Annotated in this window: 115 protein-coding genes, 2 tRNA genes, 4 pseudogenes and 1 riboswitch (1 of these 122 cut by a window edge); of the genes and pseudogenes, 39 read left to right on the top strand and 82 right to left on the bottom strand. The window is 40.3% G+C overall.

Annotation, left to right across the window (positions count from 1 at the left end; translation table 11 throughout):
* Window positions 1–244: 244 nt before the first annotated feature.
* From AC1Z3S_RS15245 to AC1Z3S_RS15275, 7 genes are all read right to left on the bottom strand, one after another.
* Complete coding sequence (locus AC1Z3S_RS15245) at window positions 245–469, bottom strand: hypothetical protein (protein ID WP_461741072.1); 225 nt, start codon at window positions 467–469, stop codon at window positions 245–247.
* 70 nt (window positions 470–539) lie between these two features.
* Entirely contained in the window at window positions 540–893 is a 354-nt protein-coding gene (locus tag AC1Z3S_RS15250) for a hypothetical protein (protein WP_461741073.1), read from the bottom strand.
* Between the two features lie 56 nt (window positions 894–949).
* Window positions 950–1,156, bottom strand: coding sequence for a Thoeris anti-defense Tad2 family protein (locus AC1Z3S_RS15255; RefSeq protein WP_461741074.1), 207 nt, complete (start codon window positions 1,154–1,156; stop codon window positions 950–952).
* A gap of 2 nt (window positions 1,157–1,158) precedes the next feature.
* Window positions 1,159–1,383, bottom strand: a complete 225-nt coding sequence (locus tag AC1Z3S_RS15260; protein ID WP_461741075.1) for a hypothetical protein — start codon at window positions 1,381–1,383, stop codon at window positions 1,159–1,161.
* Window positions 1,384–1,562: 179 nt separating this feature from the next.
* Window positions 1,563–1,727, bottom strand: coding sequence for a hypothetical protein (locus AC1Z3S_RS15265; protein WP_461741076.1), 165 nt, complete (start codon window positions 1,725–1,727; stop codon window positions 1,563–1,565).
* Window positions 1,728–1,740: 13 nt separating this feature from the next.
* Window positions 1,741–1,932 carry a hypothetical protein gene (locus AC1Z3S_RS15270; protein ID WP_461741077.1) on the bottom strand — a complete coding sequence of 64 codons (192 nt, stop codon included), beginning with the start codon at window positions 1,930–1,932 and terminating at the stop codon, window positions 1,741–1,743.
* Between the two features lie 16 nt (window positions 1,933–1,948).
* Window positions 1,949–2,665, bottom strand: coding sequence for an ORF6C domain-containing protein (locus tag AC1Z3S_RS15275; RefSeq protein ID WP_461741078.1), 717 nt, complete (start codon window positions 2,663–2,665; stop codon window positions 1,949–1,951).
* 56 nt (window positions 2,666–2,721) lie between these two features.
* Here AC1Z3S_RS15275 and AC1Z3S_RS15280 point away from each other — a divergent pair, with 56 nt between their 5' ends.
* Window positions 2,722–3,282, top strand: a complete 561-nt coding sequence (locus tag AC1Z3S_RS15280; protein ID WP_461741079.1) for a hypothetical protein — start codon at window positions 2,722–2,724, stop codon at window positions 3,280–3,282.
* A 4-nt stretch (window positions 3,283–3,286) separates the two neighbouring features.
* On the opposite strand, the gene AC1Z3S_RS15285 is transcribed toward AC1Z3S_RS15280, so the two are convergent.
* Genes AC1Z3S_RS15285 through AC1Z3S_RS15295 form a run of 3 tightly spaced genes read right to left on the bottom strand, consistent with a single transcriptional unit; the run spans window position 3,287 to window position 3,811 of the window.
* Window positions 3,287–3,412, bottom strand: a complete 126-nt coding sequence (locus AC1Z3S_RS15285; protein ID WP_461741080.1) for a hypothetical protein — start codon at window positions 3,410–3,412, stop codon at window positions 3,287–3,289.
* A gap of 12 nt (window positions 3,413–3,424) precedes the next feature.
* Window positions 3,425–3,655, bottom strand: coding sequence for a helix-turn-helix domain-containing protein (locus AC1Z3S_RS15290; protein WP_461741081.1), 231 nt, complete (start codon window positions 3,653–3,655; stop codon window positions 3,425–3,427).
* A gap of 3 nt (window positions 3,656–3,658) precedes the next feature.
* Window positions 3,659–3,811, bottom strand: coding sequence for a ribbon-helix-helix domain-containing protein (locus AC1Z3S_RS15295; protein ID WP_265458672.1), 153 nt, complete (start codon window positions 3,809–3,811; stop codon window positions 3,659–3,661).
* A 162-nt stretch (window positions 3,812–3,973) separates the two neighbouring features.
* Here AC1Z3S_RS15295 and AC1Z3S_RS15300 point away from each other — a divergent pair, with 162 nt between their 5' ends.
* Window positions 3,974–4,162, top strand: coding sequence for a hypothetical protein (locus AC1Z3S_RS15300; protein WP_265458670.1), 189 nt, complete (start codon window positions 3,974–3,976; stop codon window positions 4,160–4,162).
* Here AC1Z3S_RS15300 and AC1Z3S_RS15305 read toward each other — a convergent pair.
* Complete coding sequence (locus AC1Z3S_RS15305) at window positions 4,115–4,336, bottom strand: hypothetical protein (RefSeq protein ID WP_461741082.1); 222 nt, start codon at window positions 4,334–4,336, stop codon at window positions 4,115–4,117. The two genes, AC1Z3S_RS15300 and AC1Z3S_RS15305, sit on opposite strands and share 48 nt — an antisense overlap.
* Window positions 4,333–4,557 (bottom strand): hypothetical protein, encoded by a 225-nt coding sequence (locus tag AC1Z3S_RS15310; RefSeq protein WP_461741083.1) that lies wholly within the window; start codon window positions 4,555–4,557, stop codon window positions 4,333–4,335. The genes AC1Z3S_RS15305 and AC1Z3S_RS15310 overlap by 4 nt, the downstream gene beginning before the upstream one ends.
* Before the next feature lie 291 nt (window positions 4,558–4,848).
* Here AC1Z3S_RS15310 and AC1Z3S_RS15315 point away from each other — a divergent pair, with 291 nt between their 5' ends.
* The 3 genes from AC1Z3S_RS15315 (at window position 4,849) to AC1Z3S_RS15325 (ending at window position 6,902) form a co-directional block, all read left to right on the top strand.
* Window positions 4,849–5,214 (top strand): helix-turn-helix domain-containing protein, encoded by a 366-nt coding sequence (locus tag AC1Z3S_RS15315; RefSeq protein ID WP_461741084.1) that lies wholly within the window; start codon window positions 4,849–4,851, stop codon window positions 5,212–5,214.
* 10 nt (window positions 5,215–5,224) lie between these two features.
* Window positions 5,225–5,650 (top strand): ImmA/IrrE family metallo-endopeptidase, encoded by a 426-nt coding sequence (locus AC1Z3S_RS15320; RefSeq protein WP_461741085.1) that lies wholly within the window; start codon window positions 5,225–5,227, stop codon window positions 5,648–5,650.
* 85 nt (window positions 5,651–5,735) lie between these two features.
* Entirely contained in the window at window positions 5,736–6,902 is a 1,167-nt protein-coding gene (locus AC1Z3S_RS15325; protein ID WP_461741086.1) for a tyrosine-type recombinase/integrase, read from the top strand.
* 124 nt (window positions 6,903–7,026) lie between these two features.
* On the opposite strand, the gene AC1Z3S_RS15330 is transcribed toward AC1Z3S_RS15325, so the two are convergent.
* Window positions 7,027–7,099 (bottom strand) — tRNA-Thr (locus AC1Z3S_RS15330).
* A 125-nt stretch (window positions 7,100–7,224) separates the two neighbouring features.
* Between AC1Z3S_RS15330 and AC1Z3S_RS15335 the strand changes: the two genes are divergently transcribed.
* Window positions 7,225–7,467, top strand: a complete 243-nt coding sequence (locus AC1Z3S_RS15335) for a hypothetical protein (protein WP_461736519.1) — start codon at window positions 7,225–7,227, stop codon at window positions 7,465–7,467.
* Window positions 7,468–7,564: 97 nt separating this feature from the next.
* Here the strand turns inward: AC1Z3S_RS15335 and AC1Z3S_RS15340 are convergent, their stop codons facing one another.
* From AC1Z3S_RS15340 to AC1Z3S_RS15385, 10 genes and pseudogenes are all read right to left on the bottom strand, one after another.
* A complete protein-coding gene (locus AC1Z3S_RS15340; RefSeq protein WP_461741087.1) occupies window positions 7,565–7,852 on the bottom strand; it encodes a hypothetical protein in 288 nt (95 codons plus the stop codon).
* A gap of 250 nt (window positions 7,853–8,102) precedes the next feature.
* Complete coding sequence (gene upp / locus AC1Z3S_RS15345) at window positions 8,103–8,732, bottom strand: uracil phosphoribosyltransferase (protein WP_461736517.1); 630 nt, start codon at window positions 8,730–8,732, stop codon at window positions 8,103–8,105.
* Window positions 8,733–8,798: 66 nt separating this feature from the next.
* Window positions 8,799–10,037: a serine hydroxymethyltransferase gene (gene glyA, locus AC1Z3S_RS15350; protein WP_461741088.1), complete on the bottom strand. Its 1,239-nt coding sequence runs from the start codon at window positions 10,035–10,037 to the stop codon at window positions 8,799–8,801.
* Between the two features lie 74 nt (window positions 10,038–10,111).
* A complete protein-coding gene (locus AC1Z3S_RS15355; protein ID WP_461741089.1) occupies window positions 10,112–11,122 on the bottom strand; it encodes an L-threonylcarbamoyladenylate synthase in 1,011 nt (336 codons plus the stop codon).
* A 174-nt stretch (window positions 11,123–11,296) separates the two neighbouring features.
* Window positions 11,297–12,136, bottom strand: a complete 840-nt coding sequence (prmC, locus tag AC1Z3S_RS15360) for a peptide chain release factor N(5)-glutamine methyltransferase (RefSeq protein WP_461741090.1) — start codon at window positions 12,134–12,136, stop codon at window positions 11,297–11,299.
* Window positions 12,129–13,202 (bottom strand): peptide chain release factor 1, encoded by a 1,074-nt coding sequence (prfA, locus tag AC1Z3S_RS15365; protein WP_461741091.1) that lies wholly within the window; start codon window positions 13,200–13,202, stop codon window positions 12,129–12,131. The genes prmC and prfA overlap by 8 nt, the downstream gene beginning before the upstream one ends.
* A gap of 109 nt (window positions 13,203–13,311) precedes the next feature.
* A complete protein-coding gene (locus tag AC1Z3S_RS15370) occupies window positions 13,312–13,893 on the bottom strand; it encodes a thymidine kinase (protein WP_461741092.1) in 582 nt (193 codons plus the stop codon).
* Between the two features lie 289 nt (window positions 13,894–14,182).
* Complete coding sequence (locus AC1Z3S_RS15375; RefSeq protein WP_461741093.1) at window positions 14,183–15,391, bottom strand: glycerophosphodiester phosphodiesterase family protein; 1,209 nt, start codon at window positions 15,389–15,391, stop codon at window positions 14,183–14,185.
* 234 nt (window positions 15,392–15,625) lie between these two features.
* Window positions 15,626–16,152, bottom strand: a pseudogene (locus tag AC1Z3S_RS15380) (histidine phosphatase family protein).
* Window positions 16,153–16,539: 387 nt separating this feature from the next.
* A complete protein-coding gene (locus AC1Z3S_RS15385; protein ID WP_461741094.1) occupies window positions 16,540–16,956 on the bottom strand; it encodes an Hsp20/alpha crystallin family protein in 417 nt (138 codons plus the stop codon).
* A 234-nt stretch (window positions 16,957–17,190) separates the two neighbouring features.
* Between AC1Z3S_RS15385 and AC1Z3S_RS15390 the strand changes: the two genes are divergently transcribed.
* Window positions 17,191–18,042: a hypothetical protein gene (locus AC1Z3S_RS15390; protein WP_461741095.1), complete on the top strand. Its 852-nt coding sequence runs from the start codon at window positions 17,191–17,193 to the stop codon at window positions 18,040–18,042.
* A gap of 105 nt (window positions 18,043–18,147) precedes the next feature.
* Here the strand turns inward: AC1Z3S_RS15390 and rbsK are convergent, their stop codons facing one another.
* Complete coding sequence (gene rbsK, locus AC1Z3S_RS15395; RefSeq protein ID WP_461741096.1) at window positions 18,148–19,044, bottom strand: ribokinase; 897 nt, start codon at window positions 19,042–19,044, stop codon at window positions 18,148–18,150.
* A 95-nt stretch (window positions 19,045–19,139) separates the two neighbouring features.
* Window positions 19,140–19,649: an HdeD family acid-resistance protein gene (locus AC1Z3S_RS15400; protein ID WP_461736506.1), complete on the bottom strand. Its 510-nt coding sequence runs from the start codon at window positions 19,647–19,649 to the stop codon at window positions 19,140–19,142.
* Between the two features lie 198 nt (window positions 19,650–19,847).
* Here AC1Z3S_RS15400 and AC1Z3S_RS15405 point away from each other — a divergent pair, with 198 nt between their 5' ends.
* The 3 genes from AC1Z3S_RS15405 (at window position 19,848) to AC1Z3S_RS15415 (ending at window position 23,411) form a co-directional block, all read left to right on the top strand.
* On the top strand, window positions 19,848–21,248 hold the full coding sequence (locus AC1Z3S_RS15405; RefSeq protein ID WP_461741097.1) for a TrkH family potassium uptake protein: 1,401 nt from the start codon (window positions 19,848–19,850) through the stop codon (window positions 21,246–21,248).
* A 110-nt stretch (window positions 21,249–21,358) separates the two neighbouring features.
* The gene (locus tag AC1Z3S_RS15410; protein WP_461741098.1) at window positions 21,359–22,708 is read left to right on the top strand and encodes a MurT ligase domain-containing protein; all 1,350 of its coding nucleotides are present in this window, start codon (window positions 21,359–21,361) and stop codon (window positions 22,706–22,708) included.
* Window positions 22,701–23,411, top strand: coding sequence for a type 1 glutamine amidotransferase (locus AC1Z3S_RS15415; protein WP_461741099.1), 711 nt, complete (start codon window positions 22,701–22,703; stop codon window positions 23,409–23,411). The genes AC1Z3S_RS15410 and AC1Z3S_RS15415 overlap by 8 nt, the downstream gene beginning before the upstream one ends.
* Before the next feature lie 83 nt (window positions 23,412–23,494).
* Here the strand turns inward: AC1Z3S_RS15415 and manA are convergent, their stop codons facing one another.
* Both manA and AC1Z3S_RS15425 read right to left on the bottom strand, forming a co-directional pair.
* Window positions 23,495–24,445, bottom strand: a complete 951-nt coding sequence (gene manA, locus AC1Z3S_RS15420; RefSeq protein ID WP_461741100.1) for a mannose-6-phosphate isomerase, class I — start codon at window positions 24,443–24,445, stop codon at window positions 23,495–23,497.
* Between the two features lie 82 nt (window positions 24,446–24,527).
* On the bottom strand, window positions 24,528–25,556 hold the full coding sequence (locus AC1Z3S_RS15425; protein WP_461741101.1) for a serine hydrolase domain-containing protein: 1,029 nt from the start codon (window positions 25,554–25,556) through the stop codon (window positions 24,528–24,530).
* 186 nt (window positions 25,557–25,742) lie between these two features.
* On the opposite strand from AC1Z3S_RS15425, the gene AC1Z3S_RS15430 reads away from it, so the two are divergent.
* The 6 genes from AC1Z3S_RS15430 (at window position 25,743) to AC1Z3S_RS15455 (ending at window position 30,028) form a co-directional block, all read left to right on the top strand.
* Window positions 25,743–25,815 (top strand) — tRNA-Thr (locus AC1Z3S_RS15430).
* A gap of 227 nt (window positions 25,816–26,042) precedes the next feature.
* On the top strand, window positions 26,043–26,579 hold the full coding sequence (locus AC1Z3S_RS15435; protein WP_461741102.1) for a GNAT family N-acetyltransferase: 537 nt from the start codon (window positions 26,043–26,045) through the stop codon (window positions 26,577–26,579).
* A gap of 134 nt (window positions 26,580–26,713) precedes the next feature.
* On the top strand, window positions 26,714–27,373 hold the full coding sequence (locus tag AC1Z3S_RS15440; protein ID WP_461741103.1) for a response regulator transcription factor: 660 nt from the start codon (window positions 26,714–26,716) through the stop codon (window positions 27,371–27,373).
* 88 nt (window positions 27,374–27,461) lie between these two features.
* Window positions 27,462–28,364, top strand: coding sequence for an ABC transporter ATP-binding protein (locus AC1Z3S_RS15445; protein WP_461741104.1), 903 nt, complete (start codon window positions 27,462–27,464; stop codon window positions 28,362–28,364).
* Complete coding sequence (locus AC1Z3S_RS15450) at window positions 28,364–29,107, top strand: hypothetical protein (RefSeq protein WP_461741105.1); 744 nt, start codon at window positions 28,364–28,366, stop codon at window positions 29,105–29,107. The genes AC1Z3S_RS15445 and AC1Z3S_RS15450 overlap by 1 nt, the downstream gene beginning before the upstream one ends.
* 21 nt (window positions 29,108–29,128) lie before the next feature.
* Window positions 29,129–30,028, top strand: a complete 900-nt coding sequence (locus AC1Z3S_RS15455) for a sensor histidine kinase (protein WP_461741106.1) — start codon at window positions 29,129–29,131, stop codon at window positions 30,026–30,028.
* A gap of 199 nt (window positions 30,029–30,227) precedes the next feature.
* Here the strand turns inward: AC1Z3S_RS15455 and AC1Z3S_RS15460 are convergent, their stop codons facing one another.
* The 8 genes from AC1Z3S_RS15460 to AC1Z3S_RS15495 all read right to left on the bottom strand — a co-directional run bounded on the left by AC1Z3S_RS15460 (window position 30,228) and on the right by AC1Z3S_RS15495 (window position 39,086).
* A complete protein-coding gene (locus AC1Z3S_RS15460) occupies window positions 30,228–31,829 on the bottom strand; it encodes a CTP synthase (protein WP_461741107.1) in 1,602 nt (533 codons plus the stop codon).
* 214 nt (window positions 31,830–32,043) lie between these two features.
* On the bottom strand, window positions 32,044–33,156 hold the full coding sequence (gene ald / locus AC1Z3S_RS15465; protein WP_461741108.1) for an alanine dehydrogenase: 1,113 nt from the start codon (window positions 33,154–33,156) through the stop codon (window positions 32,044–32,046).
* A 264-nt stretch (window positions 33,157–33,420) separates the two neighbouring features.
* Window positions 33,421–34,761 carry a type I glutamate--ammonia ligase gene (gene glnA / locus AC1Z3S_RS15470; RefSeq protein ID WP_461736470.1) on the bottom strand — a complete coding sequence of 447 codons (1,341 nt, stop codon included), beginning with the start codon at window positions 34,759–34,761 and terminating at the stop codon, window positions 33,421–33,423.
* Window positions 34,762–34,808: 47 nt separating this feature from the next.
* On the bottom strand, window positions 34,809–35,189 hold the full coding sequence (locus AC1Z3S_RS15475; RefSeq protein ID WP_265458574.1) for a MerR family transcriptional regulator: 381 nt from the start codon (window positions 35,187–35,189) through the stop codon (window positions 34,809–34,811).
* A gap of 228 nt (window positions 35,190–35,417) precedes the next feature.
* Window positions 35,418–36,656, bottom strand: a complete 1,239-nt coding sequence (hflX, locus tag AC1Z3S_RS15480; protein ID WP_265458572.1) for a GTPase HflX — start codon at window positions 36,654–36,656, stop codon at window positions 35,418–35,420.
* Between the two features lies 1 nt (window position 36,657).
* Window positions 36,658–37,593: a tRNA (adenosine(37)-N6)-dimethylallyltransferase MiaA gene (gene miaA / locus AC1Z3S_RS15485; RefSeq protein ID WP_461741109.1), complete on the bottom strand. Its 936-nt coding sequence runs from the start codon at window positions 37,591–37,593 to the stop codon at window positions 36,658–36,660.
* Window positions 37,586–38,368: a glycerophosphodiester phosphodiesterase family protein gene (locus tag AC1Z3S_RS15490; RefSeq protein WP_461741110.1), complete on the bottom strand. Its 783-nt coding sequence runs from the start codon at window positions 38,366–38,368 to the stop codon at window positions 37,586–37,588. Before AC1Z3S_RS15490 ends, miaA begins: the two co-directional genes overlap by 8 nt.
* A 196-nt stretch (window positions 38,369–38,564) precedes the next feature.
* On the bottom strand, window positions 38,565–39,086 hold the full coding sequence (locus AC1Z3S_RS15495; RefSeq protein WP_265458762.1) for a hypothetical protein: 522 nt from the start codon (window positions 39,084–39,086) through the stop codon (window positions 38,565–38,567).
* 207 nt (window positions 39,087–39,293) lie between these two features.
* Between AC1Z3S_RS15495 and clpP the strand changes: the two genes are divergently transcribed.
* Window positions 39,294–39,887: an ATP-dependent Clp endopeptidase proteolytic subunit ClpP gene (clpP, locus tag AC1Z3S_RS15500; RefSeq protein WP_265458566.1), complete on the top strand. Its 594-nt coding sequence runs from the start codon at window positions 39,294–39,296 to the stop codon at window positions 39,885–39,887.
* Between the two features lie 57 nt (window positions 39,888–39,944).
* Here the strand turns inward: clpP and AC1Z3S_RS15505 are convergent, their stop codons facing one another.
* The 3 genes from AC1Z3S_RS15505 to AC1Z3S_RS15515 form a co-directional block, all read right to left on the bottom strand.
* Window positions 39,945–40,430 carry a gamma carbonic anhydrase family protein gene (locus AC1Z3S_RS15505; protein ID WP_461741111.1) on the bottom strand — a complete coding sequence of 162 codons (486 nt, stop codon included), beginning with the start codon at window positions 40,428–40,430 and terminating at the stop codon, window positions 39,945–39,947.
* Window positions 40,431–40,526: 96 nt separating this feature from the next.
* The gene (locus AC1Z3S_RS15510; protein WP_461736459.1) at window positions 40,527–42,293 is read right to left on the bottom strand and encodes an ABC transporter ATP-binding protein; all 1,767 of its coding nucleotides are present in this window, start codon (window positions 42,291–42,293) and stop codon (window positions 40,527–40,529) included.
* Complete coding sequence (locus AC1Z3S_RS15515; RefSeq protein ID WP_461741112.1) at window positions 42,290–44,020, bottom strand: ABC transporter ATP-binding protein; 1,731 nt, start codon at window positions 44,018–44,020, stop codon at window positions 42,290–42,292. Before AC1Z3S_RS15515 ends, AC1Z3S_RS15510 begins: the two co-directional genes overlap by 4 nt.
* 561 nt (window positions 44,021–44,581) lie before the next feature.
* Between AC1Z3S_RS15515 and AC1Z3S_RS15520 the strand changes: the two genes are divergently transcribed.
* From AC1Z3S_RS15520 to AC1Z3S_RS15540, 5 genes are all read left to right on the top strand, one after another.
* Window positions 44,582–44,794, top strand: coding sequence for a DNA-directed RNA polymerase subunit epsilon (locus AC1Z3S_RS15520; protein WP_265458558.1), 213 nt, complete (start codon window positions 44,582–44,584; stop codon window positions 44,792–44,794).
* 1 nt (window position 44,795) lies between these two features.
* Window positions 44,796–46,472 (top strand): ribonuclease J1, encoded by a 1,677-nt coding sequence (rnjA, locus tag AC1Z3S_RS15525; RefSeq protein WP_265458557.1) that lies wholly within the window; start codon window positions 44,796–44,798, stop codon window positions 46,470–46,472.
* Window positions 46,473–46,701: 229 nt separating this feature from the next.
* On the top strand, window positions 46,702–47,238 hold the full coding sequence (locus tag AC1Z3S_RS15530; RefSeq protein WP_265458555.1) for a TetR/AcrR family transcriptional regulator: 537 nt from the start codon (window positions 46,702–46,704) through the stop codon (window positions 47,236–47,238).
* A 241-nt stretch (window positions 47,239–47,479) separates the two neighbouring features.
* Window positions 47,480–48,058 (top strand): LemA family protein, encoded by a 579-nt coding sequence (locus AC1Z3S_RS15535; protein WP_461741113.1) that lies wholly within the window; start codon window positions 47,480–47,482, stop codon window positions 48,056–48,058.
* 10 nt (window positions 48,059–48,068) lie between these two features.
* Window positions 48,069–49,385, top strand: a complete 1,317-nt coding sequence (locus AC1Z3S_RS15540) for a TPM domain-containing protein (RefSeq protein WP_461741114.1) — start codon at window positions 48,069–48,071, stop codon at window positions 49,383–49,385.
* A gap of 61 nt (window positions 49,386–49,446) precedes the next feature.
* Here the strand turns inward: AC1Z3S_RS15540 and AC1Z3S_RS15545 are convergent, their stop codons facing one another.
* From AC1Z3S_RS15545 to AC1Z3S_RS15560, 4 genes are all read right to left on the bottom strand, one after another.
* On the bottom strand, window positions 49,447–49,812 hold the full coding sequence (locus AC1Z3S_RS15545) for a GNAT family N-acetyltransferase (RefSeq protein ID WP_461741115.1): 366 nt from the start codon (window positions 49,810–49,812) through the stop codon (window positions 49,447–49,449).
* A gap of 286 nt (window positions 49,813–50,098) precedes the next feature.
* Window positions 50,099–52,546 carry a DNA translocase FtsK gene (locus tag AC1Z3S_RS15550; RefSeq protein WP_461741116.1) on the bottom strand — a complete coding sequence of 816 codons (2,448 nt, stop codon included), beginning with the start codon at window positions 52,544–52,546 and terminating at the stop codon, window positions 50,099–50,101.
* Window positions 52,547–52,662: 116 nt separating this feature from the next.
* Window positions 52,663–53,760 (bottom strand): aggregation-promoting factor C-terminal-like domain-containing protein, encoded by a 1,098-nt coding sequence (locus tag AC1Z3S_RS15555; RefSeq protein ID WP_461741117.1) that lies wholly within the window; start codon window positions 53,758–53,760, stop codon window positions 52,663–52,665.
* Window positions 53,761–53,995: 235 nt separating this feature from the next.
* Window positions 53,996–54,847, bottom strand: a complete 852-nt coding sequence (locus tag AC1Z3S_RS15560) for a putative ABC transporter permease (protein WP_461741118.1) — start codon at window positions 54,845–54,847, stop codon at window positions 53,996–53,998.
* 185 nt (window positions 54,848–55,032) lie between these two features.
* On the opposite strand from AC1Z3S_RS15560, the gene AC1Z3S_RS15565 reads away from it, so the two are divergent.
* Window positions 55,033–56,772, top strand: a complete 1,740-nt coding sequence (locus AC1Z3S_RS15565; protein WP_461741119.1) for an ABC transporter ATP-binding protein — start codon at window positions 55,033–55,035, stop codon at window positions 56,770–56,772.
* A complete protein-coding gene (locus tag AC1Z3S_RS15570; protein WP_461741120.1) occupies window positions 56,762–58,507 on the top strand; it encodes an ABC transporter ATP-binding protein in 1,746 nt (581 codons plus the stop codon). Before AC1Z3S_RS15565 ends, AC1Z3S_RS15570 begins: the two co-directional genes overlap by 11 nt.
* Window positions 58,508–58,590: 83 nt before the next feature.
* On the opposite strand, the gene AC1Z3S_RS15575 is transcribed toward AC1Z3S_RS15570, so the two are convergent.
* Window positions 58,591–59,538 (bottom strand): alpha/beta hydrolase, encoded by a 948-nt coding sequence (locus AC1Z3S_RS15575; RefSeq protein WP_461741121.1) that lies wholly within the window; start codon window positions 59,536–59,538, stop codon window positions 58,591–58,593.
* A 143-nt stretch (window positions 59,539–59,681) separates the two neighbouring features.
* Here AC1Z3S_RS15575 and AC1Z3S_RS15580 point away from each other — a divergent pair.
* Window positions 59,682–60,028, top strand: a pseudogene (locus AC1Z3S_RS15580) (zinc-binding dehydrogenase); the annotation flags it as partial.
* Window positions 60,029–60,068: 40 nt separating this feature from the next.
* Here the strand turns inward: AC1Z3S_RS15580 and AC1Z3S_RS15585 are convergent.
* A complete protein-coding gene (locus AC1Z3S_RS15585; RefSeq protein WP_461741122.1) occupies window positions 60,069–60,596 on the bottom strand; it encodes a folate family ECF transporter S component in 528 nt (175 codons plus the stop codon).
* Window positions 60,597–60,630: 34 nt separating this feature from the next.
* A riboswitch (THF riboswitch) is annotated at window positions 60,631–60,730 on the bottom strand.
* 173 nt (window positions 60,731–60,903) lie between these two features.
* On the opposite strand from AC1Z3S_RS15585, the gene AC1Z3S_RS15590 reads away from it, so the two are divergent.
* From AC1Z3S_RS15590 to AC1Z3S_RS15605, 4 genes are read left to right on the top strand one after another with little or no spacing between them, the layout of a single operon-like run.
* Window positions 60,904–61,278, top strand: a complete 375-nt coding sequence (locus tag AC1Z3S_RS15590; protein ID WP_461741123.1) for a GntR family transcriptional regulator — start codon at window positions 60,904–60,906, stop codon at window positions 61,276–61,278.
* Window positions 61,278–62,129, top strand: coding sequence for an ATP-binding cassette domain-containing protein (locus tag AC1Z3S_RS15595; RefSeq protein ID WP_461741124.1), 852 nt, complete (start codon window positions 61,278–61,280; stop codon window positions 62,127–62,129). The genes AC1Z3S_RS15590 and AC1Z3S_RS15595 overlap by 1 nt, the downstream gene beginning before the upstream one ends.
* A complete protein-coding gene (locus AC1Z3S_RS15600; RefSeq protein ID WP_461741125.1) occupies window positions 62,126–62,782 on the top strand; it encodes an ABC-2 transporter permease in 657 nt (218 codons plus the stop codon). Before AC1Z3S_RS15595 ends, AC1Z3S_RS15600 begins: the two co-directional genes overlap by 4 nt.
* Before the next feature lie 33 nt (window positions 62,783–62,815).
* Window positions 62,816–63,070 (top strand): hypothetical protein, encoded by a 255-nt coding sequence (locus tag AC1Z3S_RS15605; RefSeq protein WP_461741126.1) that lies wholly within the window; start codon window positions 62,816–62,818, stop codon window positions 63,068–63,070.
* Window positions 63,071–63,153: 83 nt separating this feature from the next.
* On the opposite strand, the gene AC1Z3S_RS15610 is transcribed toward AC1Z3S_RS15605, so the two are convergent.
* The 3 genes from AC1Z3S_RS15610 to AC1Z3S_RS15620 are packed head-to-tail and all read right to left on the bottom strand — an operon-like array spanning window position 63,154 to window position 67,445.
* On the bottom strand, window positions 63,154–65,055 hold the full coding sequence (locus tag AC1Z3S_RS15610) for an ABC transporter ATP-binding protein (RefSeq protein WP_461741127.1): 1,902 nt from the start codon (window positions 65,053–65,055) through the stop codon (window positions 63,154–63,156).
* Window positions 65,052–66,779, bottom strand: coding sequence for an ABC transporter ATP-binding protein (locus tag AC1Z3S_RS15615; RefSeq protein ID WP_461741128.1), 1,728 nt, complete (start codon window positions 66,777–66,779; stop codon window positions 65,052–65,054). The genes AC1Z3S_RS15610 and AC1Z3S_RS15615 overlap by 4 nt, the downstream gene beginning before the upstream one ends.
* Complete coding sequence (locus AC1Z3S_RS15620; protein WP_461741129.1) at window positions 66,780–67,445, bottom strand: TetR/AcrR family transcriptional regulator; 666 nt, start codon at window positions 67,443–67,445, stop codon at window positions 66,780–66,782.
* A 361-nt stretch (window positions 67,446–67,806) separates the two neighbouring features.
* Here AC1Z3S_RS15620 and AC1Z3S_RS15625 point away from each other — a divergent pair, with 361 nt between their 5' ends.
* Window positions 67,807–68,430, top strand: coding sequence for a WxL domain-containing protein (locus tag AC1Z3S_RS15625; protein WP_461741130.1), 624 nt, complete (start codon window positions 67,807–67,809; stop codon window positions 68,428–68,430).
* Window positions 68,431–68,442: 12 nt separating this feature from the next.
* Window positions 68,443–69,483 (top strand): WxLIP family cell surface protein, encoded by a 1,041-nt coding sequence (locus AC1Z3S_RS15630; RefSeq protein ID WP_461741131.1) that lies wholly within the window; start codon window positions 68,443–68,445, stop codon window positions 69,481–69,483.
* Between the two features lie 80 nt (window positions 69,484–69,563).
* Here the strand turns inward: AC1Z3S_RS15630 and AC1Z3S_RS15635 are convergent, their stop codons facing one another.
* Window positions 69,564–70,331 (bottom strand): formate/nitrite transporter family protein, encoded by a 768-nt coding sequence (locus tag AC1Z3S_RS15635; protein WP_461741132.1) that lies wholly within the window; start codon window positions 70,329–70,331, stop codon window positions 69,564–69,566.
* 283 nt (window positions 70,332–70,614) lie between these two features.
* Between AC1Z3S_RS15635 and AC1Z3S_RS15640 the strand changes: the two genes are divergently transcribed.
* Window positions 70,615–71,235 (top strand): FMN-dependent NADH-azoreductase, encoded by a 621-nt coding sequence (locus tag AC1Z3S_RS15640; RefSeq protein WP_461736436.1) that lies wholly within the window; start codon window positions 70,615–70,617, stop codon window positions 71,233–71,235.
* A gap of 75 nt (window positions 71,236–71,310) precedes the next feature.
* Here AC1Z3S_RS15640 and AC1Z3S_RS15645 read toward each other — a convergent pair whose 3' ends face one another.
* The 5 genes from AC1Z3S_RS15645 to AC1Z3S_RS15665 form a co-directional block, all read right to left on the bottom strand.
* Complete coding sequence (locus AC1Z3S_RS15645; protein ID WP_461741133.1) at window positions 71,311–72,810, bottom strand: family 1 glycosylhydrolase; 1,500 nt, start codon at window positions 72,808–72,810, stop codon at window positions 71,311–71,313.
* 5 nt (window positions 72,811–72,815) lie between these two features.
* Window positions 72,816–73,658, bottom strand: coding sequence for a MurR/RpiR family transcriptional regulator (locus AC1Z3S_RS15650; RefSeq protein ID WP_461741134.1), 843 nt, complete (start codon window positions 73,656–73,658; stop codon window positions 72,816–72,818).
* 21 nt (window positions 73,659–73,679) lie between these two features.
* On the bottom strand, window positions 73,680–75,035 hold the full coding sequence (locus tag AC1Z3S_RS15655) for a PTS sugar transporter subunit IIC (protein WP_461741135.1): 1,356 nt from the start codon (window positions 75,033–75,035) through the stop codon (window positions 73,680–73,682).
* A 187-nt stretch (window positions 75,036–75,222) separates the two neighbouring features.
* Complete coding sequence (locus AC1Z3S_RS15660) at window positions 75,223–76,401, bottom strand: AI-2E family transporter (RefSeq protein ID WP_461741136.1); 1,179 nt, start codon at window positions 76,399–76,401, stop codon at window positions 75,223–75,225.
* A gap of 192 nt (window positions 76,402–76,593) precedes the next feature.
* Window positions 76,594–76,953 (bottom strand): PTS glucitol/sorbitol transporter subunit IIA, encoded by a 360-nt coding sequence (locus AC1Z3S_RS15665; protein WP_461736434.1) that lies wholly within the window; start codon window positions 76,951–76,953, stop codon window positions 76,594–76,596.
* Between the two features lie 143 nt (window positions 76,954–77,096).
* Between AC1Z3S_RS15665 and AC1Z3S_RS15670 the strand changes: the two genes are divergently transcribed.
* Window positions 77,097–78,119, top strand: coding sequence for a lactonase family protein (locus AC1Z3S_RS15670; RefSeq protein WP_461741137.1), 1,023 nt, complete (start codon window positions 77,097–77,099; stop codon window positions 78,117–78,119).
* A 77-nt stretch (window positions 78,120–78,196) separates the two neighbouring features.
* Here the strand turns inward: AC1Z3S_RS15670 and AC1Z3S_RS15675 are convergent, their stop codons facing one another.
* From AC1Z3S_RS15675 to AC1Z3S_RS15700, 6 genes are all read right to left on the bottom strand, one after another.
* Complete coding sequence (locus tag AC1Z3S_RS15675) at window positions 78,197–79,303, bottom strand: NAD(P)/FAD-dependent oxidoreductase (protein WP_461741138.1); 1,107 nt, start codon at window positions 79,301–79,303, stop codon at window positions 78,197–78,199.
* Window positions 79,300–81,873: a YfhO family protein gene (locus tag AC1Z3S_RS15680; protein WP_461741139.1), complete on the bottom strand. Its 2,574-nt coding sequence runs from the start codon at window positions 81,871–81,873 to the stop codon at window positions 79,300–79,302. Before AC1Z3S_RS15680 ends, AC1Z3S_RS15675 begins: the two co-directional genes overlap by 4 nt.
* A gap of 154 nt (window positions 81,874–82,027) precedes the next feature.
* A complete protein-coding gene (locus AC1Z3S_RS15685; protein ID WP_461736430.1) occupies window positions 82,028–82,318 on the bottom strand; it encodes a DUF5960 family protein in 291 nt (96 codons plus the stop codon).
* Window positions 82,319–82,605: 287 nt separating this feature from the next.
* Entirely contained in the window at window positions 82,606–84,510 is a 1,905-nt protein-coding gene (locus AC1Z3S_RS15690) for an endonuclease MutS2 (protein WP_461741140.1), read from the bottom strand.
* A gap of 318 nt (window positions 84,511–84,828) precedes the next feature.
* On the bottom strand, window positions 84,829–85,179 hold the full coding sequence (locus AC1Z3S_RS15695) for a DUF488 domain-containing protein (protein WP_461741141.1): 351 nt from the start codon (window positions 85,177–85,179) through the stop codon (window positions 84,829–84,831).
* A gap of 14 nt (window positions 85,180–85,193) precedes the next feature.
* Window positions 85,194–85,619: a GNAT family N-acetyltransferase gene (locus AC1Z3S_RS15700; protein WP_461741142.1), complete on the bottom strand. Its 426-nt coding sequence runs from the start codon at window positions 85,617–85,619 to the stop codon at window positions 85,194–85,196.
* A 135-nt stretch (window positions 85,620–85,754) separates the two neighbouring features.
* Here AC1Z3S_RS15700 and AC1Z3S_RS15705 point away from each other — a divergent pair, with 135 nt between their 5' ends.
* A complete protein-coding gene (locus AC1Z3S_RS15705) occupies window positions 85,755–86,663 on the top strand; it encodes a lactate/malate family dehydrogenase (protein WP_461741143.1) in 909 nt (302 codons plus the stop codon).
* A gap of 172 nt (window positions 86,664–86,835) precedes the next feature.
* On the opposite strand, the gene AC1Z3S_RS15710 is transcribed toward AC1Z3S_RS15705, so the two are convergent.
* The 13 genes and pseudogenes from AC1Z3S_RS15710 to AC1Z3S_RS15770 form a co-directional block, all read right to left on the bottom strand.
* Complete coding sequence (locus tag AC1Z3S_RS15710; RefSeq protein WP_461736425.1) at window positions 86,836–87,303, bottom strand: Lrp/AsnC family transcriptional regulator; 468 nt, start codon at window positions 87,301–87,303, stop codon at window positions 86,836–86,838.
* Window positions 87,304–87,600: 297 nt separating this feature from the next.
* Window positions 87,601–88,608 (bottom strand): DUF4340 domain-containing protein, encoded by a 1,008-nt coding sequence (locus tag AC1Z3S_RS15715; RefSeq protein WP_461741144.1) that lies wholly within the window; start codon window positions 88,606–88,608, stop codon window positions 87,601–87,603.
* A 9-nt stretch (window positions 88,609–88,617) separates the two neighbouring features.
* On the bottom strand, window positions 88,618–90,264 hold the full coding sequence (locus AC1Z3S_RS15720; RefSeq protein WP_461741145.1) for a Gldg family protein: 1,647 nt from the start codon (window positions 90,262–90,264) through the stop codon (window positions 88,618–88,620).
* 10 nt (window positions 90,265–90,274) lie between these two features.
* On the bottom strand, window positions 90,275–91,141 hold the full coding sequence (locus tag AC1Z3S_RS15725; RefSeq protein WP_461741146.1) for an ABC transporter permease: 867 nt from the start codon (window positions 91,139–91,141) through the stop codon (window positions 90,275–90,277).
* On the bottom strand, window positions 91,138–92,145 hold the full coding sequence (locus AC1Z3S_RS15730) for an ABC transporter ATP-binding protein (protein ID WP_461741147.1): 1,008 nt from the start codon (window positions 92,143–92,145) through the stop codon (window positions 91,138–91,140). The genes AC1Z3S_RS15725 and AC1Z3S_RS15730 overlap by 4 nt, the downstream gene beginning before the upstream one ends.
* A gap of 304 nt (window positions 92,146–92,449) precedes the next feature.
* Window positions 92,450–93,847: pseudogene (gene gltA, locus AC1Z3S_RS15735) on the bottom strand (NADPH-dependent glutamate synthase).
* Window positions 93,840–94,656, bottom strand: a pseudogene (locus tag AC1Z3S_RS15740) (sulfide/dihydroorotate dehydrogenase-like FAD/NAD-binding protein). Before AC1Z3S_RS15740 ends, gltA begins: the two co-directional pseudogenes overlap by 8 nt.
* 247 nt (window positions 94,657–94,903) lie before the next feature.
* Window positions 94,904–95,317, bottom strand: coding sequence for a DUF3021 domain-containing protein (locus AC1Z3S_RS15745; RefSeq protein WP_461741148.1), 414 nt, complete (start codon window positions 95,315–95,317; stop codon window positions 94,904–94,906).
* Window positions 95,318–95,773 carry a LytTR family DNA-binding domain-containing protein gene (locus AC1Z3S_RS15750; RefSeq protein WP_461741149.1) on the bottom strand — a complete coding sequence of 152 codons (456 nt, stop codon included), beginning with the start codon at window positions 95,771–95,773 and terminating at the stop codon, window positions 95,318–95,320.
* A gap of 16 nt (window positions 95,774–95,789) precedes the next feature.
* Complete coding sequence (locus AC1Z3S_RS15755) at window positions 95,790–96,650, bottom strand: ABC transporter permease (protein WP_461741150.1); 861 nt, start codon at window positions 96,648–96,650, stop codon at window positions 95,790–95,792.
* The gene (locus tag AC1Z3S_RS15760) at window positions 96,634–97,533 is read right to left on the bottom strand and encodes an ABC transporter ATP-binding protein (RefSeq protein ID WP_461741151.1); all 900 of its coding nucleotides are present in this window, start codon (window positions 97,531–97,533) and stop codon (window positions 96,634–96,636) included. The genes AC1Z3S_RS15755 and AC1Z3S_RS15760 overlap by 17 nt, the downstream gene beginning before the upstream one ends.
* A gap of 309 nt (window positions 97,534–97,842) precedes the next feature.
* Complete coding sequence (locus AC1Z3S_RS15765) at window positions 97,843–98,256, bottom strand: hypothetical protein (RefSeq protein WP_461741152.1); 414 nt, start codon at window positions 98,254–98,256, stop codon at window positions 97,843–97,845.
* On the bottom strand, window positions 98,246–98,455 hold the full coding sequence (locus AC1Z3S_RS15770) for a helix-turn-helix transcriptional regulator (protein ID WP_461741153.1): 210 nt from the start codon (window positions 98,453–98,455) through the stop codon (window positions 98,246–98,248). Before AC1Z3S_RS15770 ends, AC1Z3S_RS15765 begins: the two co-directional genes overlap by 11 nt.
* A gap of 219 nt (window positions 98,456–98,674) precedes the next feature.
* Here AC1Z3S_RS15770 and AC1Z3S_RS15775 point away from each other — a divergent pair, with 219 nt between their 5' ends.
* Window positions 98,675–99,913, top strand: coding sequence for an MFS transporter (locus AC1Z3S_RS15775; protein WP_461741154.1), 1,239 nt, complete (start codon window positions 98,675–98,677; stop codon window positions 99,911–99,913).
* Between the two features lie 95 nt (window positions 99,914–100,008).
* On the opposite strand, the gene AC1Z3S_RS15780 is transcribed toward AC1Z3S_RS15775, so the two are convergent.
* The 3 genes from AC1Z3S_RS15780 to AC1Z3S_RS15790 all read right to left on the bottom strand — a co-directional run bounded on the left by AC1Z3S_RS15780 (window position 100,009) and on the right by AC1Z3S_RS15790 (window position 102,941).
* Window positions 100,009–100,272, bottom strand: a complete 264-nt coding sequence (locus AC1Z3S_RS15780; protein WP_265458465.1) for a type B 50S ribosomal protein L31 — start codon at window positions 100,270–100,272, stop codon at window positions 100,009–100,011.
* A gap of 99 nt (window positions 100,273–100,371) precedes the next feature.
* Window positions 100,372–101,667, bottom strand: coding sequence for a transcription termination factor Rho (gene rho / locus AC1Z3S_RS15785; protein ID WP_265458464.1), 1,296 nt, complete (start codon window positions 101,665–101,667; stop codon window positions 100,372–100,374).
* The gene (locus AC1Z3S_RS15790) at window positions 101,664–102,941 is read right to left on the bottom strand and encodes a UDP-N-acetylglucosamine 1-carboxyvinyltransferase (RefSeq protein ID WP_265458462.1); all 1,278 of its coding nucleotides are present in this window, start codon (window positions 102,939–102,941) and stop codon (window positions 101,664–101,666) included. The genes rho and AC1Z3S_RS15790 overlap by 4 nt, the downstream gene beginning before the upstream one ends.
* A gap of 182 nt (window positions 102,942–103,123) precedes the next feature.
* Here AC1Z3S_RS15790 and AC1Z3S_RS15795 point away from each other — a divergent pair, with 182 nt between their 5' ends.
* Complete coding sequence (locus tag AC1Z3S_RS15795; RefSeq protein WP_461741155.1) at window positions 103,124–103,873, top strand: helix-turn-helix domain-containing protein; 750 nt, start codon at window positions 103,124–103,126, stop codon at window positions 103,871–103,873.
* A gap of 47 nt (window positions 103,874–103,920) precedes the next feature.
* On the opposite strand, the gene AC1Z3S_RS15800 is transcribed toward AC1Z3S_RS15795, so the two are convergent.
* A complete protein-coding gene (locus tag AC1Z3S_RS15800; RefSeq protein WP_265458459.1) occupies window positions 103,921–104,790 on the bottom strand; it encodes a class II fructose-bisphosphate aldolase in 870 nt (289 codons plus the stop codon).
* A gap of 281 nt (window positions 104,791–105,071) precedes the next feature.
* On the opposite strand from AC1Z3S_RS15800, the gene AC1Z3S_RS15805 reads away from it, so the two are divergent.
* Window positions 105,072–105,929 (top strand): AraC family transcriptional regulator, encoded by an 858-nt coding sequence (locus tag AC1Z3S_RS15805; RefSeq protein WP_461741156.1) that lies wholly within the window; start codon window positions 105,072–105,074, stop codon window positions 105,927–105,929.
* A 433-nt stretch (window positions 105,930–106,362) separates the two neighbouring features.
* Here AC1Z3S_RS15805 and AC1Z3S_RS15810 read toward each other — a convergent pair whose 3' ends face one another.
* Window positions 106,363–107,004: an HAD hydrolase-like protein gene (locus tag AC1Z3S_RS15810; protein ID WP_461741157.1), complete on the bottom strand. Its 642-nt coding sequence runs from the start codon at window positions 107,002–107,004 to the stop codon at window positions 106,363–106,365.
* Window positions 107,005–107,189: 185 nt separating this feature from the next.
* On the opposite strand from AC1Z3S_RS15810, the gene AC1Z3S_RS15815 reads away from it, so the two are divergent.
* A complete protein-coding gene (locus tag AC1Z3S_RS15815; protein WP_461741158.1) occupies window positions 107,190–108,164 on the top strand; it encodes a ring-cleaving dioxygenase in 975 nt (324 codons plus the stop codon).
* Window positions 108,165–108,381: 217 nt separating this feature from the next.
* Window positions 108,382–109,002, top strand: a complete 621-nt coding sequence (locus AC1Z3S_RS15820) for a flavin reductase family protein (protein WP_461741159.1) — start codon at window positions 108,382–108,384, stop codon at window positions 109,000–109,002.
* Window positions 109,003–109,224: 222 nt separating this feature from the next.
* Here the strand turns inward: AC1Z3S_RS15820 and AC1Z3S_RS15825 are convergent, their stop codons facing one another.
* The 5 genes from AC1Z3S_RS15825 to nagA form a co-directional block, all read right to left on the bottom strand.
* Entirely contained in the window at window positions 109,225–109,800 is a 576-nt protein-coding gene (locus tag AC1Z3S_RS15825; protein ID WP_461741217.1) for a hypothetical protein, read from the bottom strand.
* Window positions 109,801–110,064: 264 nt separating this feature from the next.
* Entirely contained in the window at window positions 110,065–110,952 is an 888-nt protein-coding gene (rsmA, locus tag AC1Z3S_RS15830; RefSeq protein WP_461741160.1) for a 16S rRNA (adenine(1518)-N(6)/adenine(1519)-N(6))-dimethyltransferase RsmA, read from the bottom strand.
* Window positions 110,949–111,536 (bottom strand): ribonuclease M5, encoded by a 588-nt coding sequence (rnmV, locus tag AC1Z3S_RS15835; RefSeq protein ID WP_461741218.1) that lies wholly within the window; start codon window positions 111,534–111,536, stop codon window positions 110,949–110,951. Before rnmV ends, rsmA begins: the two co-directional genes overlap by 4 nt.
* Complete coding sequence (locus tag AC1Z3S_RS15840) at window positions 111,529–112,302, bottom strand: TatD family hydrolase (protein WP_461741161.1); 774 nt, start codon at window positions 112,300–112,302, stop codon at window positions 111,529–111,531. The genes rnmV and AC1Z3S_RS15840 overlap by 8 nt, the downstream gene beginning before the upstream one ends.
* Before the next feature lie 160 nt (window positions 112,303–112,462).
* Window positions 112,463–113,365, bottom strand: the 3' portion of a protein-coding gene (nagA, locus tag AC1Z3S_RS15845) for an N-acetylglucosamine-6-phosphate deacetylase (RefSeq protein WP_461741162.1). It continues 249 nt past the right edge of the window; the window shows 903 of its 1,152 coding nt (coding positions 250–1,152); the start codon falls outside the window, past its right edge; the stop codon is at window positions 112,463–112,465.

The raw sequence follows: 113,365 nt of genomic DNA on the forward strand, positions 1-113,365 counted from the left end.
ATAGCTTCTATACGCTGTTAAATCAAGCATGCTGGGCCCCCTGCGCGACTATTGATTACATTATATAATCAATACTAACCTAAACACCCTAGAAACATTGTTGTAGCAAGGTTTACAGGCGTTTTTTTGAGATTGATTATTTCGCTGTTTTTAGTCGTTTCTTTTTTGTTATTTATATGGTAAAATACATACAAATAAACATTTCATTGGGCACAACTATGCTTGCAGGCGGTTGTGTCTTTTTTTAGTAGATATTTCCATAATCCCAACTTAAAATCACTTCATCATCAGCGTGTTTTACTTCTATTCCGGCATCCATTAATTCATCTTCAAAATCAGCATCAAAACCAATTTCAGGTAATGTCAGATGTTTCTTTGTATCTAATGCCGCTTGTAAAATTTGGCCTCTTACTTTTTGTTGGTATCCTTTTTTCATGTTTGCTTGGATTAATTCATTCGTTAAAATCATTTAGTAAAACTCCCTTCTTCTAACACAATCTGCTTGTACATTTTGAGCCATTCTCTATACGCTTTTAGCACTATCTAAGCACCGCCCAAGCTGAGAAAGCTAATAAGACGATATTTAGCATAAACGACACATAACAGAGCGCCTGTAACTGTCGCATTTTCTTTTTCGGTGTTGTTGCATACAATCTAGCTAATAACTTTTTTTCCATGTAGTCGGATTCCTTCTCAATGTGCTTATCATCTTTGTATTCTATTTTTATCAGTCTTTCTTTTAAGCTATAACTGGTTTTTTTTCCTGAATCCGAAAAAAGAAAGTCCACTTCGTAACAGTTACGAATATCATTCGTTTTACGGATAAGTTCTCTGGCTTCTTCCAAATCATCTGCGTCCATAATGATAAGCAATGTTTTTTTGGGATTCTCCATATACATCTCCTCCTTTGGTATAATTTTCTTATCAGCAAACGGATTTTATTCTTAAATTAAAATAACTCCCAATCAACACTTGTAAGGTCATCGGCGCTTGGGTTCCAATATCGAATGCCTTTTTTTCCGTTTTCAGTAATCAAAAACATACCAAGTGCTTCGCTATTTGTCGGAATAACTGCTAGTCCTTTTTGACACCATGATTTTTTTCTAATAGCTTTTTGCTCATTTTGGGCTTTTTCGATTGCTTCTTTAATGCCCATCTCTATAACCTCCTTCTAGTGTTGGATTGCTGATGAAATTCTGGACTAAATTTTTGTAATTTGCTTAATATTTCATTTAGCTCAGCCATTTTTTGCTGGGCTTTTTCGATTTCATCGATTAAATCTTGCCCATTGGTGAGAACCAAGGTTACGTTAGGTAACTCATATTTTGTTTCGTTGTCAATAAGATTGGTTTTTATAACTGCGGGTTTATAGTTTTGTTCCATCCTGTCGTCCTCCTTATGTCGATTTTTGATATACTCACTATAGAAAGTGAGGTGAAACTATATGCCTAAAACTGATAAAGAATTAACGGTTGAATTGGTTTCCAGTTACATCAAATCGTCCGGAGAAAATGGAAACGCTAAAATCATGAATAACCTCCAGTATGCTGAATTCATTGAAACTATTTTTCAGGTTGTATGTAATTTGACTGAAAAAGAGCGTAACTGATGTCGAAACTCACATCGTATTTTTCGTTTAGAACTTCTAGGTCGGCTAGGAGTTCTTTTACTTTTTCGAAACTGTCGACTTCTGCGGTAACACGAATTGGTGATTTTGGTTCGTTCATCCTGTCGTCCTCCTTATGTTGATTTAGTCCGTATGTTTTGTTGCCGGTGAATGTAATAATTTGTTGATGCAAGAAATTGACTAAGCTTTTTGTCATCAATAGTCAGATTACAACTTGCCAATGTAGGATCTACCCCGGTTTTTTTTTCTTTATTAGAAACGCTGGGGTTTTTGTACCCTCTCTGATATGGAAATTTCTGTTTCATGTCGTCCTCCTTAAATTTATTCAGCAAATATGCCATTGCTTCCATTCGCTCCGTCAATTCTCGCTTGTAGCTCTAATGGCGGTTGCCACTTAGGTATCAATACCAAAGCTTCCTCAAATCGAACTCTAGGAATATCCATATAAGAAGCGACATCATAATACTGTTTTAGCTGCTTGTAGCAGTCGCTAAAGCTCTTGCGGCGGATTGGAGTATCTTTATAGGCATTTGATTTCTTACCGCCTAGAACCTTTAACACTGTCGTGTTTACAGCTCCTTGGATTCGTCTGCGCTGACTTGAGCTGACTTCCATTTCGATTTTTAACTGGGAAACGTCCTGTTTAACTGTTTCCATTTCTTGCAACTGATGAATCATCATTTGTTCGATGGACATTGGTTGGTAGCGCGGATTGAAATAATTTTCTTCCAGTTCATCGAACATATCCCACGCTTGATCGGTACCTAACATTTTTGAATGACGACTAGCGCCTTGTTTTGTGTAGAGGATTAATTGATTTACTCTATTTCCGACGATGTCGAAATTTTCGACGCTGTCCTTAAATTTCTTTAATTCTGACCCTTCAAGTCTGAAATAGTGTTTACCTTCAATAAATTTTATTTTGTTGTTATTGAAATTTTGGCGTATCTGCTTTTCGCTCACGTCGTAAAACTCAGCTAACTGTTCAGTGGTTAATATTCGCTGGTTATTGAATTCAATAATTTGTAACTCGTTCATGTCGTTGCCTCCTAACGTAGTTGTGATATACTTAATTAAAAAGGAGATTTTTATTTATGAAAAAAATATTTTTTATTACTCCGATTGGGAATCCTAATTCTGTTGAAAGAAGGGATTCAGATTTTGTGATGAAAACTTTTTTGGAACCAGTTGCAGAAAAATTAGGGTTCGATATTTTACGTTCGGATCTTCTAAACAATTCTGGAAAAATCGACGATACGATAGTTCAACAAATTGAGAGATCAGAGATAGTTGTTATTGATTTGACAGGATTAAACCCTAATGTGATGTTTGAGTTCGGCATAAGATATGGCCTAAGCAAGCCGTTTATTGCTATATCACAGGATGTCAATACGTTACCGCTAGATGTTAGAAATATTCGTACTTTGGAATACACAGTAACTGCGCCCGATATAGAGTCCATAACTGAAAGGCTTGAAGCAATGATAAAAATAGAAGTAGAAAACGTAACATCTCAAAGTAGCTCAGCTAAATTAAAAGGAGAACAACTTGGTGAAGAAATGCTCATGAAAGCTTTACAATCTGGAGATTTTTCTCAAATAGAGAATATGGTACTATTAGCTGATAAATTAGGCTTGGATTCGTCCAAAAAATAAAAGATTATCTTATCTTTCTTTTTATCCCAGCCACCGCACCTTGTAAGAAGTTGATGATTTTTTTTAAATCAGAAACTTCTTTTTTTAATGCTTCAAATTCTTCTTTAGTTATTTCATTATGTTCGTTCATGTCGTTGCCTCCTTATGTTGATTTATTTGCTACATACTCATATAGAGCTAGAGAGCTAAACTTCCAATCCTTGCCAATACGAACCCCGGGTACTTTTCCTTGTTCAGCTTCTTTGATTAAAGTAGGAACACTAATAGTAAGATATTCTGATGCTTGCTTAGAATTCCAAACTTCATTCGGTATATCATTCTCGGCAACAAGAATTTTTAAATCATCTAAATTTACTAATGCAAGATTGGTCACCACTTACACCTCCTGTTTCGGTTTCTTTTCTATGTATTGCCATAACGCTTCAATAATCAGAGCGTTTTTGGAAACACCTTTTTTCTTAGCAGCCTTATTGACTAAAACGTCTAATTCATCAACTAACCTTAAAGTAGTAATTTTTCGTTGTATCATTTCCATACCTCCTAAGTGGTTTCTAAGTGAATTCACTTTACATACAAAATATATAGTGAATTCATATAGATGTCAAGTGAAGTCATTTAAATTCTTTTGATTTTTTTTACTATGCTTTATATAATCAAAGTGAATTCATTTTGAAATCAAAGGAGAGATATTATGGCTACTGCAAAAAGACAATTTACTATGAGAATGCAACAAGAAAATTTTGATAAGATTAAACATATTTCTGATGAAGAAAAACGCTCTATGGCTGCTGAAATAGAGTTATTGATTGAAAAAAAAATATCTGAATATGAATTAGCTAACGGCGTTATCGAAATACTCCCACAGGGCAAAGACGATTAAACTTTTGATGTCATGGCCCTTTCGCTCCGCTTCTTGTTGAATCCTTCCATACAGGTCAACTGGTAGTCGGAGCGTTGTTTGTTTTTTCACCATTGTTCTTTCTTCATTCGGTACATCATTCTCGGCAACAAGAATTTTTAAATCATCTAAATTTACTAAAGCTAGGTTAGTCATTGTTTAACCCCCTGCTTTATTTTTGTGTACTTATGGTCAATACCTAAATAATCGGCAATGATTAATCGGTATTCTTCCGCTTTTTCACCACGTTGGAACCCTTCCATTACTTGACGCGTATATACAGCCGACTTGCCGATTTTATTTGCCACATCTTTCAATTGAATGTCATTTCGTTTCATTAGGATAGTTGCAATTTCACCAAACTCAGTAATTTTCATTTCAAAGCCTCCTTTTTTGTAATTTACAAACTAGCTAGTTTATTAGCTAAAAGTATTGACAATAATAATCCAAAAGGATAATATATAGACATAGCTAAATAAGGTTCACAGAACCAAAAACCTTTCATACGTCGCCAAACGGTTAGGTTTACCGCTACACTATTTTTGTGTCTGTTTTTAGCTGACTAACTAGCTTATGAAACTAATATAATACAATTGGATTATATTGTCAATTAATTTTATCCAGTTGTATTATAAAAGTTTTCCTGGCTTTGAGGGAGACTGATTTTAATGCTTTTTGAGAGAGTGAAAGAACTGGCTAATAGTCAAGACAAGAATTTGAAACAAGTTGCTGAAGAAATTGGATTAAGCGAGAACGCCTTTTATAAGTGGAAAAAGCAAAGTCCAAAAGCAGAAACGCTCCAAAAAGTCGCAGATTACTTTGATGTAACAACTGATTACCTACTAGGCAGAAATCAAGCCCCTAAATGGGCGGACAAAGACGATTTAATTGAGTTAGATAAATTGTTAGATTCAAATGTGAACATGGCTTACAATGGCGAGAATTTGACACAGGAAGAAATACAACGGGTAAAAGATATTTTAACTGGTGTTTTTTGGGAATATGCTGAGAAGGATAAGAAGCTGAAAAAATAGAGGTAGCGATATGGATTATTTAGAACTGATTGCTAAATTAAAATCTTTATGTGGGAGTTACAACCCCTTTATTATTTGCGCCTTTTTAAATATTGATATTCGGTATGTTCCTTTTTTAGATAACCCTCGAGGCCAATTTCAAGAGATTTTAAACAGGAAAGTTATTTTCTTATCCAATTCACTAATGGAAAGTCCAGAAAGATTTTATGTGTGCGCTCATGAATTAGGTCATGCGTTACTGCATGAGGGGATATCTAACTACTACGTACTAAACAGGACAACTAGAAGTAAAATGGAAAGTGAAGCTGATCGCTTTGCCACAAACATTTTGCTTAGTTGCCACAAAGAAGATACAGGTTCATATCCTAGAAAATTTGAACATTTGCAAACGGCTTATGGTGTTCCTTTGAAATCGGAAAGATATTTACTAGATTAAGCTTATTATTTTTTAGCAAAAAAACGAACATACGTTCTTTTTTGATTAGAGATAGGAAGTAGTTAGGGAAGGAGCTTACTTTGTTATGGCTGTAGAGAAAGGGACTGTTGAAAAAAGAGGAGATAAATTCAGGCTTCGTGTTACTGTTGGCTATAACGAGAACGGCAATCCAATTAGACTTAGCAAAACTGCTGATTCGTTAACACTTAGAAAAGCATATCTCGAACTTGATGAGTGGATAGCGGACTTGGAAGAACACGGTTATGAAGATGTGACAACTATCACTTTTTCACATTTCTATAACAATATGTGGAAAAAAGAAGTAACTACAACATTGGAGCCCAGAACAATACGTGAATACTCCGACATAATCGAAAAACGTTTCTTATCTTCATTATCCAATAAAAAGATGACAGAAATAAAACCATATCAAATTAAAGACATTGTCATGGCTGCACAACCACTTTCAAAAAGAAGTCAGGTTCTTTCGAGAAAAACAAAGAAACGTTTTTTAAACGCCCTTAGTAGCGTTTTTAACGTCGCAAAAGACCAATATAGGATAATTAGCCACAATCCCGTTTCCGACGTTAAACTACCCAAGGAAGTCCTTAAAAAGGAGTCTACACCTGAACCTTATTCTATTGAAGAAGTAAACAGATTACTAACAGCTTTGGATGATGCGGCTTCACAAAAAACGAAAGCTATAGTCCTGACTGCTTTCTTTACTGGAGCTAGAGAAGGAGAAATAGCAGCTGTCGAAGAAACCGACTTCGATTTTATCAACAACACTGTACACTTTCATCAACGGATTGTTTTAAATGACAAGAAGCAATATTTAAGACGAGATGGTCTTAAAGCTTCCGATTCTAAAATTATCCCTGTACCTCAGAACTATATGAATTTCATGCAAGGCTTTATCTTAATCAACCAAGAAGCAAGAAAGAAGCTTTGTATAAACCCAAAACACAAGTATGTATTCGGCTCACCAGAAGGAAACTTCGAACTCCCAACATCTTTATATAGAAATTGGATTCGATTTGTGAAACGCTCTGGACTTCGCGAGATTCGCTTTCACGACCTTAGACATACCTCAGCATCTTTTTTACTAGCCGATCCAAACATCCCAATTAAAGCAGTACAAGAACTTCTAGGACACAAAGATTACAGGACGACAATGAACATATATGGACATGCGTTGGAGGAATCAAAAAGAGCAGCAAGCGATAGATTCTCAAGTCTACTAAGAGATTAATACGTTATTTAAAAAAATATTTTAAAAATCTCTGCCCCATTCTCTGCCCCAAACAGCAATTTATTGTAAAATAAAAAGCCGTCACATCATCTACAAACGTTGATGTGACGGCTTTAAATTAAGATGCCAGCTGCAGGAATCGAACCTGTGACCTACGCGTTACGAGTGCGTTGCTCTACCGACTGAGCTAAGCTGGCTTTAGAATAACAAAGAAAATTATAGAACTTTTAGCATATTTTGTAAAGCTCAAACCCTGCAAAAGTCAAATATATGAAATATTGACCAAAATTTGTTAGAATAGAAGTAGAAAGAGGGTTATTGCATGGGAACATTTGGAAAATTTGAAGCTACTATCGACCCGTCCGCACTTGGCAAGTCGTTTACAACTGGAACCCACGTCGCATTTATCTTTAGAAATCAAGGTCAAACTGGAACCATTACCAAGCAGCTGAAAAATTCGGCCGTTGTTAGAATGGATGAAACATCAGAAAACAGTTCTTTGATTTCACAGTCCAATGGTGTTGTTATTATCAATTACAAGGAACTTCGTAAATTAAATAGTTAAGCAACAAGTAGTGTCAAAGTTTTAGACAGCTATCAAAGGAAAATTTCAGCCCTTCGCTGAGCCTCCTTCACCGGCGTCTTTAGCTTTGGCGCTTTTTTTAAATGACAATTTTACGGTCGACCTCTTTAAAGCCGTAAATCGGCTGTTTCTTTCCTTTTTGCCACTGCATCAAATAGCGATTTTTATGAAGCATCAGCTGGGTATAAAAATCCTTCATCGCCAGTGGCGGCTGTTGTTTTGCTGAATACAAAACTAAATCCCCCGCTTCATCTAATTGAAGCCCGGTGAAAGCCACTAATTTATCATGTTCTGTCTGATAAATCCCCACAAAATCCCCCCGCTGCGGGCCGTTCATTAAAGCGGTTAATAATTCCTGACTACGCAAATGGATTCCCCCTAACTTTTTAGTGAATGATTTTCAAGGTCCTTCAAAATGAATTCTGGCATCAAGGATAATTGCAAAAATTTTCCTAAAAAAAATGAGATTGCTTCTAAGTCGTCTAGCAAACTAGCATTGAACACAAGGAAACCGGCGCATACTCCACTGATTTTTACAGCTTAGCTCTTTAAAAGCTACCTGCATTGGTTCTCTATTTTTGCCAGAAGCTAACTTAAAAACAATCTCAAGCTTCACTTTATTTTGTACCGAAGAGACGGTCGCCGGCGTCCCCTAAACCAGGAACGATGTAGCCGTGCTCGTTTAATTTTTCATCAAGCGCGGCGGTATAGATATCAATATCTGGGTGGGCATCTTGTAAGGCCTTGACCCCTTCAGGAGCAGAAACTAGGCTGACAAATTTGATATTAGAAGCGCCATGTTTTTTCAAAGCATCGATTGCCATGATTGCTGAACCGCCAGTTGCTAACATCGGATCAACGACGAACAGCTGACGAGCTGCAATATCTTCCGGCAGCTTCAAGAAATACTCGTGGGGCTCTAAAGTTTCTTCGTCCCGGAACATTCCGATATGCCCAACCTTCGCTGCGGGAATCAATTCTAAAATTCCGTCAACCATGCCTAAGCCAGCTCGTAAAATTGGTACGATTGCAACTTTTTTACCGGTTAAAGTTTTTTGCACACTTTTAGTCATTGGTGTTTCAATTTCAATGTCTTCTAACGGCATGTCCCGCGAAACTTCATAAGCCATCAGCATGGCAATTTCATTGACAACTTCCCGAAAAACCTTCGTGCCGGTATCCTTTTCCCGAATGATAGTTAACTTGTGCTGAATGAGTGGATGGTCAATTACTTGGAATTTTCCCATTTTTAAAATCTCCTATCTGATTTTTTATGTCCTAAACTTTCCAAAAGAAAATTTAACTGGATAATTTTAAGCGTAAAGCGGGTGATTATTTGTTAAAGCCAATACTTCTTGATGAACTTCTTCTAAAGCCGCTTGATTATTGTGAGCCTTCAGCGCTCTGACAACTAGCTCTGCCACTTGTCGTGATGCCGCTTCGTCAAAACCACGGGAGGTAATCGCTGGTGTGCCAATCCGAATACCGCTGGTTTTAAATGGGCTTAAGCTTTCAAAAGGAATCGAATTTTTATTGACGGTGATGCCAACAGAATCCAAAATTGTTTCGGCTTCTTTACCAGACATTCCTAAGTCGGTCACTTCTACTAATAATAAATGATTGTCAGTGGCACCTGAGACCAAACGGACTTCCGGTGTTTTATTAAAGACATCGGCCATCGCTTTGGCATTATCAATCACTTGCTGGCTGTATTCAGTAAAGCTTGGGTCAAGGGCTTCTTTAAAGGCAACTGCTTTAGCGGCAATCACATGTTCTAATGGTCCCCCTTGAATGCCTGGGAAGACTGCGCTGTTAATTTTTTTAGCCAATTCTTCATCGTTGGTTAAAATCAAACCACCGCGAGGCCCTCTTAAAGTTTTGTGAGTCGTTGAGGTAGTAATGTCAGCATAAGGAACTGGATTTTGATGCAGACCCGCTGCAACTAAACCAGCGATATGCGCCATGTCCACCATTAATTTTGCGCCGACTTCATCAGCGATTTCCCGAAACTTTTTAAAATCAATGGTGCGGCTGTAGGCACTTGCTCCCGCTACAATTAATTTCGGTTGATGTTTGCGAGCTAAAATTCTTACCACATCATAATCAATCACTTCAGTCGCTGGATCCACACCGTAAGGTACGAAATGATAGGTTTTACCGCTAAAATTAACCGGCGAACCATGGGTCAAATGACCACCAGCAGATAAGTCCATCCCGAGAACTGTATCCCCTGCTTCAATTAATGAAAGATAAGCTGCTGTATTCGCTTGTGAACCTGAATGAGGCTGAACATTGGCAAATTTTGCAGCAAATAATTCTTTGGCCCGCTCGATGGCTAAATTTTCTACCACGTCAACAAATTCACAGCCACCATAATAACGGCGACCTGGATAGCCTTCAGCATATTTATTGGTCAGCACGCTGCCTTGTGCCGCCATGACACCTTTGGACACGATATTTTCAGAGGCAATTAACTCCAAATTATTTTCTTGCCGTTGGTATTCGTGATTAATCGCATTCCATAAATCCGGATCAAATTCTTTAAAATCCATACTGACAACACCCTTCATGACATTATTTTTTATTGAATTGTATCATAAGTTAGCAAATTCCGGCACCAAGAAAACTAGTTTTTCCAAAATTTTTGGTTGCTGGCTTTTTTTAAGCGGTTCATATAAGCTACCGCTAAGCCGGCTTCCTCAAAGGCCGGCGCTAAAATAAGACTAACGCCGGTTTCATCCAATGCCCGCAGGCCAGCGAATAAGCCGTGGGTGGCGGCTTCAATTGAGTCATCAGCCAGAGGATATATTTCTATGTCTTGAGGAAATAATTTTAAAATTTCCTGACTGGCAATTACACCAACTTTTTTATTTTCACTCCACCTGGCTGCTTCTGGCCATTCAGCCTGACGAACCATCAGCACTTCTGCGTTAGGGGCATAATGTTTATACTTCATACCGGGAGCTTTCGGTGTTTCGCCCTCTGTGACAAGATGTTGGTCAATTAGAATTTCTGTTTCCAAAAAATTTTCCAAAGCTTCTTTGGTGACTGCTCCAGGCCGTAAAATCATCGGTGGCTTTAAAGGATCACTCAAATCTAATACGGTGGACTCGACGCCAATTGTAGTCGGGCCATCATCTAAAATACCGGCAATCTTTCCCTTCATATCGTGAAGCACATGGGCCGCTGTTGTTGGGCTCGGCTTACCGGAAGTATTGGCACTGGGACCAACTAAAGGCGCAGCTGTTTTTTCAATTAATAACAAAGTTTTTTCGTTTGCTGGCATTCTAAAAGCTGCTGTGGATAAGCCGCCGGTGACATTTGCCGGTAAGCTGTCTTGTTTCACCGCAAAAATTAAAGTTAAGGGTCCCGGCCAAAATTTTGCAACAATTTTTTCAGTTAAGGGATGAAACTTATCCACAAATTTTTCCACCATTGAAAATTGATTGACGTGTAAAATTAAGGGATTATCGGCAGGTCGACCTTTAACGGTAAAAACCTGCTGAACGGCTTCAGTCATGAGACCATTGGCACCTAGACCATAGACTGTCTCTGTCGGAAAAGCAATCAATCCGCCATTTTTTAAAATTTCAGCGGCTTCATCAATTGTTCCTTCAGTAAAAATTTTTGTTTCCACAGTTTATCCACACCTTTAATTATCTGTAAATGACTAGTTTTTAAACCTTTACAAACTTATCACCAACTTTGTGGATAAGTTTTTTTATTACTGTGGACAAGCTTGTTGAAAACTGTCCAAAATGAAAGCTTATTTTCATTCAATTAATTAAATTTAATAACAGACTTATCCACATTAAGTGTGAATAACCACAAATCGATCCAAACCAGCTAAATCTTTTTTGACTGCAATTTGCGCTGCAGGAAAAGTTTTTTCAAATATTTCTTTGACAGCTTGCCCCTGTTGAAAGCCAATCTCTAAATAAATTTTACCGCCTGCTTTTAATTTTGTTGGTGCCTGCTGGGCAATCATTTGGTAGATGGCTAACCCGTCGGCCGCCGCAAAAAGCGCCGACTTTGGTTCATAGGTGCGCACACTTTCATCCATCAATTCCCATTCTGCCTGACTAATGTATGGTGGATTGGAAATAATAAGATCAAATGTTTCTTCAACAAAGGGTTCCAGCACACTGCCTTTACGAAAATCAATTGCTGTTTCTAGTATCAGACTATTTTTTTTCGCAATGCTCAGAGCCCCTTCAGAAATATCACTGGCAAAGAGCTGCCAGCTGTCAGCCTCAGCCTTCAAAGTAATCGCAATTGCTCCGGTTCCCGTTCCAATATCGACGACCTGCAAATTTTTCTTAGACGAATTTTCCTTAAGACACAACTCAACTAATTCTTCAGTCTCTGGCCGAGGAATTAAAGTATCCTGGTTCACAAAAAAATTGCGGCCATAAAAATCAGCATAGCCTAAAAGATATTGCGGCGGCTGATTTTCCATCAGGGCCTTCACATCCGCTGCAATTTGAGTCTCATCGTCAGTTGGAATTGCTTCATTCATCTGCAATAACCAATCCGTTTTACGCCAACCCTTGCGCTCCAAAAAAAGGTAGTGGATGGCATAGCCTTCTTTTCCGGCTGCTTCCAAAAAAGAAGAAGCCCGCTGAAGGACTTCTCGATAGGTTTTAACCATTTTGCAATTCTTCCAATTTTGATGTTTGGTCGTACATCACCAAGGCATCAATAATTTCATCTAATTTTCCTGCCAAAATTTGATCTAATTTTTGAATCGTCAAACCAATGCGGTGATCGGTGACACGATTTTGCGGAAAATTATAGGTGCGAATGCGTTCAGAACGGTCGCCAGTTCCGACAGCTGACTTACGGCTGGCATCGTATTCACTTTGCGCCGCTTGAGAAATTTGGTCATAGACTCTAGCCCGCAAAATTTTCATCGCTTTTTCCCGATTTTTAATTTGCGAACGCTCATCCTGCATCGCTACAGCAATCCCTGTTGGAATATGGGTCAGACGAACGGCAGAAGCTGTCTTGTTGACGTGCTGGCCACCAGCTCCAGAAGCATGATAAATATCAGTCCGAATATCTTTATCGGCAATATCAATTTCGACTTCTTCGGCCTCCGGCATTACGACAACCGTTGCTGTCGATGTATGAATCCGCCCCTGCGATTCTGTTGAAGGTACCCGTTGAACTCGATGAGCGCCACTTTCGTATTTTAACTTTGAAAAGACACTGTCGCCGGTAATCATCATGATTACTTCTTTATAGCCACCGATGCCCGTGACATTAGCATCCATCACATCGACTTTCCAGCCTTGCGCCTCCGCGTATTTTTGATACATATTAAATAAATCGCCGGCAAATAAAGCCGCTTCATCGCCACCTGCAGCTCCGCGAATTTCCATGATAATATTTTTATCATCATTGGGGTCTTTTGGCAGCAGCAAAATTTTAATCCGGTCTTCTAATACTTCTTTTTCTTTTTTTAACTCAGACAGTTCTTCTTTGGCCATCTCCGCCATATCGGCATCTAAGCTTTCACCTAATAATTCTTCAGTGTCAGCAATCCCTTGAACAACCGTTTTGTAACGGCGATAAACCTCCACCGTTTCCCTTGTGCTGGCTTCTTCCTTGGACAGCTGCATAAACCGCTGGGTGTCGGTAATAACAGCTGGGTCACTTAATAATTCTCCAAGTTCTTCATAGCGATCTTCAATCGCCTGTAACTGATCGTACATGGATTCGCTCCTTTATCTCTTCTTCATGCAATAGCTCACTCTCACTGAATACTTTAGCTAGTTTTCCAGTAGAATGCAACATCTAAACAATCTATCAACTAATGTCGCTTTATTTCTCAACAATTTTTCCCGGTTCAAAATAATGTTTGCGACAGACAGGATAATAGGCTTCATTGCCGCCAATTTGAACCTGATCGCCTTCATAGACTGGCTGACCGTCAATATAATGCAAGTTCATCGTCGCCTTTTTATGGCAGAACCAGCAAATTGTCTTTAATTCTTCTATTTTATCTGCATAGAGCAGTAAATATTTTGAACCTTCAAATAGCTCATTGCGAAAATCATTTTTCAAACCGAAAGCCATCACTGGGATGTTTAATTTATCAACAACATTTGCTAAAGCCAAGACATGATGCTTTTGTAAAAATTGCGATTCATCAATTAAAATACAATAGGGCCGATAATCTAAATTGACAATCAGCTCATATAAATTAGTTTCCGCAAAAATCGGTGTCGCTTCCCGCTTTAAACCAATGCGACTGGAGATAACCCCGACACCTTCCCGGGTATCGAGACCGCTAGTCAACAGGACAACCGGTTTATTTTGTTCTTCATAGTTGTGGGCTACCTTTAAAATTTCAATTGTCTTACCGCTATTCATTGCCCCGTATTTAAAAAATAATTGTGCCATCTCTGCTCACCCTTCGTCAACATTCCTTTGGTATTATAGCTGAAAACTAGAAAAATTTACAGAGGGAGATTTCCCGAGAGAAAAAATTTAGCAAAATAATCAGGATCGTCTTGATTTCAAAAAAATTGCCCTTATGCCGCTGCTTTCAAAATGAAAACAAGTGGATTAAGGGCAATTTGGTTATTTTCATAAATTATCTACTTTGATAAGCGTTGCTTGAGAGACTAGCAGTAATCAATTCTTAGCGAAAAAAATCTTATTGATAGACAATGAAAATTTTTTCAAAATTTTAGCGAGGCGCTTGATCGGTGGTCACATAGTCCACCCGCATGTCCTGCATATCTGAAAATTGGTTTTCTGGAACGGTCCACGTTCCGACAGTCAAACCGGCATCGCGTGCCTTTCTAACAGCGGTACTGGTTACTTGCGGGTAATAAGAATCAATCCCCGGCTGATTGCCTAGTTTTAGCGACGCGTCAATTGCCTCCTGATTAATTTCATAAACTAAATACAGATAAGCAAAATCTGGATTAATCTGACTGGCCAATTGCAGTTGTTCATAGTTGAAGGAAATTATTTTTGCCTTGTCACTTGAAAAGCCGTACTTCGCCAGCGCCTCAAATACTTTTTGCAAATCTTCCGTCGTCGCTGTTGCATCTTTTAATTCAAGAAATGGTACTTTATTGGCGACCATGCAGATGGCTAAATAATCTTCTAACGTTGGAATTTTCAATTCTGCAGCGGCATAGCTTCCCACATTAGTTCCTTGGTCAATTTTAAAATTGCTCAATTCAGCCAAGGTATAATCGCTAACTGCGCCAGTGCCATTGGTCATGCGATCAATGGTATCATCGTGCATCAAAACCCATTGACGATCTTTCGTCAATTTTAAATCCGTTTCAACGGCATACGCATTAGCTTGTCGAAAAGCTGGCAGGGAATTTTCTGGAGCGCTATAAGTATTGCCCCGATGATTGACATAATCAACCTGATAACTCTCCTCCTTAACACCGTACCAGCCGATTCCTTCATCCCGCCAACCTCTATTTATCAAATCTTGTTGTTCAGTCCAAGTCACCGCATAGTTATGACTACCGGTATTAACATTTGGATTAAAAGCTCGGTACAAAGGTACACTACGATTCGGATCTGAATACCAGCCAATGCCTTCATCTCGCCAGCCGATTTTCACCAGATTATCCCGTTCCGAAGCACTTAAAGTATAATGGTGATCGCCATTATTGGGATTATACAAACGATAAACCGGATTACCTGTAACCGGCGCATACCAACCGATTCCCTCATAATTCCAGCCGACACTTTGTAAATTGTTCCGTTCTAAACGATTTTCCGTATAAAAATGCTCCCCGGAATGGGGATTGTACATACGATACATCGGTGTACTATCCGTTGCCGCCGCTTCCCCTGATGCCGGATTAAAAAAACTAATTCCTAAAAAGACTGTGACTGCCAACATAAATTTCCCGAAATTTTTCACTCTTCCACCTGTTTTTCCCCAAACGTAAAACTTTGACATTTTATTTTTAGATTAATAGTCATATTTTACTATCAATTCCCATTAAATATCAACAGATATGTGCCTAAACGAAAGTTAGTTCCCTTGAAATGCTGACTTTTGAAGAGAAATTTAAAATTTAGTTTTGATATATTCTTTTTGCTAGAGTAGAGTAAATTTCTCCTCAAGAGTAATTTTTGGTAAGTGAGAACGTTATTAATCAAAATCGCCAATAAAATTTCCCAGTGATTCACCTCTAAAAGACAAAGGATAACTATTTTTGATTTTTAATGTCAAAGTTTGTTCCTCATCCAAATTTAGTAACAATTTTATCATCAGGCGGATTGCAACATAATGGGAGAAAATCGCTACTTTGTTAGTTGCCGAGTCTTTTGTCAGTTCTTTTAAAAATTCCCCGACCCGCTTTTCAACATCAGCATAATTTTCTCCGCCTGGCGTTCTATCGGCAAAACTATGACCAAGTGATTACTTCTGCAAAAAATCTTGCCCATGCAGCAAATCCTTGGTGTTTTTCCCATCAAGAATTCCCAATGATCGCTCCTTTAGCCGCTCATCTAGAATAATGTCCTGCCGGCCTGTTGCCAATCTGGCGGTCTCATAAGCTCGGCTGAGGGGGAAGCATATACTTGATTAACTCCTGAAAAAATTGCTAATTTACTGAGTTCATATGCCTGCTGGCGGCCCTTTTCTGTCAGGGGAACATCGCTTTGACCTGAAAAAATCGGCCAGTCTCAGCCGACCGATTGGCTTGATTAAAAAGTGATTCTCCATGACGAATTAAAATGATTTCCATTGTCTGCCTCGCTTCTTCGTTAAGTTTATTTCGATGCCTAATCTAGGCTTTTCTCTCCATTTATTCTCATCCAGTTTCAACATTTTTGCAGACCTAGTCAGTTTGCAACTATCGCTGTTATACCACTTATGCTTATTTTGTTGAAGCTTGCCAAATAATTATACCACTCAATAAAATTCAAAAAAAATATGATAATTATTTTGCTGGCATAAACTCTCTGTAGACATCTGAAATCTTCCCTACTTATCAGATTGGCTAGAAACAAAAAAAAGCCACAGAACCCAGAAAATATCTAGGTTCTATGGCTTAAAACTTTTTAATTAATTTCAATCCGTTTACGGTCTTTATCATTAGTTGCTGCTTTAGCTAATTCTAAATGCAGAACGCCGTCTTTAAAGTTAGCAGTTATTTTATCTTCGTCGATACCCTTTAACATAAATTGCCGACGGAAGGATTGGCTACTGCGTTCACGTCTTAGGAAATTGCCTTCTTCATCTTTATCTTCAACTGTGTTATCTCGCTTGGCATCAATGGTTAAAATATTATCATCGTAAACAACAATCAAATTTCCCTTGTCAAAGCCGGGTAAATCTGCCTTAACTTCATAGGCAGTTTCAGTTTCTTTAATATCGACTTTGAATTCATTTGCTCTAAAATTACTTGGGAAAAAATTATCGAAAAAATTATCTCCCGTTGACATCCAGTTATTGTTTCTTGTTGTTAAGTTTGCCATAGTCTCCATCTTCTTTCTCTAAAATTATTTAGAACCTTAAAAATCTGGCATAATTTTCAAGGGGAAAGTTATCTTTGACCTTTCCTGATGTTTATATTCTACTGCCGATTAGCACTCTTGTCAAGAGAGTGCTAACTCAAAACTAAAAAATTTTTAATCCGCAAACATGACAAGGAAATTGAAAAGAGGTTTAATAGAAAGTAACTGATACAGTTAACTCAAGGAGGATTTACAATGGACTTTTTAACAAATAATTTATTGCATGAACTAAAAGTGAATTTATACGAAGCTTACACTGAAATTTTAGGGGCCAATGATTTAACCATTTTTATTACCAAGCCAGTTGCTGCTGATGCTAAAAATATGGGCTTTTCTTTTCAAAGCGAACATGATTCTGGTTTTCTTTTCTTTTTAAATGCTGGAAAAGTTGTGGCCTTGTCCACCACGAATGCCTTTGAAGATCCAGATGTCCCCTTTGACCAATTCATTTATTTGGATTTCCCTTTAGAAACAGAAAAGGATTATTACAGCACTTATTTAAATAATGTGCTGCATACTGCTGGCCAGCCCTATGCTGCGAAATTGAAAAAGACAGCTCTGCCGGAAAATATCGAAAAAATTATTATCCCCGCTTTTGCAGACAGCTTTTTGATTTTGGAACGCTTTGGCTATCCTCTGACCCGTCCACAAGCCGCTGAGGAAAAGACCAGCAAAGCAAAGGGTGGTAAGCCCCGCCATAAATGGACGAAGGAAGTTAGTGAAATTGAATTTTCTGTTGACCGACCAGATGCACAAGCAAAAGTTTTCTGGATTAAACGCAATGAAATGCTGATTAAAGCCGGTGCTAAAATGCTGCCACAAGCGCCATTAAATAAAGATGGTTCGTTGGGCTTTTCCGCTCGGTTTGGCGAGCAGTTACGGCAAGAACATCAGCACCAGTTTCAAGATTTTACAACAACTGAAGATATTGTTTTAAAAAGTGTCAATGAAGTCGGCCTCTTTTTATATTTCGGCGGCACCAATAGCTGGTTAGAATTACTCGATGAAAACGGCAAGAGCATCAATGAATGGACCGTTGTAAACTAATTTTTCTGCCGATTATCTCCACAAAAAAACTGCCAATTTTGGGATTAAGCTAGTTTAGCTACAATCCGAATCGGCAGTTTTTTGTGCCTTAAATGTCACTTTCCCTTAAAACTTAAAAGTAAAATCAGCAGAAGTTTTTAAATCTGCAAGGGTCGGCATCCCACCTTGGGCTCCAAATCCTTGAACCGAAAAACTGGCAGCTAAATTGCCCAAACGAATTGCTTCAGCAATCGGCAAGCCTTGCAAGATTCCCACGGCAAAGGCTCCATTAAAGGTATCGCCGGCCCCTGTTGTGTCGACAGCTTCTGTCGCAAAAGCTGGCACTGTAATTTCTTCTGCCCCATCAAAAAAGATTGCGCCTTTTTGCCCCAGTGTGACAATCAATTGGTTGGGAAATTGTCGTAAACTTTCTGACAAACTTTTTTTTGGAAATAATTGCTGCACTTCTTGCTCGTTCGGTGTAAAGTAAGTCGTTTTTGCTAAAGCCGCAGCAGAAATCTCTCGAGCGGGTGCAGGATTATACAGTAAAGGGATTGCCTTTTCTGCACAAAAATCAATCACCCAAAGATTACTTTCTTGGGGAATTTCATTTTGCAAGATAACAAAATCAGCTGTGCTGAGCACCGAACTGTATTGTTTCAAATAGGCTACCGTCAATAAATTATTGGCAGCTGGCACGACGATAATTCGGTTATCCCCTTCATAAAGGGTGATATGCGCTGAACCAGAAGACTGCTGGGCTGTTTGCTTAAAATATTGGACATCCACTTGATTGGCCTGCAGATTTTCAGTGATTTTTTCTCCAAAGGAATCTGCGCCGACACTACCAATCATAGTAACATTTGCCCCCAGACGACTGGCGGCCACCGCTTGATTAGCTCCCTTACCGCCAAAGCGCGTAGCAAAAGTTTCTCCAAAAACTGTTTCACCGCTTGCTGGCAATTGTTTGGTGGTGACGATAAAATCCGTTGAGGAACTGCCGATGACTAAAATAGTTTTCATAAAACCGCTCCTTATCTAATTCAAATCTATTTTAAAATAAAAAAACCTTCAACAAGGATTGTAACATCCCTGCTGAAGATTTGCGCTGTTATCGATTAAAAGGCCGCCACTAGATAAGTAATGCCGGTAATCATAAAGTAAATTCCGACTAAAAAGGCTAACGTCAAGGCAGCTGATAGCGGATTAAAGAGTAAGATAAAGCCTAAAATAATTCCCAAGATGTTGACAATTACCATAAACCAGTAGTAGCCAGTGCTGACTTCTTTAAAGGCACTGGAAATCATCAATTCACCGATGGAATCAATAATAAACCAAATAGCGAAAATAATTGGCAAGGCTAATACGCCAGCTGACATGTTGAACAAGAGGAAGATTCCTAAAATAATATCGATAATCCCCATCACTAATACGAAAGTTCCTTTGCCGCCAGTAGTATTTTGCAGCGGCCGGCGAATCGCAATTTCAAAAATCCCCTTCAAGATTGCCATCACCGCAAAAAAGACCACTAAAGCCACTAAATTACTAGCGGGATCTCTAAAGGAAATAATGGAGATGAAGATAAATAATAATCCCAAAATGAAATAACCTAAATTAAATTTTCTCATGTTTCTCGAACTCCTTTTTATTTTTTTAATCATATTAAGAAAAATTCTTATAATGAAATTCTTCTTATCACAATTAAATACTAGCGCATTTCGACATTTTTTTGAAACAATTCGACTTATTTCGTTGCTACGCTGTTCCGCTAAATTTTTTTATTAAATCTGTTATACTGGTGACAAGAACCTGCAAGGAGTTTAAAGATGAGTGTAACGACTTTTATTCGCAAAAAACAACGGGCTTTAAAGCTTTTTTCTGCCAAACATTTTACCTCCATCCAAATAATTGTGATGTATTATGTGGTGATGACCTTGTTATCCCTGCTCTTATTTTACTTGCCGATTTTTCGAGAACCGGACAGTCACCAGCCCTTTATTGACATGTTTTTCATGGCTGTCAGCACTGTCAGCGTGACCGGTTTGACCACCTTTAATATTAACGATGTTTTCAATCAAAATGGTGTAGTCCTCTTAGAAATCCTTTTTCAAATCGGTGGGCTAGGAATTATGATGATCTCGACGTTTTTCTTTATCGTCTCCAAACGCCGAATATCCTTAAAACAACGGCAGCTGATTATGACCGATATGAACCAAACCAAGCTTAGCGGCATTGTCCGTCTGATTCGTATCACCTTTGGGATTATTGTATTTTTCCAAGTTATTTTTGGTGTCATTTTTTCGTTGTATTTCTACTTTAGAGGCTATTACCGAAATTTTTGGGATGCAGTCTTCTATGGCTTTTACCAAGCCATCTCAGCAGTCACCAACTCCGGCTTTGATGTCACAGGGGAATCGATTACTCCCTTTGCCCACGATTATTTCTTTTTAAGTATTATTATGTTTTTAATTTTTATCGGTGGCATTGGCTTTCCTGTTCTTATGGAGTTTCGCGAGTGGCTGGCTTATAAAAAGCAGCCGACACCGATTCCTTTTCGTTTTTCTTTGTTCACCAAATTAGCCGTTCTGGCCTTTTTTGTCTTATTTATTGCCGGCACCATTGCGATTTTCTTATTGGAAAAAGACCATTTCTTCTTAGACAAGGGGCCCATAGAGCAATGGATGACTTCGATGTTTTATTCGATGACCACCCGTAATGCCGGCCTGCAAATTAATCCTTTAAGTGATTTTCAAGTGACCACCTTGATTTTCTTTTCACTTTTGATGTTTGTCGGCTGTTCGCCTAGTTCTGTCGGCGGTGGTATTCGAACCACGACGGTCGCCATCTTAGGACTGTACATCATCTCTTTTCTACGGGGAGAAAAAAATGTCAATGCCTTTGGCCGCCAAATTCCCGATGACGATGTCCGCAAATCAATGGTCGTCTTTATGCTTTCTTTGGGTATGTGCTTTGGTTGCGTCTTGTTTTTAACCGCCACCGAAGAACAATCGTTAATCGCCATCATTGTTGAGGTTGCCTCCGCTTTTGGAACGACCGGTCTTTCAATGGGCATCACCGCAGAATTAAGCATGACGGGAAAATTAGTCATCGCGCTTTTGATGTTTATCGGTCGAATCGGCATGCTCTATACCCTGCTGTTATTTATCCCGAAGGAACGCCGAGACAGTGGCTACAAATATCCTCAAGAAAAAATCATTATCGGCTAAGCCGGTCATGATTTTTTGCTTTTTCTTAAGCTAGAGAAAGAGCATTTAAGTTTTTGAAATGAATGTGGTAAGATAAGTTGAATTTATGAAAGTTTGATGGAGGGAACACTATGAGTTTACGCAGTCAGCTGGCAATCGCTGCTGGAAAGTCCTCGCAATGGGTTTTAAAAACTTTTTTCAAGGGCGGGTCCAGCTTTCCGGGAAAATTAGCTTTGACGATTGACCCTGATGTTTTGAATAGTTTATCAAAGGATTATCAAGTTGTGGTAATCACCGGCACCAATGGTAAAACTTTAACCACTGCCTTGACTGTAAATATTTTGAAGCAGCAATTTCCTGAGGTTTTAACCAATCCTACCGGCGCCAACATGGCCCAAGGAATTGTCTCCACCTTCTTAAATGCAAAAAAGCAAAAGGGTGAAAAATTCGCCGTTTTAGAAATCGACGAAGCCAGCCTAGCAAAAGTCACTGAATACATTAAGCCAGAGCTCTTTGTCTTCACCAATATTTTCAGAGACCAGATGGACCGCTACGGCGAAATCTATACGACTTATCGCTTAATTGTAGAAGGGGCGGCAAAATCACCGACAGCGCCGATTTTAGCAAACGGCGACTCGCCAATTTTTAATTCAGTGGCAACTGTTAATCCCCGAAAATATTATGGCTTTAATCACGAGCCTGATCAAGAACAGATGGCCCACTACAATACCGACGGCGTTTTGTGTCCTACCTGCCATCACATTTTGCATTATAAAATGATTACCTACGCTAATCTCGGCAAATATTATTGTCCAAACTGCGGCTTCCATCGCCCTGAGCTGGATTATCAATTAACAAAAATGACAGCGATGGATAATGTTTCGGCTGATTTTGTGATTGACGATGAACAATATGGCATTGAAGTTGGCGGCCTTTATAACGTCTACAACGCGCTTGCCGCAACAGCTGTGGCCGAGTATTATAATGTGGCCCCGGAAAAAATCCGTCAAGGTTTAGGCTATGATGAAAAAGTTTTTGGCCGCCAAGAGGAATTTACGATTGAAGGCAAACACTGCACATTGGTCTTAGTTAAAAATCCAGTCGGCTTAAACCAAGTAATCGACATGATTAATTTAGCACCCTATGATTTCTCCCTCGTCTCTTTATTGAATGCCAATTATGCAGACGGGATTGATGTCAGCTGGATTTGGGACGGCGATTACGAGACGCTGGCCAAGCGTAATATTCCTGAAATTATCGCAGGCGGCGACCGCCATCGTGATATGGCGCTCCGCTTAAAAGTTGCCGGGCTGCCAGAAGAAAAAATTAAGGAAGAGGAATCCTTAAGCCAAGTTATTGAAGATATTAAACAATTACCAACTGAAAATGTTTATATTTTAGCGACCTACACCGCTGTTTTACAGCTGCGCAAAGAGCTAGCTCAAAAAGGTTATATAAAAGGAGGAATGGACCGTGGCTGATTATCAATTAAACCTCGCCCATCTCTATGGAAATTTACTTAATACTTACGGCGACAATGGCAATCTCTTGATGCTGCAATACTATGCTAAAAAAATGGGCGTCACCTTGAACACTGAAATTGTCAGTATCCACCAAGAGTTTGATCCGGAAAAATACGACATCGTTTTTTTCGGTGGCGGTCAAGACTTCGAACAATCGATTGTGTCTAATGACATTCAAGAAAAAAAAGAAGATATCATCCGCTATATTGAAAATAATCGGGTGATGCTGGCAATCTGTGGCGGCTATCAATTATTAGGCCATTATTACACCGGGGCTAATGGCGAAAAAATCCCCGGCATCAGCGCCCTCGACCATTACACCTTGAGCCAAGACAACAATCGTTTTATCGGTGATATTGTGATTCACAACGAAGAATTTAACGAAACCTATTACGGCTTTGAAAATCATAACGGCCGTACCTTCTTAGGTGAAGGCGAGCGTCCTTTGGGTAATGTTGTCAAAGGCAAAGGCAATAATGGCGAGGACCAATCTGAAGGCGTGATTTATAAAAATGTTTATGGCTCTTATTTCCACGGACCGATTTTATCCCGCAATGAAAAATTAGCCATCCGCCTTATTAAAACAGCTTTAAAAAATAAATACGGCGAGCCGCTTGATTTACCAAAAGAATTTCAAGAGGAAGCAGCCACTAGCAATTAGTAAAAAGCAGCACTAGGCAAGGAACTTTCCAACTTGGAAAGCACCGAGGCCAGTGCTGCTTTTTTATTCATTCTGAAACTAAATTATTTTTTCCCAGGTTCAGAAGCAATCACAATCATTGCCCCTTCGACTTTCCACTCGTCGATACCATTAGGAATAATACAGCTGCTGCCAGCTGTCAACGGATATTCTTGACCGTCAATCACCAATTGACCGGCGCCGTCTGTCACAGTCATCAGCGTATACGGTGCATGGGCCTTAACGGTAAGGCTGCCGGCCACCTGCCATTCATAGACATTGAAAAAGGCTGATTCAATATACGTGATGATTGAAGATTGTCCTTGCCGCACTTCCTTGACATTTAAAATCGGCGTGTCACCAGGAATCGTCGTCACATCGATTGATTGTTGGATGTGCAGCTCCCGCGGATTGCCTTGATCATCTTTGCGATCATAATCATAGACCCGATAAGTGGTATCTGAGCTTTGCTGCGTCTCTAAAATTAAAATTCCTTCGTTAATCGCATGAATTGTCCCACTAGGCACATAAAAGAAATCGCCTTTTTTTACCGGCACTCGCTTCAATAAATCATCCCAACGGCCTTCATGAATCATCTCAGCCAATTCTTCCCGCGTCTTCGCGTGGTGTCCGTAAATAATTTCCGAACCGGGCTCCGCATCGATAATATACCAGCACTCTGTTTTTCCAAGTTCCCCTTCATGGGTCATTCCATAGGCATCATCTGGGTGAACCTGCACCGATAAATCATCCTCCGCATCCAAAATTTTGGTTAACAAAGGAAACACCGGCTCACTTGAATGGCCAAATAATTCTTGATGTTCTTTCCATAAATCATCTAAGCGCTGACCTTTGAACTTGCCATTTTCAACAGTAGACACGCCGTGAGGATGGGCACTGATTGCCCAATCTTCGCCAATTTTTTCATTGGGTAAATCAAAGCCAAACACCGTATGCAGACGATTGCCGCCCCAAATTTTTTCTTGAAAGACTGGTTTTAAAAATAATGGTTCCATGACTGACTCCTCTTTCTTCATTGTGTAATAAAAAAACATCTAAATCGCTTTACTTTCCTCGAAAATTATACCACAGCTTTTCTTAAAACGGTTTATTTTCCTGTAGCTCAGCTAAATAAACTGTCAACAACTGATTGCGTTTTTCAATGTATTGATTTCGCTGATCAAGGGGATGCACTCGATTTGATAAAAAAATGAAACTAGTGCCGGCAAGTAAGTCCATCAAGATAAATGTTCCCGTATAACCTGTGTGAAATAACATTGGTTTTCCCTCAGTACCTGGATAATGAATATCCCAGCCTAATGAACGGTTGCCATTTTCTAAAGGTGTCTGATCTTGCAACAGTCCAGTAATCGTAGACTTTTTTAAAAATTGCCCCGATTCCGTTTCACCAAAATTTAAATACATCTCCACAAACTTGCTGACATCACCTAATATTGTAAAAAGGCCGGCATTACCAGCATGTTCTGCTAAAACTCGCGCCTTCGGGTCATGGGTCACACCTTTTAAAATACCTAACTGTGGATGATTTTCTGTCGGTGCTACAAGACTGACATCAGTAAGTAAAAAGCCGCTATCTGCCATTTTCAATGGTCGTAAAACTTCTTCTTCAAAAATCGTCACGACCGGTTTTTGAAAAATTTTTTCCAACATAAAACCTAATAAAATAGTGCCTGCATCCGTGTACTGCATTTTTTTCCCTAAATCAGCTCCAGGCTGTAATTGGTAATAAGCTTGACGCAATTCTAGAGCCGTCAACTTATCCCGCTGAGGAATATATGTCTGAATATCTGACGTGTGGGTCAGAAGATGCCGCAAAGTAATGCTATCATTTTCAAATTCTGGAAGATATTCTTTCAATGGCGCATCTATCTGCAATTTTCCCTTTTCTAGCAACTGTAAAACAACAGTTGTCGTGCAAATAACTTTTGTTAAAGAAGCGACATCAAAAATTGTCGTAAGCTCCATACTTTCTTTACTTGGTAATAGCTGACGCCAGCCAAGGGACTGGTTCTCAACGGCCTCTGGGGTTCTAAATTGATAAACGGCTCCCGGGAAAATTTCTTCTGCTATATATTTTTGAATCAATGTCTGAGTTTTCGGATACATCGCTTCACATCCTTTTTTTAATCTTAACAAAGCACTTCGATAAGATAAATCCAAAATAAGTTTAACAAAGAAAACTTAAACTACCCCAAACTTTTAGAAAAAAATTGTTTCTCAAAAATATTTTTTCTAAAAGCATTGACAACAATCGCCTTCTTGGTTATCCTATATCTTGTGTTCAATCACTACGCCGCTTTAGCTCAGCTGGTAGAGCGCATCCATGGTAAGGATGAGGTCAACGGTTCAAGCCCGTTAAGTGGCTCTTTCAAGACAACGTTTAAATAGCGTTGTCTTTTTTGTTTGCTCCGGTTAAACTATAAGATAATTCAAAAACAGTCACCTCTACAATGCAGTTCATTTTTTCTCATAAAAAGACTAAACAAAAATGATAATAATTTTGTTAAAAGCACCTTATTAAAGTAAAAGACCAAAACACAATAAAAGCTGCTCACCAGACAAATACTATATCATTATCCCAGGAGGTCCTCCATGACAATAACCTATCAACTTATCCCGCCAACAATTTCTTTAGAAAAAGAAATTCTAGCATATAAAAATGAATTCCCAGCTTCTGCTGAAGGCATCGCTGGTACTTCTTATCTGTCCTTTGCCACTAGCATTTCTGATTGGCTGGCAGATTTAAAAAAATTCGAAAGCAGAGAAACTATTCCAGACAATTTAGTACCGGGATTTGAATATCTTTTAGTTGCCGAGCATTCAACAAAGATTTTAGGTATGTTAAATCTGCGGACGGAATTAAACGATACTTTGGAAAAATTCGGTGGTCATATTGGTTACTCGATTGCGCCTTCTGAAAGAAGACAAGGTCTGGGGAAAGAAATTCTGCGTTTAGGTTTAGAAAAAGCCCGTGAATTGAACCTAGAAAAAGTTTTACTGGTTTGTAATGAAACAAATCCGCCATCTCAAAAAATTATTGAAGCAAATGGTGGCCAATTTGAAGATTCCCTTTTTGATTCAGAAGATAATCAACGGGTATTCAGATACTGGATTTCATTAGAGAATTAAGCCCTTGCTGTGATGCAGGGCTTTTTTCTATCCGCAACTGCCCCTCAATAACCGCAGCTTTATCCAAGCTGGCTATTCCCCTTTCAACCTTCTTCTCTTATACTTAACTCAATAGTCTTAAAACGGAGGCCCTCATGAAAAAAATTTTACTTGTGGAAGACGACAATGGCATCAATAAATTGTTAACCATTTTATTAAAGGATACTTATCAAGTGGTAAGTGCTTTTTCCGGCACTGAAGGTTTGTTACAACTTAATCAGCAGAGGTTTGATTTGGTTTTACTTGATTTGATGCTACCGGGGCTCAGCGGTGAGGAATTATTGGAACAACTGCCGCCGCAACAGCCGGTCATCATTATTTCGGCAAAAAAAGATGTCAGTGATAAAGTGAAACTACTTAAACTAGGCGCAGATGATTATATTACGAAGCCCTTTGACCAAGCAGAGGTTTTAGCTCGGATTGAAGTGCAGTTGCGAAAAAGCCAGCCTGTCAGTCAAAATAATCAATTGACTTGGCGGCAGCTGACACTTTTTAAAGAAAAGCATCAGGCGTTTATTGAAGAGCAGCTGTTGCAATTAACCAATGCCGAATTTGATATTTTGGCTTTATTGATGGCTCACCCTGAGGAAGTCTTTTCAAAGGGAAAAATTTACGAGGCTATCTGGCAGGGAACCTATTACGGCGATGACAACACCATCAGCGTTCACGTCTCTAATTTAAGAAAAAAAATTGCTCAAGTGACCTCTGAAGAATACCTTAAAACCATTTGGGGAATTGGTTTTATGCTTGTCTGATTGGCTTTATGATTTCTTTATGATTTGCTTAAATTATATTAAAAGGACATCCCTTATAGTAAATGTATCAAGTAAAGGGAGTGAAAAAATGAAGATTATTCAGACGCAACATCTCAGCAAAATTTACAAAAACGGTTCGGGGATTACCGATATTAACTTCACTTTAGAACAAGGAGAAATCTGTGGCCTAATCGGCAAAAATGGTGCCGGTAAATCCACCTTGTTTAAATGTTTAGCGGGGCGCACAGCAGCGACTGAGGGGAGCTTTCAATTATTTGAGAGTAGCAACCTGACCGGTAAACGCCATAAAATGAGTTTTCTAATTGAAACTCCGGCCTTTTTCGATGATTTTACAGCCACCCAAAATCTTGAATATTTTCGCCGGCAGCGGGGCATCACCAATCAAAATCGCGTAGCCGAAGTGATTGAAATTGTCGGGCTTAGCGATGCCCGTAAGAAAATTTTTGCAGAATATTCTCTAGGGATGCAACAGCGCCTAGGAATTGCCTTAGCCCTTTTAGCCAATCCTGATTGTCTTGTGTTGGATGAACCAATTAACGGCTTGGATGCCCAAGGTATTAATGACTTTCGCCGTTTGTTAAAACGGCTGAATCAAGAACAACAGATTACGATTTTAATTTCCAGTCACATTTTGGCGGAGTTAGAGTTGTTAGCCAATCGTTTTGTCTTTTTGCATCAAGGAAAACTGGTGGAGGATTTATCCCAAGCCGACTTGCTGGCAAAAACCCGCAAATCTTTACAGCTTCAGGTGGATAATCCTAGCCAAGCGGTCCAAATTTTAGAACGCAGTTATTCTGATATTCGCTACCAAGTGTTGCCGGATAATTGGCTGATTTTAGAAAATCATTTGGAAGAAAGCGGCACAATCAACCGTTTATTGAGCCAAGGAAACATCACAGTCGAGGAAATGCATAAAAGCGGCGGCTCTTTAGAGGATTATTTTTTGGATTTAGTGGAGGAGGAAAAATGATGAATTATTTAACTAGCGATATCTACCGACTTTTGAGAACCCGTAATTTTTATGTGGTCAGCGGCATTTGTCTTGGATTAATTGCCGCAGCTGGCTTGACCGTTTCCTTTTTTGCAAACAGCGATCCGAACTTTCCGTATGGAACCAATGCTTTTCTCTATTCCAATGTGTTAGGCTTGAGCGGCTTGGTGATTATTGTCAGCTATCTATTCGCTTTGATGCTGACCAGCCACAACCACGAAATTATCGGCCAATCAATTTCTTTTGGTACGCAGCGGAAAATCATCTTTTGGAGCAAATGGTTGTTAGCTTTAGCTGCCTTTTCGGTCCTCTGTATCCTAGCAAGCTTGCTACTTATTGGCTTGGGAAGCAGTCTTCTTGAAGTTCAACCACAGGCAAACTCACAGTTTCTGATTGCGCTGCTTAACACAGCGCCGCTTATTTTAGCTGCTTTTTCCTTTAGCTACGTGCTGAGTTTATTAGCAGTCAGCGATGTTGCCAACTTTATCTTAACCTTGGTAGCTTTTGGCGGATTAGGCTCACTATTAGAACGGCTGTTGTCCTTCAATAGTTCTCTGCAAGAAATTGCCGGCTATTTTCCCGACCGCTTAATCGCAGAAATTCTCGATGATTATTTAAACGGTAGCGGCCAATTCAATCCAACTTGCTGGTTGGTGGGCATTGCTTTAACCGTTATCACATTAGCAGTAGGCGCTTATAAATTTAAGCGAGTGGATATTTAGTTATAAAAAAGGACGTGACTTATGAAGCTAGCACTGGGCATTGCTATTTTATTAATTCTTTTTCTCCTCAGCCAAAATCTGTTAAGGCGCCGCAATATTCGCCGATTAAATCAGCAGCTAAGTGAAATTCTAGAAAATTTCGGCACCAATGAATTATTGCGAACCAGTTTACCTGATGCGGCGATGAATCGCTTTTCTGAGCAGGTCAATTTATTGATTCAGCGCTACAAACTAGAGCAGCAAAGGATGCAGAAAAATAATGATGCCCTGCGCCAAGAGGTCACCAACCTTTCCCATGATTTGCGCACACCACTGACTTCAATTAAGGGCTTTACTGAGCTATTGCAACGGGACTTATCTTCAACTGAGCGGCAAGAATATACTGAGTTAGTCCTGCAAAAAGTGATCAGCCTCAATGAAATGATTGAACAGTTTTATGACTTGGCAAAAATTGAATCTGCGGATATTCAGCTGCATTATCAGGAAATTTCGTTGCCGCAGTTGCTGGCGGAAGCCGTCATGCCCTTTCAACAGGATTTTGAGAAAAGAGGGCTGACAATTACTTTAGAGGAAACGAATCTAAATCAAAAATTATTGGTAGACCCCCTCTATACCAAAAGAATTATTACAAATATTTTGCAAAACTGTTTGCGTTATAGCCGCTCCTTTGTCAAAATCAGCGGCACGTTAGAGGAGCCAAGGCAATTTAGTTTAACTTTTAAAAATGATACCGATTTTCCCGTACTCGACAGTCAAAAAATTTTCCAACGGTCCTATTCGGCTGACACCAGCCGCAGTCAAGGGCAAACTGGCTTAGGTCTCTATATTGCCCGACAGTTAATGGAGCTGCAGGGAGGGAAAATAGCTGCCGATTATCAGCAAGAAATTTTTAAAATCAGCCTGACCTTTGCCAAAAACTAAAAAGCACTTATCAGACCTTCACCGATTGTGTAGTGACCAAAATAATTAGATTTTTAATCTAACTTTTGAGGGCGGCACATTACACCGAAGTCTGATAAGTGCTTTTTGCATCTCAAAAAAATGCCAGCGGACAGAACCTCTGGTCAATCAGCAAAAAGCGGATTGACCAAGGACTCCCATCTACTGGCAATCAGTCTACTTATTGGTTTTCAATCGCTGCTCCGACAAACGCTTTGATTAGTTTTTGCGGGCGATTTGGTCGAGAAATTAATTCTGGGTGGAATTGGCAACCCACAAAGAATTTTTTATCCGTAAGTTCGACAATTTCAACTAAACGATTGTCCGGTGAAACGCCTGAGAAGGTCATACCGTTATCTTCAAAGATTTGACGGTAGCCGTTGTTAAATTCATAACGATGGCGATGACGTTCCTGTACAACCTCTTCATTGTCATAAGCGGCAGCTGTTTTGGTATTCTTTTTGACTTTACATGGATATAATCCAAGGCGTAAAGTCCCCCCAAGATTTTCGATGTTTTCTTGGTCAGCCATTAAGTCAATAATGTTGTTGCTGGTATCAGGATTAGTTTCTGTTGAAGCAGCATCAGTTAGACCTAAAACATTGCGGCCAAATTCGACACAGGCCATTTGCATTCCTAAACAAATACCTAAGAATGGAATATCATTTTCCCGTGCATAGCGAATGGCTTCGATTTTTCCTTCAACACCCCGGTCACCAAAGCCACCAGGCACTAAAATTCCATCAGCATCCTTCAATGTTTCTGCAACATTTTCAGCGTTAATATCTTGGGCTTTAATCCATTGCAAATCAATGTCTGCATCATACGCAAAGCCAGAATGTTTCAAGGCTTCCACAACAGAAAGATAGGCATCTGGTAATTCAACATATTTTCCGACCAAAGCAATTTTGACCGTTTTCTTCAAGTTTAGCACACGTTTTTCCAGTTCCCGCCATTCAGTCATGTCGGCCTGCGGTGCATCAATTTTCAGATGGTCACAGACAATCTGATCCATATTTTGCGCTTGTAAAGCTAATGGAATTGAATACAAAGTTTCCACATCACGGGATTCAACTACAGCTTCTGGTGCCACATCACAAAATTGAGCTAATTTATTTTTGACATCTTGTGAAACTGGCTGTTCGGTCCGCACAACTAAAATATTCGGTTGAATTCCTAAGCCCCGCAGTTCCTTGACACTGTGTTGCGTTGGTTTAGTTTTCATTTCACCGGCAGCTTTTAAATAAGGAATCAAGGTCGTGTGGATGTACATAACATTATCTGAACCGACATCGGCCTTCATTTGACGCAGTGCTTCTAAAAATGGCAGCGATTCAATATCGCCGACAGTCCCGCCGACTTCAGTGATAATCACGTCCGAATCAGTCATCTTAGCAGCCCGCATGATTTTTTCTTTAATTTCATTGGTGATATGGGGAATGACTTGGACAGTTGCGCCTAAGTATTCTCCTTTGCGTTCTTTACGCAGGACTTCTGAGTAAATTTTCCCTGTGGTAACATTAGAATATTTGTTTAAATTAATATCAATAAACCGTTCATAGTGACCTAAATCTAGGTCCGTCTCCGCACCATCATCTGTTACAAAAACTTCTCCATGCTGATAAGGACTCATTGTCCCGGGATCGACATTGATATAAGGATCAAATTTTTGAATCGTCACCTTGAGCCCGCGATTTTTTAACAAGCGGCCGAGTGATGCTGCGACAATTCCTTTTCCGATTGATGAAACAACGCCGCCTGTAACAAAGATGTATTTGGTCATAAGTAGTAATGCTCCTCTTCTTTTCTTTGGTAGGAAAATTTATTAAAAATAGAAAAGCTCCCCATTCAAATGAACAGGGAGCGTGAATTCAAAATAAATCTTGACCTCTTTAAAGGTGCCCAAACAGTATAATACAAGGTTGGTTTTCGAAAGTCAAGCAGGGATTTAAACTGCTAATCTTTTGTTAAGAAATTTTCTATCAGGATTTGTCGAGTTAAAGCAAATCTGTCAGATTATATTTCGCTAAATTTAAATCATCGGCAATCGCTGCTACTGTCAATTTTCCTTGCCATAAATTAACTCCTTTTTGCAGAGCTAAATCGGCTTTTAATAATGTTTCCAAAGGCTGATTGGCTAAACGTAAAACGTAAGGCAAAGTTAGATTGCTAAGAGCATAGGTTGCCGTTTGGGGTACGGCACCCGGCATATTGGCCACTGCATAATGGACCACGCCTTCTTTTGTATAAGTCGGCTGATCGTGGGTTGTCACTTCACTACCGGTTTCAAAAATCCCCCCTTGATCAATTGCCACATCGACAATTACAGAAGCATTCTCCATGCCGGCCACCATTTCTTTAGAAACCAAGGTTGGCGCTTTATGATTAGGAATTAGCACCGCCCCAATCACTAAATCTGCCCGTTTTAAAGCCGAAGTCAAATTGGCTTGATTAGAGACTAAAGTCTGAATTCGCTGATTGAAATTATTTTCTAAAGCTTTTAGCCGTTTGATATTTACATCTAAAATCGTGACCTCAGCTCCGAGACCCAAAGCAATCTGAGCTGCATTTTCGCCGACAACGCCGCCGCCGATGATGACAACTCGGCCTTTTCTGACACCGGGAACACCAGCTAATAAAATTCCTTTACCGCCGTTAACTTTTTCTAAATAATAGGCGCCAATTTGCGCTGCCATTCTACCGGCAATCTCACTCATCGGTGTTAAAAGCGGCAAGGCCCCATCTGCTAATTCAACACTTTCATAGGCGATGGCTGTGACTTTCTTTTCAATCAAAGCATCTGTTAATTGCTGATTGGCCGCTAAATGCAAATAGGTGAACAGCAATAAATCTTCCCGGAAAAAAGCGTATTCGGCGGGAACAGGCTCCTTCACTTTGACGACCATCTCCGCTGACCAAGCCGTTTGACCATCAGGAACAATTTTACCTCCTGCTTTTTGATAGTCCTCATCGGTAATGCCAGAAGCCAATCCTGCATTGGTTTCGACTAATACCTCATGGCCTTGATGCACCAATTCATAGACTGCAGAAGGCGGCAGCGACACACGGTTTTCGTTGTTCTTAATTTCTTTAGGAATGCCAATAATCATTTTTCCTTCACCTCTTCATATCAGTTTTAAACGCAATAATTAAAGCGCTTATTATCTTTCTTCTATTATAATATATTTTTTATTTGTCAAAAGAAAAATGAGAACTTTGCTATCAGAAATTAGCAGATGATAACCTTTTTCTTTTTTTCCAGTATAGTAGGCTAAATTTATTTTTTATAATTAGACAGTTGACACAAGTTTGGCTTTTGATGACACAAAAAAACCGTTAGGAAATGATACCATCCCTAACGGTTAAACTGATGATTAATACAATTCTAAATATTGGTCAACTTCCCATTCAGAAACTGTTTGACGGAAGCTCGCCCATTCTAAACGTTTAGCTTCAATAAAGTTATTGGCAATGTGTTCACCTAAAGCATCTAAAACGATTTGGTCTTTACGTAAAGCTTTAACAGCGTTGTGTAAAGTTGAAGGCAGGTCAGAAATTTGTGCTGCCTCTCTTTCTTTTTCATCCATCACATAGATGTTACGGTCAACTGCTGGTGGCGGTGTTAATTCCCGTTTGATTCCGTCTAAACCAGATTGTAATAAGACTGCCAAGGCCATGTAAGGATTAGCAGATGGATCAACTGAACGCAATTCTAAACGAGTGGATAGACCACGAGATTCAGGTACCCGCACCAATGGAGAACGGTTGCGGCCAGACCAAGCAACATAAACTGGTGCTTCATAACCTGGTACTAAACGTTTGTATGAGTTAACAGTTGGGTTACATACTGCAGTGAAAGCCCGCGCATGTTCCAACAAGCCGCCTAAGAAATGGTAAGCAGTTTGGCTCAATTGCATTGGACCATTTTCATCGAAGAAGGCATTGCCATCCTTCGTAAATAAAGACATATTACAGTGCATACCTGATCCATTAATCCCGAATAATGGTTTTGGCATGAAGGTTGCGTGCAAGCCGTGTTTGCGAGCAATTGTTTTTACAACTAATTTGAAGGTTTGGATATTATCACATGCTTCTACTGCGTCAGCATATTTAAAATCAATTTCGTGTTGTCCTGGAGCAACTTCGTGGTGAGAAGCTTCCATTTCAAAGCCAAGGCTTTCTAATTCTAAAACGATATCGCGACGGCAATTTTCTCCTAAGTCAGTTGGTGCAAAGTCAAAGTAGCCACCTTTATCATTTAGGTCCATCGTAATTTCGCCGTCTTTATCTAACTTGAATAAGAAAAATTCTGGTTCAGGTCCTAAGTTGAAGGAAGTGAAACCTAACTCATGCATGTCAGTTAAAGCCCGTTTTAAATTGCCTCGAGGATCACCAGCAAATGGAGTGCCATCTGGATTGTAAATGTCACAGATTAAGCGCGCAACTTTTCCATGATCGCTTTCCCAAGGGAAGATCATCCAAGTGCTTAAATCTGGGAATAAATACATGTCGCTTTCTTCAATCCGCACAAAGCCTTCAATTGAAGACCCATCAAACATCATTTTATTTTCTAAAACTTTATCTAATTGGCTGACGGGAACTTCCACGTTTTTAATTGTTCCCATAATGTCAGTGAACATCAGGCGCAAGAAGCGCACGTTTTCTTCTTCAACAATTCGTTTAATGTCGGCTGCAGTATAATCTTTTTTTGGCATAATATCCCTTCCTTGTACTTCATTTTTTTTATTTCCACAAACGGGTCTTAAAATCTGGGACCTGTTTGAAATGGACTTTGTTGATGCATGTTCCCTTGAGCCAGCATTTCATCATGTAAAATTCTTCTGACGTCATTGTCAGTCAAATGACGCTTAGCTTCTTTGGCTTTCTTTTCTTCGGCGATCTTCATCTCATACACTCGTTTAATGCCGGCCATGTTCAAGCCGTCAGAGAGATAATCTTTAATTTCTAACAACACGTCAATGTCATTTAAAGAATACAGCCGACGATTTCCTTCGCTCCGCTCGGGATGAATTAAATCTTGCTCCTCGTAATAACGAATCTGTCGTGCAGATAAGTCCGTGAGCTTCATCACTGTACCAATTGGAAAAACAGACATGGAGCGTCGGAGCTCTTTTTCTTGCATGGCGCTACCTCCCGACAATTTTCTCTTGCAACAGGTATATCTTTTTAAGCTGTTTTTAGAATACCAATTTCTTTTTTTACTGTCAACCCTTTTATGTGACATTTTCTAACATAAAGAAAAATAGTTTTCTGACATCGGATACATTCCCTATCTGAAAACTAATCAGAAAAAAATAAATAACCCTAAGAAAAAGAGTATTGGTCTTTTTCTTAAGGTTATCGCATTTTTTTAAAATTCTTCCTTCGGCAAGTCCCGTGGTAACCAACGGGAACCTTCTTGGGCAAAACCGCGTACGTTGTAAGTCGAATTAAACTCATCAAATTTTTCATCGACAACTAATGTCTGCCGCTTCAATTCACTTAATTCTTTACCGCTGGAACTAGGCAGGCTGATTTGATATGGCTGCAAAATCTCCATCATCTGCCGGCGGATTGCCTCTGTGACTGTCTCCCGGCCGGTGGAACTTTTCGCAGATATCAGCACGCTTGGAAATAAGCTGGGAATAAATTCATTGGGATTAATTTTGTCCGCTTTATTGTAGATGGTCAGCACGGGTTTGCCGGCCATTTTTAAATCCTCCATCAAAGACAAGACCGTACTTTCTTGCAAAAGGCGATCTTGTGAAGAGGCATCCACGACATGTAAAAGTAAATCAACCGTGGCACTTTCCTCTAAAGTAGAGTGGAAAGCATCGACTAATTGCGTTGGTAAATCTTGAATAAAGCCAACCGTATCAGTAATGGTCACTTCCATCCCTTGCGGCAGCTTCCATTTCTTTGTCAAAGGATCCAAAGTCGCAAACAATTGGTCTTTGGCGTAAGTTTCCGCACTGGTCAACAAATTCAACACGGTTGACTTGCCGGCATTCGTGTAGCCGATTAAACCAATTTGGAACACCTCATTTTGACGTTTTTGGCGACTGCGTTCCCGATGCGCCGCCACTTCTTTTAATTCTTTTTTGATGGCAGTAATTTTATTACGGATATGGCGTCGGTCTGTTTCTAATTTAGTTTCCCCGGGACCTCTCGTACCGATGCCGCCGCCTAATCGGGAAAGATTTTTTCCTTGTCCCACAAGTCGTGGCAATAAATAATTCAGCTGAGCCAATTCCACCTGTAGTTTACCCTCTTTTGAACGGGCCCGCAAGGCAAAAATATCTAAAATCAGCTGGACACGATCAATGACCGGCACGGCGATGACTTCGGCAATATTTTGGCTTTGGCGGGGACTTAATTCATGATTAAAAATAATTAAATCTGCTTCGTGGGCTTCCGCCAATTGCGCTAACTCGGCTAATTTTCCTTTGCCGATAATGCTTTGGGAATCAAACTTCGGCCGTTTTTGAATCAGCGTATAGACAATTTCGCCGTCAGCTGTTTTGGTCAAGCCTTTTAATTCCAGCATCGATTCTGTAAAATTGCGATTATTTTCTGGTGTCTCCACACCGACTAAGATAACTTTTTCCAACTTACCCTTGCCCTCCTTCAGTCAGCCATTTGGTAGTCAGCTCGATAATTTTCTCTAGAGCTGAAGAATCTTCTAATAAATCAAACCACTGAGCCTGGCTACGATTGCGAAACCAGGTTAATTGTCTTTTTGCGTAACGACGGGAATTTTGCTTCACTGCCGCCACGGCATCCGCCAAATTTTCTTCGCCTTTTAAATAGGCAAAAAATTCTTTGTAGCCAATGCCCTGTGCTGATTGATAGTCTGGATGCTGGCTCAACAGCTCGGCTTCTTTTAACAAGCCCTGCTCCAGCATTAAATCTACCCGCAGATTTATCCGCTCATAAAGCTGTTGTCTTTGAGTATCCAAGCCAATCATCAAATAATCATACAAGGCTTTTGGCTTTTCTTGGGCAAAAATACTTTTGCCAGTCAGTTCAAAGACTTCTAAAGCGCGGATAACCTTGCGGCGATTATTAAAATGAATTTTGGCAGCAGCGGCTTGATCCACTGCCGCTAATGATTCCCAGAGTCCTTGATTGCCAATTTTTTCGGCCAAGGCTTCGTATTTTTCACGAATCCGCTGACTGGCCACCTCAGCAGCTGTTGTCGGGGCGCCTAATTGAAAATCGTAGAGCAGCGCTTGAATATAAAGACCCGTACCGCCGACTACAATCGGCAGTTTGCCGCGTTTGGTAATCTCACTGATTTTTTGACGGGCCTTGAGTTGAAAATCGGCGACGGAATAATTTTCAGCCATCGAAATTTCATCAATCAAGTAATGGGGGATGCCCGCCATCTCCGCTTCCGTGACTTTGGCGGTGCCGATATCTAGCCCTTGATAAATTTGCAGGGAATCGCCACTGATAATTTCGCCGTCAAATCTTTGGGCCAGTTCAATACTGAGAGCCGTTTTGCCAACGGCGGTCGGCCCGACAATTACCAAAACTTTATCCATACATTTTTGCCTGTACCTCTCTAGCAAATCGGGGATTATCTGTAAAAATCCCCGCCACCTGATTGGCAAAGCATAATTTCAAATCTGCTTCTTCATTAACCGTCCAAAAACGCTGCGGCTTGGTAATGGTCACTTTTTCAGGTGTTTTTCGCTTTAGCCAATTTTTCTTTGGCGCTTCATTTGTAAAAAATTGCTGATGCTTTCTCAGCCAAACAATTTTCGGATGCATCGCCGTTAAAAAACTAGTTTCTTCTGTTAGCAGCACTTTATCTGTTTCATTGCGAAATATATAGGCATAATTCCCCGCCGGATAGAGCTGAGCCAGTTTTTCTAAAGTTGGCAGATAAAAACTAGAAAAAATGATAGGAAAATCCAAGCGATACTCCTGCAATAAATCTAACAGAATCGCCTCAATCCCCTGATAATGAATAATATCTGTTTTTAATTCTATATTTAAAGTCCCTTGGAAATTTTGACGAATTAATAACGCCAAGACTTCTTTAAAGGTGGGAATTTGCGTCGTCAACGGATTCTTTGCAAAATGTGCTCCCGCATTGAAGGTTTGCAATTGGGCAGCAGTATAATCTGCCACAAAACCTTGACCATTGGTGGTGCGTTCCAAAGTTTCATCGTGAATGACCACCAGCTGTTGATCTTTTGACAGCTGAACATCCAGCTCAAGACCGTCAGCAAATTCTAGCGCCGCTGAAAAAGCCGGCAAAGTATTTTCTGGATACTCACTGCTAAAGCCCCGGTGAGCAAAAATTTCAGTCATTTGGCAACCTCCAATCTGTTTTATTTTATCATTGAATGGTCCTTTAAAACAGTCTAATCCTTAAGTTTGTTTTCGCCGCTGATTTACCGACCTTTTGTTTAGTTGCAAACAAAAAAACACCGCCACTCTTACAAAAGTCAAAACAGTTGAAGACAAAGCTTTAACAACTTTCGTTAAGAAGGCAGGTGCTTTTTAATTATGAGACAAAATAACTCAGCGGCTGATTGGATAGCTGCTTTAAGTAGATTTTTTTCTCCTCCATGATTCTGACTAAATCATCGGAAAAAGTTTCCATCAAAGCCCGGCCGCCTTTATAGGTATAACCACCTAAGCGAACCGTTTCTTCTGGCGACAAAATCACCCGTCGATGGGAATTATTTTTAAAAAATTCCTCAACTAAATAGGTCGGCAAATAGAAATTATTTTGCGAGGTGAAGGTTTGCAGAAATACAAAATCATCAATCGTAATGTAATTATCATCAAAGGAATCAAAGCTGACATAATCCGAGCGAAAGAGATTGCGCTTTTGCAGGATTTCATTGACCTTTTGATTTAATAAATTCAAGGTTTCGATTTCTTTGACAGTGTATTCCAGCTCCCGGCTACGGCGTTCTTTGCCCTCGTCATATTTGATGCGTAAATTAAAGGCAAAAATGACTAAAATTGCCCCAACTAAAATTCCAAAAAAACCGGCGATTGCTGCAATTAAAATCGTCATGTTTAAATTATCCACTGATTATTCCTCCTGCGTTTTTGAAGACTTGCTGCAGTTTTTATGATAGCATATTCCTGTTCTAAAAAGTATCCAGAAACGGGTTTTATCATTTGACCTTTATTGACCTTTTGGGTATACTAGCATTTAGATACTCGTTCTGCCAACTTTGTGGTAAACTACTTTTGAACGAATCAAAGGAGGACCTTACAAATGAATTTAATTCCTACAGTTATTGAACAATCATCCCGTGGGGAACGTGCTTATGATATTTACTCACGCTTATTAAAAGATCGTATTATTATGTTGAGCGGCCCAATTGATGACAATGTGGCAAACTCAGTGATTGCCCAATTGCTTTTCTTGGACGCACAGGATTCTGAAAAAGATATTTATATTTATATCAATTCCCCTGGTGGTAGCGTCTCAGCCGGCTTGGCCATTTTTGACACGATGAACTTTGTCAAAGCTGACGTGCAAACCATCGTCTTAGGGATGGCAGCATCGATGGGTAGTTTTTTGTTGACAGCTGGTACTAAAGGCAAACGTTTTGCTTTGCCAAACGCTGAAATCATGATTCACCAACCACTTGGCGGTGCCCAAGGACAAGCTACTGAAATCGAAATAGCGGCTCGTCACATCTTAAAAACCCGTGAACGTTTAAATAAAATTTTAGCGGAACGGACTGGTCAGCCATTAGAAGTAATCGAAAAAGATACCGATCGGGATAACTTTATGACAGCTGAAGAAGCTAAAGCTTATGGCTTGATTGATGAAGTCATGGAAAACAGCGGTAAATTGAAATAAACAAGTTAGATTAAATAAAAAACCTCCTTCGTAAAAATGCGAAGGAGGCTTTTTTTATTAATCCGTAATTTCTTCGTAACGCTGTGCCAGATATTCATAGCCGGCTTCAACATAATGTCGAGAGTTAGCAAGATTTTTGGCAATTTCTTCTTCAGTTAATTGACGAATCACTTTGGCTGGTCGGCCGAAAGCTAAGGAATTCGGCGGAATCACAGTTCGTTCTGTCACCAGAGAGCCTGCGCCAATCAAAGAATTTTCACCGATGACAGCATCGTTTAAAATCGTGGTACCCATGCCAATCAGAGCGCCGTTTTCAACGGTGCAGCCGTGGATAATACAGCTGTGGCCAATCGTCACATCGTCGCCAACAACGACCGGCGAATTAGTATCCACATGAACGACGGTACCATCTTGAACATTGGTCCGATCACCGATTTTTATCGTATTATAATCGCCGCGAATGACCGCCTGAAACCACACAGTCACCTCATCACCTAGAGTTACTTTTCCAACTACATCAGCACTTTTTGCAATATAGCGCATATTAAACTCCTTTCAGAATAAACGAAATTTTTTTTAAGAACTGCTTATAGTTTACCCTATTTAAAACAAAAAAAGAAGTCCGCAGACTTCTTTTTGCTAGTCATAATCCCCTTCTTCAGCGAATTGACTATTGTATAATTTTTCGTAAAAGCCGCCTTCAGCCAGCAAGCTTTCATGGGTGCCTTTTTCAATAATTTCCCCTTGGTTCATGACTAAAATTAAATCAGCATCGCGAATCGTTGATAGGCGGTGGGCAATCACAAAACTAGTGCGCCCCTCCATCACCCGATCCATCGCCTTTTGAATCAAAGCCTCCAAACGAGTATCCACTGAAGAGGTTGCTTCATCCAAAATTAAAATTTTTGGATCAGAAATAATTGCCCGGGCAATCGTCAACAATTGCTTTTGCCCTAAAGAGACATTATCCCCTTCTGAGTTAATCATCATCTCGTAACCATCAGGCATCGTGCGGATAAAGTGATCGACATTGGCAGTTTTAGCGGCATCGACAACTTCATAATCGGTCGCATCCAATTTACCAAAACGAATATTATCGGCAATGCTGCCGGCATACAGCCAAGCATCTTGTAGTACCATGCCGAAAACTGAACGTACATCGCTGCGGTTCATGGCCTTCGTATCGACACCGTCAACTCTAATTGCACCGGAATCAACATCGTAAAAGCGCATCAATAAATTAATCAGCGTCGTTTTACCGGCGCCGGTTGGTCCGACAATCGCTACCGTTTGTCCAGCCTTCACTTCAAAGTTCAAATCTTTAATTAAAGGTTTTTTCGGATCATAACTAAAGGCCACATGGTCAAAGACAACATTGCCTTCTAAAGGTTGCGGCAACGGTAAATCGACGTCATTTTGAATTTCCTCTGGTTCATCTAAAATTTCAAAAACCCGATTTGTTGAAGCCGAAGCACTTTGGAGCATCGAAGACAGCTGCGTAATATTCCCCATTGGCTGAGATACTTGCCAAATATATTGGATAAAGGCCTGTAACTGTCCGACTACAATGATGCCGCCAATTACAAAATAACTACCGAGTACAGCCATCCCAATATAAGTTGCGTAGGCCGTTAATTGCACTAAGGGCATCATCAAACCAGAAATAAAGGTTGCTCTAAAACCAAAATGCTGCAGGCGACCGTTAACTTTTTTGAAACCTTCTAAAGTTTCTTTTTCCCGCCCGTATAATTTCAAGACGCTAAAGCCGGTCATATTCTCTTGAACATACCCATTTAAATCCCCTAAAGCATTTTGCATGTTTTGGAAATACTTTTGCGAAATTCGAACAATCGTCCGGCTGATAAGTAACGATGCCGGAATCATAATCATCGAAATCAGCGCCATAATCCAGTTGATATAAAACATCATTGCCAGCGCCATCACAATACTCAACAAGGCTGAAACAATGTTGATAACAGCCTGCTGCATAGCACCGCTGACAGCATCGACATCATTGGTAACCCGTGACAAGACATTTCCCTGTTGATGGGTGTCAAAATAAGAAACCGGCAGACGATTAATTTTTTCGTCGATATCTGTCCGCAAATCCTTCATTGAATTTTGAACGACATTGGCCATCAAAACCCCTGATAATAATTGGGCGATACAATAGACGACACCGATAATCGCAATCCAAATCAAACACATAATCACGTAATCGAAGTCTAGCGGTTCCCCAGCCAAGACATTCGCTGTAATCCGTGTAATTGGTAAACCAGTCACATAGGGCATCAAAGCGTTCGAAGCGACTGTGACTACAACAAAAAACAAGACCGAGTAAAAGGTCATTTTATAAGGTTTTACATAAATCCATAAGCGTTTTAAAGAAGAAAATGATTTTGTCATGCCAATTCCTCCTCTGAAAGCTGGGATGCGGCAATATCATAATAAATACTGCTGCTCTTTAATAATTCTTCATGGGTGCCTTCGCCGACAACCTTACCTTCATTTAAGACGATAATTTTATCTGCGTGCATGATGGTTCCTACCCGCTGTGCCACAATCAACACAGTGGATTCTGTCGTTTCTTTTTTCAAACGGGCCCGCAGTTTGGCATCCGTTTGGTAATCCAAAGCTGAGAAACTATCATCGAAGACATAAATTTCCGGCCGGCGAATCACAGCCCGAGCAATCGCCAAACGTTGCTTTTGACCACCAGAAAAGTTCGAGCCACCTTCGGATAATTCTTCATCATAGCCTAAAGCTTTTTGGCTGATAAAATCAGAGGCTTGCGCAATGTCTGCCGCGGCTTCCATTTCCTCCATGGTTGCATCTTCTTTTCCGTAGCGAAGATTATCGGCAATTGTGCCAGTAAACAAAATCGCTTTTTGGGGAATGTAGCCGATTTTTTGGCGCAAGGCCCGCAAGCTATATTCTTCAACATTAACGCCATCAATTAAAATTTCTCCCTCGGTGACATCATAAAAGCGAGGAATTAATTGAATCAGCGTTGATTTTCCGCTACCGGTACTGCCAATAAAGGCGACCGTTTCGCTAGGGCTCGCCGTAAAGCTGACATTGCGAATCACTGGTGATTCTGAATGCCCCGGATAAGCAAACGTTACATTATTAAATTCGATGTAGCCATGTTTTTCCGTGGTGGTAACGCCAGCGGCATCATCTTTAATCGCCGGATTGGCATCCAACGCTTCTTGAATCCGTTTCGCGGAAACTGCCGCCCGCGGATACATCATAAAGATGCTGGCAAACATCATAAATGAAAACAAAGCATGGAAAATATATTCAATAAAGGCAATCAAGTCCCCGACTTGGATAGCCCCTGAATCAATTTGCACAGCACCGTTCCAAATGATAATGACCATTACAATATTAAATAGGAAATAAAAACCCGGTTGGGCAACCGCCATCAAGCGGAATAAACTTTTCGAGCTTTGGGTATATTGGTCATTGACCACTTCAAAGCGATCTTCTTCAAATTTTTCATTGACGAAGGCCCGAACAACCCGCAAGCCAGATAAGTTTTCTCTTAAAATACCATTGATGCTATCAAGATTTTTTTGCTGTTTAGTAGACAATGGCTCAGAAAATTTAGCAATCAATAATACTGAAACCAATAGCACCGGTAGAGCCAGCAACACATACATCCCTAAAGAGGCGCTGCTGCGCATGACCATATATAAACTAACGACAAACATCATCGGCGTCATAAAACCCGTCCGCAAAATATTTTGCATAAAGAGCATGATTTGATACGCATCATTTGTTGTTCTGGTAATCAATGATGAGACACCCAGACGTTCATATTCTAAATGTGAATACGTTTGGATTTTAGCAAATAAATCATTGCGAATTTCCTGGACGATATTCGTTGTGATGCGGGCGCTAAAATAGCCCAGTAAAATATTCATCACAATCCCAACCACGACAATGGCAATCATCCACAGGCCTTGGCGCTTGATGTAGTCAAAATCATTATTGGCCATTCCAACGTCAATCATTCTTGCTAAAATAGTTGGCAGACCCAACTCAATTAAAATAAAGCCAAACACACAAATGAAATCTCCTAGGAGTAATTTTTTGTTGCGCATGGTATACTGCCACATTAATTTCATTCGTTTATTACTCTCCTTTTCAACTTCCAGACGCCCTGTCTGTCATCCCCTTTCTCAAACAGGCCCATCCGCTGATTCAAATTTCCCCAGATGATCCAGAATTTTATTGATCAAATGAAAAAAGTCCGTTTATCCCCACTATACCACACGAATTTTTCAATGGCTATCTTCTTTTAGCTTACTTTCTATACTTCTTTCATTAACTATGATAGAATTAGCCTAACTATTTGACACACTCGGTGAATAAGAAATTCCTACATCAAAGAAAGTAATCCAAGACTTTCCTTCAGTGATTAGCTGGCCCTCATCACTGAAAATAACTCAAATGGATATGCCATAAGTCGACTGACAAGCTGGCTGTCTGCAAAAATAAAATTTTGCCTTGAGAATCCCAAAAATTCTCTGTTGCTATTTCCTTTTATTTTGCAGCGCTACAAAGCTTAGCTTTTTTTCCGCTTTCGATTCTGTTTTGACTTATGTCACAACGGTTTTGCATGTAGCTTTTTTATTGTGAACTGAAAATTAAAAAATTTGCCAATTTTGGCTGAAGGAGAATACTTTATGATTTACAAAGTTTTTTATCAAGAAAGCAAAGAAAGAAACCCAAAACGGGAAGAAACCCAATCGCTTTACATCGAAGCAGATACAGAAGTCGAAGCTCGTCAACGTGTTGAAGAAAACACCCCATACAATATTGAATTTCTTCAAGGATTAACGGGTAACCATCTCGATTACGAAAAAGAAAATACAGAATTCAAATTGGTGGACTTCTAATATGAAACCTTCCATAAAAAACAACGAGACGGGCGTTTTTGCCATTGGTGGTCTTGGTGAAATTGGGAAGAACACGTATGGGGTACAATTCCAAGATGAAATCATCATTATTGATGCCGGTATTAAATTTCCAGAAGACGATTTATTAGGGATTGATTACGTCATTCCCGATTACAGCTATATCGTCAACAATATCCAAAAAGTCAAAGCTTTAGTCATCACCCACGGCCACGAAGATCATATCGGTGGCGTACCGTATCTTTTAAAGCAAGCTAATATCCCAATTTATGCTGGCCCTTTAGCGCTAGCTTTAATTACGAATAAATTAGATGAACATGGTCTATTGCGGGATGCTGAATTACATGAAATTAATGAAGACACCATTTTGCGCTTCCGTAAAACGTCGATTAGTTTCTTTAGAACAACCCACAGTATTCCAGATGCCTTGGGTGTTGTTGTCAAAACTCCATCCGGCAATGTCGTAGCTACGGGAGACTTCAAATTTGATTTCACACCGGTGGGAGAACCGGCCAATCTTCACAAGATGGCCCGTATCGGTGAAGAAGGCGTCCTTTGTTTACTATCAGATAGTACCAACGCAGAAATTCCGACCTTTACAAAATCAGAAAAAACAATTGGCGCATCTATTTTAAAAATCTTTGAAAAAATTGATGGCCGCATTATTTTTGCCAGCTTCGCCTCCAATATTTTCCGGTTGCAACAAGCAGCCGATGCCGCTGTTGCCACCGGCCGTAAAATTGCCGTCTTTGGTCGCAGTATGGAAAATGCGATTGTAAATGGCCAACGCCTCGGCTACATCAATGTCCCCGATGGTACTTTTGTTGAATCCCATGAAATCAATCGGATGCCAGCAAATGAAACAATGATTTTATGTACCGGTTCTCAAGGTGAACCAATGGCGGCTTTAAGTCGAATTGCCAACGGTACCCACCGGCAAATTCAAATACAACCGGATGATACGGTGATTTTTTCTAGCTCGCCGATTCCTGGCAATACCACCAGTGTTAACCAGCTGATTAATTTATTATCAGAGGCTGGTGCCAACGTAATTCACGGAAAAATTAACAATATTCATACCTCTGGTCACGGTGGCCAAGAGGAACAAAAATTGATGCTGCGCTTAATGAAGCCAAAATATTTTATGCCAGTCCACGGGGAATTTCGGATGTTGAAAATCCATACCCAATTGGCCCAAGATACCGGCGTGCCAGCTGAAAATTGTTTTATCATGGGCAACGGCGATGTTTTAGCTCTGACAGCAGACTCTGCTCGCCAAGCTGGCCATTTTAATGCCAGTGACGTCTATGTTGACGGCAGCGGCATTGGCGATATCGGCAATGTGGTCTTACGGGACCGCCGTATTTTATCTGAAGAAGGCTTAGTCTTAGTAGTAGCGACTATCGATATCGCTAAAAAAGAAATTTTAGCCGGTCCAGATATTTTATCCCGTGGCTTTGTCTACATGCGGGAATCAGGCGATATGATTAATACCGGTCAACGGTTATTGTTTAACGCACTAAGAGAAGCTCTTAAAGAAACAGATTGCACCGAACAAAAATTACGAGATGTCATGACGGAAACCATCCAGCCTTTCTTGTTTGAACAAACAGAACGGCACCCGATGATTCTTTCAATGGTCATGACACCAGATAATTAATCAACTTTGGAAAAACTGTCACAATCTATGACAGTTTTTCTTTTTTTTGTCCCGATTGATAAATCCTATATATATATTTATCATAAAAAAACCACCAAATTATATTAAGTGAAGAAAAAAGATTAAATAATGCCAATAAATGTGATAAAATTACTTTAAGAGATAAAAGTCTCTACGTATTGAAAAATTTTGAACGTTTTGGGTGTTGTTGTATCAAAGGAGGTTTATTATGGTCAGAACTAAAAAGATTTATCGGGAGCACTTATTAAATGGTGCTTATCAACTGGTTGTTGCAGAAGGTTTTAAAAATTTCCATGCACGGAATGTCGCTAAACAAATCAAGTGCTCGACGCAGCCAATCTATCGTGAATTTACGAACTTGACAGAGTTCAAGGATAGCCTCTGTGATTTTATCATCGCCAAAATTGAAAATTATTTTAAAAAGAATAGCATCACCTCTCTAGAAGGATTGTCTGCTACTGTTAGCTCCTATGCCAAAAAATATCCTAAAGAATTTTTGCGGTTTTTCGTTGAAGATGCAGAATGCAGTATGCGGGTGGAGGGTTATATCCGTGGCTACTTCAACCAAATTGCCAAGGAACAGCACGACTATGACAGTTTAGAAGAAGATGAGCGCAATGCTATGTTTCAAATGTTTTGGTATTATATTGTCGGCAAAGGTTCGTTAATTGCTTATCAAGATCGTGAAATTCCTGACACCAAGGTTTTCTTAGAAAAAATTGAGACACTTTATATTTTAGAATAGTCGTCTTGCCAAGACACACAATACACGAACCTCAAAATTTAATGCATTCCCCCTTGAGTAGCCGGCCTCTGTCAATAGTTGCCGCCTCACGGGTTAGACTAAGACAACGTGCAACAAATTGTCTTAGTCTTTTTTTTCTACTCCTAAAGACTGATGTTAGTTTTTTTTATTCTGATATTATTAAATCATTCCACTAAAATTCAAGCACCTGCTGACAGTGGAACGAAAGGGATGAAAAAATATGAAAAAAAGTAAAACGGGATGGATTATTTTAGGGGTCGTTGCAGTCGTTATCATTGCAATTGGCGGTTACTTTGTCACCACTTACAACTCCTTGGCTCGAGCAGAGAATAACGTGGATGCCACTTGGTCGCAAGTAGAAAATGTGATGCAACGGCGGGCTGATTTGATTCCAAATCTAGTGAGTAGTGTCCAAGGAAGCATGGATCATGAAAGCGAGATTATTCAAACGATTACCGAAGCCCGCAAGTCCTTTGATGATGCCACAACACCAGAGGAACAAATTGCCGCCAATGACCAACTGGAACAAAGCGTTGGGACTTTAGTAAACGTGATTCAAGAAAGCTATCCAGAGTTAAGCTCCAATGAAAATGTTAAAACCTTAATGACGCAACTAGAAGGTAGTGAAAACCGCATTGCTGTTGAGCGGAAAAATTATATTGACGAAGTGCAAACTTATAATCAACAATTAATTGCTTTTCCTAAAAATATTGTCGCCGGTTTGTTAGGCTTTGATAAAAAAGCCAACTTTGCCGCCGAAGAAGGTGCTGACCAAGCTCCAGATGTCAGCTTCAATTGAGGTGAAGCAGATGAAAAATAGACAGACTTCCCAAGATGCTGCTGCTTTAAATCAGCAGGTAGTAACGAATTACCATCATCTGCGGCGGCGTAGTTTGATTGCCGCTGGTCTGTTTTTAATTGCTTTAGTTGTCAGTGGTTTTATCTTTTTTAGAACTGCTGTCAACAATACTTCATATCAAAACAGACTGTCAGACTACTCACAACAATTAGATACACTGTCTGAACAGCGCCAGGGCATTTTAGATGGCACAATTGAGTCTGAGACGATTGATTTTGATCAGACGCTAGAGGATAATCTAGCTAATCTCAAAGATTATCCCAGCAATGAAGACAACTATCAGGTTCCTATCGATGGCACAAATATTACCTTAGCCATCAATCGCAACAATATTTTCGCCACTGACAATGCGGGAATCTTAGACAGTGCAACGAAGGAAAAAATATACAGCTTAAATAAAGAATTGGCTGCCAGTACCAACGGCGCGCAACTGATGGTCGTCACCTTACCAGATTTAGCTGGTGAGGATATTGATGAACTGGCGAATGATATTTTTAATCAGCTGGGAATCGGCAACGCCGAGGAAAGCAATGGCGTCTTGTATTTAGTTGCCGTTGACGACCGAGAATTTCGTCTTGAGGTTGGCTATGGACTGGAGGGCACGATTACTGATAGCTTAGCTAGTGATATTACCGAAGATGATGCCGTGGTTGAAGCCTTTAGAGATGAGGATTACAATACTGGCGTCAATCAAGTGCTGGACGAAACCTTTAATTTGATGAATTCTAAAACCGCTTTGGTGGACTCCAATATCGCACGCATTGAAGACGAGCTGGGCACAGCCAAATTAATTCATTGGCTGCTGATTATCAGCATGCTGCTACTCGCCTTCATTAGTCTATTGATGATTGGCCTTTTGTTAAGAAGTCGCAGCTACTTAAAACATTATCTGCAGGATTATCAGGAAAAAATTTCTGAAGCAAACACTGCTCAGTTATCAACAAGTGCCATTCGCAAAACCGATTTGTTTTATATTTTGAAAAGCGGTCTCTTCTTAGCCCTGACTCTTCAAGGCATACGGCGTGCCGTAATTCAAGGACGGCTCTTGAACACTTACGGAGCCACAGCGAAAGGCTTAGGCCGCGTGCTGATTGGCGACACCTTGTATTCAAGTGACGGGACCATTTTAACAACAGCTTATCTAGCTTCAAACTATAATTCCAGCAACTGGTCCGACAATAATAGCTCTGGTTCTGGTAGCGACGGCTCGTGGGGTTCCTTTGGCGGCGGTTCTTCCGGTGGCGGTGGCTCCTCAGGCGGCTGGTAAAAAATAAAACAAAATTGCCACTGATGAGGTTGTTTCAGCTCTTCCATCAGCGGCAATTTTTTTATTTCAATTTGAAAAGCATCACGCTTTCCCCTTCGACAATTTCACCGGTCTTATAAAAGCCAGCTGTTTCATATAAATGAATTGCAGCTTGATTGTCCGGTTCAACACTTAAGGCCAATATCTCTGTTAGACCTTGAGCTTTCTCTCTGACAATTTCAAGGATGGCCAGTAAAGCTAATCTGCCATAGCCCTTGCCTTGAAAACGGGCATCTATTAGAAAATGCCAGATATTATACATCCGGTCCTCTTCATCAAAAATAATTGAGACGTAACCAATCAGTTCCTCGGCTAAATAAATGCCATAGGGATTGACGAAATCCCGCATAACATAGGCATAGGCCAAGCTGTTACAGGTGCTCGCCACGTAGCTCTCTTGACTTTTTTACACAGTCAAAGCCAAAATCTGGTCGATATTTTCCGTGGTAACTGGTGTTAATGTGATATTTGCTTGTGTCATAGAACCTCTTTCTTATCTAATTCAAGTGACGTTGCATAAATTCTTAGCAGCAGCCTGATTTAAATTTTTCTTCATAATGACCACTCCATTCTCTTTACTCATCCCTATTTTAACAAAAATCAACGTAAAAAAAACAAAAAAAATTGTGTCAACTGAATTTTACATCAGCCAACACAATTTTAATCAATTCGGTTTATTCAAAAACCTCCGGCTCATCTGTCTCCGGTTCTTTTTGCAGATAGACTTCCCGCGGCTTACTGCCAACTGAAGGTCCAATCACGCCATTTTCCTCTAGCTCATCAACGATTCTCGCTGCCCGATTATAGCCGATTCTAAAACGCCGCTGTAAAAAAGAAATACTGGCGGTTTGCATATCCACCACCAATTCTTTGGCCGGCTCGTATAAATCGTCTAAAGGATGCTCGCTAGGATTTGAGGTCGGCTCCTCTTCTTCTGTCACCATCATGCTTTCTTGATAGTCAGCTTCTTGTTGATCCGTGACAAACTTAACGACCCGTTCAACTTCATGATCAGAGATAAAGGCTCCTTGTACCCGAATCGGTTTATTTTCACCCATCGGTAAAAAGAGCATATCACCGCGACCTAATAATTTTTCAGCCCCATTGCTGTCAATAATCGTTCGAGAGTCAGTCCCGCTAGAAACCGCAAAGGCAATCCGTGAAGGCACGTTGGCTTTGATGATCCCTGTGATAACATCAACACTTGGTCGTTGCGTCGCTAAAATCATATGAATTCCCGCTGCCCGAGCCATCTGGGCCAAACGAATAATTGCATCCTCGACTTCATTACTGGCCACCATCATCAAGTCAGCTAACTCATCGACAATCACCACAATAAACGGTAAAATCGGATGGTTTTGACCATCCTCAAGATTTTTTTGAGTAATCAGTTCGTTATATCCGCTGATATTACGAACTCCTGTTGCAGCAAATTTTTCGTAACGCTCTTCCATTTCCTTGACCACTTTTTGCAAAGCTTGCGCAGCTTTTCGCGGGTTAGTGACCACCGGCGTTAGCAGATGGGGAATCCCGTTATACACATTTAACTCCACCATTTTCGGATCAATCATCATCAATTTTACTTCATGGGGCTTGGCCCGCATTAAAATACTCGTAATGATTCCGTTAATAGCCACCGATTTCCCGCTACCAGTCGAACCGGCAATCAAAAGGTGGGGCATCTTAGTTAAATCTGCCACCTGAACTAAGCCAGAAATATCTCGACCTAACGGCACTTCCAGAATTTTATCTGGATGATCTGGCTGAGCTTCAATAATATCTCTGAAGGAAACAGTGCTGACAGTCGAATTCGGCACTTCAATACCAATCAGTGATTTTCCTGGAATTGGTGCTTCCATCCGGACATCCTTGGCGGCTAAAGCCAAGGCAATATCGTCAGTAAGATTGACAATCTTGCTGACTTTAACACCAACAGCCGGTTGAATTTCAAATTTTGTCACTGATGGTCCTAGGCTGGCTTTGACCACCCGGGCCTCGACGCCAAAACTTTTGAAGGTATTTTCCAACACGCCGATATTTTCTTCAATTTTTTTGTATTCGCCACTTTGATCCGCTGTCGGAATCGAATCTAACAAGGTGGATGGTGGCAATTGATAATCACGGTCTTCCGGTTCTGCTTGAATCGCAAATTCTAAATCTTCATTATCGGCTTCTTCTGGCTCTTCGTAATGCTTTTGAGCTGATGTTGAAACCGAATTATTTTGAAAGCTATCAATCGGGATTTCCAGCTGCACGGGTACCGGCTCGCTTTCTTCTTCCCGATACATTTCTTGAGCTAATTCTTCACCAGGAGACAACGGCCGCACTTGGTTTTGCTTGCGGCGGGCCACCTCAGCCTCGGCAGCTTCCCGTTGAGCTGCCACTCGTTCGGCTTTTTTTAATTTTCGCTTTTGAGCCCAGCTTAAATCATCATCATCCGTAGCCCCCTCAACAAATGATGGCTCAGCTGGTGCTGCCTTAGTTTTTGCTACTTTTTTTTCAGGAGCTCTTTGCTGTCTAGTTGTTTTTTGTTCTTTCTTTGGATCCCCTTGAAGCCATTCATTGACCTTTTGCAGAAAGTCTAAAATCCGCTGCAGATCCATGCCACTGAAAAGATAAATTCCTATTAGCCAGAATAATAAACAAATGATATAGCTGCCAAAATCAGCCACTAAAAAATGACTGCCGCTGTATAAAACAGCTCCGAGTATACCACCGCCGACATTTGCTGAAATTTGATTGTGGCGGATATCCTGCAACAAAAGATCCCAAGTAATCGTAATAACGTTTCCTTCGGTTTGCATTCCGCTAAATAAGCGGATATGTAGGAAAAGTAAAATTCCCAAAAGAAAAATTGATAAGCCAGCAAGTCGCCGGGGCTTTTTTATTTTGAAGGTTTTGTTTTGCAGAATTAAAAAGCCGCCGTAAATCACTAAGAGCACCGATAAAATCGGATAGGCGTTACCGCCAATTAATCTTAAGCCATTGGCGACCAAGCGACCTAAAAAGCCTAATTGAAATAAACTAAAGCCTGCTAAAAAAATAAAGCCAATGCCAATCAAAATTAGCATCAACTGTTCCTGTTGTTTTTGCTGTTTTTTGGTTTTTCTTTTTTTTGCCATGTCCTTCCCCTCACTTAATCCTTCTCTATTATACATAAAAAACGATGGGAACAAAAGTTTTCCTTTTGACTGTCAGTTAAAAAAAGTGCAAAAAAAAACTGACTTGCGTCAGTTTTTTAATACCAATTATGACTTAGGTGATAAGCTTTTGCAGCCACCCATGAGCCATAACGTTGTTTCACATAATTATCAGCAACCCTCTCTTGATTTTCCGGAGATAAATCGCCGCCAAGATAGCTTAATAATAATTGATAGCGACCATAATGCTGACCACTTGCAGAATAAACAGTATACGAACCGCCCGATTCCTTCATGGCAATCCATTCTTTGGCTGCTAATTCTTCTGCATCAGTAACTGTTGATGAGCCACCAGTTGAACCACTATTATTATTACCATTATTGGTTGAACCAGTTGACCCGCTATTGTTTGTACTAGAATTTGTTTCTGGTTGAGCGACAGGTGTTTCTGCGGCCTGCGCTTGCTCAGCTGCTAAACGATCGGCTTCTGCTTGAGCATCTGCAGCAGCTTGTTCGGCTGCTAAACGATCGGCTTCTGCTTGAGCAGCAATGCGAGCTTCCTCTTCTTCTTTGCTGGCAACAACACCGGCTAAAGCGTCTTGATTATTCGCTAGTTGAACTTTTAAGTCGTTCACCTGTGTGATATAAGCCGCACTTTGAGTTTCCAAGTCTGCCTGATTAGCTTCAAGCTCAGCTTGTGTATCAGCCAATTGCGTTTCTAATTCTTCTAACTTAGCTTGTTCTGTATTCAGGCTTTCAATTTTATCGTTTTCAGCGCTTTGTAAAACAGTCATTGCATAAACACGGTTGACAAAGTCAGTAATACTTTCCGCATCTAGTAACGCTTGCCAATCTCTTTCGCTGGAACCATTTAATTGAATATCCTGCATCCGTTCGGCTACAGCCGCTTTACGCTCTTCAATATTCGCTTTGGTTGTTTCGATATCCCCTTGGGTTTGTACTAATTTTTCTTGGTTATCGGCAACCGAAGTACTTAAAGCATCGATTTGATCTGCAGTTGCTTGCGCTTGATCCATTGCGCCGGTAATTTGTGAGTTGATTGAATCTGCTTGATTGTTTAAATCACTTTCTTGTGAATTTAAATCATCAATTGTATCGGCACCCACAAACATTGGTGAAACCGTACTGGTTAAAAGTAACGCAGATAGTAACACTATGCTTTTTCTTGCTTTCACTAAATCCCACACCTTTCATCAAAGTTTCTCAACTTGATCTCCGCAGTAATTATACAGATTAATAAAAGGTTTTTTGTTGCAGTGAGATTACATTTTGTTACAAAAAAAGCAGAAATCTCCTCGATTGGATTAAAGTTTTTTAAGAGTCTGGAGAACTCCTTAACAAATCAAGGTTTTTCTTAATTTTTCCTTATTTTCTTTCTTGTAACATTCTGGTAACATTTCTGGAAGTTTTTTATTTTTCTCTTTTTTTCAAGAGCAGTTCTTGGATATCTTTAATATTGCTGCGATTTTTATACTTCAAATTGGGAAAGGCCCGCACAATCCGTCGCTGGTTAAAATTGAATTTCGGCAATTTCCCTCTTAAATCCGGATTATTGGTTAAATATTCCTGCCAAGATTTAGCGGCTTCACTCCGTCTTTGACTCAAATCGTTTTGTACATCGGAAATTTGACCAGCAATTTTATCCTTCACATTTCGGACATTCGTCTGCAATTCTTGATGACGAGTTTGGCGGCGAGCTTCAAATTCCGCTTGCGAAGTTTCAATCACCTGTGCAACCTCCTTGGTAACTTTCTTGAAGGACGCCATATTGGTGACTGTATAAGTTAAATCAGCTAAGGTAATGACAATCATAATAATCGGCAGGACGACACCAAAATGAGCGGCCAACCAGCCTTCTGCCATTAAAACCCGGGGATGGATAACTTTGACAATCAAGACACAACCGACACCCCAAAAAAGGGAAACGGGAATTGCCACTCTGCCGTTAATATTTAATGGTACCTTTGAATAATCCCACAAAGAAGCATTAAAAAGTTTTTCCAAAGCAAAACTAGTCACATATTCCAAAACAGTCACCAAGATGGCCGACAAGACATATAATAGAAGCAAATTATTTTGGTAAGGTTCAATAAAATACAAAACTCCTAAAATTCCGAAGCCATAAATTGGTGTAATAGGTCCGATTAAAAAACCTCGATAGACAAAGTGTCCTGCTTTTAAGGAACAATAAACTGTTTCCCACAACCATCCAATAAAAGAATAAATGTAAAATAGCCAGACTACCTTAATAAACTCATCCATATTTTTCTCCAATTTCTATTCTCATTTTAAAACTATTTTAGCAAAAAAATCGAAAAAGTACCCGTTTCAACCTTAAAATATAGCACCGGACTTTCTTTGCCGGAAAAGTTAGTCTACAATAGACGAGTATCTTTCTTCTATTATTATGTAAAACTAAATAATCTGCTGCTGCAAAGGAGTTTAAAATGGTTCAATTATTAAAATATGCCAAAAATTATCGTAAACAAGTGATTCTCGGACCGATTTTCAAATTTTTAGAAGCGGTCTTTGAGCTGTTGCTGCCTCTATTAATGGCTGCCCTAATCGACCAAGGGATTACTGCTGGCAATCGCAGCGAAGTCATCCGCATGACAATTTGGATGATTGTCTTATCGGTCGTCGGCTTGATTTGCGCCATGATTTGCCAATACTACGCTTCCATTGCTTCTCAAGGCTTTGGTACTGAGCTGCGCAATCAATTGATGAACAAAATCAATCATTTTTCCCACAGCCAACTAAATGAATTTGGCACGGATACTTTAATTACCCGCATAACCAGTGATATCAATCAGTTGCAGCTAGCCTTAGCAATGTTGATCCGCCTTGTTATTCGAGCGCCATTTTTAAGTATTGGCTCCGTTGTGATGGCCTTTTATATCAACTGGCAGATGGGATTAATTTTTCTTTTGCTGTTGCCGCTTTTTTGCATTATTTTATTTTTTATTGTCACCAAGACTGTTCCTTTATATCGGCAAGTTCAGCAAAAACTTGACCGGATTAATGAGCTGGTCAGCCAAAATTTAAGCGGGGTCAGAGTAATTCGCGCCTTTGCCCGTCGCAATACTGAAAAAAAGAATTTCAATGAAAGTACAGATGACTTGTCGAAAGTCTATCTGCGGGTCTCAAATATTTCTGCCCTCTTAAGTCCGGCAACTACCTTCATCATGAATATGGGAATTGTCGCCTTACTTTATTTCGGTGGCATTCGGGTTAATATCGGTTCTTTGCAACAAGGAGAAGTCGTTGCGTTAGTTAATTATATGAACCAAATGCTGTTGGCTTTGATTGTCGTTTCCAATTTGGTAGTGATTTTCACCAGAGCAGCCGCCAGCAGCACTCGGGTCAAAGAAGTCCTAGCTAGTGAAAATAATTTAAGTGCTGACGGCAGTCAAGCGAGAGAAACTAGCTCAACAAAAACCCTTTTAGCTTTTCAAAATGTTGACTTTCGCTACACCGCTGATTCTGGTTTGGCTTTAGAAAATATCAGCTTTACGATGGCCAATAATTCCATCTTAGGGATTATCGGTGCTACTGGTAGCGGTAAATCCACTCTTACACAGTTAATTCCCCGCTTCTATGATGCTACAGCTGGGCAAGTGACTTTTGCTGAGATTGATGTTAAAGATTGGTCTTTAACACAACTTCGCAGCCAAGTTGCAATGGTTCCGCAAAAAGCCGTTCTCTTCAATGGAACAATTAGAGAAAATCTGCAGTGGGGGAAAGCCGCTGCCACAGACGAAGAATGCTATCAAGCACTGACCATCGCCCAGTGTCTAGAGTTTGTCCAACAGCTACCTAAAGGGCTCGACACTAAAGTAGAAGAAGGCGGCAAGAACTTTTCCGGCGGCCAACAACAGCGTCTGTGTATTGCCCGTGGCTTAATGGCTCAAAGCCAGCTCTTGATTTTAGACGATTCTTTGAGCGCTCTAGATTACCAAACAGATTTACTTTTACGCCAAGCTTTAAAACGGGATTATCAAGGTGCCGTTATCATCATTTCTCAAAGAGTGCGCTCGATTCAATCGGCTGACCAAATTTTGGTCATGGAAAATGGTCGCTTGGCGGATATTGGCCGCCATTCAGATTTGCTGCAGCAATCAGCGGTCTATCGTGAAATTGTCGCTTCTCAAGCGGAAACCGATCAGGAGGTCAGCGATGAAAACTAAAGGAACTTTTAGCTCATTAAAACGATTTTTACCTTTTTTAATGCCTTATAAAAAAGAAATTATCTCCGCTATTTTCTTGGGAATCATCAGCGGAATCGCGACCGTTTTACTAACTTATGAAATCGGCCACAGTGTTGATCAGCTGATTGGAGTCGGCCAAGTTGACTTTAGCCAACTGGTAGCTATTTTGATGATGTTTGTCGCAATTGTCTTTGTCGCCAGCATCAGTCAATTTTTTATTCAAAAATTAGGCAATAACTTGGCTTATCTTTCCGTTGCTGACTTACGAAAAAAAGTCTTTGAACACCTTAATTTTTTGCCTTTAAAATATTATGACCAAACGCCCCATGGCAATATTGTCAGCCGTTTTACCAACGACATGGATAATATTTCCGTAGCGGCTTCTGCTGTCTTTAATCAATTATTTTCTGGGGCAGCTGTTGTCATTGCCTCCCTTGGATTTATGCTTTATCTTAGCCCAACACTGACCTTGATTGTCTTAGTCACAACACCGATTATTTTTATCGTAAATTGGTTGGTAACGAAGGCCTCACAAGCAAATTTTGGCAACCAGCAACGGATTGTCGGCGAATTATCTGGCTTTATCAGTGAGATGGTCAGCAACCAAAAAATTGTGATTGCCTTTCAAAGAGAACAGCAAAATCAGCAAAATTTTGAAACCATTAATCAGGAATTAAATGTCAAAGGGCAAAAAGCCCAGTTTTCATCCTCCTTGACAAATCCCTTGTCTCGCTTTGTCGATCATGGTGCCTATTTGATGATAGGCTTAATTGGCGGTCTTTTAGTCTTAAATGGCAGCCCAACTGTGACTGTCGGTGTGATTTCAAGTTTTATTATCTATTCCAGTCAGTTTTCCAAACCGTTTATTGAGCTATCAGGTATTACCACGCAAATCCAAACGGCAATTGCCGGCTTGGATCGGGCCTTTGAAATTTTGGACAATTCAGTGGAAAAAGATGATGGACAACTTGTTTTAGAAAAAGTTGCCGGTAAAGTTCACTTTGAAAACGTCGCATTTTCCTATGATCCAAAGCAAAAATTAATCAGTGATTTTAATTTTACCGCTGAACCCGGTGAAACGATTGCGATTGTCGGACGGACTGGTGCAGGCAAATCGACTTTGGTCAATTTGCTGATGCGATTTTATGAGGTTGATCAAGGGAAAATAACTGTTGATGATACGGATATTACCGATTTAAAGCGGGATAATCTGCGGCAACAATTTGGGATGGTGCTACAGGATACTTGGCTCTTTGACGCCAGCATCCGCGAAAATTTACAATTTGGCAATGCTGAAGCTAATGATGAAGCAATTTATCAGGCTCTGAAAAAAACGTACATGTATGATTTTGTTATGCGGTTACCGAAAAAACTCGATAGCATCATCGGTACCTCCGGCTTAAAAATTTCCGAAGGTCAGCGGCAATTGCTAACAATTGCCCGCACCATGTTAAGCAATCCGCCTATGCTTATCTTGGATGAAGCAACAAGTTCTGTCGATACCTTAACAGAAAAAAATATTCAAGCGGCTTTTCTGGCAATGATGGAGGGTAAGACCAGTTTTGTGATTGCCCATCGCCTGTCGACCATAAAAAATGCCGATAAAATTCTGGTGATGGAGCAAGGTCAAATTGTTGAAGCCGGCACCCATGATCATCTATTAAAAATCGATGGTTACTATTCTCAACTTTACCATGCCCAATTTAGCGAATAAATCCATTTTCGATTTATTTACTTAGATAAAGAAAAAAACTCCTTTGCATTAAGCCTATTCGCTTGTTGCAAGGGAGTTTATTTTTATAAAATATTTTTCACGATAAAATTCATGACGTTGGTGACATAAGTTTCTGGATCACTTTCATAGGCCATACCATGGGCAGCACCTACAACAGTTAAGCTTTCCTTCGGAGCATCCGTGGCAGCATAAACTTCTGCTAGCATTTCATAAGGTACGAATGCATCTTGATCGCCGTGAATAAACATAATCGGCCGTTTATTTTTTGCCAATTGTCTGACTGCGGAAGCTTCTTTCAAGCGATAACCCGCCCGTAGATTAGCCACTGTACTGGCTGCATTCATCAAAGGAAATTCCGGCAACTTAAAAATCTGTTTCAATTGAAAGGCTAAAATGTCATGAATCGAGGTATAGCCGCAGTCTTCGACAATACATTTGACATTTTCTGGCAGCTCTTCGCCGGCGGTCATCATAACAGTTGCGCCCCCCATTGAGATTCCAAATAAAACAATTTCACTGTCTGAATCATAACGGACAATTGCCTCCGCCCACTCTTTCACATCCAAGCGATCGTACCAGCCCATCGTCGTATACTCGCCTTCACTGCGGCCGCAACCCCGACAATCGATTGTTAAAATATTGAACCCAAATTGATAAAATTCTCTAGCAAAAGGATACATTGCTTTTTGGTCGGCCATATAACCATGAACCATAATCATCCAGCCGTGGGAACCGCCCTCTTGCAAAAAGGCGGTACCCTTTAACTGCAACCCATCAAAAGAGAGCATTTCCATATTTTTTTTCGGGGTTGTTTCCACCCACTGACTGACTTTGGCTTGGCGGTCTGCCTGCTCTTCTGCGGTACCGCTAGTACCCATCGGTAAATTTGGATTGTTCTGCAGGAAAAATTTATCCCCTCGCTTCATTGCTAAATCATAAAAATAAGTTCCAGCACCAAAATAAGCTGCACCGGAAAGACTGGCAGCGGCTAAAAAATGTTTTGCTTTCATTTGCTTCCCCTCCTCAATTCTCTTCTCTTTATTTTCCCACAGATAGCCTATCTGTGAAAGGAAAAAAATTTGCAAAAAATTCTAGCTGATAACTTCCACTTATTTTAAAAAAAAAATAGTCCACCTTTTTGTAAAACACTTAGAAAAAAATTGGCGGTGCCCATGATGCAGTGGTAACGGCTGTTGGTAAATCAGCCTTTAATGGCGCTGTTGATGCGGTGAGAGCTGGAGCCAGAGTGGTTGCCGTTGGCTTGCCGGTTGAATCAATCGATCTGGGCATCCCTCGGCTTGTTCTTGACGAAATCGAAGTGGTTGGTTCATTAGTCGGCACGATAAAAGATTTAGAAGAAGCGTTCCAATTTGGTGCTGAAGGCAAGATGGTTCCTCAATATCACATGCGGGACATGGAGGACATCAATACAATTTTGAAGAGATGGAAGCCGGTATCATTCGTAGCCGCATGATCCTTGATTTAAGAAATATCGATTAAAAAAAACTGAGCAGTCGGGATGTGGCTGCTCAGTCTTTTTTTATTTAAATAAATTTGCGGTTCTTAACAAACGTTTATAGGGCACACTTTTGGCAACTAGATAAGTAATTGCCACTTGGATTGGAAAAGAAATTGCCGCACTAAGCAGTCGCTGTCCCCAGATAACCCAACTGAAAAACGGTACATGATACATCAGCCCTAACCATAAAGGCGTCAAAAATAATCGGCTGACCAAAAAAACTACCAGCACACAGACGATCGTCCGCTGCCAGGTAATATTTTTCTTATAAAGAAACCAGCCGTAAATACTTCCTTCAACAAAAGCACTGATTGTAAAACCGATAAAAAACGGCGCTTTCCCTAACAGCGTAACGCCGATAAAATCCGCCAGCACTCCACCAATTCCAGACCACAGAGGTCCAAATAAAATGCCCATCATCACCTGAGGGACAAATCCCAAACTTATTCTGAGAAAAGTTGTTTCAACAGAGAACAGTCTAGTCATGACAATCGTCAACGCAATTAAAAGTCCCATAATTGCAATCGAATACGTCGTCAATTTTTTCATTGCAAGCATCTCCTTTTAGAGCTGCTACATGCTATGCAGCGAATGCGAAAACAAAACCGCGGAAAAAAAATCCCTTCGTCCAACGGGCAACATCCCATCCCATCAGCACTTAACGCTTTGTCTCCTACTCTGATATTTTTGGACTTTTGTCCGTTTAGAATATACCACATTTAACTGCTGAGGTATAATTCTTTACTAAACTTTCCAGAAGACTTTTTGGTTTCGTTCGGAATTTTCGGATAAACACTATAAACAGTTGACAACAGAATGCAAATTGTTCTATACTGTTTATAAGGAGTTGTCGACAATGCATTTAATTATTAATCACTCATCGATGGTACCAATCTATGAGCAAATTATTGAACAAATTAAAGAAAATTTGATTTCCGGCGAGCTAAAAGAAAATGATATGCTGCCTTCGATTCGTTCTCTGGCTAAGGATCACAAAATTTCTTCGTTAACGGTCAAGAAGGCCTATGACCAACTAGAGACTGAAGGCTACACGGTGACGGTTCATGGTAAGGGTTCTTTTATTGCCACGAATAATCAAAATCTCGTGCAAGAAGATGTCAACAAAGAAATTGAAACAGCCTTTGAGGCGATTATCACCAAGGCTGAAAAAGCCGGAATTACTAAAAAAGAACTGTTGGAACTATTTGAAATGTTATTGGAGGAATCATAATGTTGTTGGAAGTGAATCATCTCAAAAAAAATTACGGGGACTTTCAGTTGGACTGTTCTCTACAGGTGGAAAATAATCAAGTCGTCGGCCTGATTGGTCGCAATGGTGCCGGCAAAACGACTTTATTTAAAATATTGATGGACTTGGTACCCTATGAAGCGGGTGAAATCAAACTCTTAGGTAAAGAGTTTGCTAGTTTGACAGCGACGGATAAAGAAAAAATCGGCGTCGCCTACTCAGATAGTGGCTTTTCAAAAGATTTGACCTTAAAACAGGTGGCTCAAATCTTAGCTGGTTTTTACCCTGCTTTTCAAAAGGAAAAATTTTTAACGGATTGTCAGGCACAAAAATTAAAACCTAGCCAAAAATTAGCAGAATATTCAACTGGGATGCTGGCAAAATTAAAAATAATTATTGCCACTAGCTTTGGTGCTGATTTATTAATTCTTGATGAGCCGACAGCCGGACTTGATTTGATGGCCCGCAATGACTTATTGCAGCGACTGCACCAGTTTATGGAGGAGGAAAATCACGGGATTTTAATCAGCTCCCATATTTCCAGTGACCTTGAGGGGCTTTGTGATTTCATCTATCTGATTGACGACGGGAAAATTATATTTAAAGAAGAAACTGCCGCTATCACCGACTTCTATGGTGTCGTTAAATTAACACCTGAACAATATCAAGCCATGGAACCGGATTATCTGCTCTTTACAGCTAAGGAAAACTGGGGGTATCAATGCTTAACAGATCAGCGACAATTTTTCTTGGATAATTATCCAAGTGTAGTCGTTGAGAAAGCTACACTAGACAATGTTTTAGAAATTATTTTAGGGAGGGTTGCTGTATGAAAGGGTTAATTATCAAAGATATTGCGTTATTAAACGACCGCCGAAAATTAATCACCTATCTGGCGATTATGCTCCTCTTTAGCTTCAATGTTCAAACAATTCCTTATTTAGCGGTCATTATCATTCCTTTTTTAACAATGACCATTATCATCGGCACCATCGCTATGGATGCTGCGGATAACAGCGAGCGCTTTTTATTCAGCCTGCCGATTTCTCGAAAAATTTATACAAGGGAAAAATACTTGCTGAGTTTCATAGGGGCAGCCGTTGGGTTGATATTGGCTGCTTTATTAATTGTTGCCCTCTTTGCGATTAAACAAAATCCCTTCGATTTACAAAGTTTTGGCTTGGTGCTGTTAGGAGGCCTGCTCTTTGTCAGTGTGTATTTAGCTGTGTCGCTGCCGTTGCAATTAAAATTCCAAGGGGAAAAGAATCAAAGCATCGTCTTGGTGGCGACCATGGGGGTAATCATTGTCATTTTCTTTGGCTTTCAACAACTGCCTCAAGCTTGGCTGGTGAAGGGTCTAGCAATCTTACAAAAAATGATTGAAGAACCGGTTTTATCGGTGATTGTCGTTTTCGGCCTTTGCGTTTTGCTTTTGGGTTGTTCTTACCTAATTGCCAAAAAAATTATGGCTAAAAAAAGTTTTTAAGACTGCTTCTCTTTAGCAAAAGGAGGAATACTGATGACTATCTTTGAATTAGCCGCCTTAGCTTTGTGTTGTTTATGCTTTTTTCTCTGTGGCTACAGTGTCGCTCTCTTAACTCTTTATCAACGCTGGCGCTTGGCTGTTATCGGTATATTCTTTGGAATGTTCTCCCTCGTCTCTTTCTTTTATGTTTTTCGCTATCAGTTTTACCCGATAGCGTTGACTATCTATTTTGGATTTAGTTTATTTTCCGCGGTTTTTTTCAACCGCCGCCTGAAAAAATGGCTTTAACAAAAACGTCCCTGCAAAAAGTTTGGTTAAAAGCTAACTTTTGCAGGGACGTTTTTGTTTCTATTAATGTAGTTTAATAATTTTTAAGCGACATCTTCACTGAATTGACTGTTGTACAAATCAGCATAGAAGCCATTTTTCGCCATCAACTCATCATGATTTCCTGTTTCGACAATTGAACCGTGATTCATCACGATAATATTGTCGGCATCACGAATTGTCGATAAACGATGGGCTACAACAAAGCTCGTCCGATTTTCTAATAAACGGCTCATCGCTCGTTGAATCAAGACTTCAGTCCGAGTATCGACACTGGAGGTTGCTTCATCCAAAATTAAAACATCTGGATTGGCTAGAAAGGCCCGGGCAATGGTGATTAATTGCCGTTGACCTTGAGAAATATTGCTGGCATCTTCATTTAAAATAGTGTCATAGCCATCAGGCAATTTTCTAACAAAATCATCCACATGGGCGGCTTTGGCAGCGATCAACACTTGTTCTTCTGTGGCTTCTTCATTGCCATATTTAATATTATCTTTGATACTACCGGTGAACAGCCAAGTATCTTGCAGAACCATTGATAAATGTTCCCGCAATTCTTCCCGTTTCATATCCCGCGTATCAACGCCATCAAAGCGAATGCTGCCGCCTTTCACATCATAAAAGCGTTCCAGCAGGTTAATCATTGTGGTCTTACCGGCACCAGTTGGTCCAACAATCGCCACCATTTCGCCGGGCTCAACATCCAAACTAAAGTCTGTCATCAATGGTTCATTATCAGAATAACCAAATTGGACATGTTCAAAACGAACTTTATAAGGTGAATCTTTTTCAACTGGTAAATTAGATGGTTCGTTATCCATCTCTGCTTCGTCCAACACTTCAAAGACCCGTTCAGCTGAGGCAACCGTTGATTGAATGGTATTCATCAAGCTGGCAATTTGGGTAATTGGTTGTGAAAATTGATTGGTATATTGTAAGAAGGCTTGAACGTCCCCTAAAGTCATATTTCCGTTAGCCACTTTAATCCCACCAAGAACGGCGACAAAGACATAGCCTAAGTTTTTAATAAAGTTCATCAACGGCATAATAATCGCTGAAATAAATTGCGCTTTCCAGCCGGCGTTGTATAATTTTTCATTTTCTTTTTCAAAGACTTCTTGATCGGCATCTTCATGATTAAAAGTTTTGACAATCGTGTGGCCGGCGTAAGTTTCTTCGACTTGGTTATTTAATAAACCCAAGCTCTTTTGTTGTGCGGCAAAATATTTTTGCGAACGAGGCGCAACCACCATTACGACAACCAAGCTTAATGGAATGGTTGCTAATGCGACTAAAAGTAATTGCCAACTGATGGACCACATCATGATAATGACACCGACTAATGTGACAATACTAGTCACAAACTGGGTCAAATTTTGTTGCAGAGTGCTGGCGATATTATCCATATCATTAATCGCCCGGGACATGATATCCCCGTTAGTGTGGGTATCATAATAAGAAATTGGTACCCGATTCATCTTTTCTTCTAAGTCCTTCCGCAAATCGTAAACAGTCCGTTGAGAAACCCGGGTCATGATTAGCTGTTGCAGAAAACTAAACAATGCTGCCGTCAAATACAGCGCAATCACGACTAAAACGATTTGACCGACTTTGGTAAAGTCGATGGGATAGGACGTGATTTTTTGGCCAGCCTGCATTTGTTTGACACCAGTGACAATTCCGTTAAATATTTCTGTTGTTGCTTCCCCCAGAACTTTTGGCGCTCTGATTTGGAAAATAACTGCGGCGATTGCCAAAATTAAAACTGTCACTAAAGCAATCATTCGACTGGACATATAGCCAAACAACCGCCGGACGGTTTTCCAAAAGTTTTTCGCCTTCGGACCTTTGGCACCCATGTTGCGGCCGGGACCACCACCATGGCCGCCGCCCATCATACCAGGCCGACCTTGTTGGGGTGTTGTGCTATTTTTTTCGCTCATGCCAAGTCCTCCTCTCTCAGTTGAGAATGAACAATTTCTTGATAAGTTTCATTCGTTGCCAATAATTCTTTATGCATTCCTTGACCAACGACTTTCCCTTGGTCTAAAACTAAAATCGTATCGGCATCAATTACTGTACTAACCCGTTGTGCCACTAGCACCACGATACTGTCAGTAACATTTTCTTTCAAAGCTTTTCTTAGATTAGCATCCGTTTTAAAGTCCAAAGCTGAAAAGGAATCATCGAAAACATATAGGTCAACTTGCTTGACTAAAGCCCGAGCAATCGCCAACCGTTGTTTTTGACCACCGGAAAAATTACCGCCGCCTTGTTCCACATGACTGTCTAAACCGTCTTCTAAGTTTTTAACAAAGTCGCTGGCTTGAGCAATTTCTAAAGCTTTCCAAATTTCATCATCGGTAGCATCTTCACGACCGTATTGCATATTTTCCCGAATCGTTCCTGAAAACAGCACAGCCTTTTGTGGGACAAAACCAATATTGTCCCGCAGATTTTCCTGGGTCACCTTGCTGATACTTTTATCATTAATCGAAATTTCACCCTCATCGATATCGAACATGCGGGGAATTAAGTTAACCAATGTCGATTTCCCTGAACCGGTTCCGCCGATAATGGCGACCACATCCCCGGAATTTGCTTTGAAATCAATATCCTCTAACGCCAAATTTTCAGCTCCGTGGTAACGGAAGTCAACATGATCGAAGGCTAAGCTAGCGGCTGTGCCTTCTGGCGAAATAGTTTCAGGATTAGTCGGGTCGACGATTTGATCTTTTTCATCTAAGACTTCATTGATCCGAGCGGCTGATGCTTGTGCTCTAGGCACCATCACAAAAATCATGGAGAGCATCATAAAGCTGATTAAAATTTGCGTCGCATAAGTCATAAAGGCAATTAAATTACCAACTTCCATGCTCATATCTGCTACATAGTGGCCACCAATCCAAATAATTGCTACGTTGGTTCCGCTCATAATCAAAGTCATGATTGGCAGCATCAAAGCAACAATCGTGTTGACTTTCACCGCCGTGTGCAAATAATCTTTATTGGCATCGTCAAAACGATTTTCTTCATAAGGCGCTTTATTAAAGGCGCGAATAACCCGAACACCAGTTAAGCCTTCCCGGAAAACTAAATTCAAACGGTCATTTTTCTTTTGCATGCTCTTAAAAAGTGGCACTGCAAAAAACATAATAGCACCAATTAATACAATCATGATTGGAATGACAATCAAAAAGATTTTAGTTAGCTGAGCATCCTTTTGATAGGCTAAGAAGCTGGCACCAATTAAAGTTATGGGGGCGTTAATCATCATCCGCAAAAACATTTGCATAACCATTTGAATTTGGGTGACGTCATTAGTCGTTCTGGTAATTAAAGAAGCTGTCCCGAATTTATCAAAACTATTGGTGGAGAGATTTTCTGACTTATGATAAATTTCGCTCCGTAAATCCTTGCCTAGCTTTTGCGATTCCCGCGTCGCAAAGAAGGTATTGCCAAGGGCGGCAATAATACTGATGACAGAAAAACCGATCATCACAAAACCTGTTTGCCAAATATAATCGATGTCGCCTTTTGCAACGCCATTATCGATAATATTGGAGGTTAATGTTGGCAAATATAAATCCGCCATAACTTGCACAATCATAAAGAGAAAAGCGGCGATTGCGGAAGCCGGCGCAATTCTTTTAATAATTTTTAGCATTTATTCCCCTTCTTTCTGTAGATAAATTCCGTCCCGCACCCAATTAATTTGCGTTTGGAATTTTTTTATTAAGTCAGTCACTTGAAAATCCGGATCGCTTTGCTGCATCCGATATCCGGTGGCAATCATGATAAACATTTGAGTCATCAGCATGTGCAGCAGCATGCGGAAATCCTCTTGATTGTCAATTTTCAATTGACTTTGATTGATGCTGTCCCACAAGGAATAATCCTCTTGATGTCGTTGATGCCGGCGTTTTTCAGCCTTCTCATCGCCATCCATCTGGGCAGTCATTCTTCTGGAGAAACGATAATCCATGTTCATAAATAAATTTTTGAAGAAGGCCGAATTTTCTCCCGTTAAAATTTCGTAAATCATTTTGCTGGAATAGCTTTTTACTCCCTCCAACAAATCACCGTCAGCCGCTTGAATCGACTTATGCAATTCTTGACGGGTATCATGTCGCAGCTGATCAAAATAATAATAATAGAGGTCTTCTTTATTTTCGAAATACTGATAAAAACTTCCGCGGGGAATCTCAGCCAGCTTGATAATATTGGAAATCGAGGCTTCATTTAATGAAGCTCTAGAAAACTCAATCTTGGCTGCATCCAACAAACGCTGTTGTTTTTCCTGCGGCAGTCCGAAAAAAGTATTGGTGGGCATTTTTTTCGTCTCCTCTCAACCAAATATATATGACATCTTGTCATATGACGCTTTGTCATTATAGCACGATGGTTGCAGAAGGCAAGCATTTTGCATGAAAGTTTCACACTTATCAAAAAAATGTTCATCTCAATTTTTTTAGATTCCGTTTTTATTTTTTGCAGAAAATAATGAATTTTTTTGACACCTCATCAACTACTACGCTACGAAGCCTTTAGGAATCAGCTTTTTTGCTAAAGAAAATAAAAACTTCCTGATAGCTAATTGCTTTCAAAGAAGCAAAGAGATTGTTCAAAAAGCATTTCTGAATTATTTTTAAACCTCAGAAAAGAAAAAAACTTTTAACTTTTGGAGGAAAAACATGAAAACGAAATATATTTTATCAACGGTGGCTTTAGCGGGAGCATTATTTATTCAAGGAAGTGTTGCATTGGCTAGCACAACTACAACGGGCGGCTTGAACTATGAAGATGCCGGTATCACTTTTAATGGAGAAAGCACTATTCCAACTAGTTTAAATTTTGGTGATTTATCTATTCAAACGACAGCAGCTGAAACGAGAACTGCAACTGTTACCGGCACTCAAAGCGATAGCGCAACAACTGGTGCTGTGACAGTCAGCGATAACCGTGGCGATGCAACTGGTGAATGGTCGATTAAATTGACTCAAGAAAGTCAATTTGCGGCAACTACCGGAGAAGCCTTAAACAATGCGTCATTAATTATTTCCCACGATGCAGCAGTCACTAACCTTACAGAAAACACAATTGCCGGCAATTTTGCAACAGCTGGTGACTTAGCGTTAATTCCTGGAACTACTTATGATGTGTTGAATGCCGGCGCTGGTGAAGGCTTAGGAGAGACATCGGTTGACTTGAGCCAATTTGCTATGAACATTGCGGAAAACACTCGGAAATTAGCGACTGAATATACAACAACATTGGATTGGACTTTCAGTTCTGCCCCAGCAAATTCTGCTGAATAATAAGGAGAATTTATGAAGATAGAAGGTTGTTCTTGGTTAAAATTATTGTCCCTGCTGATTGCAGGGATTTTCTTCTGTTTATTTCAGCCGACCTTTACTCAGGCGGCCAGCACGAGTTTAGGAAATTTCACAGCTACCATTGAAGTCCCAGAAAATCAAATCGGTAACAACACGAGTTATTTTGATATTTTACAAGCAGCCGGCACCAGCAGTCAATTGACGATTGATGTGACTAATGACTCGACAGAGGAATTGAATTTGAATCTCAGTTTTAATCGCGCAGTCACAAATATTGTTGGTGTGGTGGAATATTCCGGTAACAATACTGATTTAAGCCAGCCGACTTTAAACATTGAGGACTTTGTTGAGCTGGAGACTAGCCAATTAACATTAGCCGCTGGCGAAACGGCTCAAGTTCCCCTCACTGTCACAATGCCAGAAACATCCTTTGATGGGGTTTTAGCCGGTGGCATTTATATTTCCGCTGCTGAAACGAGCGGTGAAGACAGTAATGTCAAACAGCGATTTTCTCGAGAAATTGCGTTGCTGCTACAGGAAAATCAAACTGCAGTGACACCTGAGCTAGCTTTTGAAGGGGCTGAAGCTGCCCAAGAAAATGGCCGCAACGGCATTGATTTGCTAATTAATAATCAGGCAGCTGCCTATTTGAATCAAGTTAACCTCAGCTACACAATTACACGAGAGAATGAAACAGTTCTTGAAGACAGCAGTCAAAATTTACAATTTGCTCCTAGCTCCCTTTTTAACTTTTTTATTTCTATGGAAAATCAAAGCTTAACAGCTGGCGATTATCAGGTGCTTGTCACGGCGACATCTGGGCAGCAGGAATGGCAGGAGACGGTTGATTTTACGATTTCACCAGAAACGGCCGCTGCCTTGAATGCAACGAGTGCCGAACCGGCAACAGCTGAAATGGTAAAAGATAATTCATTACTTTATATCGTGATTGCAGTTATTGTTGTCCTTGCAATTGGCGGCGGTGGCTTCTTCGCTTACAAATATTGGAAGTTGAAAAAACAGTTGAAGAAATAAAAAAAACATACTAAGCTTAAGAACAGCCATAAGTAGACTGGTTGTCTTAAGCTTTAGTATGTTTTTTTTATATTTTTTTCTTAATGAGGCTTCCGTAAATAAATCATGTAATAAAAGAAGCCGACAAAAATTGCGCCACCGACAATATTGCCAAAGTAAACTGGAATCACATTGTTAAAAAAATCTAACCAGTTGTAGCTGCCTTCAAAAATGGCAGCGGGAATCACAAACATATTTGCCACGCTATGCTGAAAGCCGATAGCGACAAAGGTCATTACAGGAAACCAGATGCCTAAAATTTTTCCAGCGGCATCTTTTGCCCCATAGCACAACCAAACTGCCAAACAGACAAACCAGTTACAACCAATCCCAGAAAAAAAAGCCTGCAGCCAGGTGGCATCAATTTTAGCTCCGGCCACGGCAATTGTTTCTTCAAGATAGACCCCCGAACCAGTCAAGCCGACAATATGCCCAAAAAAGTAAGCTACAAAAAAGGCTCCTACTAAATTGGCTAAAGTAATCACCAACCAGTTTTTGACCACATCTAGAAAACTAATTTTTTTGCCAAAAAAACTAATCGCCACCACCATCATATTGCCGGTGATCAACTCACCACCAGCCATCAAAATAACAATTAGCCCAACAGGAAATACACAGGCACCGATAAAAGATGCGAGGCTGCCTAACTCGTGGGCCACCGAAGAAATCACTCGGATATAAGCTAGATAGCCGAGGGAAATCATCGCCCCACCGATAAAGCCTAAAATTAATTTTTCTAATAAAGTTTTTTTTGTTTTTTTAACGCCCGTTTCGACAGCGATTTCGCCGATTTCATATGGAGTGTACATGTCACTATCCTTTCTTGAAACAATCTCAATAAAAATTATTTTACACCAATGAACTGTAAAAAAATATACTAATTCACGAAAAAAACAATTACGACGAAAAAACTTTCTCAGCAACGAGCACTGATTTTTTTGCTTAAAAACACAGGAAATTTCTTGCTATTTTACACTTATTTTAACGAAATTAGTTTTAGCTGAGCATTACTATTGTCATTTAAAAATTTATCAGGTAAAATAATTCCGTTACTTACTTTTAGTTATTAAAAATTCAAAGGAGAATTACTACATGTCTAAAGTTTTAGTTATCAATGCTCATCCATTAACTGGTTTGGAATCAAAATCTTTGAAGGCTGCTGAAGTCTTTTTAGATACTTACAAAGAAAAAAATCCTAGTGATGAAATCATCACTATTAACTTATTTGAAGACGGCGTGCCTGAAATCGACAAAGACGTTTTGACTGGCTGGGAAGCTTTAAGAACTGGCACTGAATTTACAACCTTAACACCTGAACAACAAGGTAAAATCACCGGCTTTAACGCTTCAACTGACCAATTCCTAGCTGCTGATAAAATCGTTATCATCAATGCTTTATGGAACTTAAACATTCCAACACGCTTGAAGGCTTGGTTCGATACAGTTAACGTTGCGGGCAAAACTTTCCGTTATACAGTGGACGGCCCTCGTCCTTTGACTTCTGGTAAAAAAGCAATGCACATCCAATCTGCTGGTGGCATGTACGGCGGCCAAGATTTCGCTTCTCAATACGTTAAAGGTATCTTGAATTTTGTCGGCGTTGCAGACGTGACAAAAATTGAAATCGAAGGTATTGACCATCATCCAGAACAAAAAGATGAAATCTTAAACGCTGGTTTAGCAACAGCTAAAGAAGCCGCTTTGAGCTTCTAAGCTGAAAAAAAAAGCAGCTATCATATAACCCAAAAAATCGGCGCCAATCATTTTCAGATTGGCGCCGCTTTTATTTTAAACCTCTTGTAGGCTTTGCTTAACTTGATTAACTTCTTCAAGAACAGCTTGCCCATTCGTGGCAATCACCTGCTGATACCAGCCAAAGGATTTCTTTTTCATTCGTTGGAAGCTTCCTTGACCAAAATCATCACAATCGACATAGACCACGCCATAGCGTTTGCTCATCTGATTTGTTGATGCACTGACTAAATCAATCCAAGCCCACATGGTGTAACCTAAAAGTTCTACACCATCTTCAATCACTGCCTGCATCATCTCATAAATATGATTTCGCAGATAATCAATGCGATAGTCATCGATAATTTCGCCATTTGCATCCACTGTATCCACGGCTCCAATTCCATTTTCAACGATAAACAACGGTTTTTGATAACGGTCATACAAATCAATCATGGATTTCCGCAGACCTTTTGGATCTAATTGCCAGCCCCATTCTGAGCTAGTCAAATACGGATTTTTGACCCCTTGATAAATATTTCCGCCCGCTTCTTCTTGATTAGGCTCTGCACTGATACATTGGGACATATAATAGCTAAATGAAACAAAATCACAGGTGTGAGCTTGTAAAATTTCATCGTCTCCGACTTCTTTGTGCAAGCAAATTGCTTTTTCCTTTAAATAATTTTCAAAATGCCGCGGGTAAGCCCCCCGCACCTGCACATCAGAAAATAAATATAAATCCCGCTCGGCTTTTTGAGCCAAGAGCACGTCATCTGGATTCGGTGTAAACGGATAAACGGTGCGTTTAGTTAGCATACAGCCGACTTGCGCTGCTGGTATTTTTTCATGAATCATCTTGGTAGCTAGAGCACTGGCTACAAATTGATGATGCATCGCTTGAATAATCACTTCTTCAAAATTTTGATTGGCAAACTTGTCCTCAATGATGCCACCGGTGGTCAACGGGTGGCGAGCCATACTATCGACTTCATTAAAGGTCAGCCAATATTTAACATCCTCTTGATAGCGAGTGGTCACCACATCGACAAAATTTAAAAAGAAATCGATGGCTTTGCGGTCATACCAACCGTCATAATTTAACGCTAGATTCAATGGCGGCTCATAATGGGACAACGTCACCAGCGGCTCAATTCCATATTTACGGCATTCCGCAAAAACTTTATCGTAAAAGGCAAGGCCTTCTTCGCTGGGCTCTAAATCATCGCCGTTGGGAAAAATTCGCGCCCAACCGATGGACATCCGAAAAGCACTGAAGCCCAACTCCGCCATCAAGCGGATATCTTCTTTGTAATGGTGATAAAAATCAGCCCCGTGTCGTTTAGGATAAAGATTATTTTCCGTTAAATCTTTAGCGCTGGCTTGAATTTCTTCTAAGCTATAGTATTGATGAGCCGCATAATTGCCGACATCCAAGTCTGGTTTATAAGTGGCGATGTCAGCCACCGATAAACCCTTGCCACCGCTTAAAAAGGCCCCTTCGTATTGGTTTGCAGCGGTAGCTCCGCCCCATAAAAAATTCTTTGGAAACTCCATATTCTTTATCGCTCCTTTGGATAATAATGATAAGCTTCTGCAATATCACTAATTAAATCAATTTTTTTAACATAGACCCCTGCCACTAAAACATCTAAAATATACTGAATCGACATGCTCCACAGGGTCGACGAAAAGTCGCCGGTATTTTTTGTGGGGATAATCGCAATTTGCTGGTCAACATATTGTTGAATTTTCCCTTCTTTGTCAGCAGCCGAGATTAATAACGAAGGAATCCCGTTGTGATGAACTCGTTGTGCGGCTTTTAGGACAGCCCGATTATTGCCGGAATGGGTTAAGAAAATCGCAAAGGTCTTTTGATTCGTATATCCCAATAAATCAACTAACTGATCATGGAGAGAATCTTGCGCCTTACAATGAATGCCTAGTTCTTCCAGCTTATACTCCGCTATCTGAGCAAGGGAAAAATTCATGCCTGTACCATAAATTAGGACTGTCGCCCCCAGCATTTTTTCAACAATTGCAGCCAATTCCTCGTCCTTTAAATGCTCTTGGGTAAAGCCAATCGCCCGCTGATACAAAATCGGAAAACGATTGATGACCTCTGCCATGGTGGTGCTTTGACTAAAAGGTTTGACTTTGGACAAGGCGGCTGTTTCAATCAAAGTTTGGTAGCTTTTGGCAAATTCAATTTTGAAATCAGAAAATTTCTCATAGCCCAGCTTTTGTACCAAACGAGAAACACTAGAGATGGCCACATGACACTCCTGAGCTAATTTAGTCGCACTAATTTTCATAATTTCCTCGGGATTTTCAATGATGAAATCCCGTAAAATTTCTTCGGTGTAGGTTAAATTTTTTACATGTTTCAAATTTTCGATAATCATGTCATCAATCCCTTTTGGTTATTAAATTGATTCTACATCAGGAATTGGAACAGTGACAACTTGTTCTTGGTTTTGACGAGCCAACTCTTTTTGCTTTTCAATTTCTAATTCTTCATTGTAAGCCCGCTTATCGATGATTTTGAAAAATGGATAGTAGATGACTGTCTGGGCGACAATAACTAGCAAACTAGCGGCCAGTAAAGCCAAGCCCCCTTGCATAAAAGCGCTAATCGGCAGCGGCATCACCCACGCAACTGAAACAGCTGCATTAAAGTTCATCGAATTGACAATGCCTAGTTGGACAAAGGCAATTCCAATCATCCCGGAAACTAAAGGTGCCAACAACATTGGAATTAACATAAACGGATTTAACATCAATGGAACTCCGAAAACGTAAGGTTCATTGATATTGAAAATCCCCGGAATAAAGGCAATTTTATTTAGCGCTTTATATCGTTCTGACTTTGAAGTGAACATACAAATTGCTAAACCCATCGTACAAGCGGTACCACCAGTGGTACACAACACCGCCATAATTTGAAATTCGATATAAGGAATTGGCTGACCGGCTGCCATCGCCTCAATATTGGCTGCTAGAACAGTCGCTTGCAATGGTAAATAAATGGCATTGGTGGGACTTGGATGAATTCCGAAGAACCAAAAAACTGAACGCAACATAAAGTAAAAGACAATTGCCGACCAACCGCTACGACCTAAGAACATCGCCGGCTTGGTCAAAAATTCATAAAGTAAAGAGAAAATATCGCCATAGCTTGTTAAGCTCAAGCCATATTTCACTAAAAAGGCCAAGGTGAAAATAATCATCGCCGCAATGATCGGTGTCATTGAAGCTGAGACATTGGTTGGCACTTGTTCCGGCATTTTAAAGCGAATATTTTTGCGAATTAAAAAGTTGTAAAAGGCTGATACTAAAATCGCAATGATAATGCCAACGAAGATCCCATTACTGCCAAGATTTGATGATAAGAGTGCATTGACGGTTTCTTCCCCGATAGTGATTTGCTGAGGCATCAATAGGATAAAGACAGCCGTTGAAATCAAAACCGTCGGCTTTGGATCTTGACCAACCTCTTTGGCTAAGCTATAAGAAATTGAAATAACGGTATAAATTGCTAAAAGACTTCTGGTTGCAGTAATTAATTCCTGCGCCGGTGCTAAAATATGAATACTTGTTAAAAAATTCTGCCAGGCTTCAATTGGTAAATTGACCAAAATTGAAACAAAGGATACACCAACTGTAATCGGGATAATCCCCAGCATTCCGTTGGTAATTGCTTTGACATATTTATTGTTCCCAATTCTGGCAGCGAAAGGCTGCACCACTCGTTCAATTACATCCATCACTTTACTAAACATCTCATGACCTCCTTTTAATAAATTGACTATACCAAGTTAACGCTTTCAAAATAAGTCCTTTGCCGCTTTTAAGAATGCGCTTTCAAAAATTACCCTCAAAGTTTTTAAATTCTGGAAGCTTCTTCCAAAATAAAAAAGCACCTAGCAAAAACGCCTTTCGTCTTCGCTAAGTGCTACATTTCTATTTTTACTCTTTAGTTTCTTTATCTGATGGAGAATCTGTCTCTGGCTCATCTTGATAGAGAGAAGAAATACTACGATACCAATCAAAGATATGGCTGATGACAACTTTAGCGGCGGCATAAACCGGCACCCCTAAAATGACACCGACAACGCCGAAGAGTCGGCCAGAGGTTAATAGCACCAGTAAAATCGTCACCGGATGAATCGCCAATTGACTGCCTAAAATCAATGGGGAAACAAAACGCCCTTCAATCGTTTGCTCGATGATAAATACGATGATGACCTTGACTAACATAAAAGGACTGATGACTAACGCGATAAAAACTGCCGGAATCATCGCTAAAAAAGAACCGAGATACGGAATCAAATTTAAAAAACCGGCTAAAATTCCTAAAGTGACGGCATAGTCTAAGCCGACAATCGTAAAGCCGATGATAAACATCACGGCAACCAGAAAAGCCACCGTTAATTGGCCCCGAATATACGAAGAGACCTGCTGATTCATCTCAGATAAGACTGAATAGGTCGGTTGACGCCATTTGGTTGGCAAAAATTTTAGAAAATAATCCGCCAAGCGTTTACCGTCTTTTAACAGATAAAAAAGAATAAACGGCATCGTGACAATGGCGACCACGATTGTTGCGACTGTGCCGACAATATTGCCGATTCCCTTAAAAGTCGTTTGAGAAATATTTTGGACAATACTGCCAATTGAGCTGCTAATCTGCTGACCGATTTCATCCAGTTGGGTGCTGAGCTCACCGAAAATCGGATGACTGGTGATTTCATCAATCATATTGTTCAGCGTATTAGCATAGCTGGAAAAATTATTGGCAAAGCTTAAGACCTGCTCTTGAATCCGTGGAATCAAGGCAACAATTCCCCAGATAAGCAGCAGCACAATCAAAATAAATACTAAAATAATACTGACAACGCGGGGGACTTTCTTTTTTTCAAGGTAGTCAACCACTGGATTTAATAAATAATACAAGATGGCCGATAAAATAATCGGCAAGCCAACGACTGCTAAAAACTGACCGACTGGTTCAAAAAGATACGACACCTTCGTAAAGGTCAGAATAATTAATAGCACCAACAGGACAATTAACAGCGCCGTGACAACTTGATTATTTAAGAACCAGCGCCAAAACCAAGAAAACTTCTTTTTATTTTCCTCTCCCATGGCGGCCTCCTTAAATTTTTTTGCAGCAAAATCACTTATAGCTGCTTTTAAACCATTGCTGAATCCAGCCTATTTGCTGTTGTTCAGCTTTAAAATCCAAATAATTTCTAGTTAACGCAAGATTCCAACCTAGCTAAGCCAGCCCAAATCGTCATTTTTTCTACTAGGACTAAAATCAGCGACCGGATTTTTTTATTTGTAAGTAATCACTGTACCCACAGAAATTGTCGGCACAACTTGCGGCGTTAAATAAACGCCGTTTAAAATTGCATCCTCAGCTGGCACATCTGTAAATACAAAGGCCACGTGATTAATATCGGTTAAATTGCGATTGGCAACTGGCCCCACATGAACGACTTGGTACTCTTGGTCATCAAAAGAAATACTACTGCCTTCTTTGAGGTCAAATTCCGGTACTTCTCCGGCAATTTCTTGAATGATGACATGGTTTTTTAATTCCTCTGTTTCTTTGACGCTGTCATTAAAAAAAAGTAGCAGCGGTTCGTCACTCATTGCTGCTTTACCAATCCCATTGACTTTCGCTTGAATCATTTTACAACTTCCTCCCAAAGGTATTTTTCACTTCACATTATAACATAGCCAAAATTCACTGGCACAGTAAGCGTTCTTTTTTCCACAGCTTTTTAGAATATGGTAGAATAAAAAAGGAATTTAAATTACGGAGGTTAGTCTGAATGAAGAAAAAAATTTTATTGGGTACTTATACCCGCCGTGTCAGTGAAGGAATTTATTCGATTGTCTTAGATACTGAGACTGAAACACTGACAGATTTAAAGTTGGAAACCAAGGAAAACAGTCCAACATATTTGACTAAAAGTTCGAAAGGCGACTTATATACAGTAACTGCCGTTGATGGCAAAGGTGGTTGTGGTGCCTATGATCAAGACTTTAATTTTTTAAATGCTGTCACTGAAAAAGGCGCACCTTTATGTTATGTTGCAGTCGATGAGCCTAGACAATTAGTCTATGGCGCTAATTATCATAAAGGCGAAGTAACTGTCTATAAAATTTTGGCAGACGGCAGCTTAGAATTTGCTGACTCTGTGACCCATGAAGAAGCAACTGGTCCCCATGAAAATCAAAATACAGCTCATGTTCATTACACTGATTTGACGCCTGACCAACGCTTAGTAGTTTGTGATTTAGGCACGGATATCGTCTACACTTATGATGTTAGCGACGCTGGGAAATTATCTTTGGCTAGCCAATTTAAAACGGCTGCCAGCGTAGGTCCCCGTCACATCGTCTTTCATCCAAATGAAAAAATTGCTTACCTCTTTGGCGAATTAGATAGCACAGTCAGAGTCCTTTCCTATGATGCTAAGGACGGCAGCTTTACTGAATTGCAAAGTATTTCTACTTTACCAACGGGCTTCACTGAATTTAACGGCGGCGCAGCCATCCGAGTTTCACCAGACGGCTTGTTCGTTTACGCTTCAAACCGTGGTCATGACTCAATCGTTGTCTATGCTGTTGGCGATGATGGCAAACATTTAACCCTAGTTGAACATGTTTCAACAGAAGGTAAAATCCCCCGTGATTTCGCCATGGACCAAAATGGCGAATACGTAATTGCCGCTAACCAAGATACCGACAATTTAACGCTTTACAAACGCAATAGCGAAACCGGCGAATTAAAACTTTTACAAAAAGATGTCTTCGCCCCTGAAACTGTCTGTGTTTATTTTGAAAAATAATTAAACTAGTCGCAAAAAAGCCGCTACCAGCTGAAACATCCCAAAAGTATAGGGATGTTTCACTGAGTAGCGCTTTTTTATTTTACTTCAAGATAATCTGTCAGTGGCTTTTGATATTGCTGCCAATCGTTGATGCCCTCATTAAAATATTTTGCCAACAAAAAGCCAATCAGCGGGCCGGTAGTTAAGCCAGAAGAACCTAACCCGCTGGCTATAGCAATGGCCGGATCAGCCGGCAAACAATTAAAAAATGGCGCAAAATCTTCTGTATAAGCTCTGGTCCCAACTCGATAGTGATACGGCTGGCTAAACAAAGCCGCCTCAGCTAAAAAAGGTAGCGTCTTTCGTTGTAAATCTGCAAAAGCGGCCGGGGTCGCCTCTAAATCAAACCCTTGATTATTTTCATGGGTGGCCCCCACTAAAATTTTTCCATTTTCAAAGGGAATCAAATCACCTTCACCGTCTAACATCGCCACTGGCCAATTTCCGCTAGTAGAAAAATTGGTTTGAAAAACCAATAGCTGGCCCTTTTGCGGTCGAACCTTGGCGAGATAGCCTAAAGGTTCTAAGGAGTTTGGTAAATGGGGCCCGTTAGTAAAGGCGATAAAATCAAAATCTTTTTTGCCAGTTTGCGGACTTAAAACTTCATAGGCTGAAGCTTTACGCTGAACAGTCGCTTTTTCTGGAATAAACTGAATTCCTTTGGCTGCAGCAATTTTTCTTAATTGCTGCAAACAAGCTTTGCCATCTAAACGGGCACCGCCGTCAATCAGTAAGGACGGCTGCGGCTTTAACAGCGGATTGCGTTCCGCTGTTTCCTCTGCTGTTAAAAGTTGAATCTCACCAATAGCTGGTGCTGTTTTTTTACGCTCCGTCGCTAATTCAGACAGCTCAGCTACATCCTGAGACTTGCGCAAAATTAACGTGCCACTTTTTTTATAGACTGTCGGCTCCAATTTAAAATCACTGACTAATTTTTGATAAAAGGCGGCCCCGTCACGAGCCAACGCGTACCATTTTTGATTGCGCCGCTTTGACAGCCAGGGGGAAATAATTCCGGCACTCGCCTTTGTTGCTTGACCAAGCCCTTCATCGTAAACAGTCACAGCAAATTTAGTTGTATCTAAATAATTAGCTAAGGTCAGACCGATTATTCCGCCACCAATCACAGCAATTTTTTTCATTTGCGACTCCTTTTCACTAGCCAACGAAGGCCCTTCACGCCATAATAAATTCCAGTTAAGCCAATCACCGACAAGGATAAAATTCCTCCATAAAGATTCGGTTTCGATAAATAAGTTAGGCTGATGGCATGGGCGCCCTCTGGTACTAGCACTGATAAGAAACTGCCGTACACTTTTTCAGTTGTAACTGGCTTGCCGTCAATTTTAACCGTCCAATCGCCATCATAGGGAATTGAAAGAAACAATCGTTTATTGTCAGAGGCCGCCGTTACGCTGCCATATAAATAATCATCCCGTTGACTGTTCAATTGAACCGCAAACTGATCTTGCTCAGCTAATAACTCAGCGAATTGATCTTGGGCCAGCGTGGCAATTTGCCAATCCGTATAATCAAATGCATTATCCGTTTTAAAGGTTAAAACAATTTCTGCCTGTGAATCAAAATAACCCAGATTAAATAATTGATTGGTCATAATCGTGATATCGGTTTGATGCTCTTCCCCGTTGACTTTAAAAGAATCAATTTGACGCCAGCGGACATTCGGCAAATACATAAATAAATTACCAGCGGCGGTGGTCTTTAAGGTCATCGTCGTTTTACCTTCAACTGTTGTATCCACATCAATTAACTCAGCGCTGCGGAAATACGGATTGACCTCCGCTCTAAGCGACTGGAGAATTTTTTCTTGATTTTCAATCACCTGATTGGCCTTCAACTCGACATCTGAGCGATTGACTAAGAGCCCCATGCCCAAAGCCTCTTCATTTTGATACACATATAAATTATTTTCGACAAATTCTGGCGTCCGGTCTTTGATTTCATTTGGCTTAATTGAGTAACGGACATTTAATAATAAATTTAACACCGGATTTTCATCCACATAGGTGAAGCGACGCTCATTTTTTGAATAAATCCCCAAATTAACTAATGTGTCCAAGACATCTTTTTCTAAAGTCGAGGTGTAGCTGGAGATATCAGAAAAATTATATAAAAAGCCGTCATTATAGCTATTGTAGCCAATTGAATAGCCGTTGTTCTCCTCATCGCTTTTTTCATTGATTCGAAAGAGCGGCTGGTCATCGGTCAATTGGTCAACTAAATCTTCTTGCGCTACATAATAATTCGCGTATTGTTTTTGCGAGCCGTAGTCTAAATCTTGAATCGCATAACGATAATTGTCCCCCAGCTCACCCAAGGTCAACAGCGCTGCTAAGACCAACCAGATTTTTTTCTGCTGCTGGAAAAATAAAACCAACAATAAGCCACCGAGCCAGATTACCAGCAGGGACTCGACTACAAAATTCCCGCCGACATAACTTTCATTAAACCAAGCATCCTCAAAGATAATTCCCAGCTGCCCGATTAAAATTAAACCGCTCAAAATAGCAGCACTTTTCCAAATCGTGCGGGCTGCCCTCTTATAGTTATAATCTTTTTTCAGGTGTAAAAAACCTTCATAGGCGAAGCGAACAACTAAAAAGCTGAAAATAAAAGTATTGCGGTACGGGAATCCCGCTGGACTTTGGAACATGTGCCAGACGGTATTAAATAATTCAATGATAAAAGAAGCAAAGAGACAGCCAACTAAAAAAGCGGCTCCCTTTTTTTCCCGCGGATCAATTTTATTCGCCATAAAAAAGCTGATAAACAGCAGCATTACGATAATACCAGTGTACATAGTCGGCAGATGGTCTAAGCGCATCTCGAAATTATAAGTGCCCATCCCCAGCTGTGAAAAAGCGGAAAAGAGAAAGCGGGGAAAGGGTAGAAAATCGGTCAAAGAAAAATCTGTCTTAGCTGTTTGCAACATTCCATATAACGATGGAATTAAAATAAAACCGGTGGCCAAACCTGCCGCAATAGAAATCGTTAAAAATTTTCGCCAGCGTTGCCATAAAACCTTTATCCGCCAAGCGTCTCTTTGTGGATTGTCCAACCAGTAGAGATACAAACTATAGAGGACTGCAAAAATACAGACCATATAGCCTAAATAATAATTGGTGACAATCGTCAGCAGCAGACTAATACCGTAAAGAAAACCCGTTTCTCTGCGCCAAAGCTTTTCCAATCCATAAGCGACTAGCGGCAGGAAAATCAACGCATCCAGCCACATAAAATTTAAACTATAGGCGACAACAAAGCCGCAAAAACTATAGGCCGTTGAAAAAACTAATGTCCAGAGGCTCGTCTCTTGATAATGACGAGCCAAATAAAAATACATACTGCCACCAATCAGGGCAATTTTGGTGGTCATAATCCAAATAATTGCAATCGGCATCTGCTCGTCTGCAAACAAAAGGGCAATCAAATTAAAGGGGCTAATTAGATAATAGCCACTCAAAGCTTCAATGGAGCCGCCAATGCCATTGGAAAAGGAATAGCTGCTAAAGCCTTCTTCAAAAAATTTTTTAAATAAATGAATAAATTCTAAATATTGGGTTCCAGTATCACTCACCAATAAATTGCCATCACCAAAAGGCGCTACATTTAAACTGGCCCAAACAATCATCATCATCCCTAACGGTAGCAAAATACTGCCGATACCCAACAACCAATTTCTTAATTTCATCATAACCTCAACCTATTTTTCGTATTCAATCTGCATTTAGTGTAGCAAGGGGCTTTTTTTCTGTCAAAAATTAACCGGTTGAAGGCCGAAAAAAACCTCTGTAAAACCTGACCCTTCCTTGTGGTAGGGATAGATTTTACAGAGGTTAAATTTTTTATAATTGTTCGTCTTCGCGAGTTTCCAACTCAATCGCTTCACCGATATAAATATAACGATTCTTCAAGGTTTCATCCAATTCATCGGTGTACATTTGTTTATCGAAGGGAAAACTATACGCCCCTTTGGTGAGACTTTTTTCAGCCGGTAAAATATATTGGCTGGTGAAGTTTTCATCCAAGTAACGTCTAACGCCTTCAACAATTTCATCGTCGCTGCGGTCTTCATCTTTGGCAACTTTGCGGTAATCCTTTAAAAAGTTTTCTTGCCCAACAAAAAATTCTTTCATGGGAGTTCCTCCTAGAATAATTAATTATAAATTTTACTACCTGAGGCGCTGAAATTTTTAAAATGAAGCAGCGGTTGGATTAACCGTCGAATATCAAGTATCCCCTTGAAGCCAATCTTTAGCTCACTCATTTTATTATTCTGCCCTGCTAGTTAAAATCCTGCGGGCCATCAGCAAGAATGCTCTACAAGCCTGCAGATTTTACTAGCTTCCTCAAGTCTTTCTTTTATAATAAATCTTTTTGCCGCATTTAGCCATGAAAAGACTTCCATTGTATATTTTTCTGATTATTTTTTCTCTGTCACTAACTGTTGCGCTCGCTCCTTAGCTTCTTTAGCCAATTGCTTGTGGGCTTTTTTGGAACCCCGTTCCAAATCGCGAATCTTCTTTCGCTCATGGAAATCAGTGAATAAACTTTCTAAATCATAATCAGCAGGATACAAATCTTTGGCAGCGCCTTTTAGTTCTAAACGGCGCTTTAGGACGGTTTTAAATTCCCCTTCTAAATAAATGATGCCATAAGAAGCATCCTTTTCTTCATAGTACAAGCCGGTTTTCTGCAGCTCAGCGGAGTAGACCCGATCGCCTTTGTCAAAGGCAATCGCTTCGACTTTAGGTGCTGCTTTTTGTCGTTTAGCAAATACTTTTTTCTCTGAGGAATAATTTTTAGTTTGCAGATAATCTCGGCTGCGGGTTAACACATTAGCTGGTACCTGCATTTTTTTGGCAATCCAAAAGGCGTTGCTATCGCCAACTTCTCCTAATAACAGTTGGTATTTCGGTGACAAGCTGGCACTGTCAAAAGCCATCGCTGCTGTGACGAAGTCCTGATGCTGCAAAGCAAAATCTTTAATTTCCCCATAGTGGGTGGTGGCAATCACCAAAGCTCCTTTTAAATACATTTCCTCCATCAAGGCAATGCCTAGAGCGGCCCCTTCTTTGGGTTCAGTGCCGCTGCCGATTTCATCTAAGAGCACGAGGGTATGATTGCGGCTCTTGGCTAAAATTTGCGAAATGTTTTGCATGTGACCAGAGAAGGTACTTAAGGCATTTTCCAAACTTTGTTGGTCACCGATATCAATAAAGAGTTCATCCAAAATTGGAATCGTCGTCCCTGCTTGATTGGCGACAAAAATCCCTGACATCGTCAATAAACAAGTTAAAGCGACGGTTTTTAAGACAACCGTCTTTCCGCCAGCATTTGGACCAGTGATAATCAATCCTCGATGTGCAGCACCCAACTCCAAACTTAATGGAACTGGATTATCTAATAAAGGATGCTTGACTTGTTTCAATCGCAAAACATCTTCATGATTGATGTCCGGTTTGCGACCACCGAAGCTACGGCTTAATTTTCCTCTGGCAAAAATAATATCTAGCTCGACAATAATATCTTTGCTGTAATGAATCGTCGGCAGATTCTCAGCAATCAGTCCTGTTAAATAAGCTAAAATCTGATAGACCTCCGCCACTTCCTCAGCTTTCGCAAAAATCAATTCTTCGTTGAGTTTGCTGACATCATTCGGCTCAATGTAGACGGTTTGGCCTTGGCGGGAGCTTTCAACAATCGAGCCCTTAACTTTATTTTTGAATTCGACCTTGACCGGCAGTGTATAGCGGTCGGCTTTTTTCAAAATCAGCCGTTCCTGCAGAAAATTGCTGCCGCTCCAATTTCTTAAATGCTTGGCCATCCTGCCTTCAATATCTTTTTCGATTTTTTGAATCTGATTGCGGATTTTCCTCAGTTGACGAGAACTTTCGCTGGCAATTTGATTGCCTTGGATGCTTTGATTAATCGCCTCTTCAACCTCAGATAAATCCGCCAAGTCTTTGGCATAGCTGGCTAAGGTCGGCGCTTGATACTGATTTTTTTCAAACAGCTTGGCAATCAGGCGAAAGCTCCGTAAAAAGTCGCCGTATTCAATCAGCTCGCCAATTTCTAAAATCAAGCCTTTTTCAATTTTTTTAGTCAGCTGTTGAATCCGTGTCAAGCCCATAAAGGGGACGTGCTGACCTGAGCCAAGTAAATTGCTGGCCTCGTCAGTCTCAGCCAGTTTTCGCTTTACGGCATTGAAATTAGTCAATGGTCTGCGGTCTGCTAATAATTCTTTGGCAAAGTCACTGATGGTTAAGTGCATCAGCCGGTCATTAATTTCGTTAAATTGCGTGGTTTGTAATAATTGATTATTCATCTCTATTCCTTTCTTTGGGAATAGACACCTGCAGACAGTCTTTCTCCTGTGAACAAAAAGTCGTTTTAGTTTAAAAGTTTTTCCGGCGAGGACTTTGTCCGCCAAAAAAAGACGGTAGGACAAAGACACCCTACCGTCTGGAAAATTCTACTATTTTTGACAGGTATCTATTAGCACACCAAATAAGCTTGGGCTTATTCAGCTATTAAATTGCTTGATTAGATACCGACTACATTCACAAATATACCTCTTTCAGGTTAAACTTTTTCTTCACAAAATCAGTGTACTAGAAAATTTTTTAAAACACAAGCAGTAAATTTACTTTTCCAATAGTTCTTTTAAAATCACCGCTTGGTTTTCTGTTTGATTTTTTGAAGCAAAGAGCAGCGTCACAGTCGCCTGTTCAGCTACAATTTGCTGCAGCTCTTGAAAAGCTGCAGCAGTTGCCCCTGTTGCCAGCTCCTTTAAATAAGCTGTTTTAAACTGAGAAAAAGTCATTTCCTCATGATGAAAGCTTTGGCGCAGTTCCTTACTGGGGCCAATCTCTTTGAGCCACAAATCAATTTTAGCTTTCTCTTTGGCTTCACCTCGAGGCCAAATTCGGTCGACTAAAATTCGATAGCCGTCATTTTCAGATGGGGCAGCATAGACTCGCTTAAGTTGAAGCATGCAGACCACTCCTTTTATAAACTTAAATGCAGTAACGGATAAGGCCGGCCCGCATCGTCTAATTCACTGCGACTAATTACAGCAAAGCCGTTTTTCAAATAAAATTCTTTCGCCCGTCGATTTTGTTCATTGACATCAACGGTTTGTACGCCATACTCCTTTTTCAAAATATCAATAATCTGCCGGCCATAGCCTTGAGCAAAAACATTGGGATCTAAAAAAAGCATCTCCAAGGCTGTGTCCCGGGTTCCAGAAAAACCAACTAGCTGACTTTTGTCATACCACAATAGTAAATCAACCTCCGGCAACATTTGTGGTAGGCTGGCCTTAATTTCATTAAAATCGGCTGATGTCAAAAAATCATGGCTGGCAAGCACTGATTTTTCCCACAGCTCAACGATAACCGGATAATCCTCCGGTCCAGCAACTTTATTAATCATCATAATCCTTCTTTCTCTGTCCTTCTTACAACAACATCATAGCATATAGTCCGAAAAAATTTGTCGAAAACCTCTGGACAAGTCGAAACTCTCTTGAAATAATAAAGACTATTCTATAAAAAGGGACTGAAGTAAATGCGTAAAATTGCCATGATTGGTTTAGGTCATGTCGGCAGCACCGCCGCTCAGCTACTGATTCAGCGGGGGCTAGTCGATGAATTAATCTTATTTGATAAAAATACTGAAGTAGCAGAGGCTGAAGTCAATGATTTGCTGCAAGGTCAGATTGATACCACCTTAGCAGTCAAATTAACTGCTAACCAGCTGGCAGAATTAAAAAATTGCCAGCTCATCATCATGGCAGCTGGTGATAGTAGCTTATTAGCCGGTGATGTCGACCGGGTGGAGGAATTGCGCTTTACCCAGCAGGTGATTGAAGAATGGGCGCCGAAAATCAAAGCCAGCGGTTTTTCCGGCAGCTCGTTAATTATCACCAATCCCTGTGATGTGATTACCGGCTATTTCCAAAAGCTTACACAGCTGCCAACTGAAAAAGTTTTTGGAACAGGCACTTCTTTAGACACTGCTCGCATGAAACAAACGCTAGCTGAAAAGGCCGGTGTTCACCCGACAACTATTAACGGTTATGTTTTTGGTGAGCACGGCGATACACAGTTTACCCAGTGGTCAAATTTACAAATTGCCGGCAGCCTCTTCGCTGAAAAATTATCTTTAGCTGAGCTTGCCGAATTAGAAACCGAATTTCGCCGCAAAGCCTCAACAGTTTTTCTAGGAAAAGGCTACACCAGCTACGGCATTGCTAATCAAGCCGCCTTAATTGTTGAAGCTATTTTTTCAGATAGTCAAAAAATTATGCCTGTTTCTGTTTACAATCACAAAGAAAAAATTTATATCAGTCAGCTAGCGCGTCTTGGAAAAAATGGCATTGAAGAAATTTATCCTCTGATTTTAAATGAGGCTGAAACAAAAAAATGGCAGCTTTCCGTGGCCCGCATCAAAGAAATGATTGCTGAACTCCAATAAAAAAAGCTATGCCATTAGTCTTTTTAACAGAGGAAATTCCGAATAGTACGATTGCTTCTGAAGTCCAGTTGGCCCTCGTTGCAAATCGACAATCTTTAGTCGTTGTTGCTAAAAATTGTTCGTGAAATTCGCTTCTGTTTTAACTAGTGGCATAACTTTTTTATAGGAGATTTTACATTACTTTTTCGCCCAATTTATTTTTTTCTGATTCCAAGATAAGTCCACGGGATTCAACCTGTGTTGAAAAAACAATATGGGTTCTCGTGTCGCCAAAGCGCTGTAGCTGATTGATAAATTCATCCAGCTCAATCGTGGTTTTAAACACGACCTTCAGCTGCATGGAATAATCGCCAGTGATGCAGTCGCATTCCAACACGTTAGCAACCCCGCCGACAAAGCTATAAAAAGCTTCTTTGTCCTTGGCATTAACAGCACAATGAATGTAGGCTTTAATTAGATAGCCTAATTTTTGATAATCAATTTGGGCTTGATAGTTTTTGATCAAGCCTTGATTTTCCAAATTTTGCAGGCGGACAGATGCTGCTGGTGAAGAGATAAAGCACTCTGAAGCAATCTGCTTAATAGAAACCCGGCCGTTTTCTTGAATAATATTGACAATCTTAGTATCGATTTCGTCCATGTGACACAACCCCTTTATCCGAGAAACAACCAGCGCCTGCTTAAAGCAACCTATATTGAAAATTTCAAGTCAATTCTCATCTATTTTTAATTATGTCTATAATTGTACGCATTCTAACCAGAAATTTCAATAAAAATTTAGTTATTTTTAAAATTGGTCTACAAAATAATTTGTACTAAACAAGGATTAAATTATGAGAACGCTTTTTTTGATTTCACTAACATGAAATTTTCTGCCCATTGAAAAAATTTACCACAAAGGCTTTCTCATTTGTTAAAAAGCTTTGAGATTTCTATTTTATGACTCTGAAAAGGCACTCAGTAAATTTTCCACAGTGCTTTGTGACAATTGGTATACAACAGAATTATCCGGCACCTGCAAATAATAATAGCCGGTCTCGCTATCTAAATTACCGATATACATCGTAAAGGTTTCTTCTTCATCATCAGCTTGATAAACCACTTCATAGGTGGTTCGCGCATCTGTTGACAATCCGTAGCTAGTTAACTCCTCATCAGTCGGCTGATAATTAATTGAGCTAGAAATATACAAAGATGTCAAATAAGAAACTGCATCACTAAAAGGCGTTGCTGCTGCTTCAGTTGATTCAGTGGTCGTCGTTTCTGTGGAAGATTCTGCTGTTGAATCCTCTGTTGTGCTGCTTTCCGTCGTTTCCGTCTGATCATCTTCCGCCGTTAGTTCCGTGTAAATGCCATCAGTAATTTGGCTGACGCTAATCACAGTGTCGCTATCTAAAGCTGGCACTTCTGGTGTCGCCACTAAAGTATTAACATCAAAAGTTAAATAAGAAACCAGCGTTGAGTCAATCACATAAATGGTGTCACTGTCAGCTAGCTTTGCATAATAGCTGCCATCACTGAGGGTGTTGCCAATTAAAATTTCTCCTTCGGCCTCTTCTGTTGCAAACTGAATTTGATACGTCGGTTCAGCCAAACCGTAGGCCGCTAAATCATCCAAGTCCTCAGTTAATTCTTTAGTTGCTGTCAGCTGACCAATTGCTTGGGCGGTGACTTCCAGCGTTGAGGTGCTCAAAGAAACATCTGGCACGCTAGTATCCACCCAGTCATCATCATTTTTTTCAAAACTGAGTGTGTCACTGCTGCCAGAGTAGCTAAAGCTGGTTAAGTCCGCATAATCCGTCACGTAAATTGTCGCCGCTTCAGAGGAGGCCGCTGTGTCAGCAGCGACGTCCTCATTATAATTGGCTAGAAAAATATAGATTATCATCCCAATAATTAGCAGCCCGCTTAAAATCACATAAGGATTCTTATAAACTTTTTGCATAATAACCTCCTAAGCCTTTCTTCTTCTCAACCAGATAACAAAACCAACAATTAAAATAATCAGTGGAATGATTAAAATCATAAACAGACTGTAGCTGCCAGGATTTGTAACTGTATTTGTGTTAGAAGATAAAGTTTTTGCTTCAATGCTGATATTGGAAACATCAGCAAAATTAGCCGTCACCATATTCATAAACAGCGTGCTGTTTTCAATTGTCGAAATGGAGGCTAAAATTGAATCATCCATCATGTTTGTGCTACTAACAACGGTCAACATGCCGTCAGAAACTTCTTCAGCCTCTGCATCTTCATCGGCGTCACTGCTTTCAGTTGTTTCAGTGCTGCTTTCGGTGGTGGATTCAGTCGTTGATTCAGTCGTTGATTCAGTCGTTGATTCAGTCGTTGATTCAGTCGTAGCATCACTAGTTGAATCGGTTGTTGCTTCTGTTGTTGAATCGGTAGTCGCTTCTTCCTCTTCAGTAGTCACCGTTTGCGTTGCAACTGCGCCTAAAAGATACGTGCCTTGAACCTGGTCGTCTTCTGTCACATCATAGCCGCCCGAGCTGGTTTCCATCAAAGAAGTAACTGTGACATTTTCAATTGTTGGATCAACTTCCGTGAAGCCTTTGGTATTTAAAATCAAGACCATTTCATTTTCAATACCTTCTGCATAAGTTCCGCTTAAAGTTAGATTCGGGAATAAATAATAAGGCTGTCCTTGATACGAGCGTTCTGTATCGGCAACATAGCCGGTGGTTTCCGCTAAACCATAAGCCTCCATAAAGCTGCTTAAATTCGGCAGGTCAGGATTTTCGGCACTTAATACCACCATAACTTTTCCACCGGCGGCAATATAGTTCTCCAGCTGAGTAATTTCATCTGTTGTGAAATCTGTGGTCGGCCCGTAGATTAGTAATAAATCCGCATCCGTTGGTAGTTCACCCGTCATCAAAGTGTTGACAGTGTTTGTGGCGTAATTATTTTTTGAGAAAGCATCGGTGATTGACGTCGGAAAATCTGTTTCGCCGTGTCCCTCCGTTGTGTAAATAACTTGAGCTTCGTTGCTGGTCAAAGCATTAAGAGCACTGGTAATTGCCCCATCGCCATCAAAGGTTGTTACCGTGTTGTAGCTGCTATCATAACCAGAATACAAAATTTCGCTGAAGCTGACGGTCATAGACTCTCCCGTCGTCTGGTCGATAATCACCAAAGTATCTTCATCGGCACTGTATTCAGTTAAAGCAGAAGGATGGAGCGTCGGGTCAATCCACTCCACTGAAATATTTTTTGAGAGACTAGCATATTTTTCAATAAAGGTGCTGATAGTCGTATCAGTTTCTGATTGATTGGCTAAGACTACAAAATCAATCTCGTCTGACAAATTCTCCAAGAAATTTTCAGAGGTTGTCGAGACCTCCATGATTTGTTCCTCACTTAAATCAATCGTCTGAACAGAGGCTGGCAATTGATTGGCAATCAAGTTGACGAGCATCACTAGAACAATCACCAAAACTGTTAAGCCGCCACGGTATGTCCCCTGCTTGAAATTTTTTGTTTGGAAGGATTCTTTAAGCGACTGCCATGAAAATAAGAGCAGCACTTCCTTTAAACTGCGTTTAGGACTTTTATTTGCGAATAATTTATTTTTCTTCTTCATCTGCTTTCTCCTAGCTCCAACGCCGCTTTTGTAATACTTGCAGCGTCAAAAAATTAAATAAGCCAATTAAGGACAATAAAAAGACGAGGTTTGGCACGCTGAAGAGATTGCTGTCCACTGAGTTATACAAAATGCTGGTCAAATCAAAGCCGGCTAATAGATTACTCAACAAGCTTTCATAGGCTGTTCCATTTACCACATAAATCACCACTGCAATTATGCCTGTAATCAAAAAGAATAGGCCGCTGAAAAGGCCACTACCTAGATAAGAAAACAGAACTAAAGATGCGACTGCCAGTAATAAAAGTATCGCAATTAAATTATAGAAACCAATCGTCGGCAGATAAGCACTCAGGCTGCTCCAAAAATACAGCAGCAATAATATTCCCATCGTGCCGATAGCCGCGATAATTTGACTCTCTGTTAAAGAGGAAATCAACATTCCTAAGGCTATGTACAAGGAACCAATCAAAAAGAATAAGAAGATGGTCAAATAATCAATTGTCAAATGGGCAGAACCCAGCGTCAAAATAATAATCGGGCAAATACAAAAAATTAAACAGGCAATCGCCAAAATACTAATCATTGAAAGATATTTGCCTAAAACTATTTCCCATAATTTGACGGGCGCCGTCAGCAGCAATTGGTCGGTTTTGCTGCGGCGCTCTTCTGCAAAGGACTTCATCGTTAAAATCGGCACGGCAATAATCATGATTAATAACCCTGAACCTAGCGCATAAGAAAAATAATTATAGCCATAATAGAGGTTGTAAACCATAAAATAAAAGCCGACAAAGGCAATCAAAAAAGCTAAAAAGACATTGCCAATCATCGTCTGAAAATAAGATTTCAGCTCTCGTTTATAAATTGCCATCATTTTGCATCACCTGCCTCATCTTTAGATTCTACCGTTTTTACAGCTACTTCCTCAGTTAATCCTTCCACCGCTTCAACTGGGTCTTGAATTAATTCTAAAAAGACATCCTCAAGGCTGGTAGTCGATTGCTGAATTTCCAAGATTGCAATTTGTTCTTTGGCAAAGGCCAAGAAAAGTTCTTCACGAATATCTGTCTGATCTTTCATCTGCAAATGGATTTTAGTCGTCTCATTTTCTACTTGATAATCCGCCTGTTCAATCTGAGGCAGATCGGCTAAAATCTTCTCCGCTATAGCTGGCGTCGTTTTTACCGTTAATTCGATGCTTAGCGGTGCATTCATCAGGTTGCCGATATTGTCAGTGGTTTCTTTGATGACTAATTTGCCTTTAGCCATGATTAAAAATTCATCGCAGACCTCTTGGACCTCAGCCAAAATATGCGAACTGAAAATAATCGTGTGCTCTTCAGCCAGCTCCCGAATCAAACTGCGAATTTCAATAATCTGCTGCGGGTCCAAGCCGACAGTCGGCTCATCTAAAATAATGACCTCAGGATAGCCCATGATTGCCTGAGCTAAACCAACCCGCTGTTTGTAGCCTTTAGACAGATTTTTTATCAGTCGCTGGCGGACCTCGCCTAATTGAACTTTGGCGATTACTTCTTCAATTCTCTGCTGCCGTTTATTGTGGGGGATTTTTTTTAATTCCCCACAAAAGGATAAATATTCCTCCACCTTCATATCCAAGTACAAAGGCGGTTGCTCTGGCAGGTAGCCGATTTTACTTTTGACCATCTCAGGATTTTTTAAAATATCCAGCCCGTCAATTTCCACCGTGCCGGAAGTTGCGCCGATATAGCCGGTGATGATGTTCATGGTCGTTGATTTACCGGCACCATTTGCTCCCAGCAGGCCATAAACTTTTCCATTTTCGACAGTAAAGCTCAAATCTGCCAAGGCCAGCTGATTACCATACCGTTTCACTAAATTTTTTACCTCAATCAAAGCGTATTCCTCCATTTTATAAATATTCAGAAAATAGCATTTTTTTAATATAGAGAAAAGTCTTGGCTTTTTTTTGAAGTTTTTCTGATAATTGATTGAGGAAAAAGGCAAAAATAATTTATGGAAAATTCATATTTTTATAAAAAAAGAAACTGTCTCACCAGTTATTCATAGCTAAACGCCTAGTGCCTAGTCCCCTTTAGCGCTGTTCCTCTAAAGAATTTCAAACACATAAGTTAGCTATTTTTTACTGATGTTACAGTTTCAAAATTAAATATATTTTTTTGTTGATTGTTGCAAAAAATTATTTTTTTCCTTCAATGTAGCTGGCAATTTCTTTGGCGGCAATTTTGCCAGCTCCCATCGCCAAGATTACAGTAGCGGCACCAGTCACAATGTCGCCGCCGGCATAAACGCCTGGAATTGAAGTTTGACAGGTCGCTTCTTCAGCGTCGACATAGCCCCATTTATTTAAGGCCAACTCTGGATAAGTTTCCAGTAAAACGCGATTTGGTCCTTGACCAATCGCTTCAATCGCCGTATCGGCTTCAATCACAAATTCGCTGTCGGCAATGGCAACTGGCCGCCGCCGTCCGCTTTCATCCGGCTCGCCTAATTCCATTTGCAAACACTTAACACCTTTTAACGAGCCATTTTCATCTGCCAAATATTCTGTGGGGCTCGTCAACCAATAAAATTGAATGCCTTCTTCCATTGCATGATGATATTCTTCTAAACGGGCCGGCAATTCATCCAAAGAACGGCGGTAAACAATCGCCACTTCCTTGGCACCAATTCTTTTGGCACTTCTGGCGGCATCCATCGCCACATTGCCGCCGCCGATGACCACGACTTTTTGCGAATTTTGAATCGGTGTATCATAATCAGGAAATTGATTGCCATGCATTAAATTAATGCGGGTCAAAAATTCACTAGAGGAGTACACTCCCTTTAAAGCCGAACCGGGGATTCCTTGAAAATTCGGCGCTCCAGCACCAACCGCCAGATAGCAGGCATCAAATTCCTCCATAATTTCTGTCATGGTAATTGTCTTACCCACCACAACATTGGTTTCAATGGTTACGCCTTGAGCTTTTATACCATCAATTTCTTTTTGCACGACTTCTTTTGGCAGACGAAAGGCTGGAATGCCATAAGATAAAACGCCGCCTGCTAAATGCAAGGCTTCATAAATTGTCACTTGAAAACCTAAAGCCGCTAAATCGCCGGCGCAGGTCAAGCCAGAAGGCCCCGAACCAATAACGGCGACTTTTCCTTGATAAGTTTTAGGTGGCGTGACTTTTTCTGTTGGTTGTTGAATCGCCCAATCCCCTACTAATCTTTCTAAACGACCGATTGCTACTGGTTCAAATTTTTTCGATTGACCAAGACGACAGACCATCTCGCATTGTTTTTCTTGGGGACAAACCCGTCAACAAATTGCCGGCAGGTTAGTATAGCGGTTTAAAATTTTATAGGCTTCTGCTAAATCTTCATCTTCAATCGCTTTAATAAAACCGGGAATATCAATTTCCACGGGACATTTGGCAATACAGGGAGCATTTTTACATTGCAGACAACGGCTGGCCTCTAATTGACCTTCTGCAAGAGTGTAGCCAAAGCTCACCTCGGAAAAATTATGGTTGCGGACTTCTGCCTTTTGCTCTGCCATTGGCGTTTTTGTATAACTTCTTTTAGCCATGGTCCTCCACCTGCTCTCGATATTTTTGATAAGCTGTTTCTTCAGCGCTGCGATACTGTGACATCCGGGCGATAAATTCATCCCAGGCTACTTCGGCGCCTAAAAATTCCGGACCGTCAACGCAGGCATATTTTACAGAATCAGCCACCGCACATGCCAGTACCATCCACCATAATCGGATTTAAGGAAACATAAATCGGCAAATCAAATTCCATCGCTGTCAGCGTCGCAAATTTCATCATGGGGCTAGGACCAATTGCCCAACCAAAATCAATCGTTTCTGTTTTCAAAACTTTTTTCATTGCATCGGTGACTAAGCCTTTTTCACCTAGAGAGCCGTCGTCCGTCATTAAAATCAATTGGTCGGAATAACGGTTACATTCTTCCTTTAAAATTAATAAGTCAGCCGTTTTTGCTCCTAAAATTGTCGTGACAGTATTGCCGGCTTCCTTCAGCGCTTTAACGATTGGGAATAATGCGGCAATCCCAACACCGCCGCCGACCATTAACACATGACCGTAATTTTTAATTTCGGTGGCCTTGCCAAGAGGTCCGACAAAATCTTGAATCTCATCACCGGTGTTCAGCGCTGCCAATTGAGCAGTGGATTTACCAATCACTTGAAAAATCAGCCGCACCCAACCGGCTTCAGGATCAGTTGCTACCACCGTTAATGGAACTCTTTCGCCAAAATCATCAATCCGCAAGATAACAAACTGGCCGGCCTGCGCTTTTTTGGCAACTCGAGGATTTTCGATATAAATTTCATATTCTGTGTCAGCAAGTTTATTTTTGGCAATAATTTTCATCTAAATTACCTCCGCTAAAAAATCTATCTTTTTTGGTAAAAGCTACTCTTAATTAGTGCTAATTTTACCCTATAATCCCAGATTAATGAAGATTTATTTTAAAGCTTCATTATTTTTTGAAAAATCGAGGCCTTTCATAAACAAAATAAGCCGCCAAGTACAAGCAACTTGGCGGCCGATATATATTTTGGAGGCAATAAAAAAATTTTTTATTGGCATACTGCTCCTCGATAAAAATTCCCAAAAATTATTTTTCTGCTCGATTTTTCCGCAATTGCCGATTAATCTTGCTGATTTTCCGACGTTGCAGCATTTTTAACACGAGCCAGACAAACAGGTAACTGATGAAAAAATAGCCAAATGCCGTAAGACCATCCTCCAGCAAAAGATCCTGCCAACCATTTACCATAAAAATGAAAATTGCGAGTAGCATGGTGCAAAGAAAGTGCAGCAAGAGGGCAAGGGAAAAATTGATTTCCAAGTCAAAAATACCGGTCAGCTGACCCGAGCAACCACCTAAAAACAAAACACTGACAACATTGCCAACGCTTAATGGCTCAGTCTGAATCTGAAACAAACGCAAAGTGGCAAAAATGATTGCAGCGAAGATGACTCCGGCAAAAAAACGGGACAGAATTTTCTTAATTATTTTTTTATCCATTTACACGCCCAGCCTTTTCATTAAATTTGGCAGGTATTTGCGGCTGACACTCTCTTGGTAGCCGCCGTTTAAAAATGCCAGCATATTTCCGGAAAAACTATCCTCTAAATAATCCAGCTGATTGATATTAATCACGGAAAATTTTGAAATCTGTAAAAAATCCGGATTACGCAAACGCTCGACAAATTGGTACAAGCGTTCCTTCGTTTGATATTCGCCATTTAAGGTCTTAATCGTCAATTCTGCTTTTTGAACGGACACCACCACAATCGTTTCAACCTTGACTAAGGCAATTCGCTCCTTTTGTTTTAAAGGAATTGCCGTCGGTGTTTCCTCTAATAAGTATTCTAGTTCAGCCACGAGCCGCTGCACCTGCTGATTTGCAGGAGCGGCTTTGATGAAAATTTCTAATTCATCCTCTGCCAGCTGCTCTGTCAGTTGCACCTCAATTTTCATGTTGTTTCTCCTCAGATTAACTCAATTCAGCTTTTCTGCGTCTTGCTGCTAAAACAATCAACAGCAGTCCTAAAAGTCCGATCCCTATCAGTATAACAAATTCATAGCCGGCTGCCGCAAAGTTTCCCCATCCAATCTCAATTCCCAGAGAAGTTTTGGCTAAAGCTAATTCATTGGCAGACAGTTGGTTGGTCGCATCTGCTAACGTCGGGGCCAACAAAATTCGACGATACCAAGCTGCCAGATAAATCGCCGGGGTCCCTTTAATCAGACTTTGCCCGAATTCTGGCAATAATCCCAACGGCACATAGACACAGGCCATAAACCCAGCTGCAGTTCCTAAAATGGTTTCAATTTTTCCTAAAGTGTTTTTGCGCTTAATAAAACTAATCACCGCAAAAAAGAGCAGGCTGAAACAAAATGAGCTAAAAAACACCACTACTAAGAGCATTGGCAATTGACTGAAGGGGATGGTAATCTGATCCACCAGCACAAAATAGCAACCCATGATTAACAATAAAATCAGCTGCATCACACTTCCAATAATAGTTGCACTCAGCACGTAGCTGAGATTTTTTTGTGTTTCCTTCAACCCAACCAAAGTAATATCGTTCAGCACATTTCTTTCCCGGTCCTCCACCATCTGACCTAACCCCGCCAAAGTGCTGGTAATCGCCGTCACCGCCAATGTTCCACCAATCAACCATAAATCTAATAACTGAACGCCTTGCGCCACTTGAGTCCAGTTCCCCATCATCGTGTCCCGCAAAAAAATGATATACAGGACAAATGAAATCAAGGCCCCCAAGACTGAAAAAATTACGCCACTGCGATTTCTAAAATAAATCATTAAGTTTCGTTCAATTAATCCGCTCATCACTAGTTTCCTCCTTAGTTACCGCTAAAAAGACATCATCCATACTGCCTTCATAAAAATGAAAATTGCTAATTTGATTACGATTCGCCGTTAAAATTTCAATTGCGGTTTGAACGCGAATATTAGAAAAAGTCAACAGCTGGCCCATTTTTTCAAAAGCCACATCCGAAGGGATTTTTTCGCTAATTTTTTCAGGAACTGCCGTCTCGATTTCTAAAACGTTAGTAGTATAGGCTTGTCGCAATTTTTCGGCTGTTCCCTCTGCAATAATCTGACCTTCTTTGAGAATATAAACGTAGTCGGCATTATTCGCCTCTTCCAGATAATGAGTAGTTAAAAAAATTGTCAGCTGTGTCTCCCGCTGTAATTTTTCTAGGAGTTGCCAAATCATTTTGCGGGATTGAATATCTAAGCCGGTCGTTGGTTCATCTAAAAATAAAATTCGCGGCTGGTGCAACAAAGCTCTAGCGATGTCGACTCGCCTTTTTTGACCGCCGGATAAGGTGCCGTATTTTTGTTTTTCAAAGGTGGTCAATTGAAAAAGCTCTGATAATTCTTGTATTCTCACCTTTGAAACCCGGCCACTCATTTTCCCCCGCAAAGTCAAATTTTCCCAAACCGTCAGGTCATCATCTAAAATACTATTTTGAAAGACAACACCAATTTGCTGATAATACTCAGCAGTCTTAACGGCTTGACCGTCTAATAATATTTGGCCGCTGGTTGCCGGCGCTAATTTAGTCAGCATGGAGATTGTGGTTGATTTCCCCGAACCGTTAGGCCCCAAGAAAGCCACAAAGGAACCGGCTGCTATTTCCAAATTTATCCCCTTAACCGCTTGAAGTGTTCCGTAATTTTTAGTTAGATTGTTGACTGTTAACATCTTCAGCACCTCTTTTCGTACACTCAGTTTATAAAATTTCCCAGCTCTTGTGTCAAAAAAGACGGTAAGTGGTGGAAATTTGAAACTGAGTGGTCAAAAAAATACTGTGAAAGTTCAATAAAAAAAACCTGTGACATTAGTCTTTTTAACAGATGAAATCCCGAACTATATCTTATTTGCTCCTGCGGCCCAGTAGGTCTTCGTCGCAAATGAACCATATCTAGTGGTTTTCACTAGCTACCGCTCGTAAAAAGTTCGGCTCTGTTCTAACTAATGTCACAGCCTCTTAAAAAGTGATGATATTGCAGTTTACATTTCTTTGCCCAATTTCAATCGCCAAAAAAGCGAGTACCCTTGAATGACTAAGTAGACAGCTACCAACGAGAGCACAACCGGTAAATTTTCCTTCATCAATGCATATGCCAACATTAAAGCGCCGAGTGAAATTGTCATCAAATCAAAGCCTTTAGCTTTTGCTAGCAGCGCAATTTGAACATTGCGCTCGTCGTTTTCTTCAATTTCAAAGGCTTTTTTTGCTGCCGCATCTTTTTTGAAGGCCAGCTCCTGCAAAATAGCCCCCAAATAATTGCCGAATAGGCCACAGCCAAAGGCAATTAAAAAATACGGCAGGCCCCAGCTCAACCAAAGTTCTTTATGTAATCCAAATAGACCAGCCAAAAAAAGTATTAAACTGCCGCTTAATTTTACCAGCTTAGCGTTCATCTTCTTCCTCCTCGTAAATAAAAATATCTTCAATTGCCACATCAAAATAGCGGGCCAGCTTAAAAGCCAATAAAATCGATGGATTATAGCGCCCATTTTCTAGAGAGCTAATGGTTTGCCGGGAAACTAACAAGGCCTGCACCAAGTCCTCTTGAGTGACGCCCCGCTCTTTGCGAATTTTTTCTAAATTATTTTTCATGGACTTCTTTCCCTTCTGACGGAAAGTATGCTTTACGTTTAAAGTGTATCAAACTTTTTCTTTTACGTAAAGTTTATTTTACGTCATGGTTGATTATATTATTGGTGAAGCTTGCCTTCTCCAACTAAAGTTCGTTTGCGAATAAGACTAAAGGCGGATGAGGTTTCACTCATTATCCTCTAAACTTATTTTAAAAATGAAGAAAGTTGGAAAAAAGGGATGGGAAAAAGAAAAAATATTACCTATTTAATTTTAGGACAATTTATTTCTGTGTTTGGCGGAGCAATTCTGCGCTTTGCCTTATCGTTGTTTGTTTTGGATATAACGGGTCGGGCAGATGTCTTTGCGACAGTCTTGGCTATTTCCAGCATTCCGGTTTTATTTGCGCCGATTGGCGGGGCAATTGCCGATCGCTTTGACCGCAAAATTTTGATGGTGCTAATGGATGTCGCCAATGCATTTTTAGCCTTATGCTTATTCGTAGTTGTTGGTTGGAGTGAATCGATTTGGGGAATTGGCTTGATTTTATTTTTACTAGCCATTGTCGGCAGCTTTGATACACCGGTAGTTGGTGCCAGCATTCCCTTAATTGTCGAAGAACATGAATTAGAGAAAATTAACGGACTGTCAAACGGAATTTTGCAATTATCAAATGTTGTTGCACCAATTATTGGCGGTATTTTATACGGCATCTTAGGCGCTCAACTTTTAATCGGTATCAGCATTTTCTTTTTCATTTTGGCAGCAATCTTTGAAAGCTTCTTAAAAATTCCGCGAGTCCATCAAGAACACAGTGGAGCGATAGTCAAAACATTATTCAAAGATTTGCAGGCTGGCTTTCGTGAAGTGAAAAACAATGCAGTTATCTCAAAGACGATTATTATCGCTGCATTAATTAATTTTTCCCTCTCATCGTTTTTCATTGTCGGTTTGCCGATTATCTTGCGAATTATTTTAAACGTCAATGATACGTTATATGGAATTGGCATGGCGGTCTTCAGTCTTTCCAATATTTTAGGTGCCATCTTTGCCGGCATCTTAACTAAAAATTTGCGCTTTAATAATTTGTATCTAACCTTCGCCTTTTCAGGAATTCTCTTGATTGTCATGAACCTATTATTAGGCATTTTCGGCGGTGGAGTAGGCTACAGCGTTGTTATGATTATTGGAACCATTATCGGCATGATGATGAGTGCCATCTCCATCTACTTGATTTCTTTGGTGCAAAGAATCACGCCAAAGGAAAATTTGGGGAAAGTCATGGCGACCATCATTGCGGTTGCTCAATGCGCCGTTCCCGTGGGGCAATTTATCATGGGGATTCTATTTAAGAACAGCCTGACCTCTTTCTTTATCCCCATGATGATTGTCAGCAGCTTTGTTTTGCTTATTTCTTGCCTGTGTTTCTTTTGGTTTAAGCAAACTAAAGAAAGTGATATTTATGTTGTAAAAGAATAAAGTTGGAGATTTCTTCAAAAATACAGAAAAAAAACCTTCCCAAAATTTGGGAAGGTTTCGAATCATCTTGGTTAAACCAAAATTTATTGTGCAGATTATTGTTCTGCGTTTGCGTCTGCCAAACCGTATTTTTTGTTGAAACGGTCCACTCGACCATCGGCTTGAGTGAATTTTTGGCGACCAGTGTAAAATGGATGAGAATCAGAAGTTACTTCGACACGAATCACTGGATAAGTGTTGCCGTCTTCCCATTCAACAGTTTCTTGTGAAGATTTAGTTGAACCTGACAAGAATTTGAAACCTGTTGTAGAATCCATAAATACGACTGGATGGTAATCTGGATGAATTTCTTGTTTCATAACTTATTACGCTCCTTAGGCCCTGAAACATTTGCTGAATCAGAGTTATTTGTCGATAAACAACATTCATATAATATCATGAATGAATCGCTTTGACAATTATCTTTTTTGATTTCTTTTTGGGCTACGGCCGCCGAATTCAACATCTTGGAAGGCTTTTAAGAAAGCTTCGTTATTTTTGGTTTTCTTTAAGAAGCGAATTAGTTGATCGGTATATTCTAAAGAATCGCCGCTCATTTGATTCCGCAGCTTCCACGTTTCCTCTAATTGACCAGCAGACATTAACAATTCTTCTTTTCTCGTACCCGATTTCTTAATATCAATCGCTGGGAAAATCCGACGTTCTGCTAAATCACGGGAAAGATGCAATTCTTGGTTACCGGTTCCTTTAAATTCTTCGTAGATAATGTCATCCATCCGGCTACCGGTATCCACTAAAGCCGTTGCCAAGATAGTCAAGCTGCCGCCTTCTTCAACATTGCGGGCCGCTCCAAAGAATTTTTTCGGTTTGTATAAAGCCGCTGGATCAATCCCGCCGCTTAAGGTTCGACCGCTTGGCGGAATCACCAAGTTATACGCTCGCCCTAAACGGGTAATACTATCCATCAAAATCACGACGTCGCGTTTGTCCTCGACTAAACGCATCGCCCGCTCTAAAACTAATTCCGAAACGCGGGTATGATTTTGCGGCTGTTGATCAAAGGTGGAGGACACGACATCGCCTTTAACACTGCGCTCTAAATCCGTTACTTCTTCCGGGCGCTCATCAATCAACAGTAAAATTAATTCCACATCGGGATTATTTTCCGTAATCCCATTGGCAATTTCTTTTAAGACCGTTGTCTTACCCGCTTTTGGTGGCGCTACAATTAAGCCCCGTTGACCAAAACCAACTGGAGCAAACATATCAATCATTCTAGTTGATAAACGGCCAGCCGTCGTTTCTAAAATTAATTGCCGATCTGGATACAATGGCGTCAACGCTGGAAAATGCGGCCGTTCTTTCGCTTCTTCTGGGTCTTTACCGTTGACCGACTCAACATGCATCAAACCATAATAGCGTTCTGATTCCTTCGGTGGTCGCGCTTTGCCGGCGACTTTATCACCGTTTCTTAAACCAAAGCGGCGAATTTGCGAGGAGGAAATATAAATATCTTCTTGGCTGGGGCCGTAATTAATCGGCCGTAAAAAACCATACCCCTCTTGACCGACAATATCTAAAACACCCTCCATATAAAAGAAGCCCTGATTTTCCGCTTGGGCCCGAATGACAGCCAGCGCTAATTCTTTTTTGTTCATTTGACTATAATAAGGAATTTTAAATTCCTTGGCATAGGTATAAATCTCCTTCAGAGTTTTATTTTCAAGCTCTGCCATTGTTAAATAATCACTCATGCTTTTTCCTCTTCCTCAATCATCTTGATATCCGCACCAAGATTGGTTAATTTCTCAACAATGTGATCATAACCTCTTAAAATATATTCCACGTTGTAAATCGTTGTCGTGCCACTCGCCATCAAGCCAGCAATTACCAAGCAAGCGCCAGCCCGCAAATCAGAAGCAACCACTTCAGCCCCCTGCAACTCGGATGGACCTTCTGTGACAATTAAATTTTCTTTGACTGAAATATTGGCCCCCATCCGAGCTAATTCCTGCACATGATTGACACGTTTAGAATAAATAGTATCTAAAATTTCTCCCCGCCCCTGAGCTTTTAATAAAAGCGGCGTAATCGGCTGTTGCAAATCGGTAGCAAAGCCGGGATAAGGGAAAGTTTTGACACTGACCGCCTGTAATTCTTCCGTTGGGAACACTTTAATCGCATCCTCAGAAATTTCCATATGGACACCAATTTCCTGCAGCTTCGCAATAAAACTTTCCAAATGTTCAAAAATGACATTTTTCACCACAATGCCTTCACCCGCACCCATCACAGCGGCCATCGACAAATAAGTTCCCGCTTCAATGCGATCGGGAATAATTGAATGGCGGCAACCGTGCAACTCTTTGACGCCTTCAATCCGAATAATATCCGTACCTGCTCCACGAATATTGGCCCCCATATTATTTAACAAGGTCGCCACGTCGATAATTTCTGGTTCTCTAGCAGCATTTTCAATAATTGTTTTGCCTTCTGCTTTTACCGCTGCCAGCATCACATTGATTGTAGCGCCAATCGACACCATATCCATAAAAATGCGGGTTCCGTTTAAACCAGCTGCTTTCGTCCGCAAATACATCGCACCATGCTCATTGCTGACAGCAGCGCCTAAAGCTTCAAAACCCTTAATGTGCAAATCAATTGGCCGTGGTCCTAAATAACAACCGCCAGGCAGTCCAACCACCGCTTCACCAAACTTTCCTAACAAAGAGCCCATAAAATAATAGGAAGCCCGCAAGCTGTTAATTTTTCCGCTGGGCATTGGAATTGAAACTAAACCACGGGGATCAATCGTCATTTGATTATTTTCAAAGGTGACTTCAGCACCCATGATTTCTAAAATTTCAATAAGGGAATGCACATCTTGAATGTCGGGGACACCATCTAAAATTACCGGAGAGTCAGCAAGGATAGCCGCGGGGATTAATGCGACGGCACTGTTTTTAGCGCCGCTGACGGTTACTTCACCTGATAAGGGCCGACCGCCGTTGATTACTAATTTTTTCATATACAAGTCACCTATATTTATTTTTTCTAGTTGAAACCCTTTTTATCTTACCATATTTCTTTTTAGGATGATATGCAGCGGCGAGAATTGCTGGTTTTTTAAAGAATAAGCCTGTTACAACCGCTAGTTGATTGTTGATTTTAAAAGAAAATAGTAAGCTGAATTTGTAGGGAGGGAATTTTATGGAGCTTAGTCAACTATTAAAAAATTATCGCAAACAAAATTGTCTGACCCAGCAACAGGTCGCCACAAAACTTTTTGTCACAACGCAAGCTGTTTCAAAATGGGAGTTGGGGCAATCTGTCCCGAATGTGGATAATTTATTGGCGCTATCGGATTTATACAATATCTCAATAGATGAGCTAGTGCAAGGCAGCCCTTTTTTTAAAAAGCCATATCGCATCGGTAAACACTATCAAAAACAAAATAGCCTGCTGCTAATTGGTTATTGTCTGCTCTTTGCGCTTATTGTCAGTCAGATGGCCGGCAACTTCTTGATGAATTTTTTGATTGCTGTCGTAGTACTCTTTCTTCTGATGCTACCAACAGCTTTCACTGACTATTGGGTTATTGAACAAAGTGGCATTTCCATGGCTACCTATTCAAAAAAGCCGTTAGAAAAAATCAAACAACTGCTTAAACAAAAACCTGAGATAAATTTCATTGGGTATCAAAATATCCAAGAAGTCAGTTTACTTTACCGGCGAAAAATCCGTACTTCACCCTTTGACTTTGGGCCAGATAGCTTCACGCTGTCTTTGATTAGTGGTGATAAAAAATTTGATTTAAATTTGGAGATGCCTGTGAAGGAATTCTTACCGCAATTTACCGCTTTTTTAGAGCGGCAAAACATCCCAATAATCGATCAGCAGAAACTTATTTCCAGCATCGTTAGCGGCAAAAATTTATTTCAACTGTTTAATTCAAAATAAAAAAACTGCCCATCACTGGACAGTTTTTTTACTCATCGAAAATTTAATTATGCTTTACCAGCAGAACCGAACCAGTCGATATGTTCTTCAGCATCTTTAACGATTGCTGCAACACCTGGTGCTAATAATTTACGTGGGTCAAAGCCTTTACCTTCTAAATCTTTGCCAGCTTCGATGTATTCACGAGTAGCTTTAGCAAATGATAATTGGAATTCAGTATTCACGTTAACTTTAGACACACCCATTGAAATTGCTTTTTGGATTTGTTCTTTAGGAATACCTGAACCGCCGTGTAATACTAGAGGTACATCATGACCAACTGCATCAGCAATTGCTTGTAAGTGGTCAAATGCTAAACCTTTCCAGTTTGCAGGGTAAACACCGTGGATATTACCGATACCACATGCTAAGTAGTCAATACCAGTTGCAACCATTTGTTTACATTCTTCAATATCAGCTAATTCACCAGCGCCGATGATACCATCTTCTTCACCGCCGATAGAACCAACTTCACATTCTACAGAAACGCCTTTAGCGTGAGCTTTTTCTACAACATCTTTTGCCAATTTCAAGTTTTCTTCGAATGGTAAATGAGAACCATCGAACATAACTGAAGTATAACCAACTTCGATACATTCTAAAGCAGCTTCGTAATCACCATGATCTAAGTGAATCGCAACAGGAACAGTGATGTTCATTGATTCAACTAAATCAGTTACTAAGTCTTTAGCCAATTTGTAGCCGCCCATATATTTAGCAGCACCCATTGAAGTTTGGATTAAAACAGGTGTTTTCTTAGCTTCGGCAGCTTTCAAAATCGCTTGCGTCCATTCTAAGTTGTTGGTGTTAAATCCACCTACGGCATATCCACCTTTACGAGCAGCTTGTAAAAATTCAGCTCCTGATACTACTGGCATAATAATATTCCTCCTAGTTTTAAATAAACTTTGTTTTTTGTCGGACCTTGTCCAACCAACGTTTATATTCTATCAGACATTAAGGTACTTTTCTACTAAAAACACGTTTTATTGGAAATTTCACAAAGCCTTACATATTTTTCACAAAGATTTTCTTACCTGAAGGCTTTTCCTACTTGAAAAGCTCCTAAAACCTGTGTCAAAATAAAGAGGTAAAGTTTTTTCACAACCTTTAAACTATAGACATACCAAAACGATTGGTAAATAACTGAGGTGGCAAAATGGATTGGTTAACACAACTAAATTTAAGTTTAGCTTATTTGGAAAAAAATCTGACGGAAACAGTCTCGATTGATGAAGCAGCCAAGATTGCCCGCTGCTCGACTTATCATTATCAGCGGATGTTTTCTTATATGGCGGATGTTTCTTTAGGAGAATATCTGCGGCGGCGCAAAATGAGTCTAGCCGGTGTCGATTTGCAGCACGGCGCCAAAGTAATCGATGTTGCATTGAAATACGGCTATGATTCCCCGACTGCTTTTAATCGGGCCTTCAAAAGTATTCACGGCATCACCCCGCAGGCCGCTAAACAAAACGGCGCCGTTTTAGTGAGTTATCCCCAATTAAATTTTGCCATCCAAATCAGAGGAGTCGAGAAAATGGAATATCAAATCATCGAAAAATCAAGTTTTACCGTCATCGGGCCAAGTTTGACCTTGGACAAAGACATGGAGAAAAGTCAGCGACTCATTCCTGAATTTTGGAATGAAACTAGTCAAGCAGGCGCACTGGAAAAACTTTTTCCTTTGATGGGCCAAGATGTGCCGGGAGTTTTAGGTGTTAGTTACATGACTGAAATGAATGCAGAAAAGTGGGAGTATGTCATTGGAGTTGCCACTGATCAAAAAGTAGCTGATTATAAATCCTTTGAGATTCCTGCAGCTACATGGGCCGTCTTTGCTGGGACGGGCACGATGCCAACCTCTATTCAAGAGCTGCAAAAAAGAATTTACACAGAATGGCTGCCAACCTCAGGCTATGAGTATGCCAATTTACCAGACATTGAGGTTTATTTGAATGCAGACCCACAGAATGCCGAATTCCAAGTTTGGTTTCCGGTTAAACCAAAGAGCAAATAATTCTTGGGAAATCTTTAAAATAGTTAGTTTGATTTTTATTCTACTCTATCTTACCTGCGGGGATTTAGTTTTTGGCTAAATCCCCGCAGGTTTTTTCTTCTGAAAATTTTTTATCGCTGGCAGACTTCTAAATAACTTTTTCCATTATTACGCCTCAGAAATACTGTCATTCATTTCTAAATCATTTTTATTTGGTTCAGATTTTGAAATAATTTTGACGATGTAGTAACCCCTAAAATGTTTGATTTTTGGTCTAACCTTTGGGGGTCGATACACGAGTCTCAGAAATTTTTTGACAGTTTTTTATTTCCGTCACTTCTTACTTTTATCTTAAATAAAAACCAAACGGCTAGCTAGTGAACCAAATAAAATGCCCTTCAACCATTAATTTAGTTGAGGGGCATTTTGTTTTACTAGTTAACTAATTAAATTTTTAAAAAATTTCAATCAAATCTGCTGGTTTTTCAGCCAACCACTTTGCTCCAGCTCCACTCAACTCTTTCTGGTCGCCAAATCCATAAAGAACACCGACTGCAGACATATTATTTTCGTTTGCTCCCAAAATATCATGGGAGCGATCGCCTATCATGATAACTTCTTTTGGATTTGTTTGGCCTAATTCAGCTAAGCCATAGCGGATAACATCGGCCTTTGCGACCCGCTGACTTTCTAAGTCTGCCCCAAAAATCCCAGAGAAATACTTGGCCAAGCCAGTTGTCTGAATAATTTGCTTGGCAAAAATTTCAGGCTTGGAGGTAGCAACCGATAGCTGATAATTTTCTATCAATTGCGCTAAGACTTCGGGAATACCCTGATAAACAAACAATTCCTTCATTCCCTGATCGGTATAATACTCCCGATAGGCCTGAACCATTTCCTGCCCTTGCGCTTCAGTCAGCTGATAGTTTTCAATAAAAGACGCTAGCAGAGGTGGGCCAACATAACCCCGCAATTCAGTCAGGCTTGGCTCAGGATAATCAAATTTCTTTATGGCATAACGAACTGAATTGAAAATTCCTTCGCTTGAGTCCGTTAAGGTACCGTCTAAGTCAAAAAAAATCCGTTTAATCGTCATTGCTCCAGCTCCTTAATTTTCCAAATAGATTGTTGCCTTTATTATTTGCTATCCAAAAAATTTTGTCAAAGGCTATTTGTTTGTCAAAAAGAACAAAAACCTTTATACTTACTTTTAGTAAGAAAAAGGTCTGGTTGAGGAAACTCAAATTGGGCACCTTAAAACAACTCAGGAGGAATTTTAAAATGGATACACAAATTAGAGGATTACACCATGTAACAGCAATGACTAGCAGTGCCGAAAAAATTTATCGCTTCTTTACTGATATTTTAGGGCTGCGGATGATTAAAAAAACGGTCAACCAAGATGATATTGCAACTTATCATTTGTATTTTACCGATGACGCTGGTTCTGCCGGCACTGATATGACGTTTTTTGACTTTCCAAATATTCCCAAAGGCACGAAAGGTACGAATACAATTTCTCGGACTTCCTTTAGGGTACCTAGCGATGCCTCTTTAGACTATTGGCTCAACCGTTTTAATGAAAAAAATATCGAACACGGTGAAGTTAAAGAACGCTTTGGAAAAAAATATTTTGAATTTGAAGACTTTGATAACCAGCGCTACCAATTAATTTCTGATGAAAAAAATGTCGGTGTAGCTGGCGGAACTCCTTGGAAAAATTCGAATGTGCCAGCAGAACATTCAATCATTGGCTTAGGACCAGCTTTCGTCACTGTCCAAAATCTTAAACACATGCGTCTAGTTTTAGAAGATGTTTTAGGCTTTAAAGCAACCGGCCAAGACGGTGATTTTTATCAATTTGAAATCGGCGAAGGCGGCAATGGCGCTACCATTATTGTAGAACACCGAGAAGACTTGCCATTAGCCGGCGAAGGCTTTGGTAATGTTCACCACTTAGCTTTGCGGGTAGCCGATGTTGAAGCTCTACAATTTTGGATTCAAAAAATCAATGAATTGGAATTTCCAAACTCAGGTTTTGTTGAACGCTTCTATTTTGAGTCAGAATACTTTATGGCAGCGCCTGGTGTCTTGTTTGAATTGGCAACCGACGGCCCTGGCTTCCTAGAGGATGAAACTTATGAACACGCCGGTGAAATTCTTTCATTGCCGCCATTTTTAGAACCAAAACGTCAAGAAATTGAAGATTACGTACGGCCTTTTGATACTTCAGATGCCAATCAAAAACGTGCTTAATTAAACTAGAATTGCTAAAATAGGGTTGCCGTAACCATTTCCTTGGTTTTTGGCGACCCTCTTGATTTACTGAAAAAATATTTTCCATAGTGCAAATAATTGCGACATTTTTTAAATAAGGAAGCTTTGGATTCTTTAAAAGAACTAGTAGTGATTGAAGCAATTAATAGGAATAATTTAAACAAATTTTGATTTCATAGCTAGGAGGAGCACCAGGATGATTCATTTTAAAGCGGCAGATTTAACCACCAAACAGATTTACAAATTCTTGACGGGCAGTATTATTCCCCGGCCGATTGCTTGGTTGACCACCCACAATAAAAAAAATGGCGTTGTAAATGCGGCCCCCTTTAGCTATTTCAACGTCGTGGCTAAAGAAGTCGCTTTAGTCAGCGTATCAATCAATCGGAAAAACGGGCAGCTGAAAGATAGCGCCCGTAACTTATTGGATAATGGGCAAACGGTGATTCATTTAGTCAATGATGCCGTCTTAGAAAATATGAATCAAACAGCAGCCAGCCTTGAAAGCGAGCAAAGTGAATTGGATAATTTAGAACTTGAATTAACTGACAGCAGAGCCGTTCAAGTGCCGGCGATTGCTGATGCTCAAATTCGCATGGAAGCCGTCGTCCACCAATATCTACCAATCAAAGATCACGAGGATGAAATCATCAGTGATTTATTTATCTTAGAAATTTTAGAATTTCACTTTGCTGAGGCTGTCTTTGACGAAAAAAATCAATATATCTTACCTGAAGCTTTTCAGCCGGTTTCCCGTCTTGCCGGGAATTTCTACGGCCATTTAAGCGACATTATAGAAATAGAGCGACCACAATAAATTCTTTTATTTTTTGAAAATCCCTTTAGACCTCTAGCACAATCGCCAGAGAAATCAGCTCGCTATGCTAAGATACTTATATAGTATAAACTTTCTTTTTCAGCCGATGACAAAGTTTGGCAAATCTGACGACCGCAGATTTCATTTTATACTCCTACCCTTTTTTGATAGTAAAAAGAAAAGACCAAAGTCTGCGCAGACTTTGGTCTTTTCACGTATATATTAGACACTCGGAACTTTTTTCAAGTCAGGCGTTTCAGTTTTCGCTAAAGCCTTAGCTTTTGTAAAGACAGGAATATCGATTTGTTTGCTGAGAAGATTAGCCACAAAGTAGGCAATGTTGTAATCCACTAGGCTATGAATAAAGCCGCCGACTCCCAATAAAACAAATACCGTGTAGAAAAAGCCTTGCGTGTAATAAACCTCTGGCATATTGCCTCCAAAGAAAAAGACACTGACAACCACCATTTCCACCGCCGCATGAATAATGCCTAAAATCACGTTATAGCTTTGAAATTTCCAATTAAATAAAGTAAAGCGACCATTTGCCATTAAAATGCCGGGATTTTTTTTCAGGTAAAGTGACCCGATAATCGCAAAAACTAAGTGGGATAACGCTCTTAACGCCACAACTAATGGCAGTGAGACAAAGAAACCAAAAGCAGTTCCTAAAGCTACAGCTACAGCCACAGCTGGTGAAATAAACATCGCAATAAATAATGGCACATGACTAGCTAACGTAAAAGATGCCGGTCCGATAACAATCTTTGGCATAACCATTGGAATAATAATACCCATCGCAATCAACAGAGCCGTAATGGTTAACTGACGTACAGAATTTTTGGTTTTCACACTTTTTCCTCCTTCTGCTGTTGCAGAAATAATCAATTTAAAAACTAAAAGGTGTCATGACAGATTCGAATTGTCTTAAGTGTATAGATTTTCTGATTATGTGTCAAGACACCTGGTTATTTTTTCTGAAATTTATTTTGAAAATAATTTCATGACAAAAAAACCAATCTCTATGCTAAACACTTTAGAGATTGGTTCCTTGAAATTTTTTTATTTAGCTGTTGGCTTCAATGCCTCCATCGCATTACTTAAATCTGCAAACTCTGACAAAGAAAGAGTCTCGCCACGGCGTTGCGGATCAATAGCCGCTTCCGCTAAACTTTTTGCCAGCCATTCTTTTGTGGCTGGCTCTTTGCCAAAGGTCTGTTGCAAATTATTCCATAAGGTTTTGCGACGGGACTGAAAGGCTGCCTTGGTCAATTTGAAAAATTCTTTTTCATTGCTGACAGTCACTGCCGGTTGCTCACGTCGGACTAACTTTAAAATCGCAGAGTCCACATTGGGCTGTGGCATAAAAACTGTTTTCGGGACAATAAAAGCCAAGCTAGCTTCCATGTAATATTGTACAGCAATACTCAAGGAGCCATAAGCTTTTGTCCCCGGCTGAGCGGAAATCCGATCTGCCACTTCCTTTTGCATCATCACGACCATTTCGCTGACTTTAATCTCAGATTCCAAAAAGTGCATCATAATCGGCGTTGTGATGTAATACGGCAGATTCGCTACGACTTTAAGCGGCAATACCTCTTTAAATAATTTAACCTTCTCCGGTAAATTAGTCTTCAAAATATCTTCGTTAATCACGGTCACATTCGGGTATGGCGCTAAGGTATCCGCCAAAACTGGAATTAGCCGCTCATCAATTTCAAAGGCTAACACCTCTTTAGCTGAGCGAGCCAATTGCTCCGTTAAGGCGCCGATGCCCGGACCGACTTCAATGACGTTAGTTGCTTGATTAATGTCGGCTGTCTCGACAATTTTTCGTAAAATATTCGGCTCGGTTAAAAAATTTTGTCCCAGACTTTTCTTAAAGGAAAAGCCGTGTTCTTCAAGAATTTCACGGGTTCTTGAAGGTGTCGCAATATCTCGTTGACTCAAATTAATTCCTCCACTTGTTTCATCGCAGCCGCCAATTCCTTGGGGGTGATGCGAAACATTCGTAACCTTTTTTCTAGTTGTTTACCATTCGTATAACCAATTCGCAAAATTTCTCCGAGACGTTCCCGCCGTTCCTTGGCTTTATCGCCAGCTATCAGACCAAACTCCAGCAAATCATTTTTGGAAATTATCGGATAGTTCAGCTGTTCTGCCTCTTCAGCCGCTGTCAAAGGCGTACTTACGCTTTTCAGCGCTTCTAAAATGGCATTGTCACTGGCGTGTTCCACGCCCAAACTCTTGTATGCGCCCTTCATCGGTGCTGCATCCCGCCTTGCCAAAAAGGCGTGCTTGGCATTCGGTACCACTTCCATAATTTTCTTGCGAATTTTTTCACCGGAAAAATCTGGATCTGTAAAAACAATTACCCCCCGCGTTTCTTGGGCGTGTTCAATTTGTTCTAAAATAGTATCATTAATCGCCGAGCCGATGGTTTCAATCGTATCGGCCACCACGACTTCCTGCAGTCTTCTCGTGTCGTCTTTGCCCTCTACAACAATAATTTCTTCAATAATCGGTTTAGTCATCGGCGATACCAAAAAGCTTGTGGGCATTTTGCCGAGTCTTTTGGGCTACTTCGTCAAAAGAAATTTCCCGTAGCTCCGCAATTTTTTCCACCGTGTAACGAGTATAACCTGGTTCATTGCGCTTGCCGCGATAAGGGACCGGCGCCAAATATGGGGCATCCGTTTCAACTAACAGTTTATCTAGCGGCACTATTTTAGCAGCCTCCTGCACTTCCAAAGCCTTCTTAAAGGTCACGACACCACTAAAGGAGATATGCATTTCCAAATCAAGAAATTTTTTCGCCCATTCGCCATCACCACTGAAGCTGTGCATAATGCCGCCGATTGCTTGAACGCCTTCATCCTGCAACACACGATAAGTATCTTCAATCGCATCCCGCATATGAATGCTAATTGGCAACCCAAATTCTTTAGCAATCGCAATTTGCCGGCGAAAAACTTTTTCTTGAACCTCTTTTGGATCTTCCATCCAATAATAATCCAAACCAATTTCACCGAGGGCAACCACCTTTGGCAAAGTCAATTTTTCCAGCAAATCTTTTTCAATACTTTCTGAATAGCTGCCTGCCTCTGTTGGATGCCAGCCAATAATGCTATAAATATCTGGATATTCAGCACTCAGCGCCAGCGATTTTGCAATCGTTGGTGTATCAAAACCAACCACCGCCATTTCAGTCACGCCAAGCTCCTTAGCCCGAGCAATTGTTTCTGGAATGTCTTCGTTAAATTGTTCTGCGTTTAAATGTGTATGTGAATCAAAAATCACTGTAAATCCCTCCATGGAACACCTTACGACAAGGCTCCGTTAATCCTTACCCACTTTAGCACATTTTGCTAAAAAGCTAAACCTAAAACGCCAGTGATTAGGAAAAGTTAGTAATCAAAAAGGCTGTGATGCTTTTAATGCATCACAGCCTTTATTAAAATTATTTTTTATAAACGGATTGTCCATTTAAATAAGTTTCCTGCAATTCTACTGCGGGGCTAATGACGATAAAATCAGCCTCATGGCCTTTTTGGATACTACCACATTGATTTTCAATCCCCACACTGACAGCTGGCACATAAGAAGCCATGCGAATGGCTTCTTCAACCGAAGTCAGGTCCCACTTGATGACATTTTTTACACCTTGGAATAATTCGAGGATACTACCCGCTAAACTATCACCATCTTTCAAGCGAGCAGCCCCGTCTTTCACGATAACTGGAAATTCTCCTAAAATATATTCTCCTTCAGGCATGCCTCCTGCCCGCATACAATCGGTGATTAAAGCAATTTTATCTGATGATTTGCTGTTAATAAGGGCTTTGGCAGCTGCTGGATGCACATGATGCCCATCGCAAATTAATTCTGCCACGGTCTCTTGAGTTGTCATTGCTGTCCCGACCATCGCCGGTTCCCGATGATTCAAACCGCTCATTCCATTGTAAGTGTGGACAAAAATATCTGCGCCGGCATAGACTGCTGCCCGTGCCTGTTCATAACTGGCATCACTGTGGCCTAAAGCGACATGCACGCCTTCTTTAGTAACGGCTTCGATAAATTCAGTTGTGCCCTCCCGCTCTGGGGCTAGAGCAATTTTTTTAATTAAGCCCTTCGCTAAATCTTGCCACTCATGGAAAACTTCTAGATTGGGGTCACTAAAGTATCCGGGATTTTGTGCTCCTTTATGCTTTTCGGTAAAGAAGGGGCCTTCAAAGAAAATACCTCGAATTTTTGCACCGTTAACTTCTTGATAATGCTCACCAATTGTTCGACTAACATTTTTCAATGTCTCACGGTCAGAAGTCAAAGTTGTCGGTAAAAATGATGTTACCCCGCAGCTTAA

The organism is Enterococcus sp. LJL90, from assembly GCF_056924355.1.

Bases quoted from the DNA above. Each gene is read 5' to 3' on its own strand.
- AC1Z3S_RS15245 (WP_461741072.1), bottom strand. From the start codon at position 469: ATGATTTTAACGAATGAATTAATCCAAGCAAACATGAAAAAAGGATAC.
- AC1Z3S_RS15250 (WP_461741073.1), bottom strand. From the start codon at position 893: ATGGAGAATCCCAAAAAAACATTGCTTATCATTATGGACGCAGATGAT.
- AC1Z3S_RS15255 (WP_461741074.1), bottom strand. From the start codon at position 1,156: ATGGGCATTAAAGAAGCAATCGAAAAAGCCCAAAATGAGCAAAAAGCT.
- AC1Z3S_RS15260 (WP_461741075.1), bottom strand. From the start codon at position 1,383: ATGGAACAAAACTATAAACCCGCAGTTATAAAAACCAATCTTATTGAC.
- AC1Z3S_RS15265 (WP_461741076.1), bottom strand. From the start codon at position 1,727: ATGAACGAACCAAAATCACCAATTCGTGTTACCGCAGAAGTCGACAGT.
- AC1Z3S_RS15270 (WP_461741077.1), bottom strand. From the start codon at position 1,932: ATGAAACAGAAATTTCCATATCAGAGAGGGTACAAAAACCCCAGCGTT.
- AC1Z3S_RS15275 (WP_461741078.1), bottom strand. From the start codon at position 2,665: ATGAACGAGTTACAAATTATTGAATTCAATAACCAGCGAATATTAACC.
- AC1Z3S_RS15280 (WP_461741079.1), top strand. From the start codon at position 2,722: ATGAAAAAAATATTTTTTATTACTCCGATTGGGAATCCTAATTCTGTT.
- AC1Z3S_RS15285 (WP_461741080.1), bottom strand. From the start codon at position 3,412: ATGAACGAACATAATGAAATAACTAAAGAAGAATTTGAAGCATTAAAA.
- AC1Z3S_RS15295 (WP_265458672.1), bottom strand. From the start codon at position 3,811: ATGATACAACGAAAAATTACTACTTTAAGGTTAGTTGATGAATTAGAC.
- AC1Z3S_RS15300 (WP_265458670.1), top strand. From the start codon at position 3,974: ATGGCTACTGCAAAAAGACAATTTACTATGAGAATGCAACAAGAAAAT.
- AC1Z3S_RS15305 (WP_461741082.1), bottom strand. From the start codon at position 4,336: ATGACTAACCTAGCTTTAGTAAATTTAGATGATTTAAAAATTCTTGTT.
- AC1Z3S_RS15310 (WP_461741083.1), bottom strand. From the start codon at position 4,557: ATGAAAATTACTGAGTTTGGTGAAATTGCAACTATCCTAATGAAACGA.
- AC1Z3S_RS15315 (WP_461741084.1), top strand. From the start codon at position 4,849: ATGCTTTTTGAGAGAGTGAAAGAACTGGCTAATAGTCAAGACAAGAAT.
- AC1Z3S_RS15320 (WP_461741085.1), top strand. From the start codon at position 5,225: ATGGATTATTTAGAACTGATTGCTAAATTAAAATCTTTATGTGGGAGT.
- AC1Z3S_RS15325 (WP_461741086.1), top strand. From the start codon at position 5,736: ATGGCTGTAGAGAAAGGGACTGTTGAAAAAAGAGGAGATAAATTCAGG.
- AC1Z3S_RS15335 (WP_461736519.1), top strand. From the start codon at position 7,225: ATGGGAACATTTGGAAAATTTGAAGCTACTATCGACCCGTCCGCACTT.
- upp (WP_461736517.1), bottom strand. From the start codon at position 8,732: ATGGGAAAATTCCAAGTAATTGACCATCCACTCATTCAGCACAAGTTA.
- glyA (WP_461741088.1), bottom strand. From the start codon at position 10,037: ATGGATTTTAAAGAATTTGATCCGGATTTATGGAATGCGATTAATCAC.
- prmC (WP_461741090.1), bottom strand. From the start codon at position 12,136: ATGGTTAAAACCTATCGAGAAGTCCTTCAGCGGGCTTCTTCTTTTTTG.
- prfA (WP_461741091.1), bottom strand. From the start codon at position 13,202: ATGTACGATCAGTTACAGGCGATTGAAGATCGCTATGAAGAACTTGGA.
- AC1Z3S_RS15370 (WP_461741092.1), bottom strand. From the start codon at position 13,893: ATGGCACAATTATTTTTTAAATACGGGGCAATGAATAGCGGTAAGACA.
- AC1Z3S_RS15385 (WP_461741094.1), bottom strand. From the start codon at position 16,956: ATGGCAAACTTAACAACAAGAAACAATAACTGGATGTCAACGGGAGAT.
- AC1Z3S_RS15390 (WP_461741095.1), top strand. From the start codon at position 17,191: ATGGACTTTTTAACAAATAATTTATTGCATGAACTAAAAGTGAATTTA.
- rbsK (WP_461741096.1), bottom strand. From the start codon at position 19,044: ATGAAAACTATTTTAGTCATCGGCAGTTCCTCAACGGATTTTATCGTC.
- AC1Z3S_RS15400 (WP_461736506.1), bottom strand. From the start codon at position 19,649: ATGAGAAAATTTAATTTAGGTTATTTCATTTTGGGATTATTATTTATC.
- AC1Z3S_RS15405 (WP_461741097.1), top strand. From the start codon at position 19,848: ATGAGTGTAACGACTTTTATTCGCAAAAAACAACGGGCTTTAAAGCTT.
- AC1Z3S_RS15410 (WP_461741098.1), top strand. From the start codon at position 21,359: ATGAGTTTACGCAGTCAGCTGGCAATCGCTGCTGGAAAGTCCTCGCAA.
- manA (WP_461741100.1), bottom strand. From the start codon at position 24,445: ATGGAACCATTATTTTTAAAACCAGTCTTTCAAGAAAAAATTTGGGGC.
- AC1Z3S_RS15425 (WP_461741101.1), bottom strand. From the start codon at position 25,556: ATGTATCCGAAAACTCAGACATTGATTCAAAAATATATAGCAGAAGAA.
- AC1Z3S_RS15435 (WP_461741102.1), top strand. From the start codon at position 26,043: ATGACAATAACCTATCAACTTATCCCGCCAACAATTTCTTTAGAAAAA.
- AC1Z3S_RS15440 (WP_461741103.1), top strand. From the start codon at position 26,714: ATGAAAAAAATTTTACTTGTGGAAGACGACAATGGCATCAATAAATTG.
- AC1Z3S_RS15445 (WP_461741104.1), top strand. From the start codon at position 27,462: ATGAAGATTATTCAGACGCAACATCTCAGCAAAATTTACAAAAACGGT.
- AC1Z3S_RS15450 (WP_461741105.1), top strand. From the start codon at position 28,364: ATGAATTATTTAACTAGCGATATCTACCGACTTTTGAGAACCCGTAAT.
- AC1Z3S_RS15455 (WP_461741106.1), top strand. From the start codon at position 29,129: ATGAAGCTAGCACTGGGCATTGCTATTTTATTAATTCTTTTTCTCCTC.
- AC1Z3S_RS15460 (WP_461741107.1), bottom strand. From the start codon at position 31,829: ATGACCAAATACATCTTTGTTACAGGCGGCGTTGTTTCATCAATCGGA.
- ald (WP_461741108.1), bottom strand. From the start codon at position 33,156: ATGATTATTGGCATTCCTAAAGAAATTAAGAACAACGAAAACCGTGTG.
- glnA (WP_461736470.1), bottom strand. From the start codon at position 34,761: ATGCCAAAAAAAGATTATACTGCAGCCGACATTAAACGAATTGTTGAA.
- AC1Z3S_RS15475 (WP_265458574.1), bottom strand. From the start codon at position 35,189: ATGCAAGAAAAAGAGCTCCGACGCTCCATGTCTGTTTTTCCAATTGGT.
- miaA (WP_461741109.1), bottom strand. From the start codon at position 37,593: ATGGATAAAGTTTTGGTAATTGTCGGGCCGACCGCCGTTGGCAAAACG.
- AC1Z3S_RS15490 (WP_461741110.1), bottom strand. From the start codon at position 38,368: ATGACTGAAATTTTTGCTCACCGGGGCTTTAGCAGTGAGTATCCAGAA.
- AC1Z3S_RS15495 (WP_265458762.1), bottom strand. From the start codon at position 39,086: ATGACGATTTTAATTGCAGCAATCGCCGGTTTTTTTGGAATTTTAGTT.
- clpP (WP_265458566.1), top strand. From the start codon at position 39,294: ATGAATTTAATTCCTACAGTTATTGAACAATCATCCCGTGGGGAACGT.
- AC1Z3S_RS15505 (WP_461741111.1), bottom strand. From the start codon at position 40,430: ATGCGCTATATTGCAAAAAGTGCTGATGTAGTTGGAAAAGTAACTCTA.
- AC1Z3S_RS15510 (WP_461736459.1), bottom strand. From the start codon at position 42,293: ATGACAAAATCATTTTCTTCTTTAAAACGCTTATGGATTTATGTAAAA.
- AC1Z3S_RS15515 (WP_461741112.1), bottom strand. From the start codon at position 44,020: ATGAAATTAATGTGGCAGTATACCATGCGCAACAAAAAATTACTCCTA.
- AC1Z3S_RS15520 (WP_265458558.1), top strand. From the start codon at position 44,582: ATGATTTACAAAGTTTTTTATCAAGAAAGCAAAGAAAGAAACCCAAAA.
- rnjA (WP_265458557.1), top strand. From the start codon at position 44,796: ATGAAACCTTCCATAAAAAACAACGAGACGGGCGTTTTTGCCATTGGT.
- AC1Z3S_RS15530 (WP_265458555.1), top strand. From the start codon at position 46,702: ATGGTCAGAACTAAAAAGATTTATCGGGAGCACTTATTAAATGGTGCT.
- AC1Z3S_RS15535 (WP_461741113.1), top strand. From the start codon at position 47,480: ATGAAAAAAAGTAAAACGGGATGGATTATTTTAGGGGTCGTTGCAGTC.
- AC1Z3S_RS15540 (WP_461741114.1), top strand. From the start codon at position 48,069: ATGAAAAATAGACAGACTTCCCAAGATGCTGCTGCTTTAAATCAGCAG.
- AC1Z3S_RS15550 (WP_461741116.1), bottom strand. From the start codon at position 52,546: ATGGCAAAAAAAAGAAAAACCAAAAAACAGCAAAAACAACAGGAACAG.
- AC1Z3S_RS15560 (WP_461741118.1), bottom strand. From the start codon at position 54,847: ATGGATGAGTTTATTAAGGTAGTCTGGCTATTTTACATTTATTCTTTT.
- AC1Z3S_RS15565 (WP_461741119.1), top strand. From the start codon at position 55,033: ATGGTTCAATTATTAAAATATGCCAAAAATTATCGTAAACAAGTGATT.
- AC1Z3S_RS15570 (WP_461741120.1), top strand. From the start codon at position 56,762: ATGAAAACTAAAGGAACTTTTAGCTCATTAAAACGATTTTTACCTTTT.
- AC1Z3S_RS15575 (WP_461741121.1), bottom strand. From the start codon at position 59,538: ATGAAAGCAAAACATTTTTTAGCCGCTGCCAGTCTTTCCGGTGCAGCT.
- AC1Z3S_RS15585 (WP_461741122.1), bottom strand. From the start codon at position 60,596: ATGAAAAAATTGACGACGTATTCGATTGCAATTATGGGACTTTTAATT.
- AC1Z3S_RS15590 (WP_461741123.1), top strand. From the start codon at position 60,904: ATGCATTTAATTATTAATCACTCATCGATGGTACCAATCTATGAGCAA.
- AC1Z3S_RS15595 (WP_461741124.1), top strand. From the start codon at position 61,278: ATGTTGTTGGAAGTGAATCATCTCAAAAAAAATTACGGGGACTTTCAG.
- AC1Z3S_RS15600 (WP_461741125.1), top strand. From the start codon at position 62,126: ATGAAAGGGTTAATTATCAAAGATATTGCGTTATTAAACGACCGCCGA.
- AC1Z3S_RS15605 (WP_461741126.1), top strand. From the start codon at position 62,816: ATGACTATCTTTGAATTAGCCGCCTTAGCTTTGTGTTGTTTATGCTTT.
- AC1Z3S_RS15610 (WP_461741127.1), bottom strand. From the start codon at position 65,055: ATGAGCGAAAAAAATAGCACAACACCCCAACAAGGTCGGCCTGGTATG.
- AC1Z3S_RS15615 (WP_461741128.1), bottom strand. From the start codon at position 66,779: ATGCTAAAAATTATTAAAAGAATTGCGCCGGCTTCCGCAATCGCCGCT.
- AC1Z3S_RS15620 (WP_461741129.1), bottom strand. From the start codon at position 67,445: ATGCCCACCAATACTTTTTTCGGACTGCCGCAGGAAAAACAACAGCGT.
- AC1Z3S_RS15625 (WP_461741130.1), top strand. From the start codon at position 67,807: ATGAAAACGAAATATATTTTATCAACGGTGGCTTTAGCGGGAGCATTA.
- AC1Z3S_RS15630 (WP_461741131.1), top strand. From the start codon at position 68,443: ATGAAGATAGAAGGTTGTTCTTGGTTAAAATTATTGTCCCTGCTGATT.
- AC1Z3S_RS15635 (WP_461741132.1), bottom strand. From the start codon at position 70,331: ATGTACACTCCATATGAAATCGGCGAAATCGCTGTCGAAACGGGCGTT.
- AC1Z3S_RS15640 (WP_461736436.1), top strand. From the start codon at position 70,615: ATGTCTAAAGTTTTAGTTATCAATGCTCATCCATTAACTGGTTTGGAA.
- AC1Z3S_RS15645 (WP_461741133.1), bottom strand. From the start codon at position 72,810: ATGGAGTTTCCAAAGAATTTTTTATGGGGCGGAGCTACCGCTGCAAAC.
- AC1Z3S_RS15650 (WP_461741134.1), bottom strand. From the start codon at position 73,658: ATGATTATCGAAAATTTGAAACATGTAAAAAATTTAACCTACACCGAA.
- AC1Z3S_RS15655 (WP_461741135.1), bottom strand. From the start codon at position 75,035: ATGTTTAGTAAAGTGATGGATGTAATTGAACGAGTGGTGCAGCCTTTC.
- AC1Z3S_RS15660 (WP_461741136.1), bottom strand. From the start codon at position 76,401: ATGGGAGAGGAAAATAAAAAGAAGTTTTCTTGGTTTTGGCGCTGGTTC.
- AC1Z3S_RS15665 (WP_461736434.1), bottom strand. From the start codon at position 76,953: ATGATTCAAGCGAAAGTCAATGGGATTGGTAAAGCAGCAATGAGTGAC.
- AC1Z3S_RS15670 (WP_461741137.1), top strand. From the start codon at position 77,097: ATGAAGAAAAAAATTTTATTGGGTACTTATACCCGCCGTGTCAGTGAA.
- AC1Z3S_RS15675 (WP_461741138.1), bottom strand. From the start codon at position 79,303: ATGAAAAAAATTGCTGTGATTGGTGGCGGAATAATCGGTCTGACCTTA.
- AC1Z3S_RS15680 (WP_461741139.1), bottom strand. From the start codon at position 81,873: ATGAAATTAAGAAATTGGTTGTTGGGTATCGGCAGTATTTTGCTACCG.
- AC1Z3S_RS15685 (WP_461736430.1), bottom strand. From the start codon at position 82,318: ATGAAAGAATTTTTTGTTGGGCAAGAAAACTTTTTAAAGGATTACCGC.
- AC1Z3S_RS15690 (WP_461741140.1), bottom strand. From the start codon at position 84,510: ATGAATAATCAATTATTACAAACCACGCAATTTAACGAAATTAATGAC.
- AC1Z3S_RS15695 (WP_461741141.1), bottom strand. From the start codon at position 85,179: ATGCTTCAACTTAAGCGAGTCTATGCTGCCCCATCTGAAAATGACGGC.
- AC1Z3S_RS15700 (WP_461741142.1), bottom strand. From the start codon at position 85,619: ATGATTAATAAAGTTGCTGGACCGGAGGATTATCCGGTTATCGTTGAG.
- AC1Z3S_RS15705 (WP_461741143.1), top strand. From the start codon at position 85,755: ATGCGTAAAATTGCCATGATTGGTTTAGGTCATGTCGGCAGCACCGCC.
- AC1Z3S_RS15710 (WP_461736425.1), bottom strand. From the start codon at position 87,303: ATGGACGAAATCGATACTAAGATTGTCAATATTATTCAAGAAAACGGC.
- AC1Z3S_RS15715 (WP_461741144.1), bottom strand. From the start codon at position 88,608: ATGCAAAAAGTTTATAAGAATCCTTATGTGATTTTAAGCGGGCTGCTA.
- AC1Z3S_RS15720 (WP_461741145.1), bottom strand. From the start codon at position 90,264: ATGAAGAAGAAAAATAAATTATTCGCAAATAAAAGTCCTAAACGCAGT.
- AC1Z3S_RS15725 (WP_461741146.1), bottom strand. From the start codon at position 91,141: ATGATGGCAATTTATAAACGAGAGCTGAAATCTTATTTTCAGACGATG.
- AC1Z3S_RS15745 (WP_461741148.1), bottom strand. From the start codon at position 95,317: ATGGATAAAAAAATAATTAAGAAAATTCTGTCCCGTTTTTTTGCCGGA.
- AC1Z3S_RS15750 (WP_461741149.1), bottom strand. From the start codon at position 95,773: ATGAAAATTGAGGTGCAACTGACAGAGCAGCTGGCAGAGGATGAATTA.
- AC1Z3S_RS15755 (WP_461741150.1), bottom strand. From the start codon at position 96,650: ATGAGCGGATTAATTGAACGAAACTTAATGATTTATTTTAGAAATCGC.
- AC1Z3S_RS15760 (WP_461741151.1), bottom strand. From the start codon at position 97,533: ATGTTAACAGTCAACAATCTAACTAAAAATTACGGAACACTTCAAGCG.
- AC1Z3S_RS15765 (WP_461741152.1), bottom strand. From the start codon at position 98,256: ATGAACGCTAAGCTGGTAAAATTAAGCGGCAGTTTAATACTTTTTTTG.
- AC1Z3S_RS15770 (WP_461741153.1), bottom strand. From the start codon at position 98,455: ATGAAAAATAATTTAGAAAAAATTCGCAAAGAGCGGGGCGTCACTCAA.
- AC1Z3S_RS15775 (WP_461741154.1), top strand. From the start codon at position 98,675: ATGGGAAAAAGAAAAAATATTACCTATTTAATTTTAGGACAATTTATT.
- AC1Z3S_RS15780 (WP_265458465.1), bottom strand. From the start codon at position 100,272: ATGAAACAAGAAATTCATCCAGATTACCATCCAGTCGTATTTATGGAT.
- rho (WP_265458464.1), bottom strand. From the start codon at position 101,667: ATGAGTGATTATTTAACAATGGCAGAGCTTGAAAATAAAACTCTGAAG.
- AC1Z3S_RS15790 (WP_265458462.1), bottom strand. From the start codon at position 102,941: ATGAAAAAATTAGTAATCAACGGCGGTCGGCCCTTATCAGGTGAAGTA.
- AC1Z3S_RS15795 (WP_461741155.1), top strand. From the start codon at position 103,124: ATGGAGCTTAGTCAACTATTAAAAAATTATCGCAAACAAAATTGTCTG.
- AC1Z3S_RS15800 (WP_265458459.1), bottom strand. From the start codon at position 104,790: ATGCCAGTAGTATCAGGAGCTGAATTTTTACAAGCTGCTCGTAAAGGT.
- AC1Z3S_RS15805 (WP_461741156.1), top strand. From the start codon at position 105,072: ATGGATTGGTTAACACAACTAAATTTAAGTTTAGCTTATTTGGAAAAA.
- AC1Z3S_RS15810 (WP_461741157.1), bottom strand. From the start codon at position 107,004: ATGACGATTAAACGGATTTTTTTTGACTTAGACGGTACCTTAACGGAC.
- AC1Z3S_RS15815 (WP_461741158.1), top strand. From the start codon at position 107,190: ATGGATACACAAATTAGAGGATTACACCATGTAACAGCAATGACTAGC.
- AC1Z3S_RS15820 (WP_461741159.1), top strand. From the start codon at position 108,382: ATGATTCATTTTAAAGCGGCAGATTTAACCACCAAACAGATTTACAAA.
- AC1Z3S_RS15825 (WP_461741217.1), bottom strand. From the start codon at position 109,800: ATGGGTATTATTATTCCAATGGTTATGCCAAAGATTGTTATCGGACCG.
- rnmV (WP_461741218.1), bottom strand. From the start codon at position 111,536: ATGACTAAACCGATTATTGAAGAAATTATTGTTGTAGAGGGCAAAGAC.